At 54.8% G+C, this 114417-nt stretch carries 110 protein-coding genes, 5 tRNA genes and 5 pseudogenes (2 of these 120 running past the window's edge); 50 read left to right on the top strand and 70 right to left on the bottom strand.

What is annotated here, in order from left to right; all coding sequences use genetic code 11:
• Positions 1 to 1355 carry the 5' portion of a PLP-dependent aminotransferase family protein gene (locus PGR10_RS13495; protein WP_430923619.1) on the bottom strand. It extends 4 nt beyond the left edge of the window, so the window shows 1355 of its 1359 coding nt (coding positions 1-1355); it begins with the start codon at positions 1353 to 1355; its stop codon lies beyond the left edge, outside the window.
• 90 nt (positions 1356 to 1445) lie between these two features.
• Here PGR10_RS13495 and PGR10_RS13490 point away from each other — a divergent pair, with 90 nt between their 5' ends.
• The 13 genes and pseudogenes from PGR10_RS13490 to leuA all read left to right on the top strand — a co-directional run bounded on the left by PGR10_RS13490 (position 1446) and on the right by leuA (position 15047).
• Positions 1446 to 1877 carry a carboxymuconolactone decarboxylase family protein gene (locus PGR10_RS13490; protein WP_213793437.1) on the top strand — a complete coding sequence of 144 codons (432 nt, stop codon included), beginning with the start codon at positions 1446 to 1448 and terminating at the stop codon, positions 1875 to 1877.
• Between the two features lie 183 nt (positions 1878 to 2060).
• On the top strand, positions 2061 to 2306 hold the full coding sequence (nrdH, locus tag PGR10_RS13485) for a glutaredoxin-like protein NrdH (RefSeq protein ID WP_213793438.1): 246 nt from the start codon (positions 2061 to 2063) through the stop codon (positions 2304 to 2306).
• Positions 2303 to 2713 carry a class Ib ribonucleoside-diphosphate reductase assembly flavoprotein NrdI gene (nrdI, locus tag PGR10_RS13480; protein WP_015370076.1) on the top strand — a complete coding sequence of 137 codons (411 nt, stop codon included), beginning with the start codon at positions 2303 to 2305 and terminating at the stop codon, positions 2711 to 2713. Before nrdH ends, nrdI begins: the two co-directional genes overlap by 4 nt.
• Positions 2686 to 4830 (top strand): class 1b ribonucleoside-diphosphate reductase subunit alpha, encoded by a 2145-nt coding sequence (nrdE, locus tag PGR10_RS13475; protein WP_430923618.1) that lies wholly within the window; start codon positions 2686 to 2688, stop codon positions 4828 to 4830. The genes nrdI and nrdE overlap by 28 nt, the downstream gene beginning before the upstream one ends.
• A gap of 10 nt (positions 4831 to 4840) precedes the next feature.
• Positions 4841 to 5803 carry a class 1b ribonucleoside-diphosphate reductase subunit beta gene (gene nrdF, locus PGR10_RS13470; RefSeq protein WP_430923617.1) on the top strand — a complete coding sequence of 321 codons (963 nt, stop codon included), beginning with the start codon at positions 4841 to 4843 and terminating at the stop codon, positions 5801 to 5803.
• Positions 5804 to 6148: 345 nt separating this feature from the next.
• A complete protein-coding gene (gene proV, locus PGR10_RS13465) occupies positions 6149 to 7351 on the top strand; it encodes a glycine betaine/L-proline ABC transporter ATP-binding protein ProV (RefSeq protein WP_213793440.1) in 1203 nt (400 codons plus the stop codon).
• Positions 7344 to 8408, top strand: a complete 1065-nt coding sequence (gene proW, locus PGR10_RS13460; RefSeq protein WP_087858680.1) for a glycine betaine/L-proline ABC transporter permease ProW — start codon at positions 7344 to 7346, stop codon at positions 8406 to 8408. The genes proV and proW overlap by 8 nt, the downstream gene beginning before the upstream one ends.
• 14 nt (positions 8409 to 8422) lie before the next feature.
• Complete coding sequence (gene proX, locus PGR10_RS13455) at positions 8423 to 9418, top strand: glycine betaine/L-proline ABC transporter substrate-binding protein ProX (protein ID WP_087858681.1); 996 nt, start codon at positions 8423 to 8425, stop codon at positions 9416 to 9418.
• Between the two features lie 228 nt (positions 9419 to 9646).
• A pseudogene (locus tag PGR10_RS13450) lies at positions 9647 to 9799 on the top strand (hypothetical protein); the annotation flags it as partial.
• Positions 9800 to 9862: 63 nt separating this feature from the next.
• Positions 9863 to 10393, top strand: a complete 531-nt coding sequence (gene mprA, locus PGR10_RS13445; RefSeq protein ID WP_015370069.1) for a transcriptional repressor MprA — start codon at positions 9863 to 9865, stop codon at positions 10391 to 10393.
• Positions 10394 to 10524: 131 nt separating this feature from the next.
• On the top strand, positions 10525 to 11697 hold the full coding sequence (gene emrA / locus PGR10_RS13440; RefSeq protein WP_015370068.1) for a multidrug efflux MFS transporter periplasmic adaptor subunit EmrA: 1173 nt from the start codon (positions 10525 to 10527) through the stop codon (positions 11695 to 11697).
• A gap of 15 nt (positions 11698 to 11712) precedes the next feature.
• Complete coding sequence (emrB, locus tag PGR10_RS13435) at positions 11713 to 13251, top strand: multidrug efflux MFS transporter permease subunit EmrB (RefSeq protein ID WP_045395214.1); 1539 nt, start codon at positions 11713 to 11715, stop codon at positions 13249 to 13251.
• A gap of 137 nt (positions 13252 to 13388) precedes the next feature.
• Positions 13389 to 15047 carry a 2-isopropylmalate synthase gene (gene leuA / locus PGR10_RS13430; RefSeq protein ID WP_430923615.1) on the top strand — a complete coding sequence of 553 codons (1659 nt, stop codon included), beginning with the start codon at positions 13389 to 13391 and terminating at the stop codon, positions 15045 to 15047.
• Here the strand turns inward: leuA and PGR10_RS13425 are convergent.
• The 20 genes from PGR10_RS13425 to mltB all read right to left on the bottom strand — a co-directional run bounded on the left by PGR10_RS13425 (position 15044) and on the right by mltB (position 30783).
• Positions 15044 to 15811 carry an AraC family transcriptional regulator gene (locus PGR10_RS13425; protein WP_430923614.1) on the bottom strand — a complete coding sequence of 256 codons (768 nt, stop codon included), beginning with the start codon at positions 15809 to 15811 and terminating at the stop codon, positions 15044 to 15046. The two genes, leuA and PGR10_RS13425, sit on opposite strands and share 4 nt — an antisense overlap.
• 48 nt (positions 15812 to 15859) lie before the next feature.
• Positions 15860 to 16375 carry an S-ribosylhomocysteine lyase gene (gene luxS, locus PGR10_RS13420; protein WP_015370064.1) on the bottom strand — a complete coding sequence of 172 codons (516 nt, stop codon included), beginning with the start codon at positions 16373 to 16375 and terminating at the stop codon, positions 15860 to 15862.
• Positions 16376 to 16538: 163 nt separating this feature from the next.
• Positions 16539 to 18095 carry a glutamate--cysteine ligase gene (gene gshA, locus PGR10_RS13415; RefSeq protein WP_045378193.1) on the bottom strand — a complete coding sequence of 519 codons (1557 nt, stop codon included), beginning with the start codon at positions 18093 to 18095 and terminating at the stop codon, positions 16539 to 16541.
• A gap of 66 nt (positions 18096 to 18161) precedes the next feature.
• Positions 18162 to 18590, bottom strand: a complete 429-nt coding sequence (locus PGR10_RS13410) for a YqaA family protein (protein WP_047044328.1) — start codon at positions 18588 to 18590, stop codon at positions 18162 to 18164.
• Positions 18587 to 19153: a fructose-1-phosphate/6-phosphogluconate phosphatase gene (gene yqaB, locus PGR10_RS13405; protein ID WP_213317206.1), complete on the bottom strand. Its 567-nt coding sequence runs from the start codon at positions 19151 to 19153 to the stop codon at positions 18587 to 18589. Before yqaB ends, PGR10_RS13410 begins: the two co-directional genes overlap by 4 nt.
• A 126-nt stretch (positions 19154 to 19279) precedes the next feature.
• A complete protein-coding gene (locus PGR10_RS13400) occupies positions 19280 to 19594 on the bottom strand; it encodes a BON domain-containing protein (protein ID WP_015370060.1) in 315 nt (104 codons plus the stop codon).
• Positions 19595 to 19888: 294 nt separating this feature from the next.
• A tRNA-Arg gene (locus tag PGR10_RS13395) sits at positions 19889 to 19965 on the bottom strand.
• A 189-nt stretch (positions 19966 to 20154) separates the two neighbouring features.
• Positions 20155 to 20231: transfer RNA gene (locus PGR10_RS13390), tRNA-Arg, on the bottom strand.
• Between the two features lie 189 nt (positions 20232 to 20420).
• Positions 20421 to 20497: transfer RNA gene (locus PGR10_RS13385), tRNA-Arg, on the bottom strand.
• Positions 20498 to 20647: 150 nt separating this feature from the next.
• Positions 20648 to 20724: transfer RNA gene (locus PGR10_RS13380), tRNA-Arg, on the bottom strand.
• Between the two features lie 4 nt (positions 20725 to 20728).
• Positions 20729 to 20821: transfer RNA gene (locus PGR10_RS13375), tRNA-Ser, on the bottom strand.
• A gap of 337 nt (positions 20822 to 21158) precedes the next feature.
• A complete protein-coding gene (gene csrA, locus PGR10_RS13370; protein ID WP_000906486.1) occupies positions 21159 to 21344 on the bottom strand; it encodes a carbon storage regulator CsrA in 186 nt (61 codons plus the stop codon).
• A gap of 363 nt (positions 21345 to 21707) precedes the next feature.
• On the bottom strand, positions 21708 to 24335 hold the full coding sequence (alaS, locus tag PGR10_RS13365; RefSeq protein WP_430923613.1) for an alanine--tRNA ligase: 2628 nt from the start codon (positions 24333 to 24335) through the stop codon (positions 21708 to 21710).
• A gap of 251 nt (positions 24336 to 24586) precedes the next feature.
• On the bottom strand, positions 24587 to 25087 hold the full coding sequence (gene recX / locus PGR10_RS13360) for a recombination regulator RecX (RefSeq protein WP_015370056.1): 501 nt from the start codon (positions 25085 to 25087) through the stop codon (positions 24587 to 24589).
• A gap of 70 nt (positions 25088 to 25157) precedes the next feature.
• On the bottom strand, positions 25158 to 26216 hold the full coding sequence (recA, locus tag PGR10_RS13355) for a recombinase RecA (RefSeq protein WP_015370055.1): 1059 nt from the start codon (positions 26214 to 26216) through the stop codon (positions 25158 to 25160).
• A gap of 89 nt (positions 26217 to 26305) precedes the next feature.
• Positions 26306 to 26803 (bottom strand): nicotinamide-nucleotide amidase, encoded by a 498-nt coding sequence (pncC, locus tag PGR10_RS13350; protein WP_087859292.1) that lies wholly within the window; start codon positions 26801 to 26803, stop codon positions 26306 to 26308.
• 138 nt (positions 26804 to 26941) lie between these two features.
• Positions 26942 to 27820 (bottom strand): metal ABC transporter substrate-binding protein, encoded by an 879-nt coding sequence (locus PGR10_RS13345; protein WP_430923643.1) that lies wholly within the window; start codon positions 27818 to 27820, stop codon positions 26942 to 26944.
• Between the two features lie 7 nt (positions 27821 to 27827).
• Entirely contained in the window at positions 27828 to 28691 is an 864-nt protein-coding gene (locus PGR10_RS13340) for a metal ABC transporter permease (RefSeq protein ID WP_015370052.1), read from the bottom strand.
• The gene (locus PGR10_RS13335) at positions 28688 to 29398 is read right to left on the bottom strand and encodes a metal ABC transporter ATP-binding protein (protein ID WP_430923612.1); all 711 of its coding nucleotides are present in this window, start codon (positions 29396 to 29398) and stop codon (positions 28688 to 28690) included. Before PGR10_RS13335 ends, PGR10_RS13340 begins: the two co-directional genes overlap by 4 nt.
• 305 nt (positions 29399 to 29703) lie before the next feature.
• Complete coding sequence (gene mltB / locus PGR10_RS13330) at positions 29704 to 30783, bottom strand: lytic murein transglycosylase B (protein WP_020078114.1); 1080 nt, start codon at positions 30781 to 30783, stop codon at positions 29704 to 29706.
• 276 nt (positions 30784 to 31059) lie between these two features.
• On the opposite strand from mltB, the gene srlA reads away from it, so the two are divergent.
• The 7 genes from srlA (at position 31060) to gutQ (ending at position 36042) form a co-directional block, all read left to right on the top strand.
• Positions 31060 to 31623, top strand: coding sequence for a PTS glucitol/sorbitol transporter subunit IIC (srlA, locus tag PGR10_RS13325; RefSeq protein WP_087859294.1), 564 nt, complete (start codon positions 31060 to 31062; stop codon positions 31621 to 31623).
• Complete coding sequence (srlE, locus tag PGR10_RS13320) at positions 31620 to 32591, top strand: PTS glucitol/sorbitol transporter subunit IIB (protein WP_430923611.1); 972 nt, start codon at positions 31620 to 31622, stop codon at positions 32589 to 32591. The genes srlA and srlE overlap by 4 nt, the downstream gene beginning before the upstream one ends.
• A gap of 13 nt (positions 32592 to 32604) precedes the next feature.
• Positions 32605 to 32967, top strand: a complete 363-nt coding sequence (srlB, locus tag PGR10_RS13315; protein ID WP_113374629.1) for a PTS glucitol/sorbitol transporter subunit IIA — start codon at positions 32605 to 32607, stop codon at positions 32965 to 32967.
• Between the two features lie 12 nt (positions 32968 to 32979).
• Complete coding sequence (gene srlD / locus PGR10_RS13310; protein ID WP_213317203.1) at positions 32980 to 33759, top strand: sorbitol-6-phosphate dehydrogenase; 780 nt, start codon at positions 32980 to 32982, stop codon at positions 33757 to 33759.
• Between the two features lie 124 nt (positions 33760 to 33883).
• Positions 33884 to 34243 (top strand): transcriptional regulator GutM, encoded by a 360-nt coding sequence (gene gutM, locus PGR10_RS13305; RefSeq protein ID WP_430923610.1) that lies wholly within the window; start codon positions 33884 to 33886, stop codon positions 34241 to 34243.
• 67 nt (positions 34244 to 34310) lie between these two features.
• Positions 34311 to 35084 carry a glucitol operon DNA-binding transcriptional repressor SrlR gene (gene srlR, locus PGR10_RS13300; protein ID WP_032708956.1) on the top strand — a complete coding sequence of 258 codons (774 nt, stop codon included), beginning with the start codon at positions 34311 to 34313 and terminating at the stop codon, positions 35082 to 35084.
• Complete coding sequence (gutQ, locus tag PGR10_RS13295) at positions 35077 to 36042, top strand: arabinose-5-phosphate isomerase GutQ (protein WP_087859297.1); 966 nt, start codon at positions 35077 to 35079, stop codon at positions 36040 to 36042. Before srlR ends, gutQ begins: the two co-directional genes overlap by 8 nt.
• Here the strand turns inward: gutQ and norR are convergent.
• Positions 36005 to 37555: a nitric oxide reductase transcriptional regulator NorR gene (gene norR, locus PGR10_RS13290; protein WP_113374631.1), complete on the bottom strand. Its 1551-nt coding sequence runs from the start codon at positions 37553 to 37555 to the stop codon at positions 36005 to 36007. The two genes, gutQ and norR, sit on opposite strands and share 38 nt — an antisense overlap.
• Before the next feature lie 187 nt (positions 37556 to 37742).
• Between norR and norV the strand changes: the two genes are divergently transcribed.
• Positions 37743 to 39191, top strand: coding sequence for an anaerobic nitric oxide reductase flavorubredoxin (gene norV / locus PGR10_RS13285; RefSeq protein ID WP_087859300.1), 1449 nt, complete (start codon positions 37743 to 37745; stop codon positions 39189 to 39191).
• Complete coding sequence (norW, locus tag PGR10_RS13280; RefSeq protein WP_430923608.1) at positions 39188 to 40321, top strand: NADH:flavorubredoxin reductase NorW; 1134 nt, start codon at positions 39188 to 39190, stop codon at positions 40319 to 40321. The genes norV and norW overlap by 4 nt, the downstream gene beginning before the upstream one ends.
• A 96-nt stretch (positions 40322 to 40417) precedes the next feature.
• On the opposite strand, the gene PGR10_RS13275 is transcribed toward norW, so the two are convergent.
• The 4 genes from PGR10_RS13275 to PGR10_RS13260 all read right to left on the bottom strand — a co-directional run bounded on the left by PGR10_RS13275 (position 40418) and on the right by PGR10_RS13260 (position 45345).
• Complete coding sequence (locus PGR10_RS13275) at positions 40418 to 41431, bottom strand: HoxN/HupN/NixA family nickel/cobalt transporter (protein WP_430923607.1); 1014 nt, start codon at positions 41429 to 41431, stop codon at positions 40418 to 40420.
• 1 nt (position 41432) lies between these two features.
• Entirely contained in the window at positions 41433 to 43661 is a 2229-nt protein-coding gene (gene hypF / locus PGR10_RS13270) for a carbamoyltransferase HypF (protein WP_430923606.1), read from the bottom strand.
• An 8-nt stretch (positions 43662 to 43669) separates the two neighbouring features.
• The gene (gene hydN / locus PGR10_RS13265; RefSeq protein WP_015370036.1) at positions 43670 to 44197 is read right to left on the bottom strand and encodes an electron transport protein HydN; all 528 of its coding nucleotides are present in this window, start codon (positions 44195 to 44197) and stop codon (positions 43670 to 43672) included.
• 134 nt (positions 44198 to 44331) lie between these two features.
• Complete coding sequence (locus PGR10_RS13260) at positions 44332 to 45345, bottom strand: LacI family DNA-binding transcriptional regulator (protein ID WP_430923604.1); 1014 nt, start codon at positions 45343 to 45345, stop codon at positions 44332 to 44334.
• Between the two features lie 266 nt (positions 45346 to 45611).
• Here PGR10_RS13260 and ascF point away from each other — a divergent pair, with 266 nt between their 5' ends.
• Together ascF and PGR10_RS13250 are read left to right on the top strand one after the other, a co-directional pair.
• Positions 45612 to 47048 carry a PTS cellobiose/arbutin/salicin transporter subunit IIBC gene (ascF, locus tag PGR10_RS13255; protein WP_430923603.1) on the top strand — a complete coding sequence of 479 codons (1437 nt, stop codon included), beginning with the start codon at positions 45612 to 45614 and terminating at the stop codon, positions 47046 to 47048.
• 26 nt (positions 47049 to 47074) lie between these two features.
• Positions 47075 to 48499, top strand: a complete 1425-nt coding sequence (locus PGR10_RS13250; protein ID WP_015703258.1) for a 6-phospho-beta-glucosidase — start codon at positions 47075 to 47077, stop codon at positions 48497 to 48499.
• Between the two features lie 71 nt (positions 48500 to 48570).
• On the opposite strand, the gene hycI is transcribed toward PGR10_RS13250, so the two are convergent.
• The 9 genes from hycI to hycA all read right to left on the bottom strand — a co-directional run bounded on the left by hycI (position 48571) and on the right by hycA (position 56396).
• Positions 48571 to 49062 carry a hydrogenase maturation peptidase HycI gene (gene hycI / locus PGR10_RS13245; protein WP_411325251.1) on the bottom strand — a complete coding sequence of 164 codons (492 nt, stop codon included), beginning with the start codon at positions 49060 to 49062 and terminating at the stop codon, positions 48571 to 48573.
• Positions 49055 to 49465 carry a formate hydrogenlyase maturation HycH family protein gene (locus tag PGR10_RS13240; protein ID WP_015370031.1) on the bottom strand — a complete coding sequence of 137 codons (411 nt, stop codon included), beginning with the start codon at positions 49463 to 49465 and terminating at the stop codon, positions 49055 to 49057. The genes hycI and PGR10_RS13240 overlap by 8 nt, the downstream gene beginning before the upstream one ends.
• Positions 49462 to 50229, bottom strand: a complete 768-nt coding sequence (locus tag PGR10_RS13235) for an NADH-quinone oxidoreductase subunit B family protein (protein WP_087858548.1) — start codon at positions 50227 to 50229, stop codon at positions 49462 to 49464. The genes PGR10_RS13240 and PGR10_RS13235 overlap by 4 nt, the downstream gene beginning before the upstream one ends.
• Positions 50229 to 50771, bottom strand: a complete 543-nt coding sequence (locus PGR10_RS13230; protein ID WP_015370029.1) for a formate hydrogenlyase complex iron-sulfur subunit — start codon at positions 50769 to 50771, stop codon at positions 50229 to 50231. Before PGR10_RS13230 ends, PGR10_RS13235 begins: the two co-directional genes overlap by 1 nt.
• Before the next feature lie 9 nt (positions 50772 to 50780).
• Positions 50781 to 52490 carry a formate hydrogenlyase subunit HycE gene (gene hycE / locus PGR10_RS13225; protein ID WP_015370028.1) on the bottom strand — a complete coding sequence of 570 codons (1710 nt, stop codon included), beginning with the start codon at positions 52488 to 52490 and terminating at the stop codon, positions 50781 to 50783.
• A 16-nt stretch (positions 52491 to 52506) separates the two neighbouring features.
• Positions 52507 to 53430: a respiratory chain complex I subunit 1 family protein gene (locus PGR10_RS13220; RefSeq protein WP_045377374.1), complete on the bottom strand. Its 924-nt coding sequence runs from the start codon at positions 53428 to 53430 to the stop codon at positions 52507 to 52509.
• A 2-nt stretch (positions 53431 to 53432) separates the two neighbouring features.
• Positions 53433 to 55259 carry a formate hydrogenlyase subunit 3 gene (gene hycC / locus PGR10_RS13215; RefSeq protein ID WP_430923602.1) on the bottom strand — a complete coding sequence of 609 codons (1827 nt, stop codon included), beginning with the start codon at positions 55257 to 55259 and terminating at the stop codon, positions 53433 to 53435.
• Positions 55256 to 55864 carry a 4Fe-4S dicluster domain-containing protein gene (locus tag PGR10_RS13210; protein ID WP_015370025.1) on the bottom strand — a complete coding sequence of 203 codons (609 nt, stop codon included), beginning with the start codon at positions 55862 to 55864 and terminating at the stop codon, positions 55256 to 55258. Before PGR10_RS13210 ends, hycC begins: the two co-directional genes overlap by 4 nt.
• A gap of 82 nt (positions 55865 to 55946) precedes the next feature.
• Entirely contained in the window at positions 55947 to 56396 is a 450-nt protein-coding gene (gene hycA / locus PGR10_RS13205; protein WP_015370024.1) for a formate hydrogenlyase regulator HycA, read from the bottom strand.
• 212 nt (positions 56397 to 56608) lie between these two features.
• Here hycA and hypA point away from each other — a divergent pair, with 212 nt between their 5' ends.
• From hypA to PGR10_RS13155, 10 genes are all read left to right on the top strand, one after another.
• Positions 56609 to 56953 (top strand): hydrogenase maturation nickel metallochaperone HypA, encoded by a 345-nt coding sequence (gene hypA / locus PGR10_RS13200; RefSeq protein WP_015370023.1) that lies wholly within the window; start codon positions 56609 to 56611, stop codon positions 56951 to 56953.
• 5 nt (positions 56954 to 56958) lie between these two features.
• Complete coding sequence (gene hypB / locus PGR10_RS13195; RefSeq protein ID WP_430923601.1) at positions 56959 to 57831, top strand: hydrogenase nickel incorporation protein HypB; 873 nt, start codon at positions 56959 to 56961, stop codon at positions 57829 to 57831.
• A complete protein-coding gene (locus tag PGR10_RS13190) occupies positions 57822 to 58094 on the top strand; it encodes a HypC/HybG/HupF family hydrogenase formation chaperone (RefSeq protein ID WP_015703264.1) in 273 nt (90 codons plus the stop codon). The genes hypB and PGR10_RS13190 overlap by 10 nt, the downstream gene beginning before the upstream one ends.
• A complete protein-coding gene (hypD, locus tag PGR10_RS13185) occupies positions 58094 to 59215 on the top strand; it encodes a hydrogenase formation protein HypD (protein WP_430923600.1) in 1122 nt (373 codons plus the stop codon). The genes PGR10_RS13190 and hypD overlap by 1 nt, the downstream gene beginning before the upstream one ends.
• The gene (gene hypE / locus PGR10_RS13180) at positions 59212 to 60222 is read left to right on the top strand and encodes a hydrogenase expression/formation protein HypE (RefSeq protein WP_087858554.1); all 1011 of its coding nucleotides are present in this window, start codon (positions 59212 to 59214) and stop codon (positions 60220 to 60222) included. Before hypD ends, hypE begins: the two co-directional genes overlap by 4 nt.
• A 138-nt stretch (positions 60223 to 60360) precedes the next feature.
• Positions 60361 to 62433 (top strand): formate hydrogenlyase transcriptional activator FlhA, encoded by a 2073-nt coding sequence (gene flhA, locus PGR10_RS13175; protein WP_087858555.1) that lies wholly within the window; start codon positions 60361 to 60363, stop codon positions 62431 to 62433.
• A 302-nt stretch (positions 62434 to 62735) separates the two neighbouring features.
• Positions 62736 to 63653, top strand: coding sequence for a metal ABC transporter substrate-binding protein (locus tag PGR10_RS13170; protein WP_087858556.1), 918 nt, complete (start codon positions 62736 to 62738; stop codon positions 63651 to 63653).
• Positions 63650 to 64471 carry a manganese/iron ABC transporter ATP-binding protein gene (locus PGR10_RS13165; RefSeq protein WP_047740375.1) on the top strand — a complete coding sequence of 274 codons (822 nt, stop codon included), beginning with the start codon at positions 63650 to 63652 and terminating at the stop codon, positions 64469 to 64471. Before PGR10_RS13170 ends, PGR10_RS13165 begins: the two co-directional genes overlap by 4 nt.
• Entirely contained in the window at positions 64468 to 65316 is an 849-nt protein-coding gene (gene sitC, locus PGR10_RS13160; protein WP_015370015.1) for an iron/manganese ABC transporter permease subunit SitC, read from the top strand. Before PGR10_RS13165 ends, sitC begins: the two co-directional genes overlap by 4 nt.
• Entirely contained in the window at positions 65310 to 66164 is an 855-nt protein-coding gene (locus tag PGR10_RS13155; protein WP_087858557.1) for a metal ABC transporter permease, read from the top strand. The genes sitC and PGR10_RS13155 overlap by 7 nt, the downstream gene beginning before the upstream one ends.
• 164 nt (positions 66165 to 66328) lie before the next feature.
• Here PGR10_RS13155 and PGR10_RS13150 read toward each other — a convergent pair whose 3' ends face one another.
• Both PGR10_RS13150 and PGR10_RS13145 read right to left on the bottom strand, forming a co-directional pair.
• Positions 66329 to 66670 carry a nitrous oxide-stimulated promoter family protein gene (locus PGR10_RS13150; protein ID WP_271032887.1) on the bottom strand — a complete coding sequence of 114 codons (342 nt, stop codon included), beginning with the start codon at positions 66668 to 66670 and terminating at the stop codon, positions 66329 to 66331.
• 60 nt (positions 66671 to 66730) lie between these two features.
• The gene (locus tag PGR10_RS13145) at positions 66731 to 67618 is read right to left on the bottom strand and encodes a LysR family transcriptional regulator (protein WP_430923598.1); all 888 of its coding nucleotides are present in this window, start codon (positions 67616 to 67618) and stop codon (positions 66731 to 66733) included.
• Positions 67619 to 67801: 183 nt separating this feature from the next.
• On the opposite strand from PGR10_RS13145, the gene PGR10_RS13140 reads away from it, so the two are divergent.
• Positions 67802 to 68743, top strand: a complete 942-nt coding sequence (locus PGR10_RS13140) for an AEC family transporter (RefSeq protein ID WP_213317189.1) — start codon at positions 67802 to 67804, stop codon at positions 68741 to 68743.
• 35 nt (positions 68744 to 68778) lie between these two features.
• On the top strand, positions 68779 to 70488 hold the full coding sequence (locus tag PGR10_RS13135) for a thiamine pyrophosphate-requiring protein (RefSeq protein WP_430923596.1): 1710 nt from the start codon (positions 68779 to 68781) through the stop codon (positions 70486 to 70488).
• 15 nt (positions 70489 to 70503) lie between these two features.
• Here the strand turns inward: PGR10_RS13135 and PGR10_RS13130 are convergent, their stop codons facing one another.
• On the bottom strand, positions 70504 to 70797 hold the full coding sequence (locus PGR10_RS13130; RefSeq protein ID WP_308958034.1) for a SelT/SelW/SelH family protein: 294 nt from the start codon (positions 70795 to 70797) through the stop codon (positions 70504 to 70506).
• Positions 70798 to 71120: 323 nt separating this feature from the next.
• On the opposite strand from PGR10_RS13130, the gene PGR10_RS13125 reads away from it, so the two are divergent.
• The 6 genes from PGR10_RS13125 (at position 71121) to PGR10_RS13100 (ending at position 78169) form a co-directional block, all read left to right on the top strand.
• Complete coding sequence (locus tag PGR10_RS13125) at positions 71121 to 73472, top strand: TonB-dependent receptor domain-containing protein (RefSeq protein ID WP_020078086.1); 2352 nt, start codon at positions 71121 to 71123, stop codon at positions 73470 to 73472.
• 73 nt (positions 73473 to 73545) lie between these two features.
• Complete coding sequence (locus PGR10_RS13120; RefSeq protein WP_430923594.1) at positions 73546 to 74577, top strand: hemin-degrading factor; 1032 nt, start codon at positions 73546 to 73548, stop codon at positions 74575 to 74577.
• The gene (locus PGR10_RS13115; protein WP_430923593.1) at positions 74574 to 75392 is read left to right on the top strand and encodes a heme/hemin ABC transporter substrate-binding protein; all 819 of its coding nucleotides are present in this window, start codon (positions 74574 to 74576) and stop codon (positions 75390 to 75392) included. The genes PGR10_RS13120 and PGR10_RS13115 overlap by 4 nt, the downstream gene beginning before the upstream one ends.
• On the top strand, positions 75392 to 76387 hold the full coding sequence (locus PGR10_RS13110) for a FecCD family ABC transporter permease (RefSeq protein WP_308958030.1): 996 nt from the start codon (positions 75392 to 75394) through the stop codon (positions 76385 to 76387). Before PGR10_RS13115 ends, PGR10_RS13110 begins: the two co-directional genes overlap by 1 nt.
• Positions 76380 to 77159, top strand: a complete 780-nt coding sequence (locus PGR10_RS13105) for a heme ABC transporter ATP-binding protein (protein ID WP_430923592.1) — start codon at positions 76380 to 76382, stop codon at positions 77157 to 77159. The genes PGR10_RS13110 and PGR10_RS13105 overlap by 8 nt, the downstream gene beginning before the upstream one ends.
• A 392-nt stretch (positions 77160 to 77551) precedes the next feature.
• A complete protein-coding gene (locus tag PGR10_RS13100) occupies positions 77552 to 78169 on the top strand; it encodes a Fic/DOC family protein (protein ID WP_279270617.1) in 618 nt (205 codons plus the stop codon).
• Here the strand turns inward: PGR10_RS13100 and PGR10_RS13095 are convergent.
• The 8 genes from PGR10_RS13095 to PGR10_RS13060 all read right to left on the bottom strand — a co-directional run bounded on the left by PGR10_RS13095 (position 78166) and on the right by PGR10_RS13060 (position 87666).
• Positions 78166 to 78336: a hypothetical protein gene (locus PGR10_RS13095; RefSeq protein ID WP_279270616.1), complete on the bottom strand. Its 171-nt coding sequence runs from the start codon at positions 78334 to 78336 to the stop codon at positions 78166 to 78168. The genes PGR10_RS13100 and PGR10_RS13095 overlap by 4 nt on opposite strands.
• A gap of 66 nt (positions 78337 to 78402) precedes the next feature.
• Positions 78403 to 79209 carry a hypothetical protein gene (locus PGR10_RS13090; RefSeq protein ID WP_279270615.1) on the bottom strand — a complete coding sequence of 269 codons (807 nt, stop codon included), beginning with the start codon at positions 79207 to 79209 and terminating at the stop codon, positions 78403 to 78405.
• Positions 79206 to 80954: an AAA family ATPase gene (locus tag PGR10_RS13085; protein WP_279270614.1), complete on the bottom strand. Its 1749-nt coding sequence runs from the start codon at positions 80952 to 80954 to the stop codon at positions 79206 to 79208. Before PGR10_RS13085 ends, PGR10_RS13090 begins: the two co-directional genes overlap by 4 nt.
• A gap of 2 nt (positions 80955 to 80956) precedes the next feature.
• Positions 80957 to 82459 (bottom strand): restriction endonuclease subunit S, encoded by a 1503-nt coding sequence (locus tag PGR10_RS13080; protein ID WP_279270613.1) that lies wholly within the window; start codon positions 82457 to 82459, stop codon positions 80957 to 80959.
• The gene (locus PGR10_RS13075; protein ID WP_279270612.1) at positions 82459 to 83994 is read right to left on the bottom strand and encodes an N-6 DNA methylase; all 1536 of its coding nucleotides are present in this window, start codon (positions 83992 to 83994) and stop codon (positions 82459 to 82461) included. Before PGR10_RS13075 ends, PGR10_RS13080 begins: the two co-directional genes overlap by 1 nt.
• Positions 83995 to 84130: 136 nt before the next feature.
• Complete coding sequence (locus tag PGR10_RS13070) at positions 84131 to 85603, bottom strand: hypothetical protein (protein WP_279270611.1); 1473 nt, start codon at positions 85601 to 85603, stop codon at positions 84131 to 84133.
• Positions 85604 to 86239: 636 nt separating this feature from the next.
• The gene (locus PGR10_RS13065; protein ID WP_279270610.1) at positions 86240 to 87352 is read right to left on the bottom strand and encodes a hypothetical protein; all 1113 of its coding nucleotides are present in this window, start codon (positions 87350 to 87352) and stop codon (positions 86240 to 86242) included.
• A gap of 113 nt (positions 87353 to 87465) precedes the next feature.
• On the bottom strand, positions 87466 to 87666 hold the full coding sequence (locus PGR10_RS13060; protein ID WP_053390065.1) for a helix-turn-helix transcriptional regulator: 201 nt from the start codon (positions 87664 to 87666) through the stop codon (positions 87466 to 87468).
• Between the two features lie 227 nt (positions 87667 to 87893).
• Between PGR10_RS13060 and PGR10_RS13055 the strand changes: the two genes are divergently transcribed.
• On the top strand, positions 87894 to 88430 hold the full coding sequence (locus PGR10_RS13055) for a hypothetical protein (RefSeq protein ID WP_279270609.1): 537 nt from the start codon (positions 87894 to 87896) through the stop codon (positions 88428 to 88430).
• 47 nt (positions 88431 to 88477) lie between these two features.
• Here the strand turns inward: PGR10_RS13055 and PGR10_RS13050 are convergent, their stop codons facing one another.
• The 5 genes from PGR10_RS13050 to PGR10_RS13030 form a co-directional block, all read right to left on the bottom strand.
• Positions 88478 to 89407, bottom strand: coding sequence for a tyrosine-type recombinase/integrase (locus PGR10_RS13050; protein WP_279270608.1), 930 nt, complete (start codon positions 89405 to 89407; stop codon positions 88478 to 88480).
• Between the two features lie 46 nt (positions 89408 to 89453).
• On the bottom strand, positions 89454 to 89906 hold the full coding sequence (gene radC, locus PGR10_RS13045) for a RadC family protein (protein WP_430923591.1): 453 nt from the start codon (positions 89904 to 89906) through the stop codon (positions 89454 to 89456).
• A 2-nt stretch (positions 89907 to 89908) separates the two neighbouring features.
• On the bottom strand, positions 89909 to 90370 hold the full coding sequence (locus tag PGR10_RS13040) for a hypothetical protein (RefSeq protein WP_430923590.1): 462 nt from the start codon (positions 90368 to 90370) through the stop codon (positions 89909 to 89911).
• A 122-nt stretch (positions 90371 to 90492) separates the two neighbouring features.
• Positions 90493 to 90912 carry a DUF2787 family protein gene (locus tag PGR10_RS13035; RefSeq protein ID WP_430923589.1) on the bottom strand — a complete coding sequence of 140 codons (420 nt, stop codon included), beginning with the start codon at positions 90910 to 90912 and terminating at the stop codon, positions 90493 to 90495.
• Between the two features lie 233 nt (positions 90913 to 91145).
• On the bottom strand, positions 91146 to 91610 hold the full coding sequence (locus tag PGR10_RS13030) for a helix-turn-helix domain-containing protein (RefSeq protein ID WP_430923588.1): 465 nt from the start codon (positions 91608 to 91610) through the stop codon (positions 91146 to 91148).
• A 108-nt stretch (positions 91611 to 91718) separates the two neighbouring features.
• Here PGR10_RS13030 and PGR10_RS13025 point away from each other — a divergent pair, with 108 nt between their 5' ends.
• From PGR10_RS13025 to PGR10_RS13010, 4 genes are all read left to right on the top strand, one after another.
• Positions 91719 to 92246 (top strand): hypothetical protein, encoded by a 528-nt coding sequence (locus PGR10_RS13025; RefSeq protein WP_017457730.1) that lies wholly within the window; start codon positions 91719 to 91721, stop codon positions 92244 to 92246.
• A 14-nt stretch (positions 92247 to 92260) separates the two neighbouring features.
• Positions 92261 to 92620, top strand: coding sequence for an acyl-CoA dehydrogenase (locus PGR10_RS13020; protein ID WP_430923641.1), 360 nt, complete (start codon positions 92261 to 92263; stop codon positions 92618 to 92620).
• Between the two features lie 1149 nt (positions 92621 to 93769).
• Entirely contained in the window at positions 93770 to 94108 is a 339-nt protein-coding gene (locus PGR10_RS13015; protein ID WP_430923587.1) for a LysR substrate-binding domain-containing protein, read from the top strand.
• 75 nt (positions 94109 to 94183) lie between these two features.
• Complete coding sequence (locus PGR10_RS13010; protein WP_430923586.1) at positions 94184 to 94885, top strand: hypothetical protein; 702 nt, start codon at positions 94184 to 94186, stop codon at positions 94883 to 94885.
• Between the two features lie 201 nt (positions 94886 to 95086).
• On the opposite strand, the pseudogene PGR10_RS13005 reads toward PGR10_RS13010, so the two are convergent.
• The 4 genes and pseudogenes from PGR10_RS13005 to PGR10_RS12990 form a co-directional block, all read right to left on the bottom strand.
• Positions 95087 to 95971, bottom strand: a pseudogene (locus tag PGR10_RS13005) (IS3 family transposase); the annotation flags it as partial.
• Positions 95963 to 96526, bottom strand: a pseudogene (locus tag PGR10_RS13000) (transposase); the annotation flags it as partial. The pseudogenes PGR10_RS13000 and PGR10_RS13005, both read right to left, overlap by 9 nt.
• A gap of 130 nt (positions 96527 to 96656) precedes the next feature.
• Positions 96657 to 96998, bottom strand: a complete 342-nt coding sequence (yecR, locus tag PGR10_RS12995; protein WP_430923585.1) for a YecR family lipoprotein — start codon at positions 96996 to 96998, stop codon at positions 96657 to 96659.
• Positions 96999 to 97286: 288 nt separating this feature from the next.
• A pseudogene (locus PGR10_RS12990) lies at positions 97287 to 97361 on the bottom strand (recombinase family protein); the annotation flags it as partial.
• A gap of 121 nt (positions 97362 to 97482) precedes the next feature.
• On the opposite strand from PGR10_RS12990, the gene PGR10_RS12985 reads away from it, so the two are divergent.
• Positions 97483 to 97884, top strand: a complete 402-nt coding sequence (locus PGR10_RS12985) for a VOC family protein (RefSeq protein ID WP_213493677.1) — start codon at positions 97483 to 97485, stop codon at positions 97882 to 97884.
• Positions 97885 to 98022: 138 nt separating this feature from the next.
• On the opposite strand, the pseudogene PGR10_RS12980 reads toward PGR10_RS12985, so the two are convergent.
• The 10 genes and pseudogenes from PGR10_RS12980 to PGR10_RS12935 all read right to left on the bottom strand — a co-directional run.
• Positions 98023 to 98237: pseudogene (locus tag PGR10_RS12980) on the bottom strand (transcriptional regulator); the annotation flags it as partial.
• A 212-nt stretch (positions 98238 to 98449) separates the two neighbouring features.
• Entirely contained in the window at positions 98450 to 99034 is a 585-nt protein-coding gene (locus PGR10_RS12975; protein ID WP_213493676.1) for an HvfX family Cu-binding RiPP maturation protein, read from the bottom strand.
• Positions 99035 to 99038: 4 nt separating this feature from the next.
• Complete coding sequence (locus PGR10_RS12970; protein WP_213493675.1) at positions 99039 to 99770, bottom strand: HvfC/BufC family peptide modification chaperone; 732 nt, start codon at positions 99768 to 99770, stop codon at positions 99039 to 99041.
• Between the two features lie 9 nt (positions 99771 to 99779).
• Positions 99780 to 100598, bottom strand: a complete 819-nt coding sequence (locus PGR10_RS12965; protein ID WP_213493674.1) for a DUF692 domain-containing protein — start codon at positions 100596 to 100598, stop codon at positions 99780 to 99782.
• Complete coding sequence (locus PGR10_RS12960) at positions 100586 to 100915, bottom strand: hypothetical protein (protein ID WP_213493673.1); 330 nt, start codon at positions 100913 to 100915, stop codon at positions 100586 to 100588. Before PGR10_RS12960 ends, PGR10_RS12965 begins: the two co-directional genes overlap by 13 nt.
• A gap of 10 nt (positions 100916 to 100925) precedes the next feature.
• Positions 100926 to 101870, bottom strand: coding sequence for an MBL fold metallo-hydrolase (locus PGR10_RS12955; protein WP_213493672.1), 945 nt, complete (start codon positions 101868 to 101870; stop codon positions 100926 to 100928).
• A gap of 453 nt (positions 101871 to 102323) precedes the next feature.
• Positions 102324 to 102467, bottom strand: coding sequence for a DUF2474 domain-containing protein (locus tag PGR10_RS12950; RefSeq protein WP_213493671.1), 144 nt, complete (start codon positions 102465 to 102467; stop codon positions 102324 to 102326).
• Between the two features lie 22 nt (positions 102468 to 102489).
• A complete protein-coding gene (gene cydB / locus PGR10_RS12945) occupies positions 102490 to 103494 on the bottom strand; it encodes a cytochrome d ubiquinol oxidase subunit II (RefSeq protein ID WP_213493670.1) in 1005 nt (334 codons plus the stop codon).
• Between the two features lies 1 nt (position 103495).
• Positions 103496 to 104911, bottom strand: coding sequence for a cytochrome ubiquinol oxidase subunit I (locus PGR10_RS12940; protein WP_213493669.1), 1416 nt, complete (start codon positions 104909 to 104911; stop codon positions 103496 to 103498).
• Positions 104912 to 104993: 82 nt separating this feature from the next.
• Positions 104994 to 105407: a hypothetical protein gene (locus PGR10_RS12935; protein WP_430923582.1), complete on the bottom strand. Its 414-nt coding sequence runs from the start codon at positions 105405 to 105407 to the stop codon at positions 104994 to 104996.
• Positions 105408 to 105788: 381 nt separating this feature from the next.
• Here PGR10_RS12935 and PGR10_RS12930 point away from each other — a divergent pair.
• Positions 105789 to 106909 (top strand): IS3 family transposase gene (locus PGR10_RS12930; RefSeq protein ID WP_430923581.1). Its coding sequence is split into 2 segments (ribosomal slippage): positions 105789 to 106047 and positions 106047 to 106909, totalling 1122 coding nucleotides; the frame shifts between segments, so codons are not numbered across the junction.
• Positions 106910 to 107154: 245 nt separating this feature from the next.
• Here the strand turns inward: PGR10_RS12930 and PGR10_RS12925 are convergent.
• Complete coding sequence (locus tag PGR10_RS12925) at positions 107155 to 108435, bottom strand: tyrosine-type recombinase/integrase (protein WP_430923580.1); 1281 nt, start codon at positions 108433 to 108435, stop codon at positions 107155 to 107157.
• Between the two features lie 233 nt (positions 108436 to 108668).
• Here PGR10_RS12925 and mutS point away from each other — a divergent pair, with 233 nt between their 5' ends.
• Entirely contained in the window at positions 108669 to 111236 is a 2568-nt protein-coding gene (gene mutS / locus PGR10_RS12920; protein ID WP_430923578.1) for a DNA mismatch repair protein MutS, read from the top strand.
• Between the two features lie 57 nt (positions 111237 to 111293).
• Here mutS and PGR10_RS12915 read toward each other — a convergent pair whose 3' ends face one another.
• The 4 genes in view from PGR10_RS12915 to PGR10_RS12900 are tightly spaced (at most 23 nt apart) and all read right to left on the bottom strand, a layout consistent with a single transcriptional unit that may run on beyond the window.
• Entirely contained in the window at positions 111294 to 112436 is a 1143-nt protein-coding gene (locus tag PGR10_RS12915; RefSeq protein ID WP_411325241.1) for a type 1 fimbrial protein, read from the bottom strand.
• Between the two features lie 21 nt (positions 112437 to 112457).
• The gene (locus tag PGR10_RS12910; protein WP_213317180.1) at positions 112458 to 113009 is read right to left on the bottom strand and encodes a fimbrial protein; all 552 of its coding nucleotides are present in this window, start codon (positions 113007 to 113009) and stop codon (positions 112458 to 112460) included.
• A 23-nt stretch (positions 113010 to 113032) separates the two neighbouring features.
• A complete protein-coding gene (locus tag PGR10_RS12905; protein ID WP_087858568.1) occupies positions 113033 to 113584 on the bottom strand; it encodes a fimbrial protein in 552 nt (183 codons plus the stop codon).
• A protein-coding gene (locus PGR10_RS12900; protein WP_430923577.1) for a fimbria/pilus outer membrane usher protein crosses the window boundary here: on the bottom strand, positions 113584 to 114417 show its 3' end. The gene runs 1758 nt beyond the window's last position; only the last 834 of its 2592 coding nucleotides appear in the window; its start codon lies off the right edge, out of view; its stop codon occupies positions 113584 to 113586. The genes PGR10_RS12905 and PGR10_RS12900 overlap by 1 nt, the downstream gene beginning before the upstream one ends.

The following is a 114417-nucleotide window of genomic DNA, read 5'->3' as shown; positions in this document are numbered from 1 at the left end:
TCCACGCTGGCCAGCGCTTGTTTAAGTTCGCCTACGACTTCACGTGCCATCACCGCCGACGTGATATTCGTAAAACTCATCAATAGCCCGCCCTCACCACGGCTAAGCATGCGCCAGTCGCTCAACGCCTGCACCGCCAGCCCGGCATGTTGGCAGCGGCGGGCCTGCTCGCGATCGTCCCCCTTTACCGCCATCACCAGTTGAATCCCGCCGGACTGCGGTACCACCTGAAAACCCTGCGCCTGCAGCGCCGACTCCAGCCACTGCCTGCGCAACGCGTAGCTGGCGCGCATTTTTTTTAGATGACGCCAGAAATGCCCGTCATTGATGAAGTCCGCTAACGTCTGCTGCCATAAGGTCGGTACATTACAATGGCTCAATTCGGCCTGACGGCGAAACCGCGCCGCCAACGGCAGCGGAACCACCAGCCAGGCAGTGCGCAGCGCGGGAAACATCGATTTACTAAATGACCCGGCGTACAGTACCCGCTGCGGCGCATCAAGGCTTTTCAGCGGCGGTAGCGGCTTCCCCTGATAGCGAAATTCACTGTCGTAATCATCTTCAATAATCCAGCTATCGCGCTGCGCCGCCCACTGTAATACCTGTCGACGTCTCTCCAGCGATAGGGCCACGCCGAGCGGGCTTTGATGCGCTGGAGTTAACAGCGCAAAGCGCGCCTGAGGATAGTGTGCCTGCGCCCAGTCGATATTCATTCCCTGTTGGTCAACCGGTACCGGATCGATATTGACCCCCGCCGCGCTAACCACCGGGCGAATGAACGGATATCCCGGATCCTCCATCCACATATGCTGCCCCGGCTGCGCAAGGGTACGCAAAATCAACGCCATCGAGGCCGCATAGTTGCCGCTAATCACAACCTGCTCCGGCTGGCACTCGATGCTGCGCGACAGGCGTAAATAGTCGACAATCGCCTGACGGAGAACCGGTTCGCCGCAGGGATCGCCGGGCGCGAGGTCGAAGCGCGATTGCGTCCGTAGCCGCCGCCCCATCACCCGCGCCCACAGCCCGCGCGGGAAAAGATCCAGTGCCGGCAACCCCATTTGAAAAGGCTGCGGCGCTACGGATCCCCGGCCCGTCGCCGGTCGCTGAGCCGTGACCTGCCGCGGGCTCAGCCGCTCGCTGACAAAGGTGCCCGCCTGGCCGCGGCGCTCCAGCCAGCCCTGGGCCACCAGCTCGCCCCAGGCATTTTCAATCGTCGCCCGCGATACGCCAAGCTCCTGCGCATAAACTCTGCTCGCGGGCAGACGGCTTCCCGGCGCCAGCTCGCCATTCTCAATCGCTGATTTCAGCTGGCGGGCGATACGCTGGTAGTACGGCACTTTTTTGGCTTCCATTATGGTCTGCTTTTTTCATCACAATATGGCTATCTAATGCAGTCCATTATAGTGCTATTTTGCCCGGGTCTTAGAGAGGAGAACTGCAAGATGACCACATTACGTCAGCCGTATAGCGAACTGAGCCCGGAAGTCTATAAGGGGTTGGTTCAGGCCAGCATAGCGCTGGAAAAAAGCGAATTGGGCAGCACGATGGTGGAGCTGGTCTATTTGCGGGTGTCGCAAATTAACGGCTGCGCTTTTTGCCTTGAGATGCACAGCAAAGCGTTACGCAAAGCCGGCGTTGATCAGAGCAAACTGGATGCGCTGGCAGGCTGGCGCGTAAGCGCCCACTTCAGCGCCGCGGAACGCGCGGCCCTCGCATGGGCGGAATCGGTAACCGATATCGCAACCAGCCACGCCGAAGATGAGGTGTACCTGCCTTTAGAAGAGCATTTTACCCCCCGCCAGATTAGCGATTTAACCTTCGCCATCAGCCTGATGAACGCCTTCAACCGACTTGCGGTCGCGATGCGGATGTAATTTTCGGGTATCGACTTCCCTCCCCCGCCAGGCTAGTCGGTGGGGGATAACTTATCGAAAAACTCTATATATTGCGTGGTTGAAGTTTTAAATAACTACATCTAGTATTTCCTGAACAGTAAGCCCATAACGTTCGGCACGATGTTTTACGCCGTCTTGTTATCTTAAATGGAAATACGAATCATGCGCATTATTATTTACACTCGAAATGACTGCGTGCAATGCCATGCCACCAAACGCGCGATGGAGAGCCGCGGTTTCGCCTTCGATATGGTCAACATCGACCAACACCCTGAAGCCATCGACATGCTGCGCAAGCAGGGATTCCAGCAATTACCGGTGGTGATGGCCGGGGAAACCCGCTGGTCCGGCTTCCGCCCGGATATGATTAATCGCCTGCGTCCCACCGCGGCTACGGCCAGCCTATGAGCCTCATCGTCTACTTCTCCAGCAGCTCTGAAAATACGCATCGCTTTGTGCAGCGTCTGGCGCTGCCGGCCGTGCGCATTCCGCTCAACGAGCGCGAGCGAATTCAGGTAGACGAACCCTATATTCTCATCGTCCCCAGCTACGGCGGCGGCGGAACGGCAGGCGCCGTGCCGCGCCAGGCGATCCGCTTTTTAAACGACCCGCATAATCGCCGGCTGATTCGCGGCGTCATCGCCGCCGGTAACCGTAACTTCGGCGAGGCCTATGGCCGGGCGGGAGAGGTCATCGCGCAGAAATGCGGCGTGCCGTATCTGTATCGTTTTGAGCTGATGGGTACCCAGCAAGATGTCGACAACGTGCGTAAAGGAGTAAGCGAATTTTGGCAACGACAACCGCAGAACGTGTAACCGCCGGGGCGTCTGATTTCCACGCCCTCAATGCGATGCTGAACTTATACGACAGCAATGGCCGCATTCCCCTGGAAAAGGACCAACAGGCGGTCGAAGCATTTATCCATAGCCACGTGCGCCCCAACAGCGTACCGTTCGCCGGGCTGGAGGAGAAACTGCAATGGCTGAGCGACGAAGGTTATTACGATCCGGCAGTGCTGGCCCGCTATGAGCGACGTTTCGTACTGGCCCTCTTCGCCCACGCGCATCAACACGGTTTTCGCTTCCGTACTTTCCTCGGCGCGTGGAAGTTCTACACCAGCTATGCCTTACGTACTTTCGACGGCAAACGCTACCTGGAGCATTTCGCCGACCGCGCCTGCATGGTGGCGCTAACCCTGGCCCAGGGTGATGAAACCCTGGCGCGACAGCTGGCCGATGAGATCCTCTCCGGGCGCTTTCAGCCAGCGACGCCGACCTTCCTCAACGCCGGTAAACAGCAGCGCGGCGAACTGGTCTCCTGCTTTCTGCTGCGTATCGAAGATAATATGGAGTCTATCGGCCGGGCGGTGAACTCCGCCCTGCAGCTGTCGAAACGCGGCGGCGGCGTGGCGTTCCTGCTCTCCAACCTACGCGAAGCGGGCGCGCCGATTAAACGTATCGAAAACCAATCCTCCGGGGTGGTGCCGGTGATGAAAATGCTGGAAGACGCCTTCTCTTACGCCAACCAACTGGGAGCGCGTCAGGGAGCCGGCGCGGTTTACCTTCACGCCCATCACCCCGATATTTTGCGCTTCCTCGATACCAAGCGGGAAAACGCGGATGAAAAGATCCGCATTAAAACCCTGTCGCTGGGGGTAGTCATTCCGGATATCACCTTCCAGCTGGCGAAAGAAGACGCGCAGATGGCGCTGTTCTCTCCCTATGACGTTGAGCGACTGTACGGCAAAGCCTTTGGCGATATCGCGGTCAGCGAGATGTATGCGCAACTGCTCGCCGACGACCGCGTTCGCAAACGCTGGATCCGCGCCCGCGATCTGTTCCAGCGGCTGGCGGAAATTCAGTTTGAATCCGGCTATCCGTACATCATGTTCGAGGATACGGTGAACCGCGCCAACCCGATTGCCGGGCGCATTAATATGAGCAACCTGTGCTCGGAGATCCTGCAGGTCAACAGCGCCTCCACCTTTGACGAAAATCTCGATTACGCCACCGTTGGCGAGGACATTTCCTGCAATCTCGGCTCGCTGAATATCGCCCACGCTATGGATTCGCCGGACTTCGCCCGCACCGTCGAAGTAGCGGTCCGCGGCCTGACGGCGGTCTCCGATATGAGCGATATCCGCTCGGTACCCTCGGTGGCGGCGGGTAACGCCGCATCGCACGCCATCGGCCTTGGACAGATGAACCTGCACGGCTATCTGGCCCGTGAGGGGATCGCCTACGGCAGCCCCGAAGGGCTGGACTTCACTAATCTCTACTTCTACACCGTCACCTGGCACGCCTTGCGCACCTCTATGGCGATGGCGCGCGAGCGCGGCGTGCGTTTTGCCGGGTTTGAGCAGTCGCGTTACGCTAGCGGCGACTATTTCCAGCAGTATTTGCAGGGTGACTGGCAGCCGAAAACCGCCAGGGTACGCGAACTGTTCGCCTGCGCGGGCATTACCCTGCCCGATCGTGAGATGTGGCGACAGCTACGCGACGACGTGATGCGCTACGGCATTTATAACCGCAATTTGCAGGCGATCCCGCCGACCGGTTCGATCTCTTATATCAACCATGCCACCTCCAGCATTCATCCGATTGTGGCGAAAATCGAGATCCGCAAAGAGGGAAAAACCGGCCGCGTGTACTATCCGGCGCCGTTTATGACCAACGACAATCTGGCGCTGTATCAGGATGCCTGGGAAATTGGCCCGCAGAAAATTATCGATACCTATGCCGAAGCCACGCGACATGTCGATCAAGGGCTGTCGCTGACGCTGTTCTTCCCTGATACCGCCACCACCCGCGATATCAATAAAGCGCAAATTTACGCGTGGAAGAAAGGTATCAAGACGCTGTATTACATTCGCCTGCGCCAGCTGGCGCTGGAAGGTACCGAAATCGAAGGCTGCGTGTCCTGCGCGCTGTAAGGAGAACAGGATGACCCATTTATCGCGCATCAGCGCCATTAACTGGAACAAAATCGAGGATGACAAAGACCTCGAGGTGTGGAACCGCCTGACCAGCAACTTCTGGTTGCCGGAGAAGGTGCCGCTGTCCAACGACATTCCACACTGGCAGGCTCTGACGGCTCAGGAGCAGCAGTTGACCATCCGCGTCTTTACCGGGCTGACGCTGCTCGACACCATCCAGAATACCGTCGGCGCCCCGGCGTTGATGACCGACGCCCTCACTCCACATGAAGAGGCTGTGCTGTCGAACATCAGCTTTATGGAAGCGGTGCATGCTCGCTCCTATAGTTCGATATTCTCGACCCTGTGCCAGAGCAAGGATGTCGATGCCGCCTACGCCTGGAGCGAGGAGAATGCTCCCCTACAGCGCAAAGCGCAGTTGATGCTCAATTACTACCAGGCCGATGAGCCGCTGAAGAAAAAAATCGCCAGCGTGTTCCTCGAATCTTTTCTTTTCTATTCAGGGTTCTGGCTGCCGATGCACTTTTCCAGCCGCGGCAAGCTGACCAATACCGCCGATTTAATCCGTCTGATTATTCGCGACGAAGCAGTACACGGTTATTATATTGGCTATAAATATCAAAAAGGGCTGGAAATCGTCAGCGCCGCTAAGCGCGAAGAGCTAAAAAATTTCGCCTTTGATCTGCTGATGGATCTGTACGATAACGAACTGGCCTATACCCGCGAATTGTATGCCGACAGCCCGTGGCTTGACGACGTCAACGCTTTCCTCTGTTACAACGCCAATAAGGCATTGATGAACCTTGGCTATGAGGCGTTATTCCCGGCGGAAATGGCCGCCGTAAACCCGGCAATTCTTGCGGCGCTGTCGCCAAACGCCGATGAAAACCACGACTTTTTCTCCGGCTCCGGTTCTTCTTACGTCATGGGTAAAACAGAAGCGACCGCCGACGACGATTGGGACTTTTAACCTCGCAATCGCTGGGGAATATATCAACATATTCTCCAGTGATCTATTTCACATTATTCTTTATTATCACACAAATAATCCACTGGCCATTCCCTCGTCATATTTCCTTCATTTAAGCCAATTTCCCCATTCATTATTCATGCATAATCAAAAAATATCACCAGCCGTATATGATGGCTCAGCCCTTATATCATGGGCAATTCAGCCAGAGTTCCCCATTCAGATTTTGGCTAGCTATTCACATCGAGGGTTGTCACAGAATCTCAGTATGTTAGGGTGTAAACAGGTAATAATCTTCACCAGGTACGATATCGATATAATTAAAGACAGGAAATTATTTATTGCATGGCAATTAAATTAGAAATCAAGAATCTCTATAAGATATTTGGCGAGCACCCGCAACGCGCGTTCAAATATATTGAAAAAGGACTTAGCAAAGAGCAAATACTGGAAAAAACGGGGCTATCGCTTGGCGTTAAAGACGCCAGTCTGGCCATTGAAGAAGGCGAGATATTCGTCATCATGGGACTTTCCGGTTCAGGGAAATCCACCATGGTTCGCCTTCTCAATCGCCTGATTGAACCCACCCGCGGACAGGTGCTGATTGACGGCGTCGATATCGCCAAAATCTCAGATGCCGAGCTTCGCGAGGTGCGCAGGAAAAAGATTGCGATGGTGTTCCAGTCATTCGCCCTGATGCCGCATATGAACGTGTTGGATAACACCGCGTTCGGTATGGAACTAGCCGGCGTCTCCTCCGAAGAGCGCCAGCAGAAAGCACTGGATGCGCTACGTCAGGTGGGACTGGAAAATTACGCTCACGCCTATCCCGACGAACTTTCCGGCGGGATGCGCCAGCGCGTCGGCTTAGCCCGCGCATTAGCGATCAATCCCGATATTCTGCTCATGGATGAGGCCTTCTCAGCGCTTGATCCGTTAATTCGTACCGAAATGCAGGATGAGCTCACCAAATTACAGGCGAAGCATCAACGTACCATCGTTTTTATTTCCCACGACCTTGATGAAGCTATGCGTATTGGCGATCGTATTGCCATTATGCAAAATGGCGAAGTGGTGCAAATTGGCACCCCTGACGAAATTCTAAATAACCCGGCGAATGATTACGTTCGTACTTTCTTCCGCGGCGTCGATATTAGCCAGGTATTTAGCGCTAAGGATATTGCCCGCCGTAGCCCGGTTGGCCTGATTCGTAAAACCCCCGGTTTCGGCCCGCGTTCAGCGCTGAAATTATTGCAGGATGAGGACCGTGAATATGGCTACGTCATTGAACGCGGTAATAAGTTTGTCGGTATTGTCTCCATCGACTCTCTGAAAAGCGCGCTGAGCGAAAATCAGGGGCTCGATGCGGCGTTAATTGACTCCCCGCAGGCGGTGGAGGCACAAACGCCGCTCAGCGACCTGCTCTCCCACGTCGGCCAGGCGCCCTGCGCCGTCCCGGTGGTGGATGAAGGGCACCAGTATCTCGGCATTATTTCAAAACGCATGCTGCTACAGGCTTTAGATCGCGAGGGGGCAAACAATGGCTGATCAATCTAACCCATGGGATACCGCTGCGCCAGCGGATAACGCGGCGCAGTCCGCCGACGCCTGGGGAAACCCAACACCCGCGCCCGCTGACGGCGGCGGCGCCGACTGGCTTAACAGCGCGCCTGCGCCGCAGCCAGAACATTTCAATATTATGGACCCGTTCCATAAAACGCTGATCCCGCTCGATAGCTGGGTCACCCACGCCATCGACTGGATCGTGCTGCACTTCCGTCCGCTGTTCCAGGGGATCCGCGTGCCGGTGGATTATATTCTCAGCGCCTTCCAGCAGTTGTTGCTGGGAATGCCGGCGCCGGTGGCGATTATTCTCTTCGCGCTGATCGCCTGGCAGATCTCCAGCGTCGGCATGGGCATAGCCACTCTGGTCTCGCTGGTAGCCATCGGCGCTATCGGCGCATGGTCGCAGGCGATGGTCACCCTGGCGCTGGTGCTTACCGCGCTGCTATTCTGCATGATAATCGGCCTGCCGCTGGGGATCTGGCTGGCGCGTAGCCCGCGAGCGGCGAAAATCATCCGCCCGTTACTTGACGCGATGCAGACCACGCCGGCGTTCGTCTACCTGGTGCCGATCGTCATGCTGTTCGGTATCGGCAACGTTCCGGGCGTGGTGGTGACCATTATCTTCGCCCTGCCGCCAATTGTCCGCCTGACGATCCTTGGGATTAACCAGGTGCCGGCAGACCTCATTGAGGCCTCACGCTCCTTCGGCGCCAGCCCGCGCCAGCTGCTGTTTAAAGTCCAGCTGCCGCTGGCGATGCCGACCATCATGGCCGGCGTCAACCAGACGCTGATGCTGGCCCTGTCGATGGTCGTTATTGCCTCGATGATCGCCGTCGGCGGCCTCGGTCAAATGGTGCTGCGCGGTATTGGCCGCCTGGATATGGGGCTGGCGAGCGTCGGCGGGGTCGGGATCGTTATCCTCGCGATAATCCTTGACCGCCTGACGCAGGCCGTCGGCCGCGATTCCCGCAGCCGCGGTAACCGCCGCTGGTACACCACCGGACCTCTGGGGCTGATTACCCGCCCTTTCTGTAAATAAGAGAAGGAATAACGATGCGACATACTACACTCCTTGCCACAGCGTTTACCGCCCTCGTCACGACCAGCGCGTTTGCTGCCGAGCTGCCGGGTAAAGGCATCACCGTGAAACCGGCGCAGAGTACCATTTCAGAAGAAACTTTCCAGACGCTGCTGGTCAGCCGCGCGCTGGAAAAACTGGGCTATACCGTCGAAAAGCCGAGCGAAGTCGACTATAACGTCGCCTATACCTCCATCGCCTCTGGCGATGCCACCTTTATTGCCACCAACTGGCAACCGCTGCACGATGATATGTACGCGGCGGCGGGCGGCGATAAAAAATTCTACCGTGAAGGAACCTTCGTCACCGGCGCGGCGCAGGGCTATCTGATCGACAAGAAAACCGCCGAGCAGTACCACATTAAGTCCATCGACCAGTTGAAAGATCCGAAGATCGCCAAACTGTTTGATACCAATGGCGATGGCAAAGCCGATCTCACCGGCTGTACCCCCGGCTGGGGCTGCGAAGCGGTCATCAACCATCAGATTGATGCCTATGGGTTGAACAATAAAGTGGTCCATAACCAGGGCAACTACGCAGCGATGATGGCCGATACCATCGCCCGTTATAAAGAAGGCAAACCGGTTCTTTATTATACCTGGACGCCGTACTGGGTCAGCGACGTGCTGAAACCGGGTAAAGATGTGGTCTGGCTGCAGGTGCCGTTCTCCTCTCTGCCGGGAGAACAGAAAGATATCGACACCAAGCTGCCGAACGGCGTCAACTATGGCTTCCCGGTGAACACCATGCACATCGTCGCCAACAAAGCCTGGGCTGAGAAGAACCCGGCGGCGGCGAAGCTATTTAGCCTGATGAAGCTGCCGATTGCCGATATCAACGCCGAAAACGCGATGATGCATGCCGGCCATGCCTCAGAAGCCGACATCAACGGCCACGTTGATGGTTGGATTAAAGCCCACCAGCAGCTGTTCGACGGCTGGGTGAAAGAAGCGCTGGCGGCGCAAAAGTAATTTCTCCCCTCTCCCCACGGCGTTTACCGTCGTGGGGACCGCCCTTCCCCAGAACCAATACGAAACAGATATGCCTAAAAAGGGATTTTCTGATTTCTCATTTTAGCGATTGTGAAGCCATCACGCCGTCTGCTAAGGTGAATAACTCTTTCCAGGCGTAATTTTCACCAGCGTTATCAATAAGTCACCAATATGGAAACTCCTGCTCCCTGACGTCAGCCCCCGTGACTACCAACACGGGTAGGTTTCGTCGCGTTCAGGTTGAGCTTACAGGTGGCGAACAGCATTATTATCCCTACGCAACTCAGCGCTTTAGCCTATGGTTTGGCATGGAAAATCGGCGACTCGCCGGAGATTTTAAGTATTAATAGTGACCGATAATTCATTTGCTTTATTTGTCACAATAGTTATTATATCGGCTGTAATTAATGAGGTTATACCCAAATGGATAGTTCGTTTACTCCCATTGAGCAGATGCTCAAATTCCGCGCCAGCCGCCATGAAGATTTCCCTTTCCAGGAGATTCTCCTCACCCGTCTCTGTATGCACATGCAGGGTAAGCTGCTGGAAAACCGTAACAAAATGCTGAAAGCGCAAGGGATTAACGAGACATTATTTATGGCGCTGATAACGCTTGAGTCTCAGGAAAATCACAGCATTCAACCTTCCGAGCTGAGCTGCGCGCTGGGTTCGTCACGCACTAATGCCACCCGCATTGCCGACGAACTGGAAAAACGCGGCTGGATCGAGCGCCGTGAAAGCGACAACGATCGTCGCTGCCTGCATCTGCAGCTAACCGACAAAGGTCATCAATTCTTGCGCGAGGTATTACCTCCGCAGCACAACTGCCTGCACCAGCTGTGGTCTTCTTTGAGCACTGCGGAAAAAGACCAGCTGGAGCACATCACCCGCAAACTGCTTGGCCGCCTCGACCAAATGGAAGAAGACGGCGCGCTGGCGGGATCCCTGCGCTAAGCACGGAGCCGCACAACATTTTGAGTTGCAAGGAACACGGTCAGGCCAGCAGATCTTCTGCTGGCCTTTCTGGTAAACAGGTCGGCTCAGCCGATGTGAAATAATAAGAATGTAAAATTGTGGAGAATCAGATGAGCGAAAATGCGGCGAGCCAAACTCCGCAGCAATCAGGCAGCAAGAAAGGGAAACGCAAAGGCGCCCTTCTGCTCCTGACCTTGCTCTTTGTTATTGTGGCCGTAGCCTACGGCATTTATTGGTTTTTAGTCCTGCGTCATTATGAAGAGACCGATGACGCTTATGTGGCAGGGAACCAGGTACAGATCATGGCGCAGGTTTCTGGTAGCGTCACCAAGGTCTGGGCCGACAACACCGACTTTGTGCAACAAGGCGATCCGCTGGTTACTCTCGACCAGACCGACGCCCAACAGGCGTTTGAAAAAGCCAAAACCCAGCTGGCGGCAAGCGTGCGTCAGACTCGCCAGCAGATGATTAACAGCAAGCAGCTGCAGGCGAATATTGACGTCAAAAAAACCGCCCTCGCCCAGGCGCAGGCAGACCTTAATCGCCGTATCCCGCTGGGCGCCGCGAACCTGATTGGCCGCGAAGAGCTGCAGCACGCTCGTGACACCGTCGCCAGCGCCCAGGCCGAACTCGACGTCGCTATTCAGCAGTACAACGCCAACCAGGCGATCGTACTGGGCACCAAACTGGAACAGCAGCCTGCGGTGCTGCAGGCGGCGACCGAAGTCCGCAACGCCTGGCTGGCGCTGCAGCGTACGCAAATCGTCAGCCCGATTAGCGGCTACGTTTCCCGCCGCTCGGTGCAGCCTGGCGCGCAGATTGGCACCACTACCCCGCTGATGGCGGTGGTTCCGGCCACCAACCTGTGGGTTGACGCCAACTTTAAAGAGACCCAGCTTGCCCATATGCGTATCGGCCAGCCGGCGACCATCGTCAGCGATATCTACGGCGATGACGTGAAGTACACCGGTAAAGTGGTCGGCCTGGATATGGGTACCGGCAGCGCCTTCTCCCTGCTGCCGGCGCAAAACGCCACCGGTAACTGGATCAAAGTCGTCCAGCGTCTGCCGGTTCGTATCGAAATAGATGCTAAACAGCTGGCGCAACATCCGCTGCGCATCGGCCTGTCGACGCTGGTTGAAGTAGACACCAGCAATCGCGAAGGCGAGATGCTGGCAAGCCAGGTACGTAGCTCGCCGGTCTATGAAAGTAATGCCCGTGAAATCGGCCTTGAGCCGGTAAATAAACTGATCGACGGTATCATCCAGGCCAACGCCGGATAATTCGGGGTGAGCGTAATGCAACAGCAAAAACCGCTCGAAGGCGCGCAACTGGTCATTATGACCATTGCGCTGTCGCTGGCGACTTTCATGCAGGTGCTGGACTCCACTATCGCCAACGTGGCTATTCCGACCATTGCCGGTAACCTTGGCTCGTCGCTAAGTCAGGGGACCTGGGTCATCACCTCGTTTGGGGTGGCGAACGCTATCTCCATCCCAATTACCGGCTGGCTGGCTAAGCGCGTCGGCGAAGTGAAACTCTTCGTCTGGTCGACGGTGGCATTCGCCATCGCCTCCTGGGCCTGCGGGGTGTCAAATAGCCTGACGATGCTGATTTTCTTCCGCGTGATTCAGGGGATCGTCGCCGGTCCGCTGATCCCGCTATCGCAGAGTCTGCTGCTCAGCAACTACCCGCCAGCGAAGCGCTCAATCGCGCTGGCGCTGTGGTCGATGACGGTCATCGTCGCGCCGATTTGCGGCCCGATTCTCGGCGGCTATATCAGCGATAACTACCACTGGGGCTGGATCTTCTTCATCAACGTGCCGATTGGCGTGGCGGTGGTTCTCATGACGCTGCAGACCCTGCGCGGCCGTGAAACCCGCACCGAGCAGCGGCGTATCGACGGTGTCGGGCTGGCGTTGCTGATTATCGGGATCGGTAGCCTGCAGGTGATGCTCGACCGCGGTAAAGAGCTCGACTGGTTCGCTTCCAACGAGATTATCATCCTGACCATCGTGGCGGTGGTGGCGATAAGTTTCCTTATCGTCTGGGAGCTGACCGACGATAACCCGATAGTCGACCTGTCGCTGTTTAAGTCGCGTAACTTTACCATCGGCTGTTTGTGTATCAGCCTGGCCTATATGCTCTACTTCGGCGCCATTGTATTGCTGCCGCAGCTTCTGCAGGAGGTATACGGCTACACCGCCACCTGGGCCGGTTTGGCTTCGGCGCCGGTCGGGGTGATCCCGGTCATTCTGTCGCCGATTATCGGCCGCTTTGCCCATAAGCTCGATATGCGGCGGCTGGTGACCTTCAGCTTTATTATGTATGCGGTGTGCTTCTACTGGCGCGCGTGGACCTTTGAACCGGGAATGGACTTTGGCGCATCGGCCTGGCCGCAGTTTATCCAGGGCTTTGCGGTGGCCTGTTTCTTCATGCCGCTGACCACCATCACCCTCTCTGGCCTGCCGCCGGAGCGGCTGGCGGCGGCGTCGAGCTTGTCGAACTTTACGCGAACCCTTGCCGGCTCCATCGGTACCTCAATTACCACCACCATGTGGACCAACCGCGAGGCGCTGCACCATGCGCAGCTCACCGAGTCGGTGACGCCGTTCAACCCCAACGCCCAGCAGATGTACGATCAACTACAGGGCATGGGAATGACCCAGCAGCAGGCTTCCGGCTGGATTGCCCAGCAGATAACCAACCAGGGGTTGATTATCTCCGCCAACGAAATCTTCTGGGTCTCGGCGGGGATCTTTATCCTGCTGCTAAGCCTGGTCTGGTTCGCCAGACCGCCGTTCAGCGCCGGCGGCGGTGGCGGAGGCGCGCACTAAGTATCAACAAAAGGGACCTGCGGGTCCCTTTTTTATTGCCCCGACTTTGTCCATTTCGCGCTAGCTTCTGTCCATTTCGCTAAAGCCGCCGATGCGTTATGTCATGCAGGATAAAGCTCCGACTACAGGAGAACATCATGCTGACCAATCCTTGCGAAAAATACAGCCCTTATCCGCCTATCGCCCTGCCCGATCGCCAGTGGCCCGAGCGGCAAATCACTACCGCGCCGCGCTGGCTTTCCACCGATTTGCGCGACGGCAACCAGGCGCTGGCCGAACCGATGGATGCCGCACGCAAGCTGCAGTTCTGGGAGCTGTTGCTGGAGTGCGGTTTTAAAGAAATAGAGGTCGCCTTCCCCTCCGCCTCGCAAACCGACTTCAACTTTGTGCGCCAACTGATAGACGAGCAGCGAATCCCTGAAGATGTCACCATTCAGGTACTGACTCAGGCGCGGGAAGAACTCATAGCGCGAACCTTTGAAGCGCTGCGCGGCGCCAGACAGGCGACCGTCCATCTCTACAATGCCACCGCGCCGCTGTTTCGCGAGCTGGTTTTCGGCATGGAAAAGGCCGAAGTGATCGAGCTCGCCACCCGCGCCACCCGGCTTATTCGTCAGCATTGCGAGCAGCAGCCGGACACCCGTTGGCAATATGAATATTCACCGGAAACCTTCTGTTTTACCGAGCCGGAATTCGCCCTTGAAATCTGCGAAGCGGTGGCGGAAATCTGGCAGCCCTGCGGCGAACGGCCAATGATTATTAATCTTCCGGCAACGGTCGAAGTCAACACGCCGAACGTCTACGCCGATCGGATTGAATATTTTTGCCGCCACTTCTCGCGCCGCCAGGATGTGTGTATCAGCGTGCATCCGCATAACGATCGCGGTACCGGTGTCGCCAGCGCCGAACTGGCGGTGATGGCCGGCGCCGATCGCGTGGAAGGCTGTCTGTTCGGCAATGGCGAGCGCACCGGCAACGTCTGTCTGGTCACGCTGGCGATGAATCTCTATAGCCAGGGCGTGGATCCGCAGTTGCGCTTTACGCAGATGAATCGGGTAGTGGAGATCGTCGAGAACTGCAACCAGCTCCCGGTACATCCACGGCATCCCTGGGCAGGCAGTCTGGCCTACACCGCCTTTTCTGGTTCGCACCAGGATGCGATTAAAAAAGGGTTTGATGCCCGTAAGCCGGGAGATCGCTGGCAAATGCCGTATTTACCTATCGATCCACAGGATATCGGCTGCAGCTATGAAGCAGTGATCCGCGTTAACAGCCAGTCAGGTAAAAGCGGCAGCGCGTGGCTGATAGAACAGAACCACGGTCTTAAGCTGCCGCGGGCGTTGCAGCAGGACTTCAGCCAGTACGTTCAGCAAGAAACGGATAGCCATGGTAAAGAAATGACCCATAACGCATTATGGCAGCTGTTTCGCAACCGTTACGGCCTGCTGGCGCAGCCGACGCTGGCGTTACTCGACTATCAGAGCGACGGCCAGCAGGATGGCGAACTGACGTTACAGGCTGCGCTGCGGATGAATGGCGAAACCCGCCGCCTGAACGGACGTGGTAACGGTTTGTTATCCGCCGCCGCCAACGGCCTGAGCGCGCTGTTAAAACGTCATTTCGTTATCAAGGACTACCACGAGCATACCCTCGGAGCACGCAGCGACAGCCGCTCCGTTGCCTATATTCGCTGCGTCTTTGCCAATGGCGAAAGTCGATGGGGCGTAGGCATTGATAATGACGTTGCCCGCGCCTCGTTACAGGCGTTGTGTAATGCCGTTCACGCCAGGGATTAATCCAACGGGCGAAAATAGTCGCTGGGCGCGGTCCCCATGACCCGGCGGAACATGGCGCTAAAAGCGCTGTGGCTGCCGTAACCCAGATCCAGCGCCACCCTTAGCACCGACTGCCCCTGCGCCAGGCGAACCAGCGCCTCCATCAGCTTCGCCCGGCGCACCCATTCGCTCCAGGTCAGGCTGGTCTGCTGTTGAAAATGGCGGTTCAGCGTACGCTCGCTCATTCCGCCAGCTTGCGCCGCCTCGCGGCTGCTCCACGGCTCACCGGGCGCTTCGCGCACCCGCTGGCACAACCGACGCAGGCTATCGCTATGCGGTTCCGGCAAACCGAACGGTAATACCGACATTCCACGAATTTCATCCAGCATCAGCTCATAGATACGTTCGTCGCGAGTCCCGGGGAAATAGCGCTCTTCCAGCGCCAGCGACGCGACGATAAGCTCACGCAGCAGCGGTGAGATCTGCACGATCTGGCAGGTAGAGGGCAGATCGGCACGGGCCAGCGGATCGATAAATAGCGTCCGCGCGGCCACATTGCCGGTTATGCGCAACGCGTGCGGGGTATGTGCCGGTAGCCAGACGCCGCGCCCCGGCGGTACGACCCAGAACCCGACCGGCGTCTCCACCCGAACCACGCCGCTGAGAATATGCAACAATTGAGCGCAGTCGTGGCTATGCATCGGTTCGCTATCGCCGTGGGCATAATCATGGGCAAATGGCACCAGCGCGCGGTGCAGGAAGGAAAAGGAGAGCGTTGTCGACATGATAAGCGGAGAGCGGCCCGACGCGATGGCCGGGCCGACGCAGGCGCACTAGATGTGCAGTTCTTGCAATTTTTCTTTCGGCAGCGCCAGCTCATCGTTGCTGTTGATGCGAACATCACGCTCAATGATGTGGCGGGCGATATCCTGCGCTTCTTCCAGCGAGTGCATGGTGTAGGTTCCGCACTGGTAGACGTTCAGCTCAGGGATCTGATTCTGATCTTTGACTTTCAGCACGTCAGCCATCGCCGCTTTCCAGGCATCTGCCACGCGTTGCTCTTCCGGCGTGCCAATCAGGCTCATGTAGAAACCGGTACGGCAGCCCATCGGAGAGATGTCGATAATTTCCACGCCATTACCGTTCAGGTGATCGCGCATGAAACCAGCAAACAGGTGCTCCAGAGTATGAATGCCGCGCTCCGGCATCACTTCCTGGTTCGGTACGCAGAATCGCAGATCGAAAACGGTGATTTGATCGCCGTGCGGCGTGTTCATTTTCTTCGCGACGCGCACCGCAGGCGCTTCCATTCGGGTATGGTCGACTGTGAAACTATCTAACAACGGCATTCTTCACCTCCGATAGTGATTTTTTTTAAAATAAAATGAACTCTTCGTTCAACAGCGAGTCTGAGTATATGAAAGACGCGCATTTATTATCATCATCATCCCTGAATCAGAGATGAAAGTTTGGCCACAGTGATGTGGCCTTTTTCTTTTGTAGCGCTTTTTACTACGCGTGTCGTGCTAAAAGCGCCTCGAACGGCTCGCTATCTTCCGCTTCTACTTTCTTCTGCCGCGCGACCGACGCATCACGTTCGGCGATAAAATCATCTTCGCTTAGAATTTCCAGCGGTTCATCGCGCAGCATCGTACGATACTCATCAGCCAGCTTACGCCCGGTACCACCAATCCCTTCTTCAATCATAGAACGCAGAATGCGCGCTGAGAACGTTAATTCCGGATCGTCGAAGCAGGCCTGCAGCTCATCGCACACCTGTTGATACGCCTCGCCGCCGTGGATGCTGTCCAGCGTTTGCGCCACGCGACGTAAATCACGGAACAGATCTTTACCCACCTGCGCCAGCGGGAACTGCGCGCTTTCACAGCCAATCCCCAACGTCAGGCCCGGTTTACGGCCCTCAAGAATCACCCGGTTCCAGTTAGTGCGGGTACACAGAAGTTCGCTGCTGCTCATCTCCGGCGCATCGGCCAGCACGCACCAGACCATAAACAGATCGAGGAAGCGCACCTGCTGCTCATCCACGCCGATCGGCGAGAATGGGTTGATATCCAGCGAACGCACTTCGATATACTCAATGCCGCCGCGCAGCAGCGCATCGGATGGCGTTTCACCGCTGCGGGTCACCCGTTTCGGTCGAATCGGCGCGTACAGCTCGTTTTCAATCTGCAGAATGTTGCTGTTGATCTGCAGATGTTTACCGTCTTTCTCAAGCCCGATTTTAGCGTACTCTTCCGATGGCGTTTTAATCGCCCGCTTCAATCCTGCCACATACTCGTGCAGATCGTTAAACGTAATTCCGAGATTGCTTTGCGACTTATTGGTATAACCGAGGTCGCTAAGACGCAGAGAAGTGGCGTATGGCAGGTAATACATGCCGTTTCCGGCCTTCTCAAACGGCAGAGTCGTCGGTTTGCCTTGCAGGAACGAGGAGCAAATCGCCGGTGACGCGCCGAACAGGTACGGAATTACCCAACCGAAACGGTAGTAGTTACGAATCGAGCGGAAATAACCGGCCGAGATCGCCTCTTTGCCGCTTTCCGCGTCTTCCACGCCGCACTTGGCCTGCCAGAACGCCATCGGCAGCGAAAAGTTATAGTGCACGCCAGAAATGGTTTGCATCAGCGCGCCGTAGCGATTTTTCAGTCCTTCGCGATACAACGTCTTCAGCCGACCAACGTTAGAGGTACCGTACTGCGCCAGTTCAATTTCCTGGCCCGGCGCGATATAGCACGGCATGCTCAGCGGCCACATCCGCTCGTCGCCAAGCTGGCGGGCGGTGTAGCGATGCACATCGCGCAGGAAAGTCAGCATATGATCGACATCGCCATCCACTGGGGTAATAAACTCCAGCAGGGCTTCGGCAAAATCAGTGGTAATCCATTTATGGGTCAGCGCCGAACCTAAAGCTAAAGGATGGCCGGTAGTGGCCAATGTGCCGTCGGCGTTAACGCGCAGCGTTTCGCGCTCAAGCCCACGTTTAATGCCTTGCAGCGCCTGCGGATTTTTTTCCAGCCAGGCCAGCGCCTGTGATACATCCGGGATCAATTTGACCTCCCGCCTGTCGAAATCGTTTGAATTAGCATAATTGTAATGGTTGAACAATCAGTCCAATTAGTGCCACCACGTCATGCCCTGAAGGGTTGCCGCCGCAATGACGATATAACGCAACGCCTTACCAAGGCATAAAAAAAAGAGCACTGGTCCCCAGGAAATGCGCATCCATCCCGCCAGTAAACACAGCAAATCGCCTATAACAGGCGCCCAGCTCAATAATAATGTCACCGCGCCATAGCGTTTAAGCCAGCCGGTTGCCCTCTCCTGCCAGCGCGATTGCTTGCGCAGCGGGAACAGGCGCCCCAGAATAACGTTAGTTACCCCTCCAAGGCTATTGCCGATTGTTGCTATTAATACCAGCAGCCACGGTTGACTTGCCCCCGTAAGAAGCATAGCAACCAGCACCACTTCCGAGTTGCCGGGCAGTAAAGTGGCGCTTAAAAAGCTGCTGGCAAAGAGCGACAGGAGCGACAGCGCGTCGCTCACAACAGACGCACATCCACAGCATCCATACCCGCGCGCTTCGCCGCTTCGAGACCGAAGTCGGCATCTTCAAAGACTACGCAGGTTTCCGGCGCGACGCCCATGCGCTCCGCGCACAGCAGGAAGGTATCGGGCGCGGGTTTATGCTGCGTCACGTGATCGGCAGCCACCACCGCGGAGAAATAGTGACGCAGGCCAAGATGCGTCAGTAGCGCTTCGGCGACAGCGCTTTCGCTACCGGTGCCGACCGACATAGGCCGACGGCCATGCCACTCTTTTACCACGTCTATCAGCGGTAACGGGCGTACGCTATCCAATAGCATCGCTTTGACGGCGACGGTTTTTTCCTGCGCCAGACGATGCGGATCTAAATCAGCCTGATTCAGCTCAATGATCGCCTGGGCAATACGCCAGGTTGGAGAACCGTTGAGCGCGACCACGGCCTGCTCATCGAAACGCATACCGTAACGGCCCAATACTTCACGCCATGCCTTACGATGCGTCGGCTCGGTATCGAGGATGGTGCCATCCATATCGAAAATCAGTCCTGCGTAACGTTGGTACATCGTGTTCTCACAAACCGGATAAGGAAACGTTACTGTATCGCAAAAGGCGGGTTTTGTCGCGGGGGAGCCAGAGACAGCAAAGGCGCCTGCAGGCGCCTTAATCAACTCGGGATAGCGAAAACCGTATTATTTGATTCGCAGGTCGTTCTCAACCACGCGCACGCCCTGCACGCGACGGGTGACCTCTACCGCCCGTTTAGCGCTCTCAGCCGACGATACGAAACCGCTCAGCTGTACGCGGCCTTTAAAGGTCTGCACGCTAATTTCTGAGGATTTGATATCTTTTTCGTTAAACAGCGCGCTTTTTACCTTGGTAGTTACCACGGTATCGTCAATATAACCGCCGGTGCTTTCTTTGGTGGACGATCCGGCACAGCCTGCCAGAGATACGGCGACCAGAAGCGTTGCGCAAAAGGCAGGTATTGCTTTGAACCATTTCATTGATTTCTCTCCTTGCATTCATCACACCCGGTTCAGGTAGATCTACAGGGATAAATTATAGTGGAAAGAGCGACTTGCCAATAAGAAATGTGTTGATTATCGAGGAGATAAAATGCGTCGTACTGATGGGATGAAAATTGGAGAGTTTTATTGAAGATAAGATGGTGCATCCGGGAGGATTACTCGGCTGCGCCTCGCCCTACGGGCCGTTGCTAACGCAACGTTATCCTCCCTGGTACTCGCGATAATTTCGCATACCATGCAACATTGAGATTGCTGTTACTAAGGAGAATATGGTGCATCCGGGAGGATTCGAACCTCCGACCGCTCGGTTCGTAGCCGAGTACTCTATCCAGCTGAGCTACGGATGCATCGGAAAAGCTATTTAACTGCGAGGTTATTCTGTTGCAAATCTCGTGGCGAGAATATGGTGCATCCGGGAGGATTACTCGGCTGCGCCTCGCCCTTCGGGCCGCTGCTTACGCAACGTTATCCTCCCTGGTGCTGGCGATAATTTCGCAGACCATTAAACAACATCGTCGCTGTTGCTAAGGAGAATATGGTGCATCCGGGAGGATTCGAACCTCCGACCGCTCGGTTCGTAGCCGAGTACTCTATCCAGCTGAGCTACGGATGCATCGGAATAACTAGTTTACTACAGAATTCATCTGAATAATTCAGAATCAGGCAAGAATGGTGCATCCGGGAGGATGACTCGTCTACGCCTCGCACTACGGGCCGTTGCTTACGCAACGTTATCCTCCCTGGTGCTGGCGATAATTTCGCAGACCATGTAACAACGATATTGCTGTTACTAAGGAGAATATGGTGCATCCGGGAGGATTCGAACCTCCGACCGCTCGGTTCGTAGCCGAGTACTCTATCCAGCTGAGCTACGGATGCATCGGGAAACTTGCTTTACTACGCGTCAGTGTCACAACTAACACATGCCACACTGAGTATGATGGAGTAATCGGTAGAGTGACTCGATTACGCCTCGCACTGCGGGCCGCTGCTTTCACAGCGTTCTTCTTTCTGTTTACAGAGAGAAGATGGTGCATCCGGGAGGATTCGAACCTCCGACCGCTCGGTTCGTAGCCGAGTACTCTATCCAGCTGAGCTACGGATGCAAAATGGCGGTGAGGCGGGGATTCGAACCCCGGATGCAGCTTTTGACCGCATACTCCCTTAGCAGGGGAGCGCCTTCAGCCTCTCGGCCACCTCACCACACAACACGCCTCTTGCGAGTGCTTCGAAGAACTTGTTTCTGCTCTTCGTCGCTGCGATGGCGCACATATTACTTTCTGAGACTTATAAGTCAAACAATTTTTCGAGAGCTTTTTCCGTTTGCACACTTCACGCGCAATTAGCCTGCAAAAACGGCAAAAAGAGTATTTTATCAACAGGAAATAGCCCTTTACGGCCACTCAAAAGCGACAACGAAAAATGACGCACGGCGAATAAAAACAAAAGAGAGGATGTCGCGAGAGAAGAAAAAGGAGAAGAAAAGAGAAAAACGACCGCCGGAGGGATGCGCCTCACAATAAAGCGAGGCGCGGAAAGCTTAGTAACTGGACTGCTGGGATTTTTCAGCCTGGATACGCTGGTAGATTTCTTCACGATGTACAGAGACTTCTTTAGGGGCGTTGACACCAATACGTACCTGGTTACCCTTAACCCCTAAAACTGTCACAGTGACCTCATCTCCAATCATGAGGGTCTCACCAACTCGACGAGTCAGAATCAGCATTCTTTGCTCCTTGAAAGATTAAAAGAGTCGGGTCTCTCGCATCCCGGCATTATCCATCATATAACGCCAAAAAGTAAGCGATGACAAACACCTCGCGGTGTAAGCAGTCACGGCATCACATTCTGTTAAACCTAAGTTTAGCCGATCTACACAACTTCAACCCGACTTTATCGTTATCAGTACTTATGACGCAAGATGCCGCTCCCATCAGGTTACGGCACCTATACCCGTCATACTTCAAGTTGCATGTGTGTTGGCTTTCCTCACTCACCCCAGTCACTTACTTAAGTAAGCTCCTGGGGATTCGCTGCGTCGCCGCCTTCCTGCAACTCGAATTATTTAGGGTAAATGCGTTTATAGTTATTACAGTTTTGCGCTGACCCAGCCTTTCACACTGGCTAACGCAGCAGGGAGAGCAGACGCATCGGTACCGCCGGCTTGCGCCATATCCGGACGACCGCCCCCTTTACCGCCCACCTGCTGGGCGACCATACCAACCAGCTCCCCTGCTTTCACGCGGTCTGTCACATCCTTAGACACACCTGCAATCAGAGAAACCTTACCATCCGCTACCGTAGCTAATACAACGACCGTCGAACCGAGCTGGTTTTTCAGATCATCAACCATGGTACGCAGCATTTTCGGCTCAACGCCGGCCAGTTCACTGACCAGCAGCTTAACACCGTTAATTTCTTCCGCTTTACTGGAGAGATTAGCGCTCTCCTGCGCCGCAGCATGCTCTTTCAGTTGCTGCAGCTCTTTTTCCAACTGACGGGTACGCTCAAGCGTCGCGCGAACTTTATCGCCGATGCTGTGGCTATCGCCCTTCAGCAGCTGCGCGATATCGCTGAGCTGATCGCTCTGCGCATGCAGGCTGGCAATCGCCCCTTCGCCGGTCACCGCTTCAATACGGCGCACGCCTGCGGCGGTACCGGATTCAGAGGTAATACGGAACAGGCCGATATCACCGGTACGCGCTGCGTGAGTACCGCCGCACAGCTCGGTGGAGAAATCGCCCATCCGCAGTACGCGAACGCGATCGTCGTATTTCTCGCCAAACAGCGCCATAGCGCCGGATTCACGCGCGGCATCGATATCCATAATATTGGTTTCGATAGCCAGGTTACGGCGGATCTGGGCGTTCACCAGATCTTCCACCGCTCTAATTTCTTCCGGCTTCATCGCTTCAAAATGCGAGAAGTCAAAACGTAGCGCTTTATCGTTAACCAGAGAGCCTTTCTGCGCCACGTGGGTACCGAGAACCTGGCGCAGCGCCGCGTGCATCAGGTGCGTCGCGGAGTGGTTGAGACGAATACGCTGACGGCGAGCCTGATCGACATCGGCCTGCACCGCGTCACCCACTTTCAGGGAGCCGCTGGCGACTTTACCGATATGACCAATAGCCTGGCCGTACTTCTGCGTATCGCTGACCGTGAAGGAGAAGCCAGCGCCTTTCAGTTCGCCTTTATCGCCTACCTGACCGCCGGATTCCGCGTAGAACGGCGTCTGGTCAAGGACGACTACAGCATCCTGACCCGCGCTGACGCTATCAACCGCTTTGCCGTCGATGAACAGCGCAGTAACTTTGCCGTTCAGCTCCAGATGATCGTAGCCTTTAAATTCCGATGCGCCGTCAACGCGAATCATCGCGTTATAGTCAGCGCCGAAACCGCTGGACTCACGTGCGCGGCGGCGCTGCTCTTCCATCGCGGCTTCAAAGCCTGCTTCGTCAACCTTGATGTTGCGCTCGCGGCAGACATCCGCCGTCAGGTCAACCGGGAAGCCATAGGTGTCATACAGACGGAAGGCGGTTTCGCCGTCCAGCGTGTCGCCTTTAAGCTTCGACAGTTCCTCATCCAGCAGCGCCAGCCCGCGCTCCAGTGTGCGCGCAAACTGCTCTTCTTCGGTTTTCAGCACCTGCTCTACCAGAGCCTGCTGCTGTTTCAGTTCTTCACCGGCAGCGCCCATCACGTCGATAAGCGGAGCAACCAGTTTCCAGAAGAAGGTGTCCTTCGCGCCCAGCATGTTGCCGTGGCGAATCGCGCGGCGAATGATACGACGCAGCACGTAGCCGCGGTTTTCATTCGACGGGATCACGCCATCAGCAATCAGGAATGCGCAAGAACGAATGTGGTCGGCGATAACGCGCAGCGACTTGTTAGTGAGATCGGTCGCGCCGGTGACTTTCGCCACGCTCGCAATCAGGTTGCGGAACAGGTCGATGTCATAGTTGGAGTTAACGTGCTGCAGAACAGCGGCAATACGCTCCAGCCCCATACCGGTATCAACGGAAGGCTTCGGCAGCGGCTCCATGGTACCGTCAGCCTGACGGTTGAATTGCATGAAGACGATGTTCCAGATCTCAATGTAACGGTCGCCATCTTCTTCCGGGCTTCCCGGAGGGCCGCCCCAGATGTGATCGCCATGATCAAAGAAGATTTCGGTGCACGGGCCGCACGGACCGGTATCGCCCATCTGCCAGAAGTTATCAGAAGCAAACGGCGCGCCTTTGTTGTCGCCGATGCGGATAATACGCTCACGCGGAACGCCCACTTCATTGGCCCAGATGTCGAAAGCTTCGTCATCGGTCTCGTAAACGGTAACCCACAGTTTTTCTTTTGGCAGGGCGAACCAGTTCTCACCGGTCAGCAGTTCCCATGCGTATTTGATGGCATCCTGCTTGAAGTAATCGCCGAAGCTGAAGTTGCCCAGCATTTCGAAGAAGGTGTGGTGACGCGCGGTGTAACCGACGTTTTCCAGATCGTTGTGTTTACCGCCCGCACGCACGCAACGCTGCGCGGTGGTCGCGCGCGAATAATTACGTTTGTCGAGACCAAGGAAGACATCCTTGAACTGGTTCATCCCGGCGTTGGTAAACAGCAGGGTCGGATCGTTGTGCGGCACCAGGGAGCTGCTGGCAACTACCTGATGTCCCTTACTATGGAAAAAGTCGAGAAACGCCTGACGGATCTCAGCGGTGCTCTTGCTCATAATTATCCTGAAATCAAGCTACACTTCATCCTTCAAGTCGCCTCTGACCTGGCGGAACGTCCTCTCCCGGTAGTGAACTCACGTACGCCCCAGAAGCTGTTCTCTCTTGCCGCCGTGATGCAGCTTGAATGATTTTGTGTATAAGGAATAATCGCCCTGGACGCTGATTATGCAATCACAAGCAGCGGCCCGACGGAATAAAGTGGGAATAAGATAAGTTTTCTTTAGAGGGAAGTAAAATCCCCGATGGGTCAATCTGCAAAATTTCGCCAGATTTCCTGGATATCTTCCATCAGATAGCCGCGGTACAGCAAAAATCGCTGGATTTTAACTTTTTCAGTAAAGGCGGAAGGTAACGGTTCGCCGTATTTACGCTGCGCCTGCTCTTTGGCCAGCGCCGCCCAGTCGATTTCACACTCGCGCATCGCGCTTTCGATGTCGCTGCGGCCAATGCCCTTTTGATTCAACTCCTGGCGGATACGTGCCGGCCCATAGCCCTTGCGGCTCCGGCTGGCGATAAACTGGCGTACAAAACGCTGGTCATCAAGATAGCGGTTTTCCAGGCACCAGCCGACAACCTGTTCGAGCTCCTCCGGTGTGATGTCCAGCTTTTCAGGGCCGTTTTTACTCATTACCGGCGCCGCCAGCTTACGCCGCAGCTCCTGTTCGCTATGATCGCGCATCGCCAGAATACGAATTGCGCGATCCAAAAGACGCGCATAGCCGGAGCGGCGTGGTGAAGTCTCAGTCACAGGCACCTCGATAATCTAAGAAAAGCAAAAGGGCCGCATCAGCAGCCCTTTGTCACTCTTTTAGACGATATCAGAAATCTTGTTCGGTTTCTTCTGCGTCGTTGCCGTCAACCGCGAAGTCCGGCGTGGAGTCCTGGTTGTTGAGCAGCAGTTCGCGAACTTTCTTCTCAATTTCTTTCGCCGCCGCCGGGTTATCCTTCAGCCAGGAGATAGCGTTCGCTTTACCCTGGCCGATTTTGTCGCCGTTGTAGCTATACCAGGCGCCCGCTTTTTCAATCAGCTTCTCTTTCACGCCGAGGTCAACCAGCTCGCCGAAGAAGTTGATGCCTTCACCGTAGAGGATCTGGAATTCAGCCTGTTTGAACGGCGCGGCGATTTTGTTTTTCACCACTTTCACGCGGGTTTCGCTGCCGACAACGTTGTCGCCCTCTTTCACCGCGCCGATGCGGCGAATGTCCAGACGCACGGAGGCATAGAACTTCAGCGCGTTACCACCGGTGGTGGTTTCCGGGTTACCGAACATCACGCCGATTTTCATACGGATCTGGTTGATGAAGATCAGCAGCGTGTTGGACTGCTTCAGGTTACCAGCCAGTTTACGCATCGCCTGGCTCATCATACGCGCCGCGAGACCCATGTGAGAGTCGCCGATTTCGCCTTCGATTTCCGCCTTCGGCGTCAGCGCCGCCACGGAGTCGACGACGATAACGTCTACCGCGCCGGAACGCGCCAGCGCGTCACAGATTTCCAGCGCCTGCTCGCCGGTATCCGGCTGGGAGCACAGCAGGTTGTCGATATCAACGCCCAGCTTACGGGCATATACCGGATCCAGCGCGTGTTCGGCATCGATGAACGCACAGGTTTTGCCTTCACGCTGCGCTGCGGCGATAACCTGCAGCGTCAGGGTAGTTTTACCCGATGATTCCGGCCCGTAGATCTCAACGATACGGCCCATTGGCAGACCGCCTGCGCCGAGCGCGATATCCAGAGAAAGCGAACCGGTGGAGATGGTTTCCACGTCCATGGAACGGTCTTCACCCAGGCGCATGATGGAGCCTTTACCGAATTGCTTTTCGATCTGGCCCAGTGCTGCCGCCAACGCTTTCTGTTTGTTTTCGTCGATCGCCATTGTTACTCCTGTCATGCGAGGTGAAGCGCGTTCGCTTCGCCGTTAATATTTGTTCAGTTGAGGCAATTATACTGTATGGTCATACAGTATCAAGTATTTTGTAGAAATTGTTGCCAGAGCAGATTTAACGCATAGGCCGTCGCCTGACGACGCACCGCTTCGCGGTCTCCGGCAAAGCATTCGCGGCGGGTCACGCCCTGCCCGTTCGCACAGGCGACGCCGAACCACACGGTGCCGACGGGCTTCTCCGCGCTGCCGCCGTCCGGGCCGGCGACACCGCTGACCGATACCGCATAGGTGGCGCGCGCCGCGCGTAGCGCGCCAATTGCCATCTCGACAACCACCGGTTCGCTCACCGCGCCGTTATCCAGTAACGTCACTTCGCTCACGCCAATCATCTGCGATTTGGCTTCGTTGCTATAGGTCACGAAACCGCGCTCAAACCACGCTGAGCTACCGGCAATATCGGTCAGCGCTTTGGCTATCCAGCCGCCGGTGCAGGACTCCGCGGTGGTCACCGTCGCGCCCTGCGCTTTCAGCGCCAGCCCAACCTGTTCGCTTAGCTGCATTAATTCTGAATCGGTCATTTTTGCCCCGCTTAAGCCAGATAAAGAGGCCATCAAAGATAGCACTTTCGGCAGAGATATGGGGACGAGGTGGTGATTTTACGAGGGGGGATCCAAAAATGGGCCGTCCCGCTGCAACCGGGACGACCAGACAACCTGTTACTTCATACTATTGGCGATGAGCTCGACGTTATGGCGCAGCATTTTAACGTAGCTATCGGCTACGCCGCCCGGCTTAGACAGCGCTTCCGGATAGAGTTCGCCGCCCGGTTGCGCCCCCGTCGCGCCATCGATTTGCTGCACCAGACGCGGGTCCAGCTGGTTCTCCATAAACCAGGTATGTACGCCATCGGCTTTGATTTGCTTAATCAACGCCGCCACCTGCGCCGCGCTGGCTTCGCTCTCGGATGAGAGCCCCTGCGGCGCAAGGAACGTCACGTTGTAAGCGCGGCCAAAATAGCCGAAAGCATCATGGCTGGTCAGCACTTTACGCTTCGCCTGCGGGATGGCGCTAAACTGCGCCTTCGCCCAGCCGTCAATTGCCGTCAGCTGCTCGATATAACGCTTACCGCTGCTCTGGAGCGCCGCTTTATCCTGCGGGTCGGCTTTCACCAGGCCATCAAGGATATTCTGCGCGTACAACGCGCCATTAGCGGCGCTATTCCAGGCGTGCGGATCGGTCACCGTTTTACCGTCTTCATCAAGGGTATGCGTCTTAACCCCTTTTGAAGCCACCACTAATTCGCCCTTAAAACCGGACGCTTTCACCAGCCGATCCAGCCACCCTTCCAGGCCAAGCCCGTTGACCACCACCACGTCGGCTTTGCTGAGCAGCGCGCTATCCTTCGGTGAGGGTTCAAAGGTGTGCGGATCGCCATCCGGCCCTACCAGCGTATCGACATGAACATGCTCGCCTCCGACCTGCTGCACCATATCGCCCAACACCGAAAAACTGCTTACCACGTTCAGCGTTTTTGCCATCGCCCCCTGCGCCATCAGCCCCACGGCTAACGCCATCACCACTGCACTTCGTTTCATCATTTCCTTACCCCATCAATTTGCGCCAGCCAACGACCAGCCGGCTGCGCGTGCCAAAAAACACTGAAATAAAAAACAGTACGCTGGCGGTCAGCACGATGGCGGGACCGGCGGGTAAATTCACTGCCCACGAAAGGCTCAATCCCATCCAGGCGCAAAACGCGCCGATCGCCGCCGCCAGCAACAAAATGCCCGGCAGCGTTCGTGCCCAGCAGCGCGCCGCTACCGCGGGCAACATCATCAGCCCTACCGCCATTAGCGTGCCGAGCACCTGAAACCCCGCCACCAGGTTCAGTACCAATAGCGCGAGAAACAGGCCGTGCAGCAGCGCCGGTAGCCGCCGCGCGTTGACCTGTAGCCAGGCGCTATCGAATGCCTCGCTGACCAGCCCGCGATAAAACAGCGCAATGCACAGCAGCGTCAGGCTCGCCACGCCGGTGACAAAGAACGCCGCGTCGCTATCCACCGCCAGAATCGAACCGAACAGCAGGTGCAGCAGATCGACGCTGGAGCCGCGCAGCGAGACCAGCGTGACGCCAAGCGCCAGCGAGCCGAGGTAAAACCCGGCAAAACTGGCGTCCTCTTTCAGCGGCGTTCGCCGGCTGACCCAGCCTGCCACCAGCGCCACCGCGATCCCGGCGATAAATCCGCCAACGCTCATCGCCAGCAGCGACATGCCGTTAAGGAGATAACCCGCCGCCACCCCCGGCAGAATGGCGTGCGACAGCGCATCGCCCATCAGGCTCATCCGTCGCAGCAGCAATAGCACGCCTAACATGGTGGTGCTCAGCGACAGCGCGAAGCACACCACCAGCGCCCGGCGCATAAAGCCAAATTCAATAAAAGGTTGAAAAAAGGTATGCCAGATCATGCCTGCCTCGCGGTGTTGAAGGCAGGAAGCACACTTGACGTCTCGCCCCAGCGCGCGTGCTGGGGTTCAAGCAGCAGCGTCTCAGGAAAGAAATCGGCCACGCACTGGTTATCGTGCAGCACCGCCAGTATCGTTTGCCCCTCGCGATGCATATCGACGATAAGCGCCATCAGCTCGCGGCTGGTGGCCTCATCGACGCCGGTAAACGGCTCGTCCAACATCACCAGCGGCGCCTGTTGCACCATCACCCTGGCAAAGAGCATGCGCTGGAACTGGCCGCCCGAGAGTTCTTCAATCGGCGTATTGGCCAGCGCGCTGAGCCCCACCCGCTCGAGCGCCGCCTTGATGCGCTGACGCTCGCCGCCGCCCAGACCGCGCAGCAGCGAGACTCGCGGCCATGCCCCCTGGCTGACGACATCGCGCACCAGCAGCGGAAACTGTGATTCCAGGGCATGGCGCTGCGCCAGCCAGCCGATCACTGGCCGCCCTTTGCGCCAGTTCAGCCGGCCGCTAACCGGTGGAATAAATCCAGCCAGCGTTTTCAGCAGCGTCGATTTACCACAGCCATTAAGCCCGACAATCGCCGTCAGGCTTCCCGCCGCAATCACGCCGCTTAGCGCCGGAGTGATTGCCATGCCTTCATACCCGGCAACCAGGTGATCCAGCTCAATCATGGCAGCGCCACCGCCCACCATGTGGCCAGCCATAGCGCCGCCAGCAGTCCGCAGGCGATTGCCACGCGCGCCGCGCCGGATGCCATAAAAACCGATGTGAACATATTCCCGCCCCAATAAAATGTTATAACATAACAATATGGGATTCAGAAAAGAATGTAAATCTGCGTCAGCGAGAGGAAATGTAACAAAGGTCAACAAAAGGCATGCAGAAGGGAAAAAACGGATGGATAAGCGCGGCGTCCCGGGGCTACCAAACGGATACCAGACCGTAGCCCGGATAAGGCGCTACGCGCCGCCATCCGGGGAACTCGAAATCTGTCGGCTGGATGAAAGGATCAATATCCGCCGCGGGCCTGCGAAACCGCCAGCCCCAGTTGCCAGACAGCCATCGCGTAGTGAGTGCTGTGGTTATAGCGGGTGATAGTGTAGAAGTTCGGCAGGCCATACCAGTACTGGTACCCGGTGCCGATATCCAGCCGCAGCAGGCTGGCCTGCTGATGATTTCCCAGCGGCTGCGTTGGGGTTAACCCCGCCGCCGACAGCTGTGAAACGCTGTATTTGGTTTTAAAGCCGTTATCCAGACCCGGCGCCTGGCCCAGCGCCTGCACCGCGACGGTATCGCCGCTCACCCAACCGTGCTGTTTAAAGTAGTTCGCCACGCTACCGATGGCATCAACCGGATCCCACAGGTTGATATGACCGTCGCCGTTGAAGTCCACCGCGTATTGCTTATACGACGACGGCATAAACTGGCCGTAGCCCATCGCGCCGGCAAAGGAGCCTTTCAGATCCAGCGGGTCATCGCTTTCGCTGCGCGCCATCAGCAGGAAGGTTTCCAGCTCAGAGGAGAAGTATTCCGCGCGACGCGGATAGTTAAACGACAGCGTCGCCAGCGCATCAAGGATGCGCGTTTTGCCCATCACCCGGCCCCAGCGGGTTTCCACGCCGATAATGCCGACGATGATTTCCGGCGGTACGCCGTAGACCTGATACGCGCGGTTCAGCGCGTCCTGATACTGGTTCCAGAACACCACGCCGTTCTGCACGTTATCCGGCGTAATAAACTGTTTCTTATAGCGTAACCAGGCGCCATTTGGCCCGGTCGGCGGCAGCCCGCTCGGCGCCTGGCGATCCATCAGCCGTAGTACGTAGTCCAGGCGCTTGGCCTGCGACAGGATCTCCTGGAGCTGCTGCCTATCGAAGCCGTGTTTCGCCACCATCTTATCGATGAACTGCGCCGCCGCAGGGTTATTGGCGAAATCGCCGCCCATCTGCATCACGTTATGCTGCGGTTCCAGCAAAAAGCCGCCGGTGCCGCTCGCCATCTCCGCTTCCGCGGGGGTCTTAGGTTTGCTGCTGCAGGCAGCGAGAAGTGCACATAAAGGGAGTAAAGCCAGATAGCGACGCTTCAACATGGGAATTCCATTTAACAAAATCGGCAAAGGGTAATTATGGTAAAGCATGCGCCCGCCAACAAGGAAGCGGCAATACATTTGCAGACAAAATAGTCCTTTTTTTGCACGTCTTCCGAGTTCGATCCGCACGTTAATTTTTTCACTCATCGTGCACAAACTTTCAAAATAAAATATTTATCTTTCATTTTGCGATCAATTTAACACTTTTAAACCTTTCAAAGTGATTAAAATCAGCCTCCAGTTAGCAAGAAAAATAACACGCTGAAGGAGAGAACAATGATTGAAATCGTTACCCACGGCGCTGAGTGGTTCATCGGCCTGTTTCAGAAAGGCGGCGAGGTGTTTACCGGTATGGTGACCGGGATCCTGCCGCTGCTGATAAGCCTGCTGGTGATCATGAACGCGCTGATCAACTTTATCGGCCAGCAGCGGATCGAAAAGCTGGCGCAGCGCTGCGCCGGCAACCCGCTTACCCGTTACCTGCTGCTGCCTTGCATCGGTACCTTTGTCTTCTGCAACCCCATGACCTTAAGCCTTGGCCGCTTTATGCCGGAGAAATACAAACCGAGCTACTACGCGGCGGCCTCCTATAGCTGTCATTCGATGAACGGGCTGTTTCCGCACATCAACCCCGGCGAGCTGTTTGTTTATCTCGGCATCGCCAACGGCCTCACCACGCTGGGCCTGCCGCTTGGCCCGCTGGCGGTGAGCTACCTGCTGGTTGGCCTGGTGACCAACTTCTTCCGCGGCTGGATCACCGACCTGACCACCTCTATTTTCGAAAGAAAAATGGCGATTCAACTTGACCAGAAAGTGCATCTGTCAGGAGCGACATCATGACCCGTATTCGTATTGAAAAAGGGACCGGCGGTTGGGGCGGCCCGCTTGAACTCGACGTCATTGAGGGCAAAAAGATTGTCTATATCACCGCAGGCACCCGCCCGGCGATCGTCGATACGCTCGCCAGCCTGACCGGCTGGCAGGCGGTTGATGGATTTAAAGAGGGTGAACCAGCGGAAAGCGAAATTGGCATCGCCATTATTGACTGCGGCGGCACCCTGCGCTGCGGCCTCTACCCGAAGCGCCGTATTCCGACCATCAACATCCACGCCACCGGTAAATCCGGGCCGCTGGCGCAGTACATCGTCGAAGATATTTACGTCTCCGGAGTAAAAGAAGAGAACATCAAACTGCTGGAAGATAGCGGCGAGACGGCAGTGCAACCACTCCCCGCCGCGGGCCGCGATTACGATGCCAGCAAGAAGATTACCGAACAGAGCGACGGCCTGCTGGCTAAGGTCGGGATGGGGATGGGTTCGGTAGTGGCGGTACTGTTCCAGGCCGGACGCGACACCATTGATACGGTGCTGAAAACCATTCTGCCGTTTATGGCCTTCGTCTCGGCGCTGATCGGCATCATCATGGCCTCCGGTATCGGCGACTGGATTGCCCACGGCCTGGCGCCGCTCGCCAGCCATCCGCTGGGGCTGGTGACGCTGGCGCTGATCTGCTCCTTCCCGTTGTTATCGCCGTTTCTCGGCCCCGGCGCGGTGATAGCCCAGGTGATCGGCGTACTGATTGGCGTCCAGATCGGTCTGGGCAACATTCCACCGCATCTCGCCCTACCCGCGCTGTTTGCCATTAATGCCCAGGCCGCCTGCGATTTTATCCCGGTAGGCCTGTCGCTGGCCGAAGCCCGTCAGGAGACGGTACGCGTCGGCGTGCCGTCGGTGCTGGTCAGCCGCTTCCTCACCGGCGCGCCAACCGTGCTGATCGCGTGGTTCGTTTCCGGATTTATTTACCAATAAGAGGTTCCTGAAGATGACCGTCATTTACCACACCACTATTACCCGTATCGGCGCCAGCGCGGCAACGGCGCTGGAAGAACAGATGCTCATTACCTTCCGCGAAGGCGCACCGGCGGATATCGAAGAGTATTGCTTTATTCACAACCACGGTGAGCTATGCGGCGCGCTGCGCCCGGGCGCAGAGCTACAGCTCGGCGATCGGCATTATCCGGTGACCGCCGTCGGCGAGGTCGCCGAGCAAAACCTGCGCGAGCTGGGCCACATCACCCTGCGCTTTGACGGTCATCGTCAGGCGGAGTTTCCCGGAACCGTTCACGTCGCGGGCCCGGTGCCGGACGCCATCGCGACCGGCTGTGTACTGAAATTTGTTGCTTAGAAGGAGAGAAAGATGAATCAGGTTGCTGTTGTCATTGGTGGCGGACAAACCTTAGGAGAGTTTCTGTGCCGCGGTCTGGCCGCCGAGGGCTACCGCGTGGCGGTGGTTGATATCCAAAGTGAAAAAGCCAGCCGCGTCGCCCAGGAGATCAACACTGAATATGGCGAAGGTACGGCATACGGCTTCGGCGCCGACGCCACCAGCGAAGCCAGCGTCACGGCCCTGGCCCACGGCGTAGATGAGATTTTCACGCGCGTCGATCTCCTGGTCTACAGTGCCGGTATCGCTAAGGCCGCGTTTATTAGCGACTTCGCGCTGGGCGATTTTGACCGCTCGCTGCAGGTCAACCTGGTGGGCTATTTCCTCTGCGCCCGCGAGTTCTCACGGCTGATGATCCGCGACGGCATTAAAGGTCGCATCATTCAGATCAACTCGAAATCCGGCAAAGTCGGCAGTAAGCATAACTCAGGCTATAGCGCGGCGAAGTTCGGCGGCGTCGGGCTGACCCAGTCGCTGGCGCTGGATCTGGCGGAATACGGCATTACCGTGCATTCGCTGATGCTCGGCAATCTGTTGAAATCACCGATGTTCCAGTCGCTGCTGCCGCAGTACGCCACCAAGCTCGGCATCGATGAGAGCGAAGTCGAGCAGTACTACATCGATAAGGTGCCGTTGAAACGCGGCTGCGATTACCAGGATGTGCTGAACGTGTTGATGTTCTACGCCAGCCCGCAGGCGTCGTACTGCACCGGGCAGTCGATTAACGTCACCGGCGGCCAGGTGATGTTTTAAAAGGTTCCCGGATGGCGCTGCGCTTATCCGGGCAACAAAACTGTAGGTCGGGCAAGGCGTTAGCCGCCACCCGACAAAAAACGGTACCCGGGTTGTACCCGGCATCACACCTTCAGGAGACATTATGGTTACCGCACTCATTACCGCCGCCGCTATTGCCTGGCTTTGCCAACTGGCGTTCGGCGGCTGGCAGATCCGCCGCTTCAATCGCGCCTTTGATAGCCTTTGCCAGCAGGGCCGCGTTGGCGTAGGCCGTTCCTCCGGACGCTTTAAACCGCGCGCGATTGTCGCTATCGCCGTCGATGAAAACGATCGTATTTGCGATACGCTGTTGATGAAGGGACTCACCGTCTTCGCCAGTCCGCAAAAAATCCCCACGCTTAGCGGTAAACATCTCGAGGAATTGCAGCCTGATGTGATCTTTCCCAATGATCCGCTCTGTCAGAATGCACTATCATTAGCGCTTAATCCGAAACATGCATAATTTCGTTGTGAAAGTTAATATCTTGCGAAATTATCACTTCGAAACTTAAACGCAGGATACAACGCCTATGAAACCACGTCAGCGCCAGGCAGCCATTCTCGAGTACCTGCAATCGCAGGGCAAATGCTCGGTCGAAGAGCTGGCGCAACACTTCGACACCACCGGCACCACTATCCGTAAGGATCTGGTGATACTGGAGAATGCCGGGACCGTCATCCGCACCTACGGCGGCGTAGTGTTAAATAAAGACGAGGCCGACCCGCCTATCGACCACAAGACGCTGATCAACACCCACAAGAAAGCGCAGATTGCCGAGGCCGCCGTGCGATACATCCACGATGGCGATTCAATTATCCTCGACGCCGGCAGCACCGTGCTGCAGATGGTGCCGTTGCTGAGCCGCTTCAATAACATCACGGTGATGACAAACAGCCTGCATATCGTCAACGCGCTTTCCGAGCTCGATAACGAGCAGACCATCCTGATGCCGGGCGGCACCTTCCGTAAAAAATCGGCCTCCTTTCACGGCCAACTGGCGGAAAATGCCTTCGAACAATTCAGCTTCGACAAGCTGTTTATGGGCACCGACGGCATTGATCTGGTCGCGGGCGTCACCACCTTTAACGAGGTCTATACCGTAAGTAAGGCGATGTGTAACGCCGCCCGCGAAGTGATCCTGATGGCCGACTCATCCAAGTTTGGCCGTAAAAGTCCCAACATTGTCTGCGGCCTTGAACGCGTGGATAAATTGATTACCGATGCCGATATTGACCCTGAATTCCAGCGGGCGCTGGAAGCCAAAGGTATTGAAGTCATTATTACTGGAGAACATCATGAGTAACTTTTTGTTAGAGGCCGGACGCCAGACCTTGATGCTTGAGCTGCAGGAGGCGAGCCGCCTGCCGGAACGCCTGGGCGACGACTTCATCCGCGCGGCGGAAACCATCATCCACTGCGAGGGCAAACTGATTGTCTCCGGTATCGGTAAATCCGGCCACATCGGTAAAAAGCTAGCGGCAACCTTCGCCAGCACCGGCACCCCGGCCTTTTTCGTCCATCCGGCGGAAGCCCTGCACGGCGATCTCGGCATGCTCGATAGCCGCGACGTGATGCTGTTTATCTCCTACTCCGGCAGCGCGAAAGAGCTGGATCTCATCGTACCGCGGCTGGAAGAGAAATCCATTCCGCTGCTGGCGATGACCGGCAAATCCACCTCGCCGCTGGCGCTGGCGGCGAAAGCGGTGCTGGATATCGCCGTAGAGCGCGAAGCCTGTCCGATGCATCTGGCGCCGACCTCCAGCACCGTCAACACGCTGATGCTGGGCGACGCGTTGGCGATGGCGGTGATGCAGGCGCGCGGTTTCAATGAAGAAGATTTCGCCCGTTCCCACCCGGCGGGCGCCCTCGGCGCGCGGCTGCTGAACAAAGTGCATCATCTGATGCGCCGCGATGAAGAAGTGCCGCGGGTCAATGCTGACGCCAACGTCATGGACGCCATGCTTGAACTAAGCCGAACCGGGCTCGGCCTGGTGGCGGTCTGCGATGAAGCCAACCGCGTGCAGGGCGTTTTCACCGACGGCGACCTGCGCCGCTGGCTGGTTGCTGGCGGTACGCTCAACGATGGCGTCACTCAGGCGATGACCCGCAACGGCGTGACGCTGCAGGCGGAAAGTCGCGCGGTGGAAGCCAAAGAGCGGTTGATGAAACATAAAATCAGCGCCGCGCCGGTAGTGGATGAAAACGGCCTGCTGGTCGGCGCCATCAACCTGCAGAACTTTTACCAGGCAGGGATCCTTTAAGCCCCAGACGTTTCGCCAGCCGATGCAGGTTGGCGACGTCCAGTTCCAGCGCACGGGCGGTCGCCGCCCAGTTGTGTTGGTTCGCCTCCAGCGCGCGGCTAATCGCTTCTCGCTGAAAAGAGTCGGTCGCCTCGCGCAGATTGACGTTTCCCGTCGCGGGCGCCGCTGCGACCGTCTCAGTCGGCAACATCGGCGCCGCCACCGCAAACTGGAAATGCTGCGGCTCCAGTACCACTTCATCGCCGGCCTGGGTGGCCCGCGCCAGCACCACCGCCCGGTGAATAGCATGCTCCAGTTCGCGCACGTTGCCCGGCCAGGACCACTGCTGCAGCCTGTTTCGCGCCGCCTCAGCCAAAATGACCCGCGCCAGCCCCATCCGCAGGCGGCACTGCTCACAGAAATAGCCCGCCAGCAGCACCACATCGTTTTCCCGTTCGCGTAGCGCCGGAACCGACAGCGGGAAGACGCTCAGCCGATGGTACAGATCGGCGCGAAAGCGCCCTTCCACCACCTCCTGGCGCAGATCGCGGTTCGTCGCCGCCAGCACCCGCACATCGACCCGCAGGCTGCGGTCATCGCCGACGCGCTGAATATCGCCATACTGCAACACGCGCAGCAGCTTCGCCTGCAACGCCAGCGACAGTTCGCCTATTTCATCAAGGAACAGGGTGCCGTTATCAGCCATCTCAAATTTACCGCTGCGGTTGCTGATAGCCCCGGTAAATGCCCCTTTCACATGGCCGAACAGCTCGCTCTCCGCCACGCTTTCCGGCAGCGCCGCGCAGTTGAGATAGACCAGCGGATTGGCGGCTCGCGGCGACCCCTGATGCACCGCCTTCGCCACCAGCTCTTTACCGGTGCCGGTTTCGCCGCTTATCAGCACGTTTAAATCTGATGCGGCGACGATATCGATCTCTTTTTTCAGCTGCAGCATGGGCGCCGACAGGCCGATAATCTCCTGACGCTCAGGCTGCGCGTAATGCACCGGCTGCGCCGGCAGCACGTTTTGCGCTTCAAGACGGGCGATGAGCAGCGCGTTATTCAAGGCGCCAGCCACCAGCGCGGCAATTAGCCGCAGCTCTTCATCGCTAAAGCTATCGAAACGGTCGGCATCCATGCCGTCAAGGGTCAGCGCGCCAATCAGCGTCTGCCCGGCGAACAGCGGCAGGCCAACGCAGGCGTGAACCTTCAGACTCTCATGACCGGGGATCAGCCCGTCGTAGGGGTCAGGCAGATCGCTATCCGCCGGGAAGCGTACCACATCCCCGGCGCGCGCAATCGCCTCAAGCCGCGGGTGTCCTTCCAGGGCAAAGCGCCGACCGAGCACATCCTGCGCCAGGCCATCGATCGCCAGCGGCACAAACTGATGCGCCTCGTAGCGCAGCAGCGCCGAGGCATCGCAGCCGAGAATCTGCCGCAGGGTAGTAATCAGACGCGAAAAACGGTCGGTGTGACCAATATCGCTTTGTAAATCAATGGCGATTCTCGCCAGCTCGTCGACGGAAAAACTCATTGCCGCTCCATTGTCATTTTGACAACACCCATTGTCATATCGACTATTTTAATCATTGTCATTTTGACAGCAACAAAAATCATAAAAAATTAAAAATAGATAATTATCAATGAATTAAAAAGTTGGCACGCAACTTGATATAAGCCAATCAACTGAGTTTAAACACACTGTATTGATTGAGGTTGCTATGTCTATTGCGGTTAAAAATAACATTCTTTGGGTTGGCCAACGCGATTGGGAAGTGCGTGATTTCCACGGCACCGAATATAAAACGCTGCGCGGCAGCAGCTACAACAGCTATCTCATCCGCGAAGAGAAAAACGTGCTGATCGATACCGTCGATCATAAATTCAGCCGCGAGTTCGTGCAGAACCTGCGCAGCGAAATCGATCTGGCTGACCTCGACTACATCGTCATTAACCACGCCGAAGAGGACCATGCCGGCGCGCTGACCGAACTGATGATGCAGATCCCGGATACGCCGATTTACTGCACCGCCAACGCCATCGACTCGATCAACGGCCACCATCATCATCCGGAGTGGAACTTCCACGTGGTGAAAACCGGCGATACTCTCGATATCGGTAATGGTAAACAGCTGATCTTCGTGGAAACGCCGATGCTGCACTGGCCTGACAGCATGATGACCTACCTGACCGGCGACGCGGTGCTGTTCAGCAACGACGCCTTCGGCCAACACTACTGCGACGAACACCTGTTCAACGATGAAGTGGACCAGATTGAACTGTACGAACAGTGCCAGCGCTACTACGCCAACATCCTGACGCCCTTCAGCCGCCTGGTGACGCCGAAAATTACTGAAATCCTCGGCTTCAACCTGCCGGTGGATATGATTGCCACCTCCCACGGCGTGGTCTGGCGCGATAACCCGACGCAAATCGTCGAGAAATATCTCGAGTGGGCGGCGGATTACCAGGAAGATCGCATCACTCTCTTCTACGACACCATGTCCAATAACACCCGCATGATGGCGGACGCCATCGCTCAGGGGATCACTGAAGTCGACCCGCGGGTAGCGGTAAAAATCTTCAACGTCGCCCGCAGCGACAAAAACGACATTCTCACCAATGTTTTCCGCTCGAAAGGCGTGCTGGTGGGCACCTCCACCATGAACAACGTGATGATGCCGAAAATCGCCGGGCTGGTGGAAGAGATGACCGGGCTGCGTTTTCGCAATAAACGCGCCAGCGCCTTTGGCTCACACGGCTGGAGCGGCGGCGCGGTAGACCGTCTGTCCACCCGCCTGCAGGATGCCGGCTTTGAGATGTCGCTGAGCCTGAAAGCCAAATGGCGCCCGGATATCGACGCGCTGGAATTGTGCCGCCAACACGGACGCGACATCGCCCGCCAGTGGGCCCTCTCGCCGCTGCCGGTTGCTGAAGCAGCGACAACGCCGGAACAACAAGACTGCGCCTGCGCCGCCGCCGCGGCCGCCGATCTCGGTCCCATGATGCAGTGCAGCGTGTGCCAGTGGGTCTATGACCCGGCGAAAGGCGAACCTAACCAGGATGTACAGCCGGGTACGTCGTGGAGTGAAGTGCCGGACAATTTCCTCTGCCCTGAGTGTTCTCTTGGCAAAGATGTCTTTGACGTACTGGCGACGGAGGCAAAATGAGTGATGGCATCGTCATCATCGGCTCGGGCTTCGCGGCCCGCCAGCTGGTGAAAAATATCCGTAAGCAGGATACGCAAATCCCGCTGACGTTAATCGCCGCCGATAGCATGGATGAGTACAACAAACCGGACCTCAGCCATGTCATCAGCCGCGGGCAGAAGGCCGACGATCTGACCCTGCAAAGCGCCGGCGAGTTCGCAGAGCAGTACAATCTGCGTCTGTTTCCCCATACCTGGGTAAGCGATATCGACGCCGAAAACCGGTTAGTGAAGAGCCAGGATAACCAGTGGCGCTACGACAAACTGGTGCTGGCCACCGGCGCGACGCCGTTTATCCCGCCGGTGCCGGGACGCGAGCTGATGCTGACGCTGAACAGCCAGCGCGAATATGGCGCAGCGCAGAGCCAGCTGCACGACGCGAAGCGCGTGCTGATCGTCGGCGGCGGCCTGATTGGCTGCGAACTGGCGATGGATTTCTGTCGCGCCGGTAAAGCGGTAACGGTAGTCGATAACTCAGCCAGCGTGCTGGCGGCGCTGATGCCGCCGGAAGCCAGCAGCCGCCTACAGCATCGGCTTACCGAGATGGGCGTACATCTGATGCTCAAAACGCAGCTTGAGAGGTTAGAGCAAACCGCCGACGGCATTCGCGTCAGCCTCGATCGCCAGCGCGCGATAACCGTCGATGCGGTGGTGGCCGCTGCCGGCCTGCGCCCGGAAACGTCGCTGGCGCGCCATGCCGGATTGCAGATTAACCGCGGCGTGGTGGTCAATAACCAACTGCAAACCAGCGACCCGGCGATTTATGCGCTCGGCGACTGTGCGGAAATCAACGGTACGGTACTGCCGTTCCTGCAGCCGATTTTACTCAGCGCCATGTGCCTGAGTAAAAACCTGCTGGCGCAAGCGGGCGAGCTCACATTGCCGCCAATGCTGGTGAAAGTGAAAACACCGGATCTGCCGCTGCATCTGGCCGGCGACACCCGCCGCGACGATCTGACGTGGAATATCGTGGCCACCAAAGAGGGGCTGGTGGCGAAAGGCCTGGATGCCGAAAACCAGCTGCGGGCCTTTGTGGTGAGTGAAGACAAAATGAAGGAAGCCTTTGCGCTGCTCAAGCAACTGGTAAGGTGATGGTTTTCCCGGCTTGCGGCGTAAACGCCTTAGCCGGGCTACGGTATTGTCCTGGTAGCCCGGCTAAGCGCAGCGCAAGCCGGGAAAATAACCAGCCTAGCGCGCCAGATTATCGTAACCGCGCCAGCGATAATTTAGCACCGACAGCGCCCAACAAACGACGAACAGCCCCACCACCACAAACCCGGCATCGCCGAGGTTATCGTTTAACGCCCCTACCCAGCGCCACACCCCGCCGCTTAGGGCGAACTTATCCATTAACAGCCCCAGCGCCTCCAGGCCGCCGATAAACAGCGCCACCACCACCGAGGTACCGGTGATGGTCATATTGTAATAGAGCTTGCGCTGCGGCTTGCTGAACGCCCAACCGTAGGCGCCGACCATCAGCACATTATCAAGCGTATCCACCAGCGCCATACCGCTGGCGAACAGCGCCGGGAAGACCATTATCGACCAAATCGAAATGCCGCTCGACGCGCCGGCGGCGGAAATACCCAGCACGCCGATTTCGGTGGCGGTATCAAAGCCAAGACCGAACAAAAAGCCCACCAGGTACATCTGCCAGCTGCGGCTTATCAGACGGAAGGTCTTGCCAAACAGCCAGCTCATCATACCGCCGCCGCTAACGATTTCGTCGCTGACCTTTTCACCGCGCTTCCATGCCTGGAAGCTGCGCCACACGCTGCGCAAAATCACCAGATTGACCAGCGCCATTGCCAGCAGAAACAGCGCCGATACCGCAGTGCCAATCACGCTGCCGGTTTCGTGTAGCCAGCTCATCTGCTGACTGAAGGCGGTGGCCGTCGCGGCGATCGCCGCCGACGCCAGCACCACGATCGACGAATGCCCTAGCGAGAACCACGCCCCGACGCCAAACGGCCGCCGCCCCTGCTGCATCATCTTGCGGGTGACGTTATCAATCGCCGCAATATGGTCGGCGTCGACCGCATGGCGCAGGCCGTAACCCCAGGCCAGCAGACTGGCGGCCATCAATGCCCCGCTATCGCCAAACGCCTGAAACGCCCATAGCCAGGCCAGGGCGTTCGCGGTGATAAGTCCCAATACCAGCGCCGCCGCACGCGGCTGTTGGCGTAAAATCATCGTTATCATCTTAAATCCTTTGAGACTGCCAGCGGGCGGCGGCCACCACCGCCTGACCGTAGGCGATCGCGCCATCGCCAGCAGGAAGCTGCTGCGGCAAAAGCAAAGTAAAATCAGAGAGGTAATCACTGAGGCGGGCGGCGAGCAGCTGATTATGCAGTACGCCGCCGCTACAAACGATCGTCGCTATCCCGCGGGAAGCGGCGCGGTCGCGCGCCAGCGCCGCCAGCCCGCAGGCCAGCGCATCATGAAAGGCCCAGGCTTTCTGCGCGGGCGTCGCCTGCCAGCGCAACCACTGTCGCCAGAAGGTGGCTAAATCCAGCTCGCCGCCGCGCCAGGGCAGCGTGACCGGATGGCTGACGCCCGGACAACTGGCGGCCAGCGCCTCCAGCCGACAGGCCGCCTCGCCTTCGTAGCTCAGGCTCTCCGGCGCGCAATCCAGCGCGCAGGCGACGGCATCAAACAGCCGTCCGCAGGAAGAGGCGCGCGGCGAATTAATGCCGCGTTCGATGGCCTGCGCCAACAGCGGCCAGTTTCGCTGCCCCAGCGCGGCGGTTTGCGGGTATGACTGCCAGTCGGGAATAAATGCCAGGCACTGGGCCAACAAATTTCGCCACGGCTGGCGCGCCGCCAGATCGCCGCCCGGCAGAGCCACGGCCGGGAGGCCGCCAAGATGTTCGCATTCGCGGTAGTTCACCCGCAGGCATTCGCCGCCCCACAGCGCGCCGTTTTCCCCCATGCCAATGCCATCAAGGGTCAGGGCAATCACATCGCCGCCGTCGAGCGGCCAGCGGTGTTCTGCCAGGCAAGCCGCCGCGTGGGCATGGTGATGCAGTACCGGCTCGACCGGTAACGACATTGACGCCGCCCACTGTGTCGAGCGATAGCCGGGATGGGCGTCAACCGCCACCCGCTGCGGCGCAAATGCATAAATACTCTGCATTAACTGCAGCGCACTGCGCCACTGTTGCTCGACGCCCTCCTCGCCGAGATCGCCAAAATGCTGGCTCAGCACCGCCTCGTCGCCGCGCGCCAGACAGAAGGTATTTTTCATATCCGCCCCCAGCGCCAGCAGCGGCGGAATATTATCCAGGCCCGGCGGCAGCGGCAGCGCATCCGGCACATAGCCACGGGCGCGGCGCAGCATCTCACCGCTTGAGCGCACCAGCGAATCGTCCATACGCTGCACGATATCGCGATTATGTAGCAGAAAACCGTCGGCGATATCGGCTAAGTCGGTGAGCGCTTCGCGATTACTCAATGCCGGAGGGCGGCCGCTGAGGTTGCCGGAGGTCATCACTATCGGGCGCGCCAGCGCCTGCAGAAGTAAATGCTGCAGCGGATTAGACGGCAGCATCACCCCAACTTCCGCAAGCCCTGGCGCAATCTCGTCACACAGGCCGGGAACCTGCGCTTTAGCCAGCAATACAATCGGCGCGGCGGGCGAGCGCAGCTGCGTTGCCGCCGCGGCGGGTAATCCCGTGGCCGTCGGCAGCATTACCGCCAGCGGTTTTGCCGGGCGCCGTTTTCGCGCGCGCAGCGCTGCCACCGCCACGCTATTGCCGGCATCGCAGGCCAGATGAAAACCGCCAATCCCTTTTATCGCCACAATATCGCCCGCAGCCAGCCGCGCGATGGCCTCCTGCAGCGCCGCTTCAGCGAATAGCGTTAGCGTTCCCGCCCGCCACTCCAGCTGTGGGCCGCAATCGGCACAGGCCACCGGCTGGGCGTGAAAACGGCGATCGGCAGGCTCCCGGTACTCAGCAGCGCAGCGCGGACAAAGTGGGAACGGCGCCATCGCCGTAAAGGGACGATCGTATGGCATGGCGCGAATAATGGTGAAGCGCGGCCCGCAGTGGGTACAGTTGATAAAGGGGTAACGGTAACGGCGTTCTTGCGGATCGTTCATCTCCGCCAGGCACGCCGGGCAGGTTGCGGCATCGGGAACAATCTGCGTGCGCATACTGCCGCCGCCGCTGTGGCGAATGGTGAAATCCTGAGGAAGCTTATGCCAGTGAAACGGGGTGCAGTCGGTGCTGTCAATACGCGCCAGCGGCGGGCAGTGACGGGCCAACGCGGCAGTAAAACCACCGTCGTCGCCGGTCAGTCTGACCAGCACGCCGTCGCCGTCGTTACAGACATCGCCGCCGCGCGCCATTTGTCGCGCCAGTTGCCAGACAAAGGGGCGGAAACCCACCCCCTGCACTTTGCCGCGAATGCGGATTTGCACCCCGTTCATGCGGCGTATTACCAGGCCAGCGCCGTACGGCGACGTTTTTCGAGGTTCATCTGCTCAAGCTTGTTGCGGTCGACGCAAACCAGCGCGTGCGTCGGGCAGGCTTCAATGCAGGCCGGACCGCTATCGCGCTGGTGGCACAGGTCGCACTTGTTGGCTTCGGCTTTTTCCGCCATGACGTTCAACCCGGCGCCGCTGTGGCGAACGACCGGGCGCACCACCACTTCCATCGCCCCATACGGACAGGCCACGACGCAGGTTTTACAGCCGATGCAGCGCTCCTGCATCACGTGGACAAAGCCTTTATCGCGGCTGATGGCGCCGTTCGGGCAGACGTTGGCGCATGGCGCGTCTTCACATTGACGACAGGCCGTCGCCGTCGACACATTGACACCTTTGATCACGTGAATACGCGGCAGGAACGACTGCGGCGTCAGCGCGGCGCAATCCTGATTTTCCTGATGAGAGACCACGCAGGCCACTTCACAGGTGCGGCAGCCGATGCATTTGCTCGCATCGGCGATAATGAAACGGTTCATCCATTTCTCCAGCGGAAAGAAGTTAACGCGCCGGATTATGCATAATACGTTCCAACTTTTATTTCATTGAAATTTAAGGGAATTAAATTAACAGCAGCTGTCATCGTCACAACTGACGATGACAGCTGACGACATCAGACATGCGGGCCACGCGCCAACGACTCGCGTTCAATCAGCTCGCCGGGGAAAGTTTGCTGATATTTAAATTCCCCGCCATCGAGCATAAAGATCAGCCTGTTGATGCTCTCTTTCATCATTTCGGTGACCGGAATTTTAACGCTGGAGAGCGAGGGGATCACATACGGCGCCAGCGCGATGTCATCGAAACCGATCACCGATACCTGCTGCGGCACCGCGATCCCCTGCTGGTGCAGTTGCTTAATCGCACCGATCGCCATGTCGTCATTACTGGCGACCAGCGCGCTGAAACTGACGCCGCGTTGGCTGAGCGCTTCGACAGCGGCGGCGCCGGTGTGCGGCGTCCAGCGCCCTTCAACGATCAGTTCTTGCCGCACGGGAAGCCCCTGGCCTGCCAGCGCGTCTTTATAACCAGAGAGACGCTCAACCCCGGTAGGCGAATCCAGCGAACCGGTGATAAACGCAATGTCGCGATGACCGCTGGTAATTAACTTTTCAACCGCCATCCGCGCCGAGGCTTTGTGATCGGACCATACGCAGTGGCTGGCGTGGCGGCGCAGGCGACGGTTCAGCACCACGATCGGCTGCTCATGATTGTCGATGATCTCATCCATTTCATCGACGCTTAGAAAGCGCGGATAGATGATGATCGCATCACAGCGCAGGTCGAGCAGATACTGAATCGCCTCGCGCTCCTCTTGCGCGCTGTGTTTGCCGTCGGCAAGGATCAGCTGCCGCCCCTGATCTTCCGTCAGCCGCGCCACGTGAAACAGCAGCTCGCTGAAATAGACGCCGTGATAAAGGGTGTTGGTTACCACCAGCCCGATGGTCTGGCTTTTTTTGGTCGCCAGATTGCGCGCCAGCAGATTCGGCCGATAGCCGCTTTCGGCAATTGCCTGAAACACCCGGTCTTTGGTCTCCTGGCTAACATAGCCATTGCCCGACAGCACCCGCGACACGGTCGCCTTTGATACTCCCGCGCGCTTCGCAACCTCCAGCATCGTTGCCATGGGGTTCTTCCTGTAACTTAAGTTGCCTGCAGTGTACTGCACGTCTCGCCGTTTTTCAGCAGCCGACATCACCGGGATGCTTTCCAGTCGCTGCCTACAAAGCGATCAAAATCACAAATTTGCAAAGTGATTTTTTTAATTCTTGTATGACTCAACGAAACTCATCATGATTTTGTGGAACCGGTTTCCTATGCATATACCGCGCATAGCCGCCGTCAGGCGCTGGCGTGTAATCAGTACCCTATTGATAAACAGGATAAAATCCGATGTCTAAAAATTATGCAGCCCTGGCGAACCAGATCCTGACGGCGATCGGCGGCGCAGACAACGTCGTTGCCGTAACCCACTGCATGACCCGCCTGCGCTTTGTGGTGAAAGATAACCAACGCGTGGACGCCCCGGCGCTGAAAGCGCTGCAAGGGGTACTTGGCGTCGTGCGTAGCGATAACCAGTGCCAGGTGATCATCGGCAATACCGTATCGCAGGCGTATCGCGAAGTGCTGAATCTGCTGCCCGGCGAGTTGCGCCCGGCTGAGCCGCAGGGGAAACCGCCGCTGACCTTAAAACGCATCGGCGCCGGGATCCTTGATGCGCTGATCGGCACCATGTCGCCGCTGATCCCGGCGATTATTGGCGGATCGATGGTCAAACTGCTGGCGATGATCCTGGAAATGAGCGACGCGTTGCCAAAAGGCTCGCCGACGCTGACCATTCTGACGCTTATCGGCGACGGCGCGTTCTTCTTCCTGCCGCTGATGGTTGCCGCTTCCGCGGCGGTAAAATTCAAAACCAATATGTCGCTGGCTATCGCCATCGCCGGGGTGCTGGTGCATCCGGGGTTCATCGAATTAATGGCCAAAGCCGCGCAGGGTGAGCACGTTGAGTTCGCCTTCATTCCGGTTACCGCCGTGAAATACACCTACACGGTGATCCCGGCGCTGGTGATGACCTGGTGTCTCTCTTATATCGAGCGCTGGGTCGATCGCATCACCCCGGCGGTGACAAAAAACTTCCTTAAACCGATGCTGATCGTGCTTATTGCCGCGCCGCTGGCGATCCTGCTGATTGGCCCGCTCGGCATCTGGATCGGCAGCGCGATCTCCGCGCTGGTGTACACGATCCATAGCTATCTCGGCTGGCTGTCGGTGGCGATCATGGGCGGACTCTGGCCGCTGCTGGTGATGACCGGGATGCACCGCGTCTTTACGCCAACCATCATTCAGACCATCGCCGAAACCGGCAAAGAGGGCATGGTGATGCCATCGGAAATCGGCGCCAACCTGTCGCTGGGCGGCTCGTCGCTGGCGGTGGCGTGGAAAACCAAAAACCCGGAGCTGCGCCAGACCGCATTAGCGGCGGCGGCATCGGCGATTCTGGCCGGGATTTCCGAACCGGCGCTGTACGGCGTGGCGGTACGTCTGAAACGCCCGCTGGTCGCCAGCTTAATCAGCGGCTTTATTTGCGGGGCGGTGGCGGGGATCGCCGGGCTGGCCAGCCATTCGATGGCGGCGCCGGGGCTGTTCACCAGCGTCCAGTTTTTCGATCCGGCCAATCCGATGACTATCGTTTGGGTCTTTGGCGTGATGGCGCTGTCGGTGGCGCTCTCCTTTGCGCTGACGCTGCTGCTCGGTTTTGAAGATATCCCGGTAGAAAATGCCGCCGCCGACGCCAGACAGCGCCAGGGCGCGGCCACTCACGCCTGAACACTTTTTTGAACGCGAGGTAACGCATGTCGAGTTTTCCACACGGATTTTTATGGGGCGGCGCTCTGGCCGCTAACCAGTCTGAAGGCGCTTATCTTGAGGGCGGCAAAGGGCTGACAACCGTTGATACTATTCCGCACGGCGCCCATCGCCTGGCGGTGAAGCTGGGCCAGGAGAAGCGCTTTACGCTTCGCGAAGATGAATTCTACCCAAGCCACGTGGCGATTGATTTTTACCATCGCTATAAAGAGGATATCGCCCTGATGGCGGAGATGGGGTTTAGCGTCTTCCGCACCTCTATCGCCTGGAGCCGACTGTTCCCGCGCGGTGATGAACAACAGCCAAACCCGGAAGGTATCGCCTTCTATCGTGCGATGTTTGAAGAGTGCAGAAAGTACGGGATCGAACCGCTGGTCACCCTGTGCCACTTTGATGTCCCGATGCATCTGGTGACGGAATATGGCTCCTGGCGTAACCGGAAGATGGTCGATTTTTTCAGCCACTATGCGCGCACCTGTTTTGAAGCGTTTGACGGACTGGTGAAATACTGGCTCACCTTCAATGAAATCAACATTATGCTGCATAGTCCCTACTCCGGCGCCGGTCTGGTGTTTGAGGAAGGAGAAAATCAGGAACAGGTGAAATACCAGGCCGCGCATCACGAGCTGGTGGCCAGCGCGCTGGCGACAAAAATCGCCCATCAGGTTAACCCGCAAAACCAGGTCGGCTGCATGCTGGCGGGCGGTAATTTCTACCCGTATTCCTGTAAGCCGGAAGATGTCTGGATGGCGCTGGAAAAAGATCGTGAAAACCTGTTCTTTATCGATGTGCAGGCACGCGGCGCGTATCCGGTGTGGGCCGCGCGGGTATTCCGCGAGAAAGGCGTCACTATTGCCAAACAGCCAGGCGACGACGAAATCCTCAAAAACACCGTTGATTTTGTCTCCTTTAGCTATTACGCCTCGCGCTGCGCGTCAGCGGAGATGAACGCCAGCAATACCAACGCCGCCAATATCGTCAAGTCGCTGAAGAATCCGTACATTGCGGCCAGCGAATGGGGCTGGGGCATCGATCCGCTCGGCCTGCGCATCACCATGAACATGATGTATGACCGCTATCAGAAACCGCTATTCCTCGTGGAAAACGGGCTCGGCGCGCGCGATGAAATTGACGCCAACGGCGAAATCAACGACGACTACCGCATTAGCTATCTGCGCGAGCATATCAAGGCGATGCGCGACGCCATCGATGACGGCATTCCGGTCATCGGCTATACCAGCTGGGGCTGTATCGATTTGGTATCCGCCTCCACCGGCGAGATGAGCAAGCGCTACGGTTTCGTGTATGTCGATCGCGACGATGCCGGTAACGGCACGCTTGCGCGCAAGCGCAAGAAATCGTTCTGGTGGTATAAGAAGGTCATCGCCAGCAACGGGGCGGATCTGGAGTAGTCGGTATTGCCGGGTGGCGGCTTACGCCTTACCCGGCCTACGGTCCGTACTATTTATAGCCCTGCGAAGCATTAGCGCAAGCCGGGGAACGCCTGTTCCTCGGCCGCTTCCAGCGCGGCAAAACCGCCCTGCCCCTGCCAGCCATCAAGCCGCGCGTATACCGTCGCGACGGCATCCTTAACAGGCTGAGTCATCGGGTAATAGAAACCGACTATATCGGGCTGAATGCCCACAAAAATCACCTCGCCAATATCCTCTTTTAACTGATCGATAAGATAGTTAAGCGGCATATTGTGGGTGGTCATCATAAACATGTCGGCGATATCGTCCGGGTCGACAATGCGAATTTCGCCAGGGTTGAGCCCCATATCGGTTGCATCGACGATCAGTAGCCGGGTCGGGCGCAGTTCGCGGATGGCGACGATATCGTTTTCCGGCGCGCTGCCGCCGTCAATCACCACCCAGCCGCCGACCGGATTGGCCGCGCACATTTCCGCCAGCAGCGGGCCTGCGCCGTCATCGCCCATCATGCTGTTGCCGACACACAGTAAAACGTCAGTCACGTAGTCTCCTCACCATCAGATAGATGGCGCTTTCCTGGTGAATATCGTGCAGCATGCTGAGCAGGGTTTTACTCCATGCCTGCTGCTGCGGGGTCTGCGCGGACTGCGCTTTATCAAAGGCGTTAGCCAGCATCGCCACGTGATTGCTGTCGATAACAATCTCGCCATACTTCGGCACGCCTTCCATTTTACGCCGCGCGGCGCTGCCCGCCTCCAGCGTGCCAATCCACGCCAGATAGTCCTCCCACGGGCAGCTTAACGCCGCTTCCAGGCAGTCAATGACGCCGAGGTGGTGGCCAATCGCCAGGCTGTAATAGACCACCTGCTGCGCCTGATCCGGCGTCGCGTCGTTCTCATCAATAAATTTACGGCTCAGCTGACTGAACACCACCGTCTCGCTCATCGGATACGCGCCCCCTCGACCACCTGATTCAGGTGCGTGACGATCTCGGTCAGACGCGGATCTTTCTCCGCCTCCAGCCAGCGCAGTACCTGGTTATCGCCCTGCCCCAGTAGACGCATATAGTCGTCGGCAATCTGGCGACCATAGCGATAGCCGGCCAGACGGCGCGCTTCGCGATCGATACGCACCCGCAGCGGCTGCACCATGTTGGGATGCAGCAATTCGGTTGGCTGTTCGTCAAGCTCGCCCGGCAGGCGAGCGTGGATTTTTTGCTCCAGCAGACCAAGCGCCATCGCAAAACCGTACAGCGTGGCGGCAGGCGTCGGCGGACAACCCGGAATATAGACGTCGACCGGCACGATTTTGTCGGTGCCGCCCCATACGCAGTACAGATCGTGGAAGATACCGCCGCTGTTGCCGCAGGCGCCGTAAGAGATGCAGATTTTCGGATCCGGCGCCGATTGCCAGGCGCGCAGCGCCGGCGAACGCATCGCGCGGGTCACCGCGCCGGTGAACAGCAGAATATCGGCATGGCGCGGCGACGGCACTACTTTAATTCCGAAGCGTTCGGCATCGAATAGCGGCGAAAGGGTGGCGAAAATCTCGATTTCACAGCCGTTACAGCCGCCGCAGTCGACGCGATAAACGTAGGCGGAACGTTTGATTTTTTTCAGCAGCGAGGCCTTCATGCTGGCGATGGATTCCTCCACCGTCATCGGCAGCGGAATGCCGTTTTCATCGCGCGGGCCTAATAAATTGCTCATCAGCTGGCCTCCCTCATGTGGCGAGTCAGTTCAATACGATCGGATGGCACCAGGCATTTCTGACGCTTGCATTCCGGGCAGGTCTCAAAGCTTTCGCGGTGCAATTCGGCGCGGGTATCGCCGTTGTGCTTAAGCAGCGCGATAGCGTAGTCGATCTCTTTTTGTACCGCGAAAGGCCGTTCGCAGACCCGACAGTGGCAGATGGCAAAGCGCGATTGCTGGAGGAAATCCTCTTTTTTCCACACCGCCAGCTCATACTCCTGCGACAGCTTAATCGCCGCCGTCGGGCAAACTTCTTCACAGCGGCCGCAGAAAATGCAGCGCCCGAGGTTGAACTGCCACGCCAACTGGTTAGTCGCCAGATCGGTCTCTACCGTCAGGGCGTTAGACGGACACGCATTCACGCAGGCCGCGCAGCCGATGCACTGCTGCGGATTGTGTTCCGGTTTGCCGCGGAAGTTCTTATCCACCGGCATCGGCTCCAGCGGATAGGAGTGGGTCGCGGTGCCGGTCTTGATGACTTTTTTGATAAAGGTAAACATGGCGATTCCTTATTTCAGCGGCGAGTTTTTACGCTCGATGCTGTAGCGCTCCAGCTCTTTGTACGGCACCACTTTGCTTTTCTTCTTACGTACATCGACCACCGTCATACGGTCGGTACAGGAGTAGCAAGGGTCGAGGCTGCCAATAATCAGTGGCGCGTCGGAGACGGTGTTGCCGCGCAGCATATAGCGCAGGGTCGGCCAGTTGGCGTAGGTCGCCGCACGGCAGCGCCAGCGGTACAGTTTTTGATTGTCGCCGGTCATGCTCCAGTGAATATCGTCGCCGCGCGGCGCTTCCGAGAAGCCCAGCGCGAAGCGGTGCGGAATATAGGTGAAGCCATCCACCATCAGCGGGCCGCCGGGCAGATTGTCGAGACCGAAATCAATCATATTCAGCGCGGTATAAACCTCGTTGATACGTACCTTGAGGCGGGAAATCACGTCGCAACCCTGCTCGCTGTGGACTTCCATCGGCAGCAGACCGTAACCGACGAACGGGTGATCGGCGCGAGTATCGCGGGCGTGGCCGCTGGCGCGGACCATCGGGCCGACGTTACTGAAGTCGCGGGCGATTTCTGGATCCAGACGGCCAATACCGACGGTACGCTGTTCCATATTCGGCGTGCTGAGCAGCATATCCACCAGCTCCTGCACATCGCGGCGCATCTGCTGCGCCAGCTGGCGGGTCTGGATCATGTCCTCTTTCAGCAGATCGCGGCGAATCCCGCCGATCAGGTTCATACCGTAGGTTTTACGCGCGCCGGTGAGGATCTCCGCCATCTTCATTGAGGTTTCGCGTACGCGGAAGAACTGCATAAAACCGGAGTCAAAACCGGTGAAGTGGCAAGCCAGGCCAAGGTTCAGCAGGTGCGAGTGCAGGCGTTCCACTTCCAGCAGAATGGCGCGGATCATCTGCGCGCGCTCCGGCACCACGATACCCATCGCGTTTTCTACCGACGTGGTATAAGCAGTGCTGTGGGCGAAGCCGCAGATGCCGCATACCCGGTCCGACAGGAACGTTACTTCGTTGTAGCCCATGCGGGTTTCCGCCAGCTTTTCCATGCCGCGATGGACATAGAACAGGCGGTAATCGGCGTCGATAATGTTCTCGCCGTCGACAAACAGACGGAAATGGCCTGGCTCATCGGAGGTGACGTGCAGCGGGCCAATCGGCACCACGTTGTTTTTCTTACTGCCGAGCTCGTTAATGAATTCGTAGGTCTCCGCGTCGGTGGTCGGCGCCGGGCGCTGGCGGTAGTCCATGCTGTCCTTACGCAGCGGATAGAGTTCATCCGGCCAGTCGTCCGGCAGCACCAGGCGGCGCTCGTCCGGCAGGCCCACCGGCACCAGACCGTACATATCGCGTACTTCGCGCTCGCCCCATACCGCCGCCGGCACGCGCGGGGTCACCGACGGATATTCCGGTTTATTAGCGTCGACTTCCACGCGCACGGTGATCCAGCACTTCGTGCCCTGCTCCATCGACAGCACATAGTAAACCGCATAGTGGCCGTTCAGCTTACGTTCGTCGTTGCCGAACAGTACCGACAGCCAGCCGCCCTGCTTGTAGTACAGGAACTCGACCACTTCCGGCAGGTAGTTAACCTTCACGGTGACGGTTAGCTGATCTTTGGTCTGCCAGGCTTCGTCCAGCACCACGCCAGGAAAGGCCTGGTGCAGCGCCGCAAGATAGTGTTGACCGATTTTTTCTTCAGACATGCTCAAATTCTCTTAATCACGCCACCAGCAAGGAGACGAAAGCTAAAAAGGCGAAACCAAACCCGGCCCAGGTAACGCGGGAGGTGGCACAAAAGCGCAGACGCGCCATGCTGTTTTCGAACAGCGCGATAATCAGCACTCCCGCCACCAGCTTGACGATGGCGACCACCAGCGCCAGCAGCAGGCCTGGCGCGCTAAAACTGGTCATCTGTCCCCACGGGATAAATACGCCGACGAACATCTGCAGCACCACCAGCTGTTTCAGGCTGATGCCCCACTTCAGCACCGCAAAACCGCTACCGCTGTACTCGGAAAGCGGTCCTTCCTGCAGTTCCTGTTCGGCCTCGGCTAAATCGAACGGCAGTTTGCCCATTTCGATGAAGGTGGCGAAAGCGCAGGCGCACAGCGCCAGGATCAGCGGGATGCTGCGCGCGGCGGGCCAGTGGTAAACGGTATCGGTAATCGCGCTAATATGGGTGGAGCCGGCAACCTGCGCCGCGACCCACAGCCCAAGCAGCAGGATCGGTTCGACCAGCACGCCGAGCATCGCTTCACGACTGCTGCCGATGGCGGTGAACGGACTGCCGGTATCCAGGCCGGAAATGGCGAAGAAGAAGCGGGCGATGGCGAACAGATAGATAAGCGTAATCAGGTCGCCCAGCCCCGGCAGCGGTGAATCTACGGTCACCACCGGCAGCGCGGCGGCGATGGTCAGCATCACGCCAACCATCACAAACGGCGTCAGGCGGAATACCCAGCCGGAAGCGTCCGGGCCCACGCTCTGGCGACCCAGCAGTTTCAGGATATCCCGATACTCCTGCAGTACCCCCGGCCCGCGGCGGTTATGCAGGCGCGCGCGGGCAACGCGGGTCAGGCCGGACAGCAGCGGCGCGACGGCAAACAGTACCAGCGCCTGTATTAATGCAACGAATAGGTTCACTCTCAGGCTCCTCGCGAAATCACAATCACCACCAGTACCGCCAGTTCGATCAGCGCCACGCCGCGCAGCAAGGCGGGCGCGGAGGCGTTCTGCCAGCCGGGCACCAGCCGTACCGGATTCAACCAGTGACGCAGCTTCAGCAGCGGCGCAAAGGCTTCTTTCACCGGCATGGCGAAGCCGTGGGCGGTGACCACCATTGCTTGTTCATGGTCGTAGCCGCAGACCCACGCCGCGCCGCGCGAGCGCGCCGGCAGGCGGTCGCCTTTGAAGAAGATCATCAGCAGGAACGGCAGCAGCGGACAGGCAATCAGCAGAATGGCGATCAGCGGCTGCGATACGACGCTAGTGGCCTGCGCAGGAACCGGAATAACGTGGCCGACCAGCGGCAACAACCACGGCGCCGCCACGCCGCCGATGACGCAGCACGCGGCGGCCAGCACCACGCTTAAGGTCATCAGCCAGGGCGCGCAGGTGGCGTTTTCCGCCTCTTTACTGCGCGGCGCGCCGAGGAAGGTGACGCCGTAGACTTTGGCCATACACATCACCGCCAGCGCCCCGGTAATCGCCAGGCCAACCGCCAGCAGCGGCCCCAGCAGACGGCCGATAAACACCTCGCCGGTGCTCAGCTTGAAGAAGGATTGATAGATAACCCATTCGCCGGCAAAGCCGTTCAGCGGCGGCAGCGCGGCCATCGCCATCAGCCCCACCAGCATGGCGAGTGAAATCAGCGGCATTTTTTTACCGATGCCGCCCAGCTTCTCGATATCGCGATGGCCGGTACGGAACCACACCGCCCCCACGCCAAGGAACAGCGTGGTTTTGAACAGGCTGTGGTTGATCAGGTGGTACATGCCGCCGATAAAGCCCAGCACCATCAGCGCATTATTGCCGGTAGCAATACCGGTGACGAACGCGCCGAGGCCAAGCAGAATAATGCCGATGTTTTCCAGGGTGTGGTAAGCCAGCAGGCGCTGGATGTTATGTTCCATCAGCGCGTACAGCCCGCCGATAAAGGCGGTAATCATCCCCAACACCAGCAGCAGCACGCCCCACCACAGCGGTGGCACGCTACCGGCCAGCGACACGGTCAGGATGCCGTACAGACCGACCTTCATCACCACCGTAGAAAACAGCGCGGCGGCCGGGGCGCTGGCGCCCGCATGCGCCTGTGGCGCCCAGCCGTGCAGCGGGATTACCCCGGCGAGCAGGGCAAAACCGAGCAGACCCGGCAGCCACAGCGCCATGTTCTGCGGCGCGCCGGCGGCCAACTGGCTAATCGCCGCCAGATCGAGAGTGCCGTAGAACGACCACACCAGCCAGCAGGTCCACGCCAGCAGCAGGGTACCGAGACGCCCCAGCGCAAACCACAGTTTGCCGGACTGCGCGCAGCCGGTAAGGAACGCGGCGCACAGCGCCATGATTTCCGCCATCACCACCAGGCTGCCGAAATTAGTCACCACCACCGCGCAGGTGGCGGCAGCCAGCAGCAGGTTAACCAGCAGGCCGTTGGATTTGGCCTGCGGATGACGATGCCAGGAAATGTTAAATAGCGAAATCGGCAGCGCCGACAGGCCGATAGCCAACAGCCACAGAGCGTTAATCCCGCCCACCCGCATCGCCAGATGCAGATACTGCAGCATGCCGCCGTTGATCCGCTCCGGCGCGATCAGCGCCGAGAAGCCGGCGACGATTAACATCGCGCTGGCGACCGCGCCGCCGATCCCGGCAATCGCGCCGCTCAGCGGTTTACGCAAACTAAATAAAAACGCCAGCACCGCGCTGGCGGCATACCAGGCAACCGCCTGATTCACTAATGCAACCACGCTCATTTCACGCCCCCTTGTTGCGCCTGAAACAGCGACAAATCGCCGAGGTCGGTATTAAAGGTCAGTTCGCGCTTACGCTTGCTGGACTTAGCAATATCGCGAATATCCACCAGCACTAAGGCTTTGGTCGGACAGGTCCGCACGCAGGCCGGGCCCTGCTCATCAAAGTGGCAGAGGTCGCATTTCACGGCGATAGCGCGAACGCCCGGCACCCAGTCGAGCAGCGAGCTGACGCGAGCCGGAGCCGGCGGCGCGGCGGGCGCCATCGGCGTGTTAGCGTTGGCGGGAATATCCAACGGACGGCTGCCGGAGAATTCAATCGCGCCGAACGGGCAGGCGATGCCGCACAGTTTGCAGCTCACGCACAGGCTTTCATTCAGCTGTACTGCGCCGTCAACGCGAGTAATGGCGTTGACCGGGCACACCGCGGCGCAAGGCGCGTCTTCGCAGTGGTGGCACATCTGCGGCGCAGACTCTTTTTCATTACGCATGACCTGCAGGCGCGGCATACTTTGCAGGCCATACTGGCGGTGCGTCTCGGAACAGGCGGCTTCGCAGGTGCGGCAGCCAATACAGACGCTGGAATCAGCAATTACAAAACGGTTCACCGGGTCATCCTCGGGTGAAAGTCACTTTTGACGAAATCAGGCCGCGCAGGTGTCGGTTTCGACACTTGTCGACACTTCACAATTAATGGACCTGCGCCAGATGGCTTAAATCCACCGGCTGGTCGCGCTCCATGGCCTCATACAGACGGTCATAGACGGTGGCGATGATCGCCAGGTAGTGTTCCAGCACCGCTTCGCGGGAACGGTTACTGATGCGACCGTCAATCACCCCTTCCGCATCCAGCGTCGCCTGGGCGATCAGCCGTTTGTCATCGCCATTTTTGCTTTCTACGTAGTATTCGATGGTGTGGCTGTTAAAGCCTTCCGCCAGCGCGACATATACCTGAAAGTGGCCGAACAGCACGAAGCACAGCTCTTTGTCCGGCGCGCAGCTCATCGCGTGATGCAGACGCGCTTTCGACAGGGTGATGCCCTGAACCAGCGAGTTGCAGTATGTGTGCCACTGCTCCTGATGCTGGCGGTGACGATCGGCGATGTAGTCCGCCTTTTCACTTAATTCCCAAATTGTCATCCCGGATCCTCCCGTTACATGAGATGCACCGGTTAAGCATTTTCCATGCCAAAATTTATTTATATGAATTTAAAGGAATTATTAAAAATACTGGCGCCATCGCGACATGTCGATGACAGCCATCCGTCGTCGTCATCGACAGTTCCCCCACCGTTTATGGTCTCCTGGCATCGTTATTGCATATAGCCGCCATAGTATTAACGGAGGCCAACATGCACGAAATCACGCTAAGCCAGCGGGCGCTGGAAATCATTGAGCAACAGGCGCGGCAAAACGGCGCGCGCCGGGTCACCGGCGTGTGGCTGAAGGTCGGCGCGTTTTCCTGCGTGGAGGCCAGCGCCCTCACCTTCTGTTTTGAATTGGTGTGCCGCGGCACGCTGGCGGAAGGCTGCGCGCTGCACATTGCCGAGCAACAGGCTGAATGCTGGTGTGAACGCTGTCAGCAGTATGTGCATCTTGTCTCTCAGCATGTCCGCCGCTGCCCGCACTGCGATAACGACCAGTTGCAGATCGTGGCGGATGATGGCTTACAGATTCAGCGTTTAGAATTGGAGTAAAAATTATGTGTACGACTTGCGGATGCGGAGAAGGCAACCTTTATATCGAAGGCGATGAACATAACCCGCATTCGGCGTTTCGCAGCGCCCCCTTCGCTCCCGCCCCGCGTCAGACCATGACCATCACCGGCGTAAAAACCGATAACTTCACCCCGACCCGGAGCGCGCAAGGCGATCTGCACTACGGCCACGGCGAAGCGGGTACCCATGCGCCGGGGCAAAGCCAGCGGCGGATGCTGGAAATCGAAATCGACGTGCTGGATAAAAACAACCGCCTGGCGGCGCGCAACCGCGCGCGCTTCGCGGCGAACAATCAACTGGTACTGAATCTGGTCTCCAGCCCCGGCTCCGGTAAAACCACCCTGCTCACCGAAACCCTGACGCGCCTGAAAGGCATCGTCGACTGCGCGGTCATTGAAGGCGATCAGCAGACGGTCAACGATGCCGCGCGTATCCGCGCCACCGGCACGCCGGCGATTCAGGTCAATACCGGCAAGGGCTGCCATCTCGATGCGCAAATGATTGCCGACGCCTCTGCGCGTCTGCCGGCTGGCGATAACGGTATTCTGTTTATCGAAAACGTCGGCAACCTGGTCTGCCCGGCCAGCTTCGACCTTGGCGAACGTCATAAAGTGGCGGTGCTGTCGGTTACCGAGGGGGAAGATAAACCGCTGAAGTATCCGCATATGTTTGCCGCCGCGAGCCTGATGCTGCTCAACAAAGTCGACCTGCTGCCGTACCTCAACTTTGACGTCGAGAAGTGCCTCGCCTGCGCGCGGGAAGTGAATCCGCATATCGAGATTATTTTGCTCTCCGCCACCAGCGGCGAAGGCATGGAGCAGTGGCTTAACTGGCTGGAGGCGCAGCGATGTGCATAGGCATTCCGGGGCAAATTCGCACGATTGACGGCGTGATGGCGAAGGTGGAAGTGTGCGGCATTCAGCGCGAAGTCGATCTGACGCTGGTCGGCGCCGTCGACGAGCAGGGCCAGCCGCGCATCGGTCAGTGGGTGCTGGTCCACGTCGGATTCGCCATGAGCGTGATTAACGAAGCCGAAGCGCGCGATACCCTCGAGGCGCTGCAAAACATGTTCGAGGTTGAACCGGACGTCGGCGCGCTGCTGTACGGCGAGGAGCGATAATGCGTTTTGTTGATGAATACCGCGCGCCGGAGCAGGTGCTGCAGCTGGTCGAACATCTGCAGCAGCGCGCCCGGCAGCTGGACTACAGCGAAGCCCGTCCGCTGCGGATGATGGAGGTCTGCGGCGGCCATACCCACGCCATCTTTAAATTCGGCCTCGACCAGCTATTACCGAACAATATTGAATTTATTCACGGCCCCGGCTGCCCGGTGTGCGTCCTGCCGATGGGCCGCATTGATGCGTGTATCGAGATAGCCAGCCGTCCGGATGTGATTTTCTGCACCTTTGGCGATGCGATGCGCGTGCCGGGAAAAAACGGGTCGCTGCTGCAGGCGAAGAGTCGCGGCGCCGATGTGCGAATCGTTTACTCGCCGATGGACGCCCTGCGGCTGGCGCAGCAGAATCCGCAGCGCGAGGTGGTGTTTTTCGGTCTTGGTTTCGAAACCACCATGCCCGCCACCGCGCTGACGCTGCGTCAGGCCCGCGAGCGCAACGTCGGCAACTTCTACTTTTTCTGTCAGCACATCACCTTACTGCCGACGCTGCGCAGCCTGCTGGACCAGCCGGACAACGGTATCGATGCGTTTCTCGCCCCCGGCCACGTCAGTATGGTGATTGGCACCGACGCCTACGGTTTCATCGCCAGCGACTATCATCGGCCATTAGTCGTTGCTGGATTTGAACCAGTTGATCTACTGCAAGGCGTGATCATGCTAGTTGAGCAGAAAATAGCGCAGCGCAGTCGGGTAGAGAATCAGTACCGTCGCGTGGTGCCGGATGCCGGTAACGCGCTGGCGCAGGCGGCAATCGCCGAGGTCTTTTGCCTGAGCGGCGATAGCGAATGGCGCGGCCTGGGGACGATCAACGATTCCGGCGTTTGCCTGACGCCAGATTATCAACGCTTTGACGCCGAGGCCCATTTCCGCCCGGCGCCGCAGCGCGTTTGCGACGACCCGCGCGCCCGCTGCGGTGAAGTGCTGACCGGGCGTTGTAAACCACACCAGTGCCCGCTGTTTGGCCGCGTCTGCAATCCACAGAGCGCCTTTGGCGCGCTGATGGTCTCCTCAGAGGGCGCCTGCGCCGCCTGGTATCAATATCGCAGTCAGGAAAATAAAGCATGAAAAGCATTCAGTTAGCTCACGGTAGCGGCGGTCAGGCGATGCAGCAACTCATTGGCGAGCTGTTTATGCAGGCCTTCGCCAACCCCTGGCTGGCCGAACAGGAAGATCAGGCGCGTTTAGATCTCGCCGGGCTTGCCGCCCAGGGCGATCGGCTGGCCTTCTCAACGGACAGCTACGTCATTGATCCGTTATTTTTCCCCGGCGGCGATATCGGCAAGCTGGCGGTCTGCGGCACCGCCAACGACGTGGCGGTCAGCGGCGCCCTGCCGCGCTATCTCTCCTGTGGGTTTATCCTCGAAGAGGGGCTGGAGATGGCGACGCTGGAAGCGGTGGTGCGCAGCATGGCAACTACCGCGCAGCAAGCCGGGATTGCCATTGTGACCGGCGATACCAAAGTGGTGCCGCGCGGCGCAGCGGATAAATTATTCATCAATACCGCCGGTATTGGCGCCATCCCCGGCGATATTCACTGGGGAGCGCAGCAGATTAGCGCCGGCGATGTGCTGCTGGTCAGCGGCACGTTAGGCGATCACGGCGCCACCATTCTTAACCTGCGCGAACAGTTGGGGCTGGACGGCGCGTTATCCAGCGACTGCGCGGTGCTGACGCCGCTTATCCAAACCCTGCGCGAGATTCCGGGCATCAAAGCGCTACGCGACGCCACTCGCGGCGGCGTCAACGCGGTGGCGCACGAGTTCGCCGCTACCAGCGGCTGCGGTATCGAACTGCATGAAGCGAAGCTGCCGGTCAACGATACGGTGCGAGGCGTCTGCGAACTGCTGGGCCTGGACGCGCTGAATTTCGCCAACGAAGGTAAACTGGTGATTGCCGTCGCCAGAGAAGCCGCGCCGCGCGTACTTGAGCATTTACGGTCTCACCCGCTCGGACAGAATGCCGCGATAATTGGCGACGTTGTCGAGCGCGCTGGCGTGCGCTCCGTAGGGTTATATGGCGTTAAACGGACGCTCGATCTTCCCCACGCCGAGCCGCTACCGAGAATTTGCTAACCACTGAACCGGCCCGGAGGGCGGAGGTCGCCTTATCAGGTCGACCTCAACGACGGCAACAATTGTTTTATTAACAGACTATTATTTGATTCATCTCTTTATTCTGCGCCGCGCTGCGGCGCTTTTTGGACTTAAGCAATGTCGTATACACCAATGGGCGATCTCGGGCAGCAGGGTCTGTTTGATATCACCCGTATTTTATTACAGCAGCCCGATCTGGCCGCACTGAGCGAAACGCTAACCCGTCTGGTGCAGCAATCCTCGCTTGCCGACCGGGCGGCGATTATCTTGTGGAACCACGGCAACCATCGCGCCGCCAGGTACGCCTGCGACGACGCCGGACAGCCGGCAAGCTACGAAGATGAAACCGTACTGGCACATGGCCCGGTACGCCGCCTGCTGTCGCGCCCCGACGCGCTACATTGCGACAACGCGACCTTCGCCGAAACCTGGCCGCAGCTGGCCGCCAGCGGCATTTACCCGGAATTCGGCTACTACTGCCTGCTGCCGCTGGCGGCGGAAGGCCGCATCTTCGGCGGTTGTGAGTTCATCCGCGACGACAACCGGCCATGGAGCGAAAAAGAGTACCAGCGCCTGCATACTTTCGCGCAGATTGTCGCCGTCGTGACCGAGCAGATCCAAAACCGGGTCAGCAACAACGTCGATTACGATCTGCTGTGCCACGAGCGCGATAATTTCCGCATCCTGGTGGCCATCACCAACGCCGTCCTGTCGCGCCTCGATATTGACGAACTGGTCAGCGAGGTGGCGAAAGAGATCCACCGCTATTTCCGCATCGACGCGATCAGCGTGGTGCTGCGCAGCAACCGCAAAGGCAAGCTCAACATTTACTCCACCCACTATCTCGACGCCAGCCATCCGGTCCACGACCAAAGCGAAGTCGATGAAGCCGGCACGCTAACCGAGCGGGTGTTTAAGAGCAAAGAGATGCTGTTGCTCAATCTGCATGAGCACGACTCGTTGGCGCCGTATGAGAAAATGCTCTTCGAGATGTGGGATAACCAGATCCAGACCCTGTGCCTGTTACCGCTCATGTCCGGCAATACGCTGCTCGGGGTGCTGAAGCTGGCGCAGTGCGATGAGCAAGTGTTTACCACTACCAACCTTAAACTGCTGCGGCAAATCGCCGAACGCGTATCGATAGCTATCGATAACGCCCTCGCCTATCGCGAGATCCAGCGGCTGAAAGAACGGCTGGTGGATGAAAACCTGGCGCTCACCGAACAGCTCAACAACGTCGAAAGCGAGTTTGGCGAAATCATCGGTCGCAGCGAAGCAATGCACAGCGTGCTCAAGCAGGTGGAAATGGTAGCGCAGAGCGACAGTACGGTGTTGATCCTCGGTGAAACCGGCACCGGTAAGGAACTGATCGCCCGCGCTATTCATAACTTGAGCGGGCGCAACGGCCGACGGATGGTGAAAATGAACTGCGCGGCGATGCCCGCGGGCCTGCTGGAAAGCGATCTGTTCGGCCACGAGCGCGGCGCTTTTACCGGCGCCAGCGCCCAGCGCATCGGCCGTTTCGAACTGGCGGACAAAAGCTCGCTGTTCCTCGATGAGGTCGGCGATATGCCGCTGGAGCTGCAGCCGAAGCTGCTGCGCGTTCTTCAGGAGCAGGAATTCGAACGCCTGGGCAGTAATAAACTGATTCAGACCGATGTACGGCTGATCGCCGCCACCAACCGCGATCTCAAACAGATGGTTATCGATCGTGAATTCCGCAGCGATCTTTACTATCGGCTCAATGTGTTCCCGATCCACCTGCCGCCGCTGCGCGAACGGCCGGACGATATTCCGCTGCTGGTGAAAGCGTTCACCTTCAAAATCGCCCGCCGTCTGGGGCGCAACATCGACAGTATTCCGGCGGAGACACTGCGCACCCTTTCGCGCATGGATTGGCCGGGCAACGTGCGCGAGCTGGAAAACGTCGTCGAGCGCGCGGTGTTGTTAACCCGCGGCAACGTACTGCAACTGTCGCTGCCGGAAATGCATATTGAACAGGAGACGCTAGCGCCGGAAGTGCTGCCGGAGGAAGGCGAAGATGAATATCAGCTCATCGTCCGGGTATTGAAAGAGAGCAACGGCGTGGTGGCCGGGCCAAAAGGTGCCGCCCAGCGCCTGGGGCTCAAGCGCACGACGCTGCTGTCGCGCATGAAACGTTTAGGCATTAATAAGGATCGGTTAGTCTAGCCCGACGATATGTCTCTCATGGCGTAGGGATTTTCCCGGAGGCGGCGCATTGCGCCTTCTCCGGGCTACCAAATCGCACAGGACCGTAGGTCGGATAAGCGTAGCGCCATCCGACAAAATAACGCGGCGACCCATCGAATAGCGGACCGCCCCTGATTTAATCCCCTTCACAATCCTTCTCAACCTAATCATTACCTCAACATCTAAATAAGAATTATTTTCATTTATAAATAGCTTGTGCTATATAACATAGCAAAGGCTATAAACGATGATTAAATAATCGCAATACCGTGAGGGATCCTATGACGCATCTGCCGCCGTTCAAGCACCTGTTGTTCTCCGCCGCATTAGCGCTGCTTGCCATCGCCCCCGCTCAGGCGCAAGAAAAATTCAAAGTCATTACCACCTTCACCGTGATCGCCGATATGGCGCAGAACGTCGCCGGCGACGCCGCCGACGTCAGCTCAATCACCAAGCCGGGCGCGGAAATTCACGAATATCAGCCGACGCCGGGCGATATCAAACGCGCGCAGGGGGCGAAGCTTATTCTCGCCAACGGCCTCAACCTCGAACTGTGGTTCGCCCGTTTTTATCAGCACCTGAACGGCGTACCGGAAGTCGTGGTCAGTAACGGTATTCAGCCGATGGGCATCAGCGATGGCCCCTACAACGGCAAACCTAACCCGCACGCGTGGATGTCGGCGGATAATGCGCTGATCTACGTCGATAACATTCGCGATGCGCTGGTGAAATACGATCCCGTCAATGCCGACACCTATCGCCGCAACGCCGACGCCTACAAAGATAAAATCCGCCAGACCATGGCGCCGCTGAAGGCCGAACTGGCGAAACTGCCGGCGGACAAACGCTGGCTGGTTACCAGCGAAGGCGCATTCTCCTATCTGGCGCGCGATAACGGCCTGCAGGAGCGTTATCTGTGGCCGATTAACGCCGACCAGCAGGGCACGCCGCAGCAGGTGCGTAAAACCATCGACACCATGAAGAAGGAGCATATCCCGACCATCTTCAGTGAAAGCACCATCTCCGACAAACCGGCGCGACAGGTCGCCCGTGAAGCCGGCGCCCACTATGGCGGCGTGCTGTATGTTGACTCGCTAAGCGCCGCCGACGGCCCGGTGCCGACTTATCTTGACCTGCTGCGTGTCACCACCGAAACCATCGTCAAAGGGATCAACGATGGCCTGAGGAAACAGTCATGATTGCGCCGCAAGCGGGACTTATCGTCGACCAGGTCACGGTGACCTATCGCAACGGCCACACCGCCCTGCGCGATGCCTCGTTCAGCGTTCCGCGCGGATCGATTGCCGCGCTGGTGGGGGTCAACGGCTCCGGTAAATCCACGTTGTTCAAAGCGCTGATGGGTTTCGTCCGCGTCGGCCACGGCGATATCGCCATTCTCGGCCAGCCGGTCAACCGCGCGCTACGGCAAAATCTTGTTGCCTACGTACCGCAATCGGAAGAGGTGGACTGGTCTTTTCCGGTGCTGGTGGAAGATGTAGTGATGATGGGCCGCTATGGTCATATGGGCTGGCTGCGGCGGGCGAAGCCCCGCGACCGGCAGATTGTCGATGCCGCGCTGGCTCGCGTAGGGATGAGCGAATACCGCAAAAGACAGATTGGCGAGCTCTCCGGCGGGCAGAAAAAGCGCGTGTTCCTCGCCCGCGCCATTGCTCAGGAAGGCAAAGTCATCCTGCTCGATGAGCCGTTTACCGGCGTCGATGTGCAGACCGAGGCGCGGATCATCACCCTGCTGCGAGAACTGCGCGACGAAGGCTGTACCATGCTGGTCTCTACCCATAACCTCGGTTCAGTCAGCGAATTTTGCGATTATACGGTGATGGTGAAAGGCACCGTACTGGCCAGCGGTCCGACGGAAACCACCTTCACCGCCGAGAACCTGGAGCTGGCCTTCAGCGGCGTATTGCGTCACGTCACGCTCACCGGCGCGGAAGAACGCATTATTACCGACGATGAGCGGCCGTTTATCAGCCATCGCGCAGCGGGGGGCCAACGATGAGCTGGCTGCTGGAGCCGTTTGGCTATCAATACATGCTCAACGCGATGTGGGTCTCGGCATTAGTCGGCGGCGTCTGCGCCTTTCTCTCCTGCTACCTGATGCTCAAAGGCTGGTCGCTGATTGGCGACGCCCTCTCCCACTCGATCGTTCCCGGCGTCGCCGGCGCTTATATGCTCGGCCTGCCCTTTGCGCTCGGCGCGTTTCTCTCCGGCGGCCTGGCGGCAGGCAGCATGCTGTTTCTTAACCAGCGTTCGCGACTAAAAGAGGACGCCATCATCGGGCTGATTTTCTCCTCGTTTTTCGGCATCGGCCTGTTTATGGTGTCGCTGAATCCGACCTCGGTGAACATTCAGACCATTATTCTCGGCAATATCCTCGCTATCGCTCCGGAGGATATTATCCAGCTGGCGGCGATTGGCTTTATTTCGATGGCGATCCTGTTGCTGAAGTGGAAAGATCTGATGGTCACCTTCTTCGACGAAAACCACGCCCGCTCGATTGGCCTTAACACCAGCGGCCTGAAGCTGCTGTTCTTCACTCTGTTGGCCGCCTGCACCGTGGCGGCGCTGCAAACCGTCGGCGCGTTTCTGGTCATCTGTCTGGTCGTGACGCCCGGTGCCACCGCCTGGCTGTTAACCGACCGCTTCCCGCGTCTGCTGGCCATCGCCGTCGCTATCGGCAGTCTGACCAGCTTCTTCGGCGCGTGGCTGAGCTACTATCTTGATGGCGCCACCGGCGGCATCATCGTGGTGGCGCAGACGCTGCTGTTCTTAGCTACCTTTGTCTTTGCGCCGAAGCACGGCCTGCTGGCCAACCGCCGTCGCGCCAGGGAGGCCTCATGCTAACGATGCTCCTTGAACCATTACAGTTTCCGTTTATGGTCAACGCGATGCTGGTGGCGACGATCGTCGCCGTCCCCTGTGCGCTGCTGTCGGTATTTCTGGTGTTAAAAGGCTGGGCGCTGATGGGCGATGCCATGAGCCACGCGGTGTTTCCCGGCGTGGTGGTGGCCTACATTATTGGCATCCCCTTCGCCATCGGCGCGTTTATTGCCGGCTTATTTTGCGCCGTCGCCACCGGTTTTCTCGACGATAACAGCCGCATCAAGCGCGATACCATTATGGGGATCGTCTTTTCGGGGATGTTCGGCGCCGGGCTGGTGCTGTACGTGGCGATTCAATCCGAGGTCCATCTCGACCACATTCTGTTTGGCGATATGCTGGGAATATCCGCCAGCGATATCGGGCAAACGGCGGTGATTGCGCTGGCGATTGCGCTGATTATCGGGCTAAAGTGGCGCGATTTTTTACTGCACGCCTTTGATCCCAATCAGGCCAAAGCCAGCGGCCTGCGCTGCGGGCTGCTGCATTATGGTCTGCTGTGCATGATCGCGCTGACTATCGTCGCGACGTTAAAGTCGGTGGGGATTATTCTGTCGATTTCGCTGCTGATAGCGCCCGGCGCTATCGCTCTGCTGCTGACGCGGCGCTTTGTCAGCGCATTATTGCTGGCAACGGTAATCGCCGTGGGCTGTTCGCTGGCGGGCGTCTGGCTGTCGTTTTATCTCGATAGCGCCCCGGCGCCAACCATCGTGGTGCTATTTACCGCGCTGTTCGTGCTGGCCTTTGTCGCCAGTACTATTCGTGACGCCCAAAAACAGAGGGCGTCAGCAACGATCTCCGATGGCGGTTAACGCCTTAGCGGGGCGACAAAAAACGCGAATGCCAGGAGCTGTAGCCCTGCTAAGCGCAGCGCGAGCAGGGAGAATTGTCGGATGGCGCTACGCTTAACCGACCTACGATCCTTCAACCGCGATCCCGGTGGCGGCGAAGCGCAGCGCAAACCGTGGAAAGGCCACTATTTTTTCGGCCGATATTTTTCCGGCAGCTCCGGCACCGGCCGCCTGTCGTCAATCAGGTGACGAATGGTCAGAATCGGATGCCGCCAGAGCATCCGCGGCCCGGCCCAGCGCATGATCCGCTTCATCTCTTCCCGCTTCGCCGGCTGATAGCAGTGTACCGGACACTGTTTACAGGCCGGCTTCTCTTCGCCAAATACGCACTTATCCAGCCGCTTGTCGGCGTAGATATTAAGCGCCTGGTAATGCTCACCTTCGTCACGGGCGTCCGGGCAGCGGCGTTGATACAGCCGAATCATACAGCTGATAGTCTTTTTTTCACGTTCGATGCGTTTGCCCATGTCACAGCCTCAAGCCAATAAGATGCATTTATTATACACCTTTGTGTCTGTCAGGGCATCTCACTGCTTCAGATGCTGGATTAACTGCAGCGCGGCTCCGGATAACACGCCAAAATGGCTCCAGGCATAGAAATCTCTGACAAACACGCTGCCCTCCGCTTCCAGCGGTCGCAACAATCCAAGCTTCTCTTCCAGTCGATAGACGGGGGCAGGCATTGACGTTAAAAGATCGCTCTCAGCAATAAAGGATTTTATCGCCGCGGATGAAGCGCACTCGATAATGGGAACTGGACAGGGTAACTGATGCGAGCGAAAAATATCTTCAAGGATAAGCATCGGCGTGCTTAACGGCGGCGGCATGATCCACGGATAATCCAGCCTCGCCGCCAGCGCCAAACGTTTTTCTTTTTGCAGCGGATGGCCTGGCCTTGAAATGATACAAATACGGTCCTGCCAGTTAATCTTTCCACGCACCACGATTTTATCGTCATGAGGTAAAGGCCCGCAGAGGGCGATGTCTATTTCATGCATCAGCAGCAACTTAAACAACTCTGAGTCAATGCGGTCGAATATTTTGATGTGTATCTGGGGATGGCGTTTATGAAAGGCGGCTAATTTATCAATAAAATGGCTGGTTAACAGACTGGATACGCAGCCGATTCTCAAAATCCCCTTGCCCGCCCCGCGGATCAGCGCCATTTCCTCTCTGGCTTTGTTCTCCGTGTTCAACATTGTCATGGCATAGGGTAAAAACGCGCTGCCGTACTCGCTTAACGCCATTCCATGCTTATGCCGTTCAAATAAGGTAGCATTCAGATCCTCCTCCAGGGTCAGCAACAATCGGCTTAGCCCGGATTGCGTAATCCCCATTTTCTCCGCTGCCAGAGTTAAATTCCCTTCGCTGGCGACGGTAAGAAAGGCTTGTATTTGTTTAATTTTCATAGCCATGACAATTACTCATTGAACGAATTATTTTTACATTTCCCTCACGCTTCTTTTTGCGTCAAGAATGCAGTAAGCAACGAAAAAAAAGAATAGTGCAACAGCGGCGCATTTCCGGGGTGAACACTCTCAATATTTATAGTTCAACACCCTGCCCCTAACGATAATTTATAATGAGAATAAATCACTATGACACAGAACAACATCCTATTAATCCTCGGCGCTATTTTACCCGTTATCATTACCGTTCTAATTGGCTATATCAGCGGTAAACGCAAAGACTTTAACTGGCAGCAGGCTGGTGATATTAATAAAATTGTGATGCTGTATGCTTTACCGCTGAGCATTTTCAGTAATATGGTCATGACGCCGCGGCATATCGTGATGAGCATGGGGCCGGTCGCTATCGCTATTATCCTGGCGCTAATTCTGAGTTTCCTTATTCCCTTAGCTATCGCCCGTTATGTCTGTAAACGCTCCCTGGCGCTCAGTACGCTACAGGCTCTGGCCATCGGCTCGCCGGCCGTTCCCTTCATTGGCACCTCGGTACTGGCTTTTTTATTCGGCACCGTCAGCGCCTCATTAATTACTGTTTCCAGTATTACGCAAAATGTCTTCCAGCTCCCGCTGGTGATGATTCTGATGTCCATTGCAACGGGGGATAAAAGCCAGAATATCTCTTTTGCCACGCGGGTCCTCAACGCCATCAAGCAGCCGGTGGTATGGTCGCCGGTTGTTGCGCTGATATTAGTATTAATGGATATTCATATTCCTGAAACCGTATCAATGTCGCTAGGTCTGTTGGGTAAGGCCTCCGGCGGACTGGCGCTGTTTGCCGCAGGTATCGTGCTCTATACTCGCAGCATTGTCATCACCTCCGCCACCATTATTACCGTCATCGCCCGTAATATTCTGGTGCCCGGTGCCTGCTACCTCATTTTGTTAAAAATGGGTTTCAGCATGGAGCAAATAAAACAAGTGGTATTAACGATGGCGATTCCTGTGGGCTCGATCGCCATTATTATTGCTATGCAATATAAGTCCGGCGAGCAAGAAATGGCCTCGACCATGGCGCTAAGTATTATTACTTCCATCATTACGATGGGCGCATTTATTTTCCTGACCTTTTAATCACGGCGATAACATCGCGTTAATCCGGAGAGAATATGACTTCTATCACTGTATCGGCCGCTGAATTATTACTGCACCGGCTTCAGGCCCTCGACGTGGCCTATATTTTTATTAATTCGGGTACCGATTATCCCCCGGTTATTGAAGCGTGGGCCAAAATGCGCGCTACGGGACAACAGGTACCGGAGCTGGTGATATGTCCCCACGAGAACGCCGCTATTGGCATGGCCCATGGCTATTATCTCGGGAGCGGGAAAGTGCAGGCCGTCATGGTTCACACTAACGTAGGCCTGGCCAATGCCGCCTGCGGCGTCATCAATCAGGCCAACAGCAATATTCCGGTACTGATTTTTGGCGGACGTACGCCAATTAGCGAGCATTCACACTTTGGTTGTCGCAACACGCCGATTGGCTACGGCCAGGAGATGCGCGATCAGGCGGCGCTCATTCGCGAGTCGGTGAAATGGGACTTTGAATTACGCATTGCCGATCAGATCGGCGAGCATGTTGACAGAGCATGGGCGATAGCCCGTTCATTGCCAAAGGGGCCGGTGTATTTGAGCCTGCCGCGCGAGCCGCTATGCGAAACGTTCACGATCGATGAACAAGCGCTTCATGCCGAACCAACCCAACAGCCGGTACGCTACGCGCCAACGCGAGCGGATATTGCCAGCGCCGCCGATGCGATAGCCAATGCCAGACAGCCGGTCATCTTCGCCCAGCGCGGCGCGCGAACGTCCGGGGGCTTTGCGCGGCTCAATACCCTGGTTAAGGAGTGGGCCATTCCGGTGGTGGAATACTGGGGCACTGAAGTCACCCTCGGCAGCGACAATCCTATGCTGGCCGGCAGCGATCCCGAAGGCTGGCTTTCTGCCGCCGACGTCATCATCGTTATCGACTCGCAGGCCCCGTGGATCATCGAAGAAAGCCGCTGCAACGACAGCTGTAAGGTGATCCAGATCGGCCCCGATCCGCTTTTTTCCCGCTACCCCGTCCGCGGTTATCGCGCCGATATTAACCTGGCCGGAGAAACCGACGAGGTATTCGAACTTTTACAAGAGGCGCTCCAGCCGCTTGTGGCGGCGAAGCAACGGCAGGTGGCTGAACGTGAAAAGCATGTGCTTAGCCTGATACAACACGCGAAGAACCAACGGGAAGCCCTCCTCCACGCCGGTCAAAAAGGGGCGATTGGCAAACCCTGGCTGAGCTACTGTCTGGGTCAACTTGCCAATCAACATCAGGGGAAGATCGTCTCCGAACTGACAACAATGCCGCAGTTCGCCGGCCTGACTCAGGCGGACAGTTATTACCAGGAAGCGCTGGCGGGTGGTCTGGGTGAAGCGTTGCCCATCGCCTTAGGGCTGCAGCTCGCCCGGCGAGGTGAGCTTATCATCGCCGCCGTGGGCGACGGCTCCTATCTCTTTGCCAATCCGGCGGTGTGTCATCACATCGCGGAAGTGATGAAGCTCCCCGTGTTGGTGGTGGTCGGCAACAATGGCGGCTGGGGAGCGGTGGCGGGCGGCACCCGGGCGCTCTATCCCGACGGCTATGCCGCTAAAATGGACGCGATCCCGGCCACCGCGTTCTCGTCGTCGCCAGATTTCGCCGCGCTCGCCGCCTCCAGCCGCGCGGCTGCGCTGACGGTTTCGCTGGCGGAAGATCTCCCCGGGGTACTGGAAGAGGCGGTCGCTATTATTCGCACTCGCCGACAAAGCGTACTGGTCAACGTTGAACTAGGACGTTAATCGCAACCAGCCGTTTTAGATCTGCTTCCCGGCATTATCCACGTGCCCCAGCGCTTTTTCCGGGAAGCAGACGTCCCTCACCCGCCGTTTCAGCTCGGCAGCGTCCGGGAAACCGCCGTCCCGTTTGCGCTCCCAGATGAGCGCCTCATCGACGCTCACCGTAAAAATGCCGCCGGTACCGGGCACCAGCGTGACCGAAGCGATATCGGTACTAAAGGTATGCAGCAGCTCCTGGGCCATCCAGCTGGCGCGCAGCATCCAGTTGCATTGGGAACAATAGTGAATGGTAATCGCCGCTTTATGACTCATGTTGTGTTGCTCTCGTCCGAAGGAATGTAAACAAAATGCAGAATATACCCGTCATACTTCAAGTTGCATGTGCGTTGGCTTCCTCGCTCACCCCAGTCACTTACTTGAGTAAGCTCCTGGGGATTCTCTGCGTCGCCGCCTGCCTGCAACTCGAATTATTTAGGGTATAGGTAAATATTTTGTTGCAAACGATAATGCCTATCATTAACATTCGCAATTACTAAATCAGGAATACCACTGTCCGCCAGGGAAAACACGGACCAACCTGCACTCTGGAAGTAACGCGTGAGCCGATACTAATAATTATCAAGGCGTGGCTACAAATGTACAAATCGACTCAATCAGCAGCATGGTGTAAGAAAAGCCTGCTGGCGACTTCTCTGCTCGCAGCAATCGCGCAGAATGCCGCTATCGCGGCCGTGACCCAGGATAACACGACGGATAGCGCGGAACAGATGGTGGTGACCGCCCCGGCCCCACAGCTGAAAGCCGGCAGCGAGCACTCGGTGAGCGCGCAGGAGCTGCAGGACAAAGGCGCCAACGACTTCGGCTCAATCATGCGTTATGAACCCCTCATCAGCGCCACCGGCGCCAGCGGCGGTTCCGGCAACGGTAAAAGCGGTTTCGATCGCGGCGGCTATACCGGCTACAACATCCGCGGCCTCGAAAGCAACCGCGTCGGCATCGATGTTGACGGCATTGCCCAGCCAAACGCCACCGGCCGCGGCTACGTTGGCCGTTCCGGCCTCAACACCTTTGGCATTGGCCGCGATTATATCGACCCCTATATGTACGGCAGCGTGGATATTCAGTCCGGCGCCACCTCAACGGAGACCGCTAACAGCTCAATCGGCGGCAACGTCTCCTTCCGCCCGAAATCGGCGGATGACTATCTGCGCCCGGGCAAAACCAGCGCCTTTGGCTACCAGAGCGGCTACGACTCTTCCGACCGCAGCTGGCATAACGGCGTCACCGTCGCCGGCGGCGATGAAACGCTGCGCGGCATTTTCGTCTACAGCCGCCGCGATGGCCAGGAAACCGAGAACAACAGCGGCAGCGTCGACGCTTACCCGGCAAACTGGCACTCTGACGCGTTTATGGCCTCCGGTATCTGGCAGCCGAACGATGAACATAAGTTCACCAGCACCTTCGACTACTATCACAAGACCAACCACAGCCACTTCGATTCGTGGGACTCCAGCGGTAACAGCGTGATCGGCACCGCCAACCAAACCAACCAGACGCGGCGCTGGGGGCTGAGCCTGAAAGACGACTGGACGCCGATGAACGATTACATCGACAGCGTCTCGACCAAGGTTTACTACCAGCATACCGAAGCTCACGACTGGACCTGGATGCCGGATAGCGTCACCCGCAAAATGCAGACGGTCAATTCCGACTACGATACCGATACCTGGGGCCTGCAGACCGCGCTCGCGAAAAGCATCGGCCGCCACGACCTGAGCGCCGGTTTTAACGCCAGCACGACCAAAACCCAGCGGCCATTTAGCCAGTCGCCGATCCCCAGCGTCTACAGCGAAATTATGCAGCCGGAAGCGGACAGCCGCAGCTACACCCTCGGCGGTTACGTGCAGGATCAGATCAACTTCGATCTCGATAGCCACAACTTCGCGATTATTCCCGGCGTACGCGTGACGCATCAGTCCACTAAACCAGAAGATCTGTCCGATCTCAGCGCCAACAGCAGCGTGCTCACCGAATCGTCGGTGGCGAATCTGTATGGTAAAAACAGCGACACCCAGGTGCTGCCGTCACTGACGTTCCAGTACGACATTACGCCGCGGCTGATGACCTATCTGCAGTACCAGCGCGGCGCGCAGTTCCCGAATGCCAGCCAGCTGTATGGTTCGTGGAACCTGGGCTCCAGCTATGCCGGCAGCCAGCAGTACGCGCTAATCGGCAACAACGATCTGAAAACCGAGACCAGCGACAATATTGAATGGGGTATCAAGGGCGAAGTCACCGAAGGCATCACCGTGCGTACCGCGCTGTTCTACAACAGCTATAAGAACTTTATCGCCTATACGCGCTATTCGCGCGCCAACAATCCGGGTAAATTCACTAACGTCCCGTCGAATATTTACACCATTTATCAAGCGGAAAACCGCGATAAGGCCTATATCTACGGCGGCGAGATCAGCACTAAATTTAACTTCGGCACCTGGTTTGAGCAGGTGGATGGCCTGAGCGCCACCCTCGCCTGGGGCTATAGCGAAGGGAAATCGAAATCCAGCTACTACGGCGATAAATACGTCGACCTCGACAGCGTCGCGCCGATGAAAGCGATCGTCGGCGTGGCGTGGGACGATCCGGCTAAGCGCTACGGTACGGCGCTGACCGCCACCTTTGTTAAGGGCAAACAGGCCACTGCCACCAGCCGCGAGAGCTACAACAACACCGGCTCCGCCATCGCCGATTCCAGCACCGAATATATGCGCGTGCCGGGCTACGGCATGCTGGACTGGACCGCTTACTGGCAGGTGGCGAAGAACGTTCGTCTCAACGGCGGGGTTTACAACATTACCGACCGTAAATACTGGGACTACCTGAGCAGCCGCAACATCGAGACCAGTACCAATCAGGATGCCAACGATAAAGCGCTGGCTGTGATGCCCGGAAGGACCTGGCAACTGGGCGTGAATATCGATTTCTGATCGCCCGAATAATAACAAACCTGCCCCCCGGCCCGCGGGCCGGGGAAATTCATCGTAGAGAAGGATGTGAATTATGCAAAACGCACACGACGATCTGTGGCAGCGCTACCAGGCCACCAAAGCCCGCTCCACCGCCAAATATGCCCGCGACATCGCCGCAGAGATGGGAATTAGCGAAGCCGAATTAACCGCCGCGCGCGTCGGTCACGATGCCGTGCGTCTGCACGACGACGTACGGGCGATTATCGCCGCCCTGGAGAGCGTCGGCGAAACCAAATGCATCTGCCGCAATGAATACGCGGTGCACGAGCAGGTCGGCGAATTTACCCATCAGCACCTGAGCGGCCACGCCGGGCTGGTGCTCAACCCGCGGGCGCTCGACCTGCGCCTGTTCCTCAGCCAGTGGTCGAGCGTGTTCCACCTCAACGATAACGGCCACCAGAGCATTCAGTTCTTCGACCCGCACGGCGATGCGCTGCTAAAGGTCTATGCCACCGGGAAAACCGATATGGCGGCATGGCAAACGCTGGTAGCCAAATTCAGCGAGACGGCGCCCGGCGCGCTGACGATTCGCCCGGCCGACCGCGTAAAGTACGCCGACTCCGCCGACGCCGCGGCGCTGGAAAAGGAGTGGCGCGCGATGACCGATGTGCACCAGTTCTTCGGCCTGCTGCGTAAACACAACCTTTCCCGTCAGCAGGCCTTCCGCCTGGTGAGCGACGATCTGGCCTGCCGCATCGACAATAATGCGCTGCCGGGACTGCTGGAAACGGTGCGCCAGGACGGCAATGAAATCATGATCTTCGTCGGCAACCGCGGCTGCGTGCAGATCTTCACCGGTGCGCTGGAAAAGCTGGCGCCGATGCGCGGCTGGCTCAACATCTTCAACAGCGCCTTTACCCTGCATCTGCGTGAAGACAGCGTGGATGAAATCTGGGTCACCCGTAAACCGACCTCCGATGGCCACGTCACCAGCGTCGAACTGTTTGCCAAAGACGGTACGCAAATCGCCCAGCTGTACGGCCAGCGCAGCGAAGGTCACCCGGAGCAACAACAGTGGCGCGCGCAGGTGGCGCGTCTGTGCGCGGAAGGGCAGCCGGCATGAAACGTTGGGGAATACTGCTTGCCGCACTGCCGCTGTTCGCCAGCGCGGCCGCCGAACGGGTGATTTCCCTCGGCGGCGACGTTACCGAAATTGTCTACGCGCTGAACGCCGGGCAGCAACTGGTGGCGAAAGACAGCACCAGCACCTGGCCTGCCGCCGCGCAGAAGCTGCCGGACGTCGGTTATCTACGGCAGTTAAACGCCGAGGGGATCCTCTCCTTACGCCCGCAGCTGGTACTGGCCAGCGCGCAGGCGCAGCCGTCGCTGGTGCTGCAAAAAGTGCAGGACAGCAAGGTGACGGTCGTCAACGTGCCGGGCGGCGATAACCTTGCCGCCATCGATAACAAAATCGCCGTTATTGCCAAAGCATTAGGTAAAACTCCGGCAGGCGACGTGCTGCGCCAGCAGGTCAAGCAGCGGGTAGCCGCCATTCCCTCGCGGCCTATCGCCAAACGGGTGCTGTTTATCCTCAGCCACGGCGGGATGAATACCATGGTGGCCGGACAGCACACCGCCGCCGATGGCGCGATCCGCGCCGCCGGGCTGCAAAACGCAATGCAGGGCTTTGACCATTATCGCGCGATGTCACAGGAAGGCGTGGCCGCAAGCCAGGCGGATCTGGTGGTGATTTCCGCCGATGGTCTCAAGGGGATGGGCGGCGAAAGCGGGTTATGGAAATTGCCCGGTCTGGCGCAAACGCCCGCTGGCCGCCATAAACAACTACTGGCGATCGACGATATGGCCCTGCTCGGCTTCGGCCCGCGTACGCCGCAGGCGCTCCTCGAACTGCGGAAAAAAGCGGAGCAGCTGCCCTGATGCGCCCTGCCCTCGTTCGCCATTTGCTGTTGATGGCGCTGCTGCTGGTCGTCTTGACGCTCTACGCCACCACCCTCGGCGCAATGCGATTGCCATTGATCAACCTGCTGCCCTCCGGCGATGAAATCCTGCGCCATATCTGGCTGACGATCCGTCTGCCGCGAGTGCTGCTGGCGCTGCTGGTCGGCGCCGCGCTGGCGCTGTCCGGCTGCGTGATGCAGGGGCTGTTTCGCAACCCGCTCGCCGACCCGGGGCTTCTGGGCATCAGCAGCGGCGCGGCGCTGGCGGTGGCCTGCTGGCTGGTGCTGCCGCTCAGCGTGCCGGCGCTGTTAGCCCTGTATATGCCGATGCTGGCGGCGTTTATCGGCAGCCTGGCGGTGATGGCAGTGATTTTTATCCTCAGCCGCGCAGGTGACGGTTCGCTGTCGCGGCTGCTGCTGGTGGGGATCGCCATCAACGCCTTATGCGGCGCGCTGGTCGGCGTGCTGGCCTGGCTAAGCAACGATGCTCAGCTACGTCAGCTGTCGCTGTGGGGGATGGGAAGCCTCGGCCAGGCCGAATGGCCGACGCTGCTGGTGGCGGCTAGCTTGATTATTCCGGCGTCAATAGCGGTGTGGTGGATGGCGTCACGCCTTAACCTGCTGCAACTCGGTGATGAAGAGGCGCACTACCTCGGCGTTAACGTGCGGGCGCTGCAACGGCTGCTGTTGTTATGTAGCGCGGTGCTGGTTGCCGCGGCGGTGGCGATAAGCGGCGTCATCGGTTTTATCGGCCTGGTGGTGCCGCATCTGATGCGACTGTGGCTGGGGGCGGACCACCGCGGTCTCATCCCCGGCTCGCTGCTGGCGGGCGCGATTCTGCTGCTGATTGCCGATACCCTGGCGCGCACCGTCGCCGCGCCGGCGGAGATGCCGGTAGGGCTGCTGACCAGCCTGTTGGGCGCGCCGTGGTTCCTGTGGTTGATATTTCGTCGGGAGAAACCAATCCATGGATAAAGACTATCGGGCGCAAGGGCTGTCGCTGCGGCTCGGCCAACGACAGGTGATTGACCAGGTTTCGCTGACGCTTCGCGGCGGCGAGATGACCGCGCTGATCGGCCCGAACGGCGCGGGCAAATCCACCCTGCTGCGGCTGCTAACCGGCTTCCTTACCCCGGATAGCGGCGAACGCATGATGGACGGCAAAGCGCTGGAGCGTTGGTCGCCGCAGGCGCTATCGCGCCGCCGGGCGGTGATGTTACAGCGCACTCCACTCCAGGCCGACTGGACGGTGGAAACGGTTATCGCCATGGGGCGCTCGCCATGGGAAGCAACCGCCAGTCCGCAGACTCTGCGCGATGTTATGGCGGAAACCGGCTGCGATCATTTGCGCGGCAGGCGCTATCCGTCGCTTTCCGGCGGCGAGCAGCAGCGGGTACAGCTGGCCCGCTGCCTCGCGCAACTGTGGCAAAACGGCGCGCCGCAGGGCTGGCTGTTTCTGGACGAACCTACCTCGGCGCTGGACCTCTATTACCAGCAACATCTGTTACGCCTGCTCAAGCGTCTGACCGCTACCGGCCAGCTACATGTCTGCGTGGTGCTGCACGATCTCAACCTCGCCGCCCTGTGGGCCGACCAGATTCTGCTGCTACACCAGGGACAGGTGGTGGCGCAGGGCACGCCGCGTCAGGTTATCCAGCAGGATATCATTAGCCGCTGGTACGGCGCGGACGTGCGCCTCGGCCAGCATCCGGAAAAAGCGATTCCGCAGGTTTATCTGGCGCCCTGAACGTCACGCGCGGCCAGCTTAGCGATGGCCGCGCGTTCGAGAAGTGGAATCAGGATCGCTGCGTCCACTTCGTCACTTTCCCTCAAATGCCTATCTCCGTTATCATGTCTTCCTCATGCGATAACGACGACAATAATAAAATCGCACTCCATTAAAAATCAGGGACCTGGATAACACCCTATGAGCACAATCGACAATTTAGACGCCCATACCCCGATGATGCATTGGTGTGTTAATGCTGATTATTAACGATTATTTTCCACCAGTGAATAAAAACTACATTTTAACCTACGCTTTTGTAACTATCTGATTTTACGAATATTGTTTACTGTACTCATCCAGCGTTATAATCCCTCTTTTTTTCCATCCCTCTAATAACACAGGGCATCTCCATGAGCCGATACCATGTATCCAGCAGTGAAGGCCAGTATGAGAAAGACTCTGGCGAGCAAGTTTTGGCTAACAAGCTGGGGATCGCTACTTCTGATGAGATGGATGAGGCTGAACTTGTCCTGTTAGAACAACTCTACCAGTCTGTTTTTGAAGAACAGTTTCCGGAAGGACAGCTCAGCGTAGCCCTGCTAAAAAGCTGGCACCGCCGTTGGTTAGGTAACATCTACGAGTGGGCTGGACAAGAAAGAGCGGTCAATATCAGCAAGGGCGGTTTTATGTTTGCTCCCTCAGCGCAGTTGCCAAAACTGCTGAACGAGTTCGACACGAAGTATCTGGCTCAATACACACCATGCAGCGGAATGGATGAAGAACAGCTCATCACCGCTCTCGCCATCACCCATGTTGAGCTAATACTTATCCATCCATTCAGAGAGGGAAACGGACGCCTGTCGCGACTGCTAGCCGACGTGATGGCCGTTCAGGGTGGGTACAAACCGCTGGATTATCAAAGCTGGGAGAAAAACAAATCCCAGTATATCTCGGCTATACATGCTGGCGTATCAATGGACTATGAGCCGATGAAACACTGGGTTAGTGAGGCATTAAGAAGGGATTAAACCGCAAGACGTAAATGAGCTAACTTTTTGCGAGTCGCTTCAAGGGAAGCTTCGATCTTCTCGGAAGACTGCCCTGTTTCAACAGCCGTAGATGTTGCTACTGAGCGAACGATGTCAGCGCGAGATGGCTTGGCGTAACTTGCCTGAGTTTTTTTGTTGTTGCTCATAATTACTCCTGAAAAGCAGAATCTGGGCTGAAAACTTCATTCAAACATTATACCAAAATTATCAGATTATGCCTCTAATAGATCTTGTATCCATGAGTGCGCAGCACTGCGTTGCCCACGCATGAGAAAATGCATTTCACCACTAAATGGAGCGTCTCGGTCTATTGCTCGTCGTAAACGTTCAGCTACTCTTATGAAATCACTTCGCCTACTCTGATCATGGGTAGAGAGCTCAAAAAGGCGTTTAGCTTCATCAAGATCAGCCATAAGTTGAACTGCAACAGTATGTCTATGCTTACAAGTAGGCTCATAGTTCAAATGGTATACTTCTATAGAAACTTCTGCACGCTGTTTGGATATTGGATCTATGCTAGTTGCACAAGGCTGCCCATTTTCCTGATGACAACCCAGTAATTTCCAATCTGTAAGCTCACAAGGATCTAAGAGCATTGGATATTCTTGATCTATGGGACCTTCGCTATATACACGTGAAGTTTCATCGATTAGAGGAAAACGATCTGCTTTTCCTCCTGCTGTATTAACACCTAAGCGCCTACTATTACAGTAAGTACAAGCATAGCGAAAATTTAATCGTTCGAAAGCCAACCATTTATAGCCATCATGTTGATTTATTGCATCACTAACACAATTTTTAGGACGAAAATGATCTACCGCATTATCAGAACGGGTTATGGGAGACTCACAGTACCAACACTTGTCGTGCAATAATTCTGCTAATCCATCTTTTAATTCACGCCAAATATGGTCGTAATCATTAGGGGCAGCCCCAGAGGCAACCGCTTGTGTAGCTCTTTGGGCTCGCTGTAACCAACCTGTAGGCATAGATAATTTTAGCCGACTTACATATCTCAAGAGTTTTCTCCTTCATCCTTATTTGGATGTTTCGATAGGAGCTCTGCAATTAAGTTTTTAGCTAATTCCTCACGCTCTACACGAGGCATTTCAACCACTTGCTTTGCTAATTCTTGAGGTAGTTCAGTATTAAATCGAGCAATCAAAAATGAATTTCTTAAGCGCAGATAACGTGAATATTCATCATCAGGATGGAAAAATCTAAATCCAAGCCTGTCAAGCTTGGCATTAATTGAATCCAATTCATGTTGCTCAGCTGAAGATAACGTTTCTTTAGCTGCAAAAGCTCTCTGCTCTTCAAGTAGGAGCTGAGTTGATTGGTCTAATGTAGAAGCGATACCAAACATATCACTTGTCACAATTGCAGCATATCCCATTCCTCTGGGAGCTATTTCTGGATAGCAGGCGACAATTTGGCGGCGTTCTTCTTGCTTTGACATGCGTAGAATCTGTACCTGTTCACGATCTAATTCGGCAATAGCAAGTGGGTTGTGCGTTGTCATTAAAATATGGCTGGTTTCTGTTTGCTGAGTATCATTTACTATGAATTTCTTCAGATAAGAGATATAATCCACACTCCAACGAGGATTTAAATGTGTATCTGGCTCATCAAGCAAAAAAAGACTTTCTTCTTCGGCAGTGAAACGTAGTAAACCTAATACGGTGAGTAACTGTTGCTCTCCTTCACTTAGCTCACGAAAAGTTACACTCCCATCATTTTTCTTTAAGCGTACACGAATACGAACCTCTTCAATTAACTCAGAAACATAAGTACTTTCTAAGTCACGGAAAAATTGTGCAGGGGACTGATTATCAACAAGACTTCGAAGAGCATGTATATCCTTAATAAAAAGATATTGAAACTCAGTAGATTCCTTATTCCAAAGAGTAATTTGCTTGTCGCGTTTTACTTTAATCGGTGCCATAGCTATATTTTGCAAACGATCTAAGAAGGTTTGAACGACACCTTTTGAACCCCAAAATCTATCATCTCCATCAGAGTTATTTTTTTTATTTCCTCTTCTTTTACTCCATCCCGGTTCCTTTAGAACAAAGAGGACTGATTCAATACCCTCATCTGGATCAATGCCCATGTCTTTTTCAAGTAATTCCCGTACATCGTCTGATTGTTGGATCATAAAGGCTAGTAAGACAAACTGGCTATGTACTGGCATCGCATAGAATAGGCGTTTTAGCCCAGGGTCTACACCGTTACGCAGTTTACTATCATAACTTTCTAGATAAGGACGAAATACTTCATGCATTCGTAAGCTTTCGCCAGAGTAATAGCTGAATACATAATGAGGCAGATACTGTGTATCAGAATTAAGGAATGTAGTCAGTTTTATTGGTTTTTCAGATAGTTTTGTATCATCAACGTCAAGATCCTGAGCGTCAATGATATTACTATTTGATTCATTTTCTTTTAGGTTAGTAACGTAAATTAAAAATGCGTCTTTCTTACGGTCAGGGTCGGCATCAATGCGTATTCTTTGCTTGTCATTACCCGCTCCCATACAGTAGGAAAGTTGAAAGGCAAATTCTGGAGTGCGTTTCTTGGCAATTAAGTCACGAAATATAATAGCTAAAGCCTCCAAAACATTAGACTTGCCGGTTCCATTCCAACCAATTACTACTGTCACCCAACTTCCTTGAGCAAAATCGATAGTAACATTCTTCAGGTTTTTAAACTGATGCGATGGACTATCTTTAAGACTTCCAATTGTTAGTTTGTCCAGACGCATATTTAGACTCCTACCAATTTCAAGCGGTCATAAAGCTTCCGACCTTGCTCATCAGTCACGGGAGCAATTTGCAAGCGACCAGCTTTGTCTAAATCGCGCAATTCAGAGTAGAGTTCTTCTATTCGCTCAGTCGATGTTCCATCTGCCACTCCACACAGACGAAAAGCTTCTTGTGCAACTATCCAATCTCTGGTTTCTTCAAGCACACTAATAAGTTTATTCGCCATAAGAGTAGAACTCTCCTTTTTTTTCTTGACTATACGAGAACGGGGCTGTTTTTTTAATACCTCCCGTTCAATTTTTATTTTTTTAAGTAAAGCTTCGGCGCTATTTTCACCACTAATTAAATCTGGGTGAATTGCTCGCCAATCAGTAGTAAGCTCACCACGAAAAGCTTTGGCTAAAATTGATTGAGTGAGATTATTCACACGTGCTAATGCGGAATTAGTTTTTTGTTCGATGGAATCGGAAAAGGCGAAGAGCTGTTCAACACGATGGACGATTTCAACTTGTTCATTGATTGAAGGCAAATACACTTCGTGGTCAACTATATCGCTTTTAGTTAAGCCAGGAATCAGCCCTTTTGCTTTTAAAACAACATCTTTTGCTGATGCCTGAATGGCAAAAAGAATATAGGTGTAGTTCATATTTTCATTAGGTACGAATGCATATACATCTCGCCCAATTGCAGCATAGCAACCTGGAAATGTAGTGCCAACTCCGGCACCTTTAACGGTCACAAATATTGACCCTTCTGGAGCCATTCGCTTCGGATACTCGGTCCATTTGTGATGCAATATTTTTTTACCATCCCACTGTTCTGGGCCAGTTACATATGGCTCACCTTTACCTTCAGAATTAACTTCTGATTTGCTAGGTGATTGTCCTGCAATTACTTTTCCTGCAAATGCTAGAGGTTTAATCTTACCAACCACTTTAGTGTTGGTGACTCGCCACTCCTCCGTTAACTTGCCGCTTACAGCCGCGGCTAGCACAGATTGGCGGAAAGTTTTTAGAATTTTGAGTATGCGTTCGAGGCGGGATTTGGTAGCTTGCACCTGCGCCAGCAGAGCATCAAGTTTATCAGCAATCATTTTTTGTTCGGCTAGCGGAGGAAGTGCTATAAATTGACTATATGCATCTTCCCTGTTTAAACCGGGTATTGCTGTAGATCTATTCAACTCTGTTAGAGGTAACGTCTTAAGCTGATAAAACCAATATTTTAATGGTTGGCTAAATAGATTATCCACATAATAAGTTGTATCGATTGGGAAAAATGGAGAGTTTGATAGATGCACTTCCCCATATGAGCCTTTTCGGCCCACGATAATACCTTCTGTTTTTACTAATGGTTCGGAATGGCTTCCAACGATGCCGTTTGAACCAAAAACCAAAAATTTCCCATTGTCTCTTTTTGAGGCAGGTAAAGACTTGCCGTATTTTAATTCAACTACGTTTCCTAGAGTTGTAAGGCACCATCCCTCTGGTAAATTAACTTTGTTCATTAATTCGCCTCTTCTAATGCCGTCAACAGCCGATCCAGCTCGTTCAATGCAGCCTCTAATTCCTCTCTTGCCTCGCTTGCCAGTACATCCGGCTCCGGCAAACCAGCGGTATCTACACTATCTTTATCTTTTAGCCAGGAGATATCCAGAGAGTCGCCCTTGGTGCTGGCGATCCACTCTCGACTAAAGCAGCGCCAGCGAGAATGTGCGAGCTGTTCATCAATATCCTTATTTTCTTCTATCGCCTCTTTATCTACTTCAATCTCTTGCGCGCCAAAGCTATATTCACCTTCTGTACGCTTGCTGGTTCCATCGGGACTGTCGCCAAATACTCTCTCAAATGCACCGAGGTGTGGGTCTGTGCCAAAGTCTTCTGGTGCAAAGCCAATGTCGGCATTACCAAAGGGTGTGCGTTTACCAAAGCTGGGCATATTGGTACGTAGATCGTATACCCAGATGTTTTTAGTACAGTTCTCTTGCTGAGATTTGTCTTTGGCAGAGCCTTTGGTAAAGAACAAGACATTAGTTTTAACACCCTGAGCGTAAAAGATACCGGTAGGCAAGCGCAAAATAGTATGCAAATTGCACTTATTCATTAAGTCGCGGCGTACATCAGTACCAACACCGGATTCAAACAATACGTTATCTGGCAACACGACAGCAGCCCGACCGCCAGCTCTAAGCCCCAAATAAATATGCTGCAAAAAAGCGAGTTGCTTATTTGTATTGGGGAATGGAATATCGTTGCGCAAAGGACGTTGTCCCCCGGCCTTATTGCCAAAGGGAGGGTTGGCTACGATTACATCGGCTTTGTCCAACTCGGCTACGTCATCAGTCAGTGCATCGCCATAAATAATGTTTGCGTCTAAATTATGTAAAAAGGTATTCATTAAGCAAATTCGACGAGTATTTTTCTCTATTTCCACTCCTTGATATTTAGGAGGGTTAGATTTGTATTTTTCTCGTGAATATTTATTCCGAATATAGCTGTCAGCAGAAATTAAGAAGCCGCCACTTCCAGTCGCTGGGTCTTGAATTAATTCGCCACACTCTGGCTGTATTAATCTCACTATAGTATTGACTAAAGAACGTGGAGTGAAGTACTGCCCAGCCCCCGAACGAGTATCCTGAGCGCTTTTATCAATCAAGCCGCTGTAGAGGTCACCAAATCGATCATTTCCTACTTGGTGCCACTCTATTTTTGAAATACCATCTACAACAGCTTTTAAATTTTCAGAATGGGAGAAAACGGTTGTAGGGAATGCGTAAATCTCTCTTATGACTTCATTTTTAACATGCGCACCCAAGTGTGTGAGCATCTCTTGATAGAACCCTAGTAATCCCTCCTCTTCATGGGATTCTAGATCAGTCCATCGATAACCTTTGGGTATCAATTTTTCTGAACCATTTTCCTGAGCAATTTTGAGAAACAGCAGATAACTGAGTTCAGATACGTACTGGTAATAGGTGATTCCATCACCTCTCAGTATGTTACATAAACTCCAAATTTTTTGAACAATCGTTTCTTGCTTCATATTTTCAATTAACTCAGGATATAGTTGCGCTCACTTTAAATGAGAATACACTATAACATAATGAAAAGATACAATAAGTTATCCGAACACCAGCCCAGTCTATGAGACCTCAGATTTAGATAATGTATAACTTGCTTCAATGCTTTTTCTCAATCAAAAGGTATGGATGGGACCAGTCAGTTACCTCCTCATATGAAACAAACCCATCGTGCTCCAGTGCGCAAACGCCCTTATGGCTGATGACGTAATCGTATACAGCCCGGCTTTCCAGGCCTTGTAACATGTGCGACAACAACTTCCGGCGCATCACATCTGACTTCCTGCGTTTACGCGCTGCCACATCTTTATAGGTAATGTTGAAAGGCTGTCCTACCGCGTTGGTAACACAACGCCCGTAACGATTGGTCAAAGCTGAACCCTCATAATGATCCAGCAGTAAAGCCAGATCTCGCCTCAGGGGTTTCAGAAGGTGCTTCCAGCGTTTCAGTACTCGCTTTGCTTCTACCTTACCTAGCTCACGATTCAACAAGCGTCGGGTACTGGATTTAAGCGATAGCGTAACGAACCCGGCGTTGAATACGCTGGAAAACCTGAATTGCTTCACCAATTCTTCAGCGACACGCAATACCCTGCAGATATATTGAGTTTCCAGCACCTCCAGCGATTTGGCCGAAATGCCAATACTCAACAGCTCATGCCGTAGTATCTCAAGCTGGCATCCCTTGATGTCATAGTTGTGACCACGAGCCAGACACGCCCACTTCATGTCAGACGGTAGAGTCTGGAAGCCTGTGCCAACCTCAAAGGATCTCCCGCCAATGTATGCGGTTTTATACGATTGCCTGTAGGACACTATCAATGGCGATTCCTTCACCAAATCCACGCCTGTTTCAGCCAGTCGCGACAAGAAGTTAAAAATGAATATTTTGTTCTTCTCAGTGGAACGTTTGCGATGATAAGCAAGTAGTGCATCCAGATTGATTTCAAGCGGCTCAAGGTTGCCCCATACACTCACAACCCGTTCCCTGAAAGCAGCGTTAGGGATATCGCGTTTAGACTGCTGATGTTTAGCATTCTGCCCACGGTCGATCGCAACACCAATCAGCTCGTCAAATGAGTAACTTTTACGCTTCGTGAAAATGTCAGTCAGATAATGGTAACGATCCTTGCGGCTAAGGTATGCCTCTCTGTCGGTGCCAAACAACTTACGCAGAAAACGTTGAGAAACAGCATATTCCCGACATGAGTGCTGAACATTGGAATACCCGGTTAGTTTGATGATTCCCGCGCTTGCCAATGCCTCGATTGCACGCTCATTGGTCGGCCCGCTTTTCTTAAATACGCCGGGAAGTTTCTCCCGGCCTAATTCAAATGGAACAGGCACAGAATAAGACCATTTTTTATTCGCCTTAATCTTTGCTTTTTTCTTGTTTTTACGACTACAGGTCGACACACAAATAACATGCTGAAGGAATACTGCTATATTACGATAAAATGGACGTCGCAGACTTGGTACACCATTATAAGGAATACTGAAAACAACTTCTTTGAAATAATCCAGCGTTGAATCTGTCACAAGAATATTGTTATGGGTAATGTATGGTTTCATAATCCACCTGTATATTGAGGTCAAAGCACCATGCCCTGACCCCGTTTATTTACAACTGAATTACTCAAATCTTGTGTGAACCCAACAAGGTTCAGATGCTAGATAATGATTATAATATATTGGAGGCAGGAGCCTCATGATAGCTGATACTGGATAATGGCTATAGTATGTAATGACATATATACAATAATATAGAGATAGAGTGTATACAGAGCATAATAGATACGTCTATATACCTTGTAGACGTAAATAGCGAATAAATATCAACTTGGCCAGAATGGGATTAGCGGATATACAAAACGTTACCGGTTATTAAGCGGTACAACTTCCTCCGGGTAATATTCAATAGCGGTTGTAGACACATGCTATTCACTGGTTTTATTCTTTTGAAACCTCGAATTTTCTCAAAACCGACGATCCTTGCAATTGGCAGAGTCAGGAAAAACCATCGGCGGTTTTCCCCTACCATTGTACGAGGTGCAGATCTGACACTAAACAGCTGCGGTAGTTAGCCGGTCTACCACGCAAAAACTCAGCAACGTTGGGCGGTTTAAAACCTTCATTTTCAGGTTTCTGATTCAACATATCCGCCATTACCATACCATGAAAACAAACGGCATCCCTGCCCAACTACCATTACCCGTCTTTCAGTCGCAACTGAAGCCACTTCTGGCGATGCTTAAATTGCCAGTATTGCGGTTGCGCGAGAATCCCAAGTTTTGCCACAACAAGCGGTAACATAGCCCATACAGCCTCTGAATCGAATAATTCCACACGGTAGCGCTCCATGAGTTTATCAACGCGCTTATCAGCAGCTTTTTTTGCCGGGCTGACCTGCTTACCATTCAGACTGGCTGACGGCTGGTAATCCGCTCTAGCAACCGGGTAAGGGACATATTCACGTAGCAGGCGAGAAAAATCAGGTTCAAGCTCAGAATCTACCAGCGCGTTACGGTCATAAAATGCGAGTTTAGATACCAGATTCTCCATGCGGAGTAGGTTGTTCAGCATGAGCTTTTTCTTGCCGGGTGATAAACGCAACTCCAGCCGCAGAAACCGCCGGAATTGTTGCTCATCAAGCAGAAGGACAGCCTGTTCATACCTTCTCTCAGTTGCCAGACCCGGAGCATCGGCCTTTTCGTATATTGACGCGACGATAGTCGTAGACCCCAGCCGTAACCCTTCCTGCTCTCCATGCAAATCATTAAAGTCGCCGCTCCTTGCACCAACCAGCCTGATTAAATAGTCGTGGATCTTCATTCCCACCACATCCAGCGCGTAATGAATAGTTGTTATCCAAGCATTACGTAATCCCCGATACAGATACTTGCCGATGCGTCCCTTCCGCCCCAGCCACACAAACAAATCCGTTATCTGTTTCGCAGAATAGTGCTGGGGACTAAGTTCCATTCGCTGAAATCCACGCTGACTACTGGTTGGGGCAAAATGGATTGCCAGCAATATGGGGTGCTTGCGCGATTTAGCTTTCAGTCGGATTTCCACCACCCAGCGATAGTGCCCGCCACACTCATACTTACCAGCCGGTCGAACTTTGATCAGGTAGTCACCACTTGAGGCAAGACCAAGCAACCGCTGTTTGAGTTCGAGATTTTTCTTCCAATCATGCATGTCTGTGACACATGCTAGTTTGTCCAATCCTCCATACATAGGCTGGCCTGCACTATTCATATCCAGAGGAGGTTTGCCAAGTAAAGATGTCACCCGTTCACGATTAAATTGTTGCATCATATTCTGTTCCGATAGCGCATAGCAGCAACAGTGATCCCCCCTTTCATATGTAGGTACAATCACTGTTACTGGTTATATGGTTGGTATGTCAGGGGTTGGATAAGGCTTACAGATCACTGCGTATTGCTAATCCCACGAGACTGAATCCAGTTTTGAATTTCATTTGATCCCCATCCCACAGCCCGACCGCTATCACCAGTCAGTTTCTTAGATTTTGGAAAGTCTCCTTTAGCTATGAGTCGGTACAACGTTGCGGACGAAATCCCAGTCAGGTGAAGAACTTCTTTTTTGCGGAGAATACGGTTAGTGTTCATGCTTGTGCTCCTTTGAGCTGTTTCAGGAGCGCTGCTATTTACAACCACGCAAACCGCCTCTTTTCACGAAAACCAGACCGTTCATCGTGATAATCACGGCAAAAGATTAGATTTTGTGCATTGGCAATCGTGATTATCACGCGTAAAATTCGTCCACCGTGATAATCACGGAAATGATGGGAGTACCTAGCCCGTAGGTTGATTGTTCGATGCAAGGAGATGTACTCATGCCAAATGGCGATACGATTTTGCAGCCACTAATGCAGCAGAAGGCAGAAAGGGAAAGAAGCCTCAACAGGGCGAGACAACAAAAAAGAAAGGGGTTAGTTGCAGCGAGGTTTGGAAAGATCGTCCCCATCCATATGTTGGAAGAAACCAAAACTCGGCTGGAGATGATCGCTGAAAAAACAGCCATAAGTCGCAAGGAACAAAATGCAGCTGAGAAACGAAGTGCAGTGATAGCGGAACTGGTTAACCAGTACTACATAGATTATATCTTGTCTCATAAGCATAAAAACTCAGAACTGGTATACAACGTTTATAACCAAATATGGCAATCTAACTTTGACGGAAAACCCACCGACATGATAGCCAGGGAGCTCAATAATGCTGGTATAGATATACCGTATTTTGATAACCAAAGCGGTAAAATAGTTGTTGAGTCAGGAAAGTGGAAAAGAGACGATATAGAAACGTTTTCCAACTCAGCTTTCGTTATAAAAATGATTGAGTCAAATGAGCAAAACGTCAAAAAAAAACGCTAAATAGGTTCAATATCTGTAAGCTCAATCACGGACAGACAGCATCACGTTTACCAGCATCTAATCCGCTTACTGGCACTGATTTTCATGCTCTCGCCACGACAGTCATAGCGCGTCGTCGTGGATATGTCGCTGTGGCCTGCCAGCTGGCGGACGGTGTTGATATCCACGCCCTGCTCCAGTAAGCGGGTAATGAAGGTCCGCCGCATGTCATGCGGGGTAAACTGCGCAATACCTGCCGTTTGCTGTAACACTGCCAGGATGCCCGTTAACCCGGTGGTTGTCAGCGGCTGGCTGGCGACCTTGCCATTGCGCTGAATTCGGCTGAACAGTGCACTATCAGCTTCGTTTGCGCTGACTTTCAGCCATGCACGAATAGCCTTATCCACTGCATCCGCCACGTGAATTTCGCGGTATTTACGCCCCTTCCCCTGTCTGACCGTCAGGATGCCGTTGTCATAGTCCCGGCGCTCAAGTTTAACCAGTTCCCCGGCCCGCAGGCCCGTTCCACAAAGCGTCAGCACTATGGCGGCATCACGACAACGACGTACCGGTTGCGGATGCTGTTTAGCGGCCTGAATCAGCGCCCGGATTTCCTGCTTGTCTAACGCCCTTCCCTTACGCTGTATATCACCGCTCACGCGCTTCACTGACCGGATACGTGCCAGCGTTTCGGCATCCATGCAATTGAGATTAAAGGCCGTCTGTGCCACGCCCCGCAATGCTGACAGCGCCATGTTCACCGACGACACGGCGTAACCGTCATCCAGCAGTGCCGCACGTACTTTAGCGACAGCGGCGTAGTTAAGTTGTTCCCACTCATAGTCTGCTGCATCCCTACCGTGTTTAAGTATGCTGGCGCTGCGGTTTAGCAGGCTGGTGATGCCCCGCCGCCCCGAGGGTGCAAGACCGCCAATATACGCATCGAACACGGTGGTTTGCACCACCGGCACGACCTGACGCAACGTAGCCCTTCTCATGCGCGTAACCCGCAATAACGTACATTAAACCAGGTAACTGTCTGCATCACACCAGCCCTCTTTCAGCTAATGACACCGTCTCAGCCCCGGCCACAATAAAGTGATCCAGCAACCGTACATCCAGCATTTCCAGAAGCTCCTGCAATCTTTTAGTCATCTGGATGTCGCAGTCACTGGGTTCAGGCTCGCCGCTGGGGTGGTTATGGACAAGGATGACGGCGGCGGCGTTATGCCTGAGTACCCGCTTAATAACCTCCCGGGGGTGAATGCTGACCGTATTTAACGAGCCCCGGAACAGCATTTCGCGGTGCAGCAACTGGTTCTGGTTATCGAGCAGGATGATGCCAAACTCTTCGTGTTCCAGCAGGGCCATTTCGTACATCACACACCGCCTTACATCATCAGGGGAGCAAAGTTGAACACCTGGCTGGTAGTACCGGCTAATGATGTCGCGGGCACGGTCAAGGATGCGGGTTTCGCGCAGGGTAAATGTCGTCATGTTCAGAACTCCCGTTCGATGAAGTAAATGGCTTCGGGAAAGAGCTGGCGGCGGGTCGCGCCAGCGCGTAAGGAGAAGGCTTTTCGGGGCATGGTGGTTCGCCCGTGGCTGTCGAAGAACCAGAGCGTTTCTTCGTCCATTTTGGTAATCAAGGACCAGTGAAACTGATCGCTGAGCATGATCAGGCGGGAGTGGTCCGTTACCGCCAGGAAACGCCTCATTTCGCTGAATACACGCCCCTCCACAAGACCTCGACTTTCATCGAAAGGTTTGCTGATTTTGACCGGGAACTGGCGGTGGTAGTGACCTTTCTGAAATACCTGCTTAATCAGCCAGTCGAGCCGGTTTTCATCTATCCCGTCAGCTAACCATTCATGTAATGGCCACCGTTGCTGGTAGGTCTGGAAAAGCCGGTTCATGAGTGGTCTGCGCTTCACCCTTCCGTCGTAGAGCCAGCTCAGCATATTGACCAGACAGTACGCGCCACAAAGACTATCAAGCTCCCCTTGTACTGACGCGTGTATCCCTCTGTTTGCAGTCACAGATAATTTCTCCGTTGTAATAATGGGTAATCAGTGTGGTGGAATTAGCTTTCCCAGATAACAGTGGGGGTGTAGATATTCAGAAAGTGATAGTGGGCAAAGTTGCGCTGCCAGAGCGCAAAGATGTCGCACCCTTCCCCTGGGGGTAAATCACCGGCATAGGACAGGAAGACATAGCGCTGGCTCCAGCTGATATCGATCTCTTTTTCGAGCTCCGGGTCTATGCCCATATATTTGAAGTCAGTAATATAATCGAAACACCACTCATCATTGCGGGAAATAAGCCTTATTTCGACAGGATGGAAGCCACCATTTTCAAAGCTATAATTGACATCCTTGAATAATAAGGTGATAGCATAGTTATTAGGCTTGAGAGGTGGTTTCTTGCAGATTTCAGAGAAAATTATATTAATCAGTTCCTGACTTACGGGCATGGATAGCCCTTCCTGACGGATAATATTCATTATGTTTATTCCGGTAGATATACGTTTGTATTGATGACTCAAACAACTAATTATCCATAACCCGTACTGACTCTTTAGACGATGGACGCCCTCCCGTCAGAAGGGATATAAAATAAAATGCTAAGTTGGAAATCAGTTTGAGTATCAACCACTGAATAATATGACACTATCCAGTAATGACATTTTACCAGGAATATACTTTCAATGCAAATAATTTCATTTTGGAATTAATTTTAATGTGATTTTGTGAATTCATCTAAAAAATGGATAAGGCTTTTCTTTTTAGCGCTATCTAACTTATTCCAGACTTGATCGAGACGCTGTTTTAATTCGGCATCAAGTCCAGTAACAAAGTTAGACGGTATATTAGAAACGTTTAAATCCTTCATGCAATCAATAAAGAACCAGCTTATTGGCGTTTTTAAGGCAACTGCAATTTTAACTAAATGAGCAACGTTGATCTTATTAGTTCCTCGCTCGTAGCGAGAGAGCTGCTGCTGAGAAATATCGATAGTCTCTGCGAGATCGGCTGCAGTTAGCCCAGCTTCCTTACGTCTGGTCTGAATACGCTGCCCTACCAACTTATCAGCTGAATCTGCTACCAGTTTAACCATCATTTGACCTCCAGAACGTCCATAAGAGGAAGTCTGGGGCTTTTTTACTCTTGCATGAACATCACCAATGGACATAAAATCCATTAAATACTCATTTATGGACAATCAAAGGCTATGACTGAGCAATCGAGTGGTGCCAAAATCACCATTAGTTGAATCTTCGAACAAAGGTGGCCTGAAAAGGGGAACACTATGGCAACCACCATTACTGAGATAACGGACTGCTTTGAGTACTTTTTCAGCTCCCTTTACCGGCGCGAATTTGTCAAAACTTTGCGTCTGAATGAATGTAGCGAACGTGAACTACTGCCATTAGTACGTTGCTATTTACTGGGCTGGTTTGCGGATAACGTCTCGCCGGAAGTAAAAAGCAAACTACCAGGAACGGTATCCGGGCATGGTTTCATTGATTTTGTCATTGACGATGTGGCCGTTGAGTTTGCCGTCCGTAAGCCAACAGCAGCTCGTTCCAATGTCTCCGCAACCGTTAATAGCACGGAGGTGAAGAAACTGATGAAGCACGACGGCAAAGCCCTGCTTGTCCTGTTTGACTTCTCAGATACTCCCTATTCAGAAGAACAAATTGAATCCTTTCGCAACTGGCCATCCCTCGGTCGTGGGAATCACCGCAAATCAGCTTTCAACGTAGTGTATTTCTTTGTGGAAAAACGCAGGCCGCTGGCACTGGGAAAAATCACCAAAAACATTCGTATCAGCTAACAGGGTATTTAATGATGAAAAGAATAGTTGCTGCATTAGTACTGACAGCCGTTGCACTTCCGACAATCGCAGCTCAATACGCTAAGCCCGGTGCAGTTTTAACACTAAAGCCAGGGAACGGTAATGCGGAATTTAGCCTCAACGCATCAGCCAAAGATGGATCAGGGACCTGCAACATGGAAGGTACAGCACAACAAATAGCTGCTGGTGAGAACCAGAAACGGCGTTGGGTCTGGAACGACAGTTCCAGCCAGTGTGTTGCCGTGCTAAGTGAGATGAATAATGGGAAAACCAGCGTGATGACTCGTGGTTGCGAAGGATACTGCGGGGCTTCTGCGGCGGGTTTAATGGATGGTCAATACAAGAAAAAGTAACAAGACAACCACTTTGAATTGAAGGGAAACAATAAATGAAAATAAACATACTTCTAGTTCTTGCAGCATCGGGTTTAATGGTGGGTTGCGGTGAAAAGACGCCCAAATGCAACAGTGATGATGCCAAGAATCTAGTCGTTGATATCGCTCGGAAAACAATAGAGAAAGGGATGACACTAGATAAGGATGTGCAGATTGCTGTAGAAAACGTCAGGACGGTAAGCCATGAGTCAAGCCTTGACGTTTATCAGTGCGCGGCTGATCTGGCATTCACAAAACTAGGAGCCCAACAGTCATTGCCAATAACTTACCGGATACAGAGTACTTATGATGGTAAAGGGCGGTTTTACATAAACATATCCGGTTTATAGCTATCTTTACTAACAGGCTTGTACAGCACTTTGCGTAAATGTCTGATCTTGAAATACTCAATTCTCTATTAAGTATGGATTGATTTATTAGAAAAAATTAATGCTGGCTATGGCAAAAAAGCCCCCCTCTGCGCATTGCGTAACTACTTTTTATTCGTCGCTGAGGGGCATCCGCGAGTTTTCCACTGGTATCACTTTGCCTATGCCATAATATCTGGCTTCATTTATAGCTTGAGCACTACTCTCTCCACCTTTATAACACTTTAACTGGTAATGTTTAATCCCTTCCTAGCTGATGATACGGATATCCGGGATGTGACAATCCAAGGTCGCGAGATAGTTATTAGCCACTCTAGCGGTGGCTTCGATGTTGCACGAACCGGTAGATTGATGCCTTCCATCAAAAAAGCGCACTGGAGTTCATTTGATCCCGCTGCACCTGCCGTACCCTCTTGTTCCAAAATCCAAAATGTTTTGCTTTCACTCACCATAGGAAATTATTCAAATTACTACTCAGCAAGGGGCAACGTCAGCCGGGCTGACCTCATCACAACAACTGCTCGCTGCCATCGATAAAGCACAACATGCATTTCGGGAAGCCTGGCCAAATCTATATGTTGATATTACGGTGAGTAACCGACACGAGAATTTCATATCTTGAAGGTTATGATGCAGGTATCTTGATAGGGTCTTATCCGGCACTAGACATGATAGCAATTCGCCTTCCTCCACCATTTAAATGGTCAGCACAGAATATTACAGAATAAACAGCAGGCCTATGGTTATTAATGACCTCTTACATCATGAATGTATTTCATTCAGTCTCCCGAATAAAGGCGATATTTACCGTTGGGAGTTTACAGAAAATCATGGAAAAGTAAAATTCGACCCTGCAGGTAAAATTACAGTCAATGATGGTGAACTGATGAGAGATCTCGCAGTGCGAGAGGCTGGTCACATTTACTCATCTACTTTTCATTCATCTCGAGAGTTAGAAAATGGTACACTTGAAGTCGCATTGTTTGATTCCCCCCCAGAAGAGGATGGCTTGATATCTATTTTTCATAAGGTTCAAAAAACCAACCAAAACTACGTGCATTCATCGATGTGTATTTGAATCTAAAAAACAAACCCAATCAAGTTTTTTCCTATAAAGGTTAATAATTTTTATCTATTCTATAAGGACATGATCATGTTGACCGTAAATGAGCACTGGAACCCTCTTCAGCGAGCCCTGAAAATTGCTTTAACACAGGGCATCATTGAAGAAGTTAAAGATATAACGTGTAAGTTACATGGACTGGTACATACAGCCTCCGTCAGCGGAGGGAGATACAAAACATTTCAAGATGAAATTTTAGATAATGTCAATGAGCGAGCCTTTCGACATACGGCCAGCCAAAAGTATCAGGGCTATCGAACGCTTGCATTTTTTGTGCTACATATGACGCGGATAGAAGATATTTGCGCAAATGTACTTATTGCAAATGATCAACAGGTCATTTTCGAGCATCCATGGCTGGAAAAGCTAAATATAGATTTTCAGGATACGGGAAATGCTCTGACAGAAAATGAGATGAACTTGTTTTCAGCATCTGTCAACCGGGATGCTCTTATGGCTTATCGTCTTGCCGTGGGGCTGAAAACCCAGAGAATAATAAAAAAACTGTCAAAAAATCAGCTTAAAATGAAACCGGAAAAATACCAGATAGAACGAATTCTTAGCGAGAAAAGTGTACTGGAACACCCTGATTCTATCTGGTTACTTGATTACTGGCAGAATAAAAATATCGGAGGTTTATTGATGATGCCGTTGACAAGGCATCAGATGGTTCATCTTAATGATTGCCTTGATATTATTAAAAAAGAACGAAGAAACTCTCTTTTGGGCTAAGCCACATCCAGTACTTGATTGCGGTATTAAACCAGATAAACCAAAAAGTCTTGTGATGTCACAACCGGAAAATAGTCCGCAGCGTCTGGTCATCCGCTGGTCGGCGCCGAAAAATAACGGGGCGGGGAGTTCAGTAACCAAGAAGAGATACTAGAGTATCCGGAGGATTAATGATCCTACCCACGTAATGTGGACATGGCCCTAAGCGAGGTTCTGGTTTTCAAACTGTTCCGGGCTGAGGCCGCCACAGGCAATGTGACGACGCCACCGATTGTAATCACGCTCGATATAATTAAACTCCGTCGTCCGCATTATTTCCCGGCTGATAAAGCGTTCCCCGTGGATACATTCGACTTTCAGCGAATGAAAGTAGCTTTCCACGCAGGCATTGTCATAACAGCAGCCTTTCGCACTCATACTCCCATACAGATTATGCTGTTTCATTAATGCCTGATAATCCGCTGAGCAGTACTCCCCGCCCCGGTCGGTGTGAACCATAACATTCTGCGGTCGCTTACGTCGCCAGAGCGCCATCCGGAGGGCATCGCACGCCAGTTGTGCCATCATCCGCGATGACATTGACCAGCCGATAACAGCCCGTGACCACAGGTCAATGATTACGGCAAGATACAGCCAGCCTTCATCTGTACGTAAATATGTGATGTCTCCTGACCATTTCTGGTTAGCCTCGCTAGCATAAAAATCCTGCAGCAGCAGGTTCTCTGACACCGGCAGGCCATGCTCACGGTAGCTGACCGGGCTGAACCACCGCGAGGCCTTTGCCCGCAGCCCCTGACGAAGCAGGCTGGCGGCAATGGTTTTAACGTTGTACTCCGGCAGTTCGTCAGCGAGACGAGGTGCACCATAACGCTGTTTTGCCTCCGTGAATGCCTGACGGACAGCAGCATCACAGATGAGCTGGAACTGCTGGCGCTAGCCTGGCTGATGGTGGCGCAGACGCCAGGCATACCAACCGCTGCGGGCAATACAGAGCACACGACACATGGTGTTGACGCTGAACTTTGCCTGGTGTTTTTCGATGAAGACATACTTCATTTCAGGCGCTTCGCGAAGTATGTCACGGCGTGGCCGTTTGAGGCGCAGCGACAGACCCTGTTCACAGTAGAGGCGGTATATCCGTTTGTGATTATCGCGCCAGCCCTCAGGCCGGAGCATCACGTGTACCCGGCGATCTCCGTAGTGAATTCGCGTTTCGGTGATCTCACGGATTCGCAGGCGCAGTGCGCTGTCATCGGCAGCAATTGAACGATACCTGAACGAGCTGCGGCTGAGCCGTACCGCAAAACAGACTGTCTTTCGCTGGAACCATACCGGGCCTGTAAATCTCTGCTCATTCGCGCAGGCATGCCAGCGTCAGTTCTTTTTTGCCAGCACGTCCTGCAACATAGCTTTGTCGAGACTGAGGTCGGCAACCAGCCTCTTCAGCCGCAGGTTTTCCTCTTCCAATCGGCGCACATGTTTCAGTTCAGATGGGGAAATTCCACCGTATTTCTTACGCCACGTGTAAAAAATGGCATCGGAGATACCCAGCTTGCGGCAGACGCCTGGCACGGACGTCCCTTACTCCACCTGCTTCAGGGCAAAGACAATCTGCTCTTCGGTGAATCGTGACTTTTTCATCGGCACAACCTCCGCTCAGGGGAGTGTTTATCATGCCGGAATTCTGTTTCTGAATGGAACAGGATTTTAGGTCAGGGTCAGTCAAGCCATGCCTCAGTTAAGCAGATTGAAGCATGGCTTGATGTAGTTATTATTTAACGTTGCCACCCAAACATTGATATTGCTTTGTCACGCTTCCATTCATAAGCTGTCCGTAGACGTTACGCTGCCCTTCAGTGCGAGCATGTGGAGTTAGCTCTTCCGCACTTTCGTATCCCCACTTGCTACACACACGAGTAGCAATACCTACGGCGTCACCCCAACGTGCTTTACTGCCATCATCCATCAGAGGTAGATTCTCTGAGTTAACATAGCCAACGGTAACTACACCTCCAGCACGATCTGCGTTAACAACCTCAACGGGCTTACCACTTGAACTTGCGCACCCAGATAAAGCAATTGCTGTAACAACAACCAAAAGAGCTTTTTTCATTTTAATATTTCCATAAGCGTGATTTTAGCTTAACTAGCCGGTGCAACTTTTTAGTCACTTAGCTTTTAAACCCTGAGGATATACCCGTCATATTTCAAGCCGCAGGTGCGTTGGCTTCACTCACCCCGTCTCTTACTTTAGTAAACTCTTGGGGATGAACTCCCCTGCCGCCTTCCTGCAACTCGAATTATCTAGGGCATGGTTTATCAAGACATGGCAGCAAAAAAAACTCAAGAAGTTAAAGCGTTAGTTTATCAAACTTGCCAAGCGAGTATTTAACCAGACTACTTAATCAAAGATAGCGGCAATCGTTGCCCTGGAAACACCATACTCACACGCTAACGCGCTGATGCTGATTCCGCTAACCGCTCAGCGTGATTCACCCACGGCGAGTAAACAGGCTGATAAATTACCCTGACCTTTGGGTTCGCTTTTAGCCATCGCTGTGTTTCATGGCTTTGGACTGAAACCTCACGGAGCGGAAATGCGAACGCAAAAACGGTGTATGGGATATGTGGCCATAGTGGTTGATGACTATGACCGGGCAATTAAGTATTACACGGAAAAGCTGGGGTTTACCCTCGTTGAGGATATACCGCAGCTGGGTAAACGCTGGGTCGTGGTTACACCTAATCCGGGAAGTGATTGTAATCTTCTTCTGGCACGGGCTTCAAATGAGAGACAGGAAGGTTTTATCGGTAATCAGTGCGGCGGCAGGGTATTCCTTTTTCTGCAGACGGATAACTTCTGGCGTGACTACAATGCCATGAGATCAAACGGCGTAGAATTCTCCCAGGAACCCCGCGAAGAGGAGTACGGCACGGTGGTTGTATTTGAAGATCTTTACGGCAACCGCTGGGATCTTTACCAGAACAAGCAAAGCTAAAACGCCCTGCCGTCTACCTCGTCAGTACGTAACCGGGAGCCAGTGATTCGCTTTAGTCAGGTTTTAACGCGATGGTGCAGCATCTGGCTGGATATAACTGCGAACTCACGGCCTCCCATGTGGCATTACTTAACCATGTCATAGATATCCATAAAGGCAGCGCAGCCCTGTGAGAGCTTCTGACAGCGTGCTTTCGGTGCATTGCATGGTGAGCTCCCGGACCAGCGTTTCAAACGCCTCCGCCGGCAGAAAAATCCGTAACCGTCAACCCCGAAGCCCCCCTCTTTCGAGACGTTTCCCGGCGGGGAGAACATGACTCGCTCTCCCTGGTGACCATGCGCCAGCGCTTGCGGATATACGCCCGTCTTCGTATAGAGCCTTATAGCCACTGTACGCATCTGCCTGCAGGATACAGGTACTTAAGAGGCGGCCTAAAAATAAAAGCGATGAGCGCCTGTGTTAATCGTTGCCACAATCATAGTGTCACTGAGAAAACACTCTGAGGGCTCGGCTGTCGGAGGCCCTCAGATAGCTCAGGCAATTGGTTTCAGCCTGCGCTGAAACCTTATGCGATACGGATTTTTTTCAGCCAGTAATCTATGCTGACAAATTTCCCGCCGCCATAGACCAGCAGCACAAGCAGCATGATGAAATAGGTCGCAGAAAATTCGATGCCGTTATTCAGAATGATCGGGTCTCCCAGCTGAGTAATATAGTTATAACGGCCCGGGAAGTTCTCCATCAGCCATTGCAGGAACGCCGTCATCCTCTGGGCTGACTCCATGTTATTACTTGCAATTGCCAGCCAGCCGTGGGACCAGTGAACCATCAGGCTCGCCACGCTCATCACCACCATCATCGGAATCGCCATGATGCGGGTGAACAGGCCCAGAGCAATACATATTAGCCCCAGTACTTCCGTTGACGTTGCCAGAAAAGCCAGTAACCACGGGAAGGGTAGCCCCAACCCGCCCTGCGCCGTTGATTGTGAAAACCAGGCGACGGTGCCACTAAAGCCCAGAACTTTGGAGTGCGCGCCTTCGTAGATAACCGGAAGTAAATAGAGTCGAATAAGTAATAAAGCAACAAAGTCTGCTTTCATTATTTTTGATACAATCAGGTTGTACCAGTTTATTAGTTTCTTTAGCATAGCGTCATACCTTAAATGTTAAGGAAAAAAGTTCGTCATTATGGCCAAGTTCCAACCATGAGAAAAAGGACATTTCAGGAAATAGGGTTGCTACTTTGTCCTGTAATGCCTTTATCGGCATCGGCGAATTTTTAATTTCTGATAAAATTATTACGTCATTCTGGTTAAGTTTTCTTTGCCAGATTGTCTTATCATTCTTTCGAAAAATTGCATAGTAATGCAACATATTCGAATCGTCATAACAAGGCTCTCCTTCTTTTAACCAGAATGGTAAGGAAATGATTTTCAGGGTCGGATTAATTTCTATATAAGCGTTATTAATCAGCCCGGTGCTAAACATTATTTCCTGCGCCTGAGGTACCTCACTGTCATCAATTTCCACCGCATACATGAGCCATTCATATTCAATCAATGCGTTGTTCTGGTACGACACATTGCTTTGCTGACGTATGAACATCAATAACTCTGTTGCCACTTGATGAAACTCTGGCTGGCTGGCCCGGTGCTGATGAATAAACGCATCCGTTAAATCATCAAGACCCGCATTATCCAGATTCCGACAGAACAGCGGGAAGACGTTTTGAATGACACCGCATATATTCTCCCTAACAATTTTTCGGTAAAGTGCAAGGCCTCGGGGACAGGTATCATTCCCCGTGCTGCGGGCGCGTAGCCGGGCAGCAAAATCAGCCTCCGCTTTTGCCAGACTTGCAGGCACTGAATGAGATACAGTCACGTGACCCTCTTATTGTAAAATGTATGTCTTGATCTCTGCTAATTCCGCACATAGTTCATTCAGAGGCGGAACGTTATTATCCCGCTCCAGCAATAAAGGCCTTGCCCCATGAATACGGAATGTTTCTTTTGCCAGCTTTAAAACTTCATCCAGGACCGGCATTCCGTGTGTATCAAGACGAAACTCTTCAAATTCCAGATGCCCCGCAATATGGTAATAAACAATCGAGTCCGTCGGGATAGAACGGATATACGCTAGTGCATCAAAACCATGATTAAAGGCATTAACGTAAACATTATTTATATCCAGTAGCATTCCGCAGCCGCTGCGGTGCAATAATTCACACCAAAACTCTGCTTCGGGCATCTCACCTTCATAGCGATGGTAGGAAGAGACATTCTCAAGAACCAGCTGGCGACCCAGCAAATTCTGTACCCGGTCAATACGTTCAGCCAGGTACGGCAGCGTGTCCGGGAACCCCGGCACCGGCAGCAGGTCATAAAGATATCCCTGCTGGTCCCGGGAGAAGCAAAGGTGGTCGCTATAAACGTCAATATTATATTCATCAAGAAAACGACGAATATCGTTTATATAGTCCTCATTTAGTGGGCAAATATCACCAATTGACAGACTCAGGCTATGAGCAATTAAAGAGTATTTACTGGCAATATCTGTCAGTTGCTCTTTTTTAGCGCCACCGATGTTCATCCAGTTATCCGGTGCCAGTTCGAGGAAGTCTATATCCTTACGCCTGGGCTGCTGCAAAAGTGTCGTAATGTGCTCCGCACGCAGCCCAATGCCAGCACCATTTTGGATTATTTCCCGCATACGCCGTTCACAATTTTCTTGTCGCTGACTTGCTGCAGGGATGCAGGGTTTTTCAGGCCATCTCCCGTCAGGCCACATTTACCATCTCTGGCGCGTACCAGCTGATCCTGAGGGTCCTGTTTCAATTTGGCCTGGGCGTATATTTTTTCAGTCCCGCATTTACCGCTCGCACATTTACCGCTACTGGTCGGTGATTTAATTTCAATTTTATTTGCGGTGCTGATGGCATTTGAGGTGTCGGCGGCATTTGCTGGGGAGACCATTCCTGCAACAACGACTGAGCTCACCATAATTGACAGCATGATATCTTTTTTCATGATTTGATCCTTATTTTTTGGCTAATGAGATTGGGAAACAAGCGAGATCCCGGCTGGCATATACCGTGCCGTGATAATATTGCTTAACAATTTTGACTGACTCATCCTTCAGGAGCAGGCCTTTACCCATGAAGTGGTTAAGGATTAGAACCTTCGGATTTATTTCAGCGGCCACTTTCCCGACAACATCGGGAGCTGCATGAATAAATTTCGATTCAGCGTCCGCGTTTTCATCAATCGCTAGCGGCATTACCAACATATCCGCACCTTTAGCAAATGGAATGAAGGCTTTATTACTACCGTTTTGGTCCGCTGAAACGACAATAGTGCCTTTGGCTGTTTCAATACGGAACGCCAGGCATGGAACATCGCCATGCGGAATACCCAGCGCGGTAATCTTCATTTCATCATCCTGATAAACCAGCTGCGGTTCTGCTGAGGTGTAATCAATATCTCTAACTTTTGTTGCTAACTTGATGCCATCGGTGGCGTTATACAATCCGTTCAGATAGGAATAAGCCCCATCGTCCTTTTTAAAGAGATCGTTGAAATATTGCGTCATCGATGGGAATGCACCACCGCCCGTTGGCCCAACCAGATCGATAACTTCTTTATTTTGTATAAAATAACCGCCTTTAAGAATGGCGGCTAAATCAGCGACGTGGTCGGTATGGAAATGGCTGATAGCGATAAGCTTTAAGTCTTCCAGGCGGGCCCCGGATTGACCAAACCGCAGGAAAACGCCGCCACCGGCATCAATGAGAAGCGCTGATTTGCCGTTCAGCCAAATAACCTCACCGGATGAAGCCCGCTGGTCATCCGTTATTGGTCCACCAGTGCCGAGCGTTTGTAGAGTGAAATCTTTATTTTCACACTGTAAAGGGTCCGCGAGCGCATGAACGGAAAGCGTGAGAGAGAGTGACAGCAGCGCTGCTTTAGTGAAACGAATTCCCATAGTGGATACCTTTTTTATGTCCTGAATGATTCCGCTTTGTTTAATAAGGCATTTAACCTTTTACATACAAAACTACACCTAATTGTTTACACGGTAAAATTCATAATTTATTTAAAATTTACCACTTTTATTAATAATGCAGAGGTGACGAGGGCGGTGCTTTAAAGCATGTCGCGATCCGGCTTCTGTTTAACTCCGTAAAGGGTGGAAAAGGCAGATCTTAAAAAAGTAATCTGCCGAAACGTGTATGGGTCACGCCCTATAGCAGTAACGTATTCGGTGAAGATTTCCGGGCGAAATAAGCACGGTGTGAATGGCTTTGATAAACGCCCCGTTTTATTTAAAAAAAAGGCGTGTTCAGATATCACGTCGCTACGCGACGCTTTGGTTTATATAACAGATGTTCCGTTATACGCACTCTCACCGTATCCGGTATAAAACAGAGCCGCCCATTTAGTGCGTATGCATCCCCGCGGCGGACATCAGCATACGAAACAGCGAGGCCACGACGCCCAGCGCCAATACGCTTGCGCCGTAAATAATTACCAGCCATGCCAGGCGTTTCCAAACAGAGGGCTGCGTTTCATTGTTTTTCATGCTGCCGACCTTGATTCGCGTCTCAGTGATACCCTTCATCGGGTTTGATTTTTCCGCGGAAGACGTAATAGCTCCAGAAGGTATACCCCAGAATCACCGGGATAATAAGCAGCGCACCAACCAGCATAAATGCCTGGCTATTTTCCGGGGCCGCAGCCTGCCAGAGGGTGATTGACGGTGGAATGATGTGCGGCCAGATACTGATCCCCAGCCCCGAGAAGCCCAGGAAAATCAGCGCCAGCGTCAGGATAAATGGCGAATAATGCGCTTCGCGTTTAATGGCACGCACGATGCTCCACGAACACAGAACGACCAGAACCGGAACCGGCAGGAACCAGAACAGGTTTGGACGTGTAAACCAGCGTTGCGCGATATCTGCGTGCGTGAGCGGCGTCCAGATACTGATGATGCCGACGACGAACAGCAGTGCGAGAGTCAGCGGTATTGCCAGCGCCGACATCTTACGGTGCAGGCCGTGTTCGGTTTTCATTATCAGCCAGGTACAGCCCAGCAGCGCATACGCGATAACCAGCCCGACGCCGCAGAACAGCGGGAACGGAGCCAGCCAGCTCATTCCTGAGCCTACATATTCGCGACCGGAGACCGGGAAACCGTTCAGGATTGATCCTACCGCGACGCCCTGGCTGAACGTGGCAAGCAGCGAACCTGCGATGAATGATTTATCCCAGAACGGACGGTGTTCTTCGGTTGCCTTAAAGCGGAACTCGAATGCCACGCCGCGGAAAATCAAACCAATCAGCATCGCGGTCAGCGGGATAGATAGCGCATCGAGCAGAACCGAATAGGCCAGCGGAAACGCGCCATACAGCGCAGCGCCGCCCAGCACCAGCCAGGTCTCGTTACCATCCCACACGGGTGCTACGGTGTTGACCATCATATCGCGCTCGATGGGATCCTGGTTGAACGGCATCAGAAGGCCGATGCCCAGATCAAAACCATCCATCACGATGTACATCAGGGTGCCAAATACGATGATGGCGAACCAGATAATTGAAAAATCGATCATCTTAGTGCTTCCCGTGGTTATAGGTGTCGATGGCAGAAAGAGGGCGCGCCGGGGTTTTGTGCTGGCCTGGGCCTCCGATATCAACTTCTTTACCTTCACCGACGACCGGGCCTGCTTTGATCAGGCGCATCATATAGTGATAGCCGACGCCAAATACCGAGCAGTAGACCAGAATAAACACCAGTAGGCTGATGCTCATATGCAGAGCGCCATGCGCTGATACCGCATTAATGGTGCGCTGTATGCCATAAACGACCCACGGCTGGCGGCCCATTTCAGTGGTTACCCAACCGGCCAGAATCGCAATCAGACCCGACGGCCCCATGAACAGGCAGAACCACAGAAACGGGCGTGACTGATACAACCGTTTCTTCATGCGCAGCCACAGGCTGATAACGCCCATACCGATCATCAGTAAACCGAGCGCCACCATCACGCGGAATGACCAGAAAATAACGGTTGAGTCAGGCCGGTCTTCTTTCGGGAAGGTCTTTAGCGCCGGGATCTGTTTGTCCAGGCTGTGCGTCAGGATGAGGCTACCGAGATAAGGGATTTCCAGCGCATATTTAGTGCGTTCCTGCTCCATATCGGGTACGCCGAACAGGATAAGCGGCGTAGGCTCGCCGGGCTTGTTTTCCCAGTGTCCTTCAATGGCCGCGATTTTTGCGGGCTGGTACTCCAGCGTATTCAGGCCATGTGCGTCGCCGAGGAAGGCCTGAATCGGGGAGACAATTAGCGCCATCCACAGCGCCATGGAGAACATCTTACGCACGGCAGGGTTGTTATTGCCGCGCAGTAGATGCCAGGCCGCAGAAGCCCCGACTAAAAAAGCGCTGGCGAGAAATGCCGCGGTCGACATATGCAGCATGCGAAAAGGGAATGATGGGTTAAAAATAATTTTCAGCCAGTCCTGCGGCACGACAATACCGTTTTCAACGGTGAAGCCTCGCGGCGTCTGCATCCAGCTGTTAGAGGCCAAAATCCAAAAGGTGGAAAACAGCGTGCCCAGCGCCACCATGCAGGTAGAGAAGAAGTGCAGCATCGGCCCCACCCGGTTCCAGCCGAACAGCATCACGCCGAGGAAACCGGCCTCTAGGAAGAAAGCGCTGAGCACTTCATAGGTGAGCAGCGTCCCCGTGACGCTGCCGGCAAACTGGGAGAAACCGCTCCAGTTGGTACCAAACTGGTAGGCCATTACCAGGCCGGACACCACGCCCATACCGAAGTTTACGGCAAAGATTTTTGCCCAGAAATGGTAGAGATCGCGATAGGTCTCGTTACGGGTTTTCAGCCACAGCCCTTCGAGCACGGCCAGAAAACTCGCGAGGCCGATGGTGATGGCCGGGAAGATAATATGGAAAGAAACAGTAAAGGCGAACTGTATCCTCGCAAGGTGAAAAGCATCTAATCCAAACATTGCTTACCTCAGGGCCAAATGAATGCAGCATAAATTTAAGGGCAGACTTAAAATGTTGGTCTTCTGCTACCCCATGAATGATTCATGTCAGCGGTCGGTCGATGCCCGGAAATAAACGATGAACAAGCGCGATAATGGCAACGCGAAATCCCCCGGGGTGGCTGAAATATTTCAGCTTCACCCTCGGTGAGTTAACCATGGACACGGTAGAGTGACCAAAGATGCTCTTTGCCTCATCGAAGTACATCACCCAGCGGGCTAAGTATGTCAGCGAGAATACGATGAACAGCAGGATGTTGAACATCCACAGGCCTTCGGCCAGCGTGCGTACTCCCGGTACCTGCCATGGAAATTGAGCCAGTGACAGAGAAAGAATGCCGGTTCCCATGGTGGCGGCAAACCAGTTGGGCGTAAACTGTCGAATTGCTTCTTTTGGGCTGCTGAGCGCGCTCAGTGGCCGGGTTCCGTTGTGCAGTGTCAAAATTTTATCGGTCATGCCCATATCTCCTCTGATAACGGGGTGAGTATAGGCATAGTACGGCATATGTTAAAAACAGATTATTTTTATATAATCAACCTGTAAATATGGTTAGGTATTGAATGCATACATCTGCTACGGGGTGGGGGAAAGGGCCCGGGTATCCTGCATCCCGGTTTAACAGGCGGGTTTATTCAGCGCGCTGATGGTAACATAATGTTTCAGTATCAAACACTGATATGTGAATCAATCTGAAATGGCCATCAAAGATACTTACCACCAGAAATACTGAACAGAACTAAAAATCGGTTGATATCCCTTATATGGCTGACCTGCTCCCCATTGATTAACACACGACGATGTTAGTAATGTCTTCATCAGCAACATGAGGACAACCCCATGAAAAAGCGTTTTTCCGACGAACAGATCATCAGTATTCTTCGCGAAGCCGAGGTGGGTGTTTCCGCCCGCGAACTCTGCCGTAAGTACGCCATCTCCGACGCCACGTTTTATACGTGGCGTAAGAAGTTTGGTGGCATGGAAGTATCTGAAGTAAAAAGGCTTAAGTCACTTGAAGAAGAGAACGCCCGTCTCAAGAAGCTGCTCGCCGAAGCCATGCTGGATAAAGAGGCACTACAGGTGGCTCTGAGCCGAAAGTACTGACGACAGACCAGAAGCGGGAAGCCGTGACAGTGATGTGCAAAGCGACAGGTCTGTCGCAACGGCGTGCCTGCCGTCTGACAGGTTTGTCCCTGTCGACCTGCCGTTATGATGCGCACCGCCCGGCTGCTGATGCGTATCTGTCTGCACGTATCACCGAACTGGCAATGGAACGCCGACGTTTCGGTTACCGGCGTATCTGGCAGCTTCTGCGTCGTGAAGGCCTTTGCGTTAACCACAAACGGGTCTACCGCATTTATCATCTCAATGGCCTGGGCGTAAAACGCAGACGACGCCGTAAAGGGCTGGCAACTGAGCGGCTTCCGCTGTTACGTCCGGCTGGTCCTAACCTGACGTGGTCAATGGATTTTGTCATGGATGCGCTGGTCAGTGGTCGCCGGATTAAATGCCTGACCTGCGTTGATGATTTCACGAAGGAGTGTCTGACGATCAGCGTTGCTTTCGGGATTACAGGCGTTCAGGTATCACGCATTCTGGACAGTGTTGCGCTGTTTCGTGGCTATCCGGCGACGATAAGAACAGATCAGGGGCCTGAGTTTACCTGCCGTGCGCTGGATCAGTGGGCCTTTGAACATAATGTCGAGCTGCGGCTTATTCAGCCGGGCAAGCCGATACAGAATGGCTTTATCGAGAGCTTTAATGGTCGTTTTCGCGATGAATGCCTGAATGAGCACTGGTTCCACGATGTTTTTCATGCAAAAGAAATTATAAACGCATGGAGGCAGGACTATAACGAATGTCGGCCTCATTCTTCGTTGAATTATCAGATCCCTTCAGAGTTTGCAGTGGGATGGCGAAACGGAGAATACGGGAGTAAATCAACCGACATTACTAACTGATTATTGTGTTTAATACTGGGGGCAGGTCACCTTTCCTAAAAATCTGTTCCTCCGCATGAAACCCTGCAATATTAAAAATATCAGGACTTTCATTTGGGAAAAATTTAGATCTAATTATCTTATAATAACCGTCAACACCAATTGAATTATCAAAGTTATCGAAATTCATATTCATCCTTATTTCTTACGTATCAACACATTGATACCTAATTGATTATTATTTTGATTTTTTAATATTAACAAATTTAAATCAAATCATCCAAATAATCCGCCCACACCTGCAACCACTTCCGGCACTCAGCATCATACTTATACAAGTTGTAGATCCCTTCAACACCGCCACGTGTATGCCCCAATACGGCCTCAGCCACCTCATTTGGACACTGCAAACGAGATAAGCCCGTTCGTACTGTACGACGCAGATCGTGCGGCGTCCAATGAGGTATATCGAGCATTTGACCGCTTTCACGTAAACGCCATGAGTTTTCAGTTAGGTACTTCTGCTGGATCGGCTTTTTAGTTGCCTGCGAAGGGAACAGATATTTGTCAGAGGTAAGTCGAAGAACCTTGAGAAAGTCGATCGCTTGATCCGATAACTGAACGTAACGCTCTACCCCAGTCTTGGTTTCCCGCAGATGAATGGTGCCTTTTTCAAGATCAACATCATCCCAAGCCATGTTGCAAACTTCACCTGTTCGGCATCCTGTCCAGAGTGTCAGCCGCAGCACGTTTTTAATCGTTGGCGTATAAGCCGAACCCGGAAGCCATTTTAGAAACTTTCCAAGCTCAGCCTCGCTCAGTACCCGTGTTCCACGACCATTTGTGAGCTTGATTCTGGTTTGTCGTAAGCTGGATTTTGCTAACAACGCCGGATTCGCAAAACTGTCATCAAAGTGCCCAAGGCCAATTGCAAACTCATAAGCGAGTGAAAGCTCCCTCAGAACATTACCAGCCTGCACGGTTGCACCTCTGGCAACAATACCATTAATTAAATTGATAACATCCTGGCGCGTAATCTCAACTGCATTTCGTGTTCCTAAGGTTTTAACGGCATCACCATAAAGAGTGCGACGAACCTCAGCTTGCCCTTTAGGCTTTCTGGCACCGGGGATGATCCTCCCATCCTTCGTTTTACGATCCTCAATACGCTCGGTAAGATACAGCTCAACCAACCCTTCAACCTTCAGCACTGCCGCTTTCGGTTTTTGGCTCTCTTCTAATAACCGTTGCTTTTCGTTCTTCACCTCAGACGCCGGACAGCGCCCTTCACTTCTGATTAGTTTGAGTTCTTGCAACTTCATACGTGCCATTGCGAGCGAAGTTTGCGGGAAGCTTCCAATTTTTACCTGTGACAGCTTATTGGTCACTGGGCTAGTATAGCGGTAGAAAAAGGTCTTGATACCAGAGGCACCGCAAGTCACACGCAAGCCTCGGTTCTCACCCGTATCAGCCTTATTTTTGTCCCCAGGCTTCATCATTTCAACCGCTTTGGATGACAAAGGTTTACCTGCTGGTTTATCCGTCATATAAGATCCATTTTATGGCTAACCACTTGATTTATTGAGGCTGTAACCCAGCTTTTCTTTCCAAGTGTAGGTTGTGAGTTTATTTAGTGCAATTATACCATAACCTACATAACAACCTACACTTTGACCTACACTTACAAGTGGGATTTGGTGATTTTTTATGAGACAACGTGATATCTAATGAGAATAACAAAAATCACAATTTACTTTAAATTCAATGGAATAAGTTAATCATGTCACTGAATGACAACGTGAATTTAGATTCACACACCCCAATGATGCAGCAGTATCTGAAGCTGAAGGCTCAGCATCCGGAGATCCTGCTGTTTTACCGGATGGGCGACTTTTACGAGCTGTTTTATGACGACGCCAAACGCGCCTCGCAGCTGCTCGATATCTCGCTGACCAAACGCGGCGCTTCCGCGGGCGAACCGATTCCCATGGCCGGCATCCCCCACCACGCGGTGGAAAACTATCTGGCTAAACTGGTGAATCAGGGCGAGTCGGTCGCGATTTGCGAACAGATTGGCGATCCGGCTACCACCAAAGGGCCGGTAGAACGCAAAGTGGTACGCATCGTCACGCCGGGCACCATCAGCGATGAAGCGCTGCTGCAGGAGCGTCAGGACAACCTGCTGGCCGCCATCTGGCAGGACAGCAAGGGCTTCGGCTACGCGACGCTGGATATCAGCTCCGGGCGCTTTCGCCTGAGCGAACCGGCCGACCGCGAGACCATGGCGGCGGAACTACAACGTACCAATCCGGCGGAACTGCTGTATGCGGAAGATTTTGCCGAATCTTCACTGATTGAAGGCCGCCGCGGCCTGCGCCGTCGCCCGCTATGGGAGTTCGAAATAGACACCGCGCGCCAGCAGCTCAACCTGCAGTTCGGCACCCGCGATCTGGTGGGCTTCGGCGTTGAAAACGCCCCGCGCGGGCTGTGCGCCGCCGGCTGCCTGTTGCAGTACGTCAAAGATACCCAGCGCACCTCGCTGCCGCACATTCGTTCCATCACCATGGAACGCCAGCAGGACAGCATCATTATGGATGCCGCCACCCGTCGCAATCTGGAGATCACCCAGAATCTCGCCGGCGGCGTTGATAACACTCTTGCCTCGGTACTCGACTGCACGGTCACGCCGATGGGCAGCCGCATGCTCAAACGCTGGCTGCATATGCCGGTACGCGATACCGCGGTGCTGGTTGAACGCCAACAAACAATTGGCGCCTTACAAGAACGCTATACCGAGCTGCAGCCGGTGCTGCGTCAGGTCGGCGATCTCGAGCGTATTCTGGCGCGTCTGGCGCTGCGTACCGCCCGCCCGCGCGATTTAGCCCGTATGCGTCATGCCTTCCAGCAGCTGCCGCTGCTGCGCGAGCTGCTGGCCGACGTTGACTGTCAGCCGGTGCAACAGCTGCGCGAGAAAATGGGCGAATTCGCCGAGCTACGCGAATTGCTGGAACGCGCGATCATCGACGCGCCGCCGGTACTGGTGCGTGACGGCGGCGTTATCGCTCCGGGTTATAATGAAGAGCTGGATGAGTGGCGGGCGCTGGCCGATGGCGCGACCGATTATCTCGACAAACTGGAAATCCGCGAACGTGAGCGCCTGGGCCTTGATACCCTGAAGGTCGGCTACAATGCCGTTCACGGTTACTACATCCAGATCAGCCGCGGCCAGAGCCAGCATGCGCCGATTCACTACGTGCGCCGCCAGACGCTGAAAAACGCCGAGCGCTACATTATTCCGGAACTGAAGGAATACGAAGATAAGGTCCTGACTTCAAAAGGCAAGGCGCTGGCGCTGGAAAAACAGCTCTATGACGACCTGTTCGAAAAGCTGCTGCCGCATCTGGCCGACTTACAAACCAGCGCCAGCGCGCTGGCCGAGCTGGACGTACTGGTGAACCTCGCGGAACGCGCGGAAACCCTCAACTACTGCTGCCCGACCTTTATCGATAAACCCGGTATTCGCATTACCGAAGGCCGTCACCCGGTAGTGGAACAGGTACTGAAAGAGCCGTTTATCGCCAACCCGCTGCAGCTGGCGCCGCAGCGCCGCATGCTGATCATCACCGGGCCCAACATGGGCGGTAAAAGTACCTATATGCGCCAGACCGCGCTGATTGCGCTGCTGGCCTATATCGGCAGCTACGTGCCGGCGCAGAAGGTAGAAATTGGCCCGATCGACCGCATCTTTACCCGCGTCGGCGCGGCGGATGACCTGGCGAGCGGCCGTTCCACCTTCATGGTGGAGATGACCGAAACCGCCAATATTCTGCACAACGCCACCGAACACAGCCTGGTGCTGATGGACGAGATCGGCCGCGGTACGTCTACCTACGACGGTCTGTCGCTGGCGTGGGCCTGCGCGGAGAATCTGGCAAATAAGATCAAAGCGTTGACCCTGTTCGCTACCCACTACTTCGAGCTCACCCAGTTGCCGGAAAAAATGGAAGGCGTGGCCAACGTGCACCTCGATGCGCTGGAGCACGGCGATACCATCGCCTTTATGCACAGCGTGCAGGACGGCGCGGCCAGCAAGAGCTATGGCCTGGCGGTCGCCGCGCTGGCAGGGGTGCCGAAAGAAGTGATCAAACGCGCGCGACAGAAACTGCGCGAGCTGGAGAGCATTTCGCCAAATGCCGCCGCCACGCAGGTTGATGGTACGCAGATGTCGCTGCTCTGCGCGCCGGAAGAGACCTCACCGGCGCTGGAAGCGCTGGAGAATCTTGACCCGGATTCACTGAGCCCGCGTCAGGCGCTGGAGTGGATTTACCGCCTGAAAAGCCTGGTGTAATTAGCCGCTAAAATAGCAAAAAGCCTGGCGTCATCGTCAGGCTTTTTGTTTTTAGCATCAGTTATATTGCAGGGTGATCGTCCCGGTGGCATTGGCGGTACCGGGGGTAATGGTTTCCCCTATTTTATGGTAGTTAGCCCGGAAGGTCAGAGTTTCATTGGCGGAAGCGCCGCCAGGGTTGGTCGCGTCAGCATAGGTACTAGCCGTGCCGGTATCACCGGAAAAGGGAGTAGCGCCATCAGCGTCGGTCCCCGCAGACCAGGTTGAAGTGTCGCTGCGCTTTGAGTAAAAGATCGGTACCGTCTGGCCTGCGCTCATCAACACATAGAATCCGCCATTGGGAAGTTTTCTTTCCAGCTGTACCCCCACCCCCGTCGCCGTACTCCCGTCGCCATTATCGGATAGCGCAATAGTTGAGTTATCGCCGGACACCGTCGCCGCATTCATGGTCATCGAGACATTGGTTCCCGGCTCGCAGGTCAGATTGACGTTTTTTTCCGGACCGGAATAAACGTAGCCGGTACTATCAAATGCCGACACTTCGACATCCCCCATTGGGAAGTTGAGACTCGCCACATCCGCCGTACAGCCCATCGCATGTACTTCAACCGTGGTGGTCGACAGCGTCAGCGTGGAGGCGATGTCGCCATCACTGCTATCAATACTCTGCGTTTCGCGATAATCGACCCGCGCCAGCGGGCTCGGCACGTTAAACGTGCCGCTGGTTATCGGCCCGCCGGTGGCGATAATCTGCACCCGATAAGCGGAATTATTGAGGGTGTGGTCGGAGCCTGCCCCGGCATCGTGTTCCTGCCAGCTGTTATCGATCGCCCGTTCGTCATCAAACGGGCCCGCCTGATTAATGGTATAGACGCGAATACCGAGCCCGGTGGCGGTTGAACCATTGGTCAACGGATAGACATTATCCTGCAGCGGGCTGGCGGTGGTTAACGCACCGGCGTAGTGAAAGCCGACGTAATAGGTCCCCGCACAGTTCTTGATGGTTGTCGTGCCGCCGGACATATATCCGGAGTCATAAAGGATCTCGCCCGGCGCATAATTTTTACTGGAGACCAGTAGCTGCTGCGGCATCGCAACATAAGATTGCGATGGCGTGTCGTCGATACGATGACAAACCGCCTGGGCCGCCAGCGGAAACAGCCCCAACAATAACAGGGTGGCATATAAAAATTTTAACACGTTGTTTGCCTTAAATCGGGGTTAGTTATAGGTCACGTTCAACGTGACCGCGGAGCTGAATTTACCCGCCGTTGGGGCGCCATGAGGGGTGTACATGCGGGCAATAAATTTCAATGCGCCCGCGCCATTTTCAATGGGTACCGGATAACTCACCCCATTGGCCAGCGCCACGTGGATAGCTGGATAATCGAACAACTGCAATCCAACATCGGTAGCGCCATCGGCATCAGGCGTCACCTGATTGGCATAAATGACCGAGCCATAGGTCGAGTCTTCGGAATAGGGTGTGCCGGTGAAAGTGACGGTGGCCTGGCTGATTTCAGCAGTACAGCTGTCAAAACTGATGGTGACTGGAACGTTGCCGGTGTTACCGCCGGCAACAGAAAAGTCTCCTTTATAGTATTTCCCCAGATCTACGGTTTCAGGAGTGGTGACATTACAGGTCCCTGCGGCAATCCTGCCGTGAAAGGTAATATCACGTGTCTGCTGGAGATTATTATCCCGAGCCAGAGCTGGCATTGCGCTAACCAGCATCCCCGTTAAAAACAGAACAGCATATAAAAATTTTGACATCTCTCCTGCCTTTTATCAGGTAACTAGTTATAAACAACGTTCAGGGTGACGACGCTCTGGAACTCCCCGGTACCGGGGTTGTGGCCTGGGGTTGCCATTCTTGCGACAAAAATTATCTCACCGGCATGACTGTCTGACTCGAGAGTGACGTCATGACTCTGCCCGTTAGACATTTGCCAGTGATCCGCATCGGTTAATAATTCCAGTGCAACATCGGTTGCCCCGCCCCCCTCTGCCGTAATCCCGTTGGCAAAATAGAATGGCTGGGTTCCATCTACGGCACCGGTAAACGCTACCGTCGCTTTAGTCAGCGAGGGAGAACAGTTAGTGAAAGAGACGGTGAACGGGACATTGTCCGTGCTATCGCCCTCATTAATAAAATCCGTTGGCAGATAGGTTCCCAGTTCAACGGTCGCGGGATAGCTAACATTACAGCTGCCTGCCACAATATTCCCCGTGACGCTGAAGTTAATGACATCCTGTGTGTTGTACGCCAGCGCAGACGGCAGCCCGGCAACGAAGAGCAGGCCCGTCGCCGCCATGCGTCGGACGGTAGCAAAATGAAAGCGTGACATCAGTGAGCCCCCGGGACGGGATGACATATCCCGTTGATAAACAGAATATCGGCCTGCGACTTCGCGCCCGCCAGTGAGTAGTCAACGGCACACTGTTTGTTCGCCCCGTCGCCCCACTTGACCATCAGTTGCCCTTTATCGGCGAGACCAACCAGGTACACTTCGCCACTGTCGCCGACGATGCTGCTGCGGGTGTCGTCCGAATCATCACTGGTTTGCGTGACTACCGCGCCGAACGGCACCGGCTTACCGTTGAAGATCAACGTCATCATCGCCTTCCGGCCAATCCAGGTGTTGTACTTCACGCGGACCACCGCGCCTTTGGTCGGCACCACGGTTTTGGCGACGTTATCAATGGCCGCAGTGGCATCGCTGGCCTCCACGGTATTGAGCGAAATCTGGTTACTGTGGTACGGACGCACGTACGGCACAATCGCATTACCAAAGTAGTCGGTATGGACGTTAGTCTGGCCATTGATCGGCACCCCGGAGACGCCCGGCGTTTCCACCAGCGCTACGCTGTCATTCAACTGACGGGCCAGGGTAATACCGCCGCTGTGAACCACCATTCCGCCGCGCAGGCTATAGTTCAGACGACGGCTGTAGTCGTCGTAGCTGTAACCGGCGGACACATCGGCATACGAGCTCTGGTAGCCGACGGTAACGTTGCCGTTGGTCGCTTCTGCATCGGCGTTATAGCCTTCCGATACCTGCCAGTTGAGCTGGTTTTGCTGCATTGCGGTGCCGGAAATACCGATGTTATGCGTGGTATCGCCGTGTTTGCTGCTGTTCATCGAGTAGTTAGCCGAAATCGACTGCGCCGCTTCACTATT

Source organism: Klebsiella sp. 141198 (assembly GCF_050600785.1).
In the GTDB taxonomy this organism is placed as follows: domain Bacteria; phylum Pseudomonadota; class Gammaproteobacteria; order Enterobacterales; family Enterobacteriaceae; genus Klebsiella; species Klebsiella aerogenes.
Note: the sequence above shows the minus strand (reverse complement) of the source record. Positions and strands in the feature narration are given on the sequence as shown.

What these genes read in the sequence shown, in the direction of transcription:
- PGR10_RS13490 (WP_213793437.1), top strand. Translation starts at nt 1,446, where the DNA reads ATGACCACATTACGTCAGCCGTATAGCGAACTGAGCCCGGAAGTCTAT.
- nrdH (WP_213793438.1), top strand. Translation starts at nt 2,061, where the DNA reads ATGCGCATTATTATTTACACTCGAAATGACTGCGTGCAATGCCATGCC.
- nrdI (WP_015370076.1), top strand. Translation starts at nt 2,303, where the DNA reads ATGAGCCTCATCGTCTACTTCTCCAGCAGCTCTGAAAATACGCATCGC.
- nrdF (WP_430923617.1), top strand. Translation starts at nt 4,841, where the DNA reads ATGACCCATTTATCGCGCATCAGCGCCATTAACTGGAACAAAATCGAG.
- proV (WP_213793440.1), top strand. Translation starts at nt 6,149, where the DNA reads ATGGCAATTAAATTAGAAATCAAGAATCTCTATAAGATATTTGGCGAG.
- proW (WP_087858680.1), top strand. Translation starts at nt 7,344, where the DNA reads ATGGCTGATCAATCTAACCCATGGGATACCGCTGCGCCAGCGGATAAC.
- proX (WP_087858681.1), top strand. Translation starts at nt 8,423, where the DNA reads ATGCGACATACTACACTCCTTGCCACAGCGTTTACCGCCCTCGTCACG.
- mprA (WP_015370069.1), top strand. Translation starts at nt 9,863, where the DNA reads ATGGATAGTTCGTTTACTCCCATTGAGCAGATGCTCAAATTCCGCGCC.
- emrA (WP_015370068.1), top strand. Translation starts at nt 10,525, where the DNA reads ATGAGCGAAAATGCGGCGAGCCAAACTCCGCAGCAATCAGGCAGCAAG.
- emrB (WP_045395214.1), top strand. Translation starts at nt 11,713, where the DNA reads ATGCAACAGCAAAAACCGCTCGAAGGCGCGCAACTGGTCATTATGACC.
- leuA (WP_430923615.1), top strand. Translation starts at nt 13,389, where the DNA reads ATGCTGACCAATCCTTGCGAAAAATACAGCCCTTATCCGCCTATCGCC.
- PGR10_RS13425 (WP_430923614.1), bottom strand. Translation starts at nt 15,811, where the DNA reads ATGTCGACAACGCTCTCCTTTTCCTTCCTGCACCGCGCGCTGGTGCCA.
- luxS (WP_015370064.1), bottom strand. Translation starts at nt 16,375, where the DNA reads ATGCCGTTGTTAGATAGTTTCACAGTCGACCATACCCGAATGGAAGCG.
- yqaB (WP_213317206.1), bottom strand. Translation starts at nt 19,153, where the DNA reads ATGTACCAACGTTACGCAGGACTGATTTTCGATATGGATGGCACCATC.
- PGR10_RS13400 (WP_015370060.1), bottom strand. Translation starts at nt 19,594, where the DNA reads ATGAAATGGTTCAAAGCAATACCTGCCTTTTGCGCAACGCTTCTGGTC.
- csrA (WP_000906486.1), bottom strand. Translation starts at nt 21,344, where the DNA reads ATGCTGATTCTGACTCGTCGAGTTGGTGAGACCCTCATGATTGGAGAT.
- alaS (WP_430923613.1), bottom strand. Translation starts at nt 24,335, where the DNA reads ATGAGCAAGAGCACCGCTGAGATCCGTCAGGCGTTTCTCGACTTTTTC.
- recA (WP_015370055.1), bottom strand. Translation starts at nt 26,216, where the DNA reads ATGGCGATCGACGAAAACAAACAGAAAGCGTTGGCGGCAGCACTGGGC.
- pncC (WP_087859292.1), bottom strand. Translation starts at nt 26,803, where the DNA reads ATGACCGATTCAGAATTAATGCAGCTAAGCGAACAGGTTGGGCTGGCG.
- PGR10_RS13345 (WP_430923643.1), bottom strand. Translation starts at nt 27,820, where the DNA reads ATGAAACGAAGTGCAGTGGTGATGGCGTTAGCCGTGGGGCTGATGGCG.
- PGR10_RS13340 (WP_015370052.1), bottom strand. Translation starts at nt 28,691, where the DNA reads ATGATCTGGCATACCTTTTTTCAACCTTTTATTGAATTTGGCTTTATG.
- PGR10_RS13335 (WP_430923612.1), bottom strand. Translation starts at nt 29,398, where the DNA reads ATGGCTGGCCACATGGTGGGCGGTGGCGCTGCCATGATTGAGCTGGAT.
- mltB (WP_020078114.1), bottom strand. Translation starts at nt 30,783, where the DNA reads ATGTTGAAGCGTCGCTATCTGGCTTTACTCCCTTTATGTGCACTTCTC.
- srlA (WP_087859294.1), top strand. Translation starts at nt 31,060, where the DNA reads ATGATTGAAATCGTTACCCACGGCGCTGAGTGGTTCATCGGCCTGTTT.
- srlE (WP_430923611.1), top strand. Translation starts at nt 31,620, where the DNA reads ATGACCCGTATTCGTATTGAAAAAGGGACCGGCGGTTGGGGCGGCCCG.
- srlB (WP_113374629.1), top strand. Translation starts at nt 32,605, where the DNA reads ATGACCGTCATTTACCACACCACTATTACCCGTATCGGCGCCAGCGCG.
- srlD (WP_213317203.1), top strand. Translation starts at nt 32,980, where the DNA reads ATGAATCAGGTTGCTGTTGTCATTGGTGGCGGACAAACCTTAGGAGAG.
- gutM (WP_430923610.1), top strand. Translation starts at nt 33,884, where the DNA reads ATGGTTACCGCACTCATTACCGCCGCCGCTATTGCCTGGCTTTGCCAA.
- srlR (WP_032708956.1), top strand. Translation starts at nt 34,311, where the DNA reads ATGAAACCACGTCAGCGCCAGGCAGCCATTCTCGAGTACCTGCAATCG.
- gutQ (WP_087859297.1), top strand. Translation starts at nt 35,077, where the DNA reads ATGAGTAACTTTTTGTTAGAGGCCGGACGCCAGACCTTGATGCTTGAG.
- norR (WP_113374631.1), bottom strand. Translation starts at nt 37,555, where the DNA reads ATGAGTTTTTCCGTCGACGAGCTGGCGAGAATCGCCATTGATTTACAA.
- norV (WP_087859300.1), top strand. Translation starts at nt 37,743, where the DNA reads ATGTCTATTGCGGTTAAAAATAACATTCTTTGGGTTGGCCAACGCGAT.
- norW (WP_430923608.1), top strand. Translation starts at nt 39,188, where the DNA reads ATGAGTGATGGCATCGTCATCATCGGCTCGGGCTTCGCGGCCCGCCAG.
- PGR10_RS13275 (WP_430923607.1), bottom strand. Translation starts at nt 41,431, where the DNA reads ATGATAACGATGATTTTACGCCAACAGCCGCGTGCGGCGGCGCTGGTA.
- hypF (WP_430923606.1), bottom strand. Translation starts at nt 43,661, where the DNA reads ATGAACGGGGTGCAAATCCGCATTCGCGGCAAAGTGCAGGGGGTGGGT.
- hydN (WP_015370036.1), bottom strand. Translation starts at nt 44,197, where the DNA reads ATGAACCGTTTCATTATCGCCGATGCGAGCAAATGCATCGGCTGCCGC.
- PGR10_RS13260 (WP_430923604.1), bottom strand. Translation starts at nt 45,345, where the DNA reads ATGGCAACGATGCTGGAGGTTGCGAAGCGCGCGGGAGTATCAAAGGCG.
- ascF (WP_430923603.1), top strand. Translation starts at nt 45,612, where the DNA reads ATGTCTAAAAATTATGCAGCCCTGGCGAACCAGATCCTGACGGCGATC.
- PGR10_RS13250 (WP_015703258.1), top strand. Translation starts at nt 47,075, where the DNA reads ATGTCGAGTTTTCCACACGGATTTTTATGGGGCGGCGCTCTGGCCGCT.
- PGR10_RS13240 (WP_015370031.1), bottom strand. Translation starts at nt 49,465, where the DNA reads ATGAGCGAGACGGTGGTGTTCAGTCAGCTGAGCCGTAAATTTATTGAT.
- PGR10_RS13235 (WP_087858548.1), bottom strand. Translation starts at nt 50,229, where the DNA reads ATGAGCAATTTATTAGGCCCGCGCGATGAAAACGGCATTCCGCTGCCG.
- PGR10_RS13230 (WP_015370029.1), bottom strand. Translation starts at nt 50,771, where the DNA reads ATGTTTACCTTTATCAAAAAAGTCATCAAGACCGGCACCGCGACCCAC.
- hycE (WP_015370028.1), bottom strand. Translation starts at nt 52,490, where the DNA reads ATGTCTGAAGAAAAAATCGGTCAACACTATCTTGCGGCGCTGCACCAG.
- hycC (WP_430923602.1), bottom strand. Translation starts at nt 55,259, where the DNA reads ATGAGCGTGGTTGCATTAGTGAATCAGGCGGTTGCCTGGTATGCCGCC.
- hycA (WP_015370024.1), bottom strand. Translation starts at nt 56,396, where the DNA reads ATGACAATTTGGGAATTAAGTGAAAAGGCGGACTACATCGCCGATCGT.
- hypA (WP_015370023.1), top strand. Translation starts at nt 56,609, where the DNA reads ATGCACGAAATCACGCTAAGCCAGCGGGCGCTGGAAATCATTGAGCAA.
- hypB (WP_430923601.1), top strand. Translation starts at nt 56,959, where the DNA reads ATGTGTACGACTTGCGGATGCGGAGAAGGCAACCTTTATATCGAAGGC.
- PGR10_RS13190 (WP_015703264.1), top strand. Translation starts at nt 57,822, where the DNA reads ATGTGCATAGGCATTCCGGGGCAAATTCGCACGATTGACGGCGTGATG.
- hypD (WP_430923600.1), top strand. Translation starts at nt 58,094, where the DNA reads ATGCGTTTTGTTGATGAATACCGCGCGCCGGAGCAGGTGCTGCAGCTG.
- hypE (WP_087858554.1), top strand. Translation starts at nt 59,212, where the DNA reads ATGAAAAGCATTCAGTTAGCTCACGGTAGCGGCGGTCAGGCGATGCAG.
- flhA (WP_087858555.1), top strand. Translation starts at nt 60,361, where the DNA reads ATGTCGTATACACCAATGGGCGATCTCGGGCAGCAGGGTCTGTTTGAT.
- PGR10_RS13170 (WP_087858556.1), top strand. Translation starts at nt 62,736, where the DNA reads ATGACGCATCTGCCGCCGTTCAAGCACCTGTTGTTCTCCGCCGCATTA.
- PGR10_RS13165 (WP_047740375.1), top strand. Translation starts at nt 63,650, where the DNA reads ATGATTGCGCCGCAAGCGGGACTTATCGTCGACCAGGTCACGGTGACC.
- sitC (WP_015370015.1), top strand. Translation starts at nt 64,468, where the DNA reads ATGAGCTGGCTGCTGGAGCCGTTTGGCTATCAATACATGCTCAACGCG.
- PGR10_RS13155 (WP_087858557.1), top strand. Translation starts at nt 65,310, where the DNA reads ATGCTAACGATGCTCCTTGAACCATTACAGTTTCCGTTTATGGTCAAC.
- PGR10_RS13150 (WP_271032887.1), bottom strand. Translation starts at nt 66,670, where the DNA reads ATGGGCAAACGCATCGAACGTGAAAAAAAGACTATCAGCTGTATGATT.
- PGR10_RS13145 (WP_430923598.1), bottom strand. Translation starts at nt 67,618, where the DNA reads ATGGCTATGAAAATTAAACAAATACAAGCCTTTCTTACCGTCGCCAGC.
- PGR10_RS13140 (WP_213317189.1), top strand. Translation starts at nt 67,802, where the DNA reads ATGACACAGAACAACATCCTATTAATCCTCGGCGCTATTTTACCCGTT.
- PGR10_RS13135 (WP_430923596.1), top strand. Translation starts at nt 68,779, where the DNA reads ATGACTTCTATCACTGTATCGGCCGCTGAATTATTACTGCACCGGCTT.
- PGR10_RS13130 (WP_308958034.1), bottom strand. Translation starts at nt 70,797, where the DNA reads ATGAGTCATAAAGCGGCGATTACCATTCACTATTGTTCCCAATGCAAC.
- PGR10_RS13125 (WP_020078086.1), top strand. Translation starts at nt 71,121, where the DNA reads ATGTACAAATCGACTCAATCAGCAGCATGGTGTAAGAAAAGCCTGCTG.
- PGR10_RS13120 (WP_430923594.1), top strand. Translation starts at nt 73,546, where the DNA reads ATGCAAAACGCACACGACGATCTGTGGCAGCGCTACCAGGCCACCAAA.
- PGR10_RS13115 (WP_430923593.1), top strand. Translation starts at nt 74,574, where the DNA reads ATGAAACGTTGGGGAATACTGCTTGCCGCACTGCCGCTGTTCGCCAGC.
- PGR10_RS13110 (WP_308958030.1), top strand. Translation starts at nt 75,392, where the DNA reads ATGCGCCCTGCCCTCGTTCGCCATTTGCTGTTGATGGCGCTGCTGCTG.
- PGR10_RS13105 (WP_430923592.1), top strand. Translation starts at nt 76,380, where the DNA reads ATGGATAAAGACTATCGGGCGCAAGGGCTGTCGCTGCGGCTCGGCCAA.
- PGR10_RS13100 (WP_279270617.1), top strand. Translation starts at nt 77,552, where the DNA reads ATGAGCCGATACCATGTATCCAGCAGTGAAGGCCAGTATGAGAAAGAC.
- PGR10_RS13095 (WP_279270616.1), bottom strand. Translation starts at nt 78,336, where the DNA reads ATGAGCAACAACAAAAAAACTCAGGCAAGTTACGCCAAGCCATCTCGC.
- PGR10_RS13085 (WP_279270614.1), bottom strand. Translation starts at nt 80,954, where the DNA reads ATGCGTCTGGACAAACTAACAATTGGAAGTCTTAAAGATAGTCCATCG.
- PGR10_RS13080 (WP_279270613.1), bottom strand. Translation starts at nt 82,459, where the DNA reads ATGAACAAAGTTAATTTACCAGAGGGATGGTGCCTTACAACTCTAGGA.
- PGR10_RS13075 (WP_279270612.1), bottom strand. Translation starts at nt 83,994, where the DNA reads ATGAAGCAAGAAACGATTGTTCAAAAAATTTGGAGTTTATGTAACATA.
- PGR10_RS13070 (WP_279270611.1), bottom strand. Translation starts at nt 85,603, where the DNA reads ATGAAACCATACATTACCCATAACAATATTCTTGTGACAGATTCAACG.
- PGR10_RS13065 (WP_279270610.1), bottom strand. Translation starts at nt 87,352, where the DNA reads ATGATGCAACAATTTAATCGTGAACGGGTGACATCTTTACTTGGCAAA.
- PGR10_RS13060 (WP_053390065.1), bottom strand. Translation starts at nt 87,666, where the DNA reads ATGAACACTAACCGTATTCTCCGCAAAAAAGAAGTTCTTCACCTGACT.
- PGR10_RS13055 (WP_279270609.1), top strand. Translation starts at nt 87,894, where the DNA reads ATGCCAAATGGCGATACGATTTTGCAGCCACTAATGCAGCAGAAGGCA.
- PGR10_RS13050 (WP_279270608.1), bottom strand. Translation starts at nt 89,407, where the DNA reads ATGAGAAGGGCTACGTTGCGTCAGGTCGTGCCGGTGGTGCAAACCACC.
- radC (WP_430923591.1), bottom strand. Translation starts at nt 89,906, where the DNA reads ATGACGACATTTACCCTGCGCGAAACCCGCATCCTTGACCGTGCCCGC.
- PGR10_RS13040 (WP_430923590.1), bottom strand. Translation starts at nt 90,370, where the DNA reads ATGCTGAGCTGGCTCTACGACGGAAGGGTGAAGCGCAGACCACTCATG.
- PGR10_RS13035 (WP_430923589.1), bottom strand. Translation starts at nt 90,912, where the DNA reads ATGAATATTATCCGTCAGGAAGGGCTATCCATGCCCGTAAGTCAGGAA.
- PGR10_RS13030 (WP_430923588.1), bottom strand. Translation starts at nt 91,610, where the DNA reads ATGGATTTTATGTCCATTGGTGATGTTCATGCAAGAGTAAAAAAGCCC.
- PGR10_RS13025 (WP_017457730.1), top strand. Translation starts at nt 91,719, where the DNA reads ATGGCAACCACCATTACTGAGATAACGGACTGCTTTGAGTACTTTTTC.
- PGR10_RS13020 (WP_430923641.1), top strand. Translation starts at nt 92,261, where the DNA reads ATGAAAAGAATAGTTGCTGCATTAGTACTGACAGCCGTTGCACTTCCG.
- PGR10_RS13015 (WP_430923587.1), top strand. Translation starts at nt 93,770, where the DNA reads ATGGTTATTAATGACCTCTTACATCATGAATGTATTTCATTCAGTCTC.
- PGR10_RS13010 (WP_430923586.1), top strand. Translation starts at nt 94,184, where the DNA reads ATGTTGACCGTAAATGAGCACTGGAACCCTCTTCAGCGAGCCCTGAAA.
- yecR (WP_430923585.1), bottom strand. Translation starts at nt 96,998, where the DNA reads ATGAAAAAAGCTCTTTTGGTTGTTGTTACAGCAATTGCTTTATCTGGG.
- PGR10_RS12985 (WP_213493677.1), top strand. Translation starts at nt 97,483, where the DNA reads ATGCGAACGCAAAAACGGTGTATGGGATATGTGGCCATAGTGGTTGAT.
- PGR10_RS12975 (WP_213493676.1), bottom strand. Translation starts at nt 99,034, where the DNA reads ATGCTAAAGAAACTAATAAACTGGTACAACCTGATTGTATCAAAAATA.
- PGR10_RS12965 (WP_213493674.1), bottom strand. Translation starts at nt 100,598, where the DNA reads ATGCGGGAAATAATCCAAAATGGTGCTGGCATTGGGCTGCGTGCGGAG.
- PGR10_RS12960 (WP_213493673.1), bottom strand. Translation starts at nt 100,915, where the DNA reads ATGAAAAAAGATATCATGCTGTCAATTATGGTGAGCTCAGTCGTTGTT.
- PGR10_RS12955 (WP_213493672.1), bottom strand. Translation starts at nt 101,870, where the DNA reads ATGGGAATTCGTTTCACTAAAGCAGCGCTGCTGTCACTCTCTCTCACG.
- PGR10_RS12950 (WP_213493671.1), bottom strand. Translation starts at nt 102,467, where the DNA reads ATGAAAAACAATGAAACGCAGCCCTCTGTTTGGAAACGCCTGGCATGG.
- cydB (WP_213493670.1), bottom strand. Translation starts at nt 103,494, where the DNA reads ATGATCGATTTTTCAATTATCTGGTTCGCCATCATCGTATTTGGCACC.
- PGR10_RS12940 (WP_213493669.1), bottom strand. Translation starts at nt 104,911, where the DNA reads ATGTTTGGATTAGATGCTTTTCACCTTGCGAGGATACAGTTCGCCTTT.
- PGR10_RS12935 (WP_430923582.1), bottom strand. Translation starts at nt 105,407, where the DNA reads ATGACCGATAAAATTTTGACACTGCACAACGGAACCCGGCCACTGAGC.
- PGR10_RS12925 (WP_430923580.1), bottom strand. Translation starts at nt 108,435, where the DNA reads ATGACGGATAAACCAGCAGGTAAACCTTTGTCATCCAAAGCGGTTGAA.
- mutS (WP_430923578.1), top strand. Translation starts at nt 108,669, where the DNA reads ATGTCACTGAATGACAACGTGAATTTAGATTCACACACCCCAATGATG.
- PGR10_RS12910 (WP_213317180.1), bottom strand. Translation starts at nt 113,009, where the DNA reads ATGTCAAAATTTTTATATGCTGTTCTGTTTTTAACGGGGATGCTGGTT.
- PGR10_RS12905 (WP_087858568.1), bottom strand. Translation starts at nt 113,584, where the DNA reads ATGTCACGCTTTCATTTTGCTACCGTCCGACGCATGGCGGCGACGGGC.